At 57.1% G+C, this 115,343-nt stretch carries 80 protein-coding genes and 2 tRNA genes (1 of these 82 running past the window's edge); 27 read left to right on the top strand and 55 right to left on the bottom strand.

The features are described from left to right. Window positions 1-90: 90 nt before the first annotated feature. Both ACYVAC_RS21445 and ACYVAC_RS21440 read right to left on the bottom strand, forming a co-directional pair. Entirely contained in the window at window positions 91-588 is a 498-nt protein-coding gene (locus ACYVAC_RS21445) for a hypothetical protein (protein ID WP_461099866.1), read from the bottom strand. 129 nt (window positions 589-717) lie between these two features. Continuing rightward, on the bottom strand, window positions 718-1,959 hold the full coding sequence (locus ACYVAC_RS21440; protein WP_461099865.1) for an ABC transporter permease: 1,242 nt from the start codon (window positions 1,957-1,959) through the stop codon (window positions 718-720). 202 nt (window positions 1,960-2,161) lie between these two features. On the opposite strand from ACYVAC_RS21440, the gene ggt reads away from it, so the two are divergent. Beyond that, window positions 2,162-3,967, top strand: a complete 1,806-nt coding sequence (ggt, locus tag ACYVAC_RS21435) for a gamma-glutamyltransferase (RefSeq protein ID WP_461099864.1) — start codon at window positions 2,162-2,164, stop codon at window positions 3,965-3,967. 94 nt (window positions 3,968-4,061) lie between these two features. On the opposite strand, the gene ACYVAC_RS21430 is transcribed toward ggt, so the two are convergent. The 3 genes from ACYVAC_RS21430 to ACYVAC_RS21420 all read right to left on the bottom strand — a co-directional run bounded on the left by ACYVAC_RS21430 (window position 4,062) and on the right by ACYVAC_RS21420 (window position 8,310). Next, entirely contained in the window at window positions 4,062-6,332 is a 2,271-nt protein-coding gene (locus tag ACYVAC_RS21430; RefSeq protein WP_461099863.1) for an NADP-dependent malic enzyme, read from the bottom strand. Window positions 6,333-6,425: 93 nt separating this feature from the next. After that, a complete protein-coding gene (locus ACYVAC_RS21425) occupies window positions 6,426-7,754 on the bottom strand; it encodes a cation:dicarboxylate symporter family transporter (protein ID WP_461099862.1) in 1,329 nt (442 codons plus the stop codon). Window positions 7,755-7,776: 22 nt separating this feature from the next. After that, window positions 7,777-8,310: a hypothetical protein gene (locus tag ACYVAC_RS21420; RefSeq protein ID WP_461099861.1), complete on the bottom strand. Its 534-nt coding sequence runs from the start codon at window positions 8,308-8,310 to the stop codon at window positions 7,777-7,779. A 486-nt stretch (window positions 8,311-8,796) separates the two neighbouring features. On the opposite strand from ACYVAC_RS21420, the gene ACYVAC_RS21415 reads away from it, so the two are divergent. After that, window positions 8,797-9,120, top strand: a complete 324-nt coding sequence (locus ACYVAC_RS21415; protein ID WP_461099860.1) for a hypothetical protein — start codon at window positions 8,797-8,799, stop codon at window positions 9,118-9,120. A 108-nt stretch (window positions 9,121-9,228) separates the two neighbouring features. Here ACYVAC_RS21415 and ACYVAC_RS21410 read toward each other — a convergent pair whose 3' ends face one another. Next, on the bottom strand, window positions 9,229-9,657 hold the full coding sequence (locus ACYVAC_RS21410) for a hypothetical protein (RefSeq protein ID WP_461099859.1): 429 nt from the start codon (window positions 9,655-9,657) through the stop codon (window positions 9,229-9,231). Window positions 9,658-10,247: 590 nt separating this feature from the next. Here ACYVAC_RS21410 and ACYVAC_RS21405 point away from each other — a divergent pair. Next, window positions 10,248-10,886 (top strand): 3-keto-disaccharide hydrolase, encoded by a 639-nt coding sequence (locus tag ACYVAC_RS21405; RefSeq protein WP_461099858.1) that lies wholly within the window; start codon window positions 10,248-10,250, stop codon window positions 10,884-10,886. Window positions 10,887-10,965: 79 nt separating this feature from the next. Here ACYVAC_RS21405 and ACYVAC_RS21400 read toward each other — a convergent pair. The 3 genes from ACYVAC_RS21400 to ACYVAC_RS21390 form a co-directional block, all read right to left on the bottom strand. Continuing rightward, window positions 10,966-11,040, bottom strand: a tRNA-Arg gene (locus ACYVAC_RS21400). Window positions 11,041-11,110: 70 nt separating this feature from the next. Continuing rightward, on the bottom strand, window positions 11,111-12,397 hold the full coding sequence (gene hflX / locus ACYVAC_RS21395; RefSeq protein WP_461099857.1) for a GTPase HflX: 1,287 nt from the start codon (window positions 12,395-12,397) through the stop codon (window positions 11,111-11,113). A 181-nt stretch (window positions 12,398-12,578) separates the two neighbouring features. Next, the gene (locus tag ACYVAC_RS21390) at window positions 12,579-13,964 is read right to left on the bottom strand and encodes an MATE family efflux transporter (protein ID WP_461099856.1); all 1,386 of its coding nucleotides are present in this window, start codon (window positions 13,962-13,964) and stop codon (window positions 12,579-12,581) included. Window positions 13,965-14,248: 284 nt separating this feature from the next. Between ACYVAC_RS21390 and ACYVAC_RS21385 the strand changes: the two genes are divergently transcribed. The 4 genes from ACYVAC_RS21385 to ACYVAC_RS21370 all read left to right on the top strand — a co-directional run bounded on the left by ACYVAC_RS21385 (window position 14,249) and on the right by ACYVAC_RS21370 (window position 17,173). After that, a complete protein-coding gene (locus ACYVAC_RS21385; protein ID WP_461099855.1) occupies window positions 14,249-14,998 on the top strand; it encodes a Nif3-like dinuclear metal center hexameric protein in 750 nt (249 codons plus the stop codon). Between the two features lie 114 nt (window positions 14,999-15,112). Then, entirely contained in the window at window positions 15,113-15,778 is a 666-nt protein-coding gene (locus tag ACYVAC_RS21380; RefSeq protein ID WP_461099854.1) for a DUF305 domain-containing protein, read from the top strand. 60 nt (window positions 15,779-15,838) lie between these two features. Continuing rightward, window positions 15,839-16,645, top strand: a complete 807-nt coding sequence (locus ACYVAC_RS21375) for a G protein-coupled receptor family protein (protein WP_461099853.1) — start codon at window positions 15,839-15,841, stop codon at window positions 16,643-16,645. Between the two features lie 78 nt (window positions 16,646-16,723). Further along, window positions 16,724-17,173, top strand: a complete 450-nt coding sequence (locus ACYVAC_RS21370; RefSeq protein ID WP_461099852.1) for a ferritin-like domain-containing protein — start codon at window positions 16,724-16,726, stop codon at window positions 17,171-17,173. A gap of 90 nt (window positions 17,174-17,263) precedes the next feature. Here the strand turns inward: ACYVAC_RS21370 and ACYVAC_RS21365 are convergent, their stop codons facing one another. Continuing rightward, entirely contained in the window at window positions 17,264-18,133 is an 870-nt protein-coding gene (locus tag ACYVAC_RS21365) for an aldo/keto reductase (RefSeq protein ID WP_461099851.1), read from the bottom strand. 325 nt (window positions 18,134-18,458) lie between these two features. On the opposite strand from ACYVAC_RS21365, the gene ACYVAC_RS21360 reads away from it, so the two are divergent. Beyond that, window positions 18,459-21,395 carry a T9SS type A sorting domain-containing protein gene (locus ACYVAC_RS21360; RefSeq protein WP_461099850.1) on the top strand — a complete coding sequence of 979 codons (2,937 nt, stop codon included), beginning with the start codon at window positions 18,459-18,461 and terminating at the stop codon, window positions 21,393-21,395. 48 nt (window positions 21,396-21,443) lie between these two features. Here ACYVAC_RS21360 and ACYVAC_RS21355 read toward each other — a convergent pair whose 3' ends face one another. Beyond that, window positions 21,444-22,301, bottom strand: a complete 858-nt coding sequence (locus tag ACYVAC_RS21355) for a prephenate dehydrogenase (RefSeq protein ID WP_461099848.1) — start codon at window positions 22,299-22,301, stop codon at window positions 21,444-21,446. After that, the gene (locus ACYVAC_RS21350; protein WP_461099847.1) at window positions 22,298-23,470 is read right to left on the bottom strand and encodes a pyridoxal phosphate-dependent aminotransferase; all 1,173 of its coding nucleotides are present in this window, start codon (window positions 23,468-23,470) and stop codon (window positions 22,298-22,300) included. The genes ACYVAC_RS21355 and ACYVAC_RS21350 overlap by 4 nt, the downstream gene beginning before the upstream one ends. A gap of 351 nt (window positions 23,471-23,821) precedes the next feature. On the opposite strand from ACYVAC_RS21350, the gene ACYVAC_RS21345 reads away from it, so the two are divergent. Both ACYVAC_RS21345 and ACYVAC_RS21340 read left to right on the top strand, forming a co-directional pair. Further along, window positions 23,822-28,081, top strand: coding sequence for a T9SS type A sorting domain-containing protein (locus tag ACYVAC_RS21345; RefSeq protein ID WP_461099846.1), 4,260 nt, complete (start codon window positions 23,822-23,824; stop codon window positions 28,079-28,081). A 95-nt stretch (window positions 28,082-28,176) separates the two neighbouring features. Further along, window positions 28,177-28,755: a hypothetical protein gene (locus tag ACYVAC_RS21340; RefSeq protein WP_461099845.1), complete on the top strand. Its 579-nt coding sequence runs from the start codon at window positions 28,177-28,179 to the stop codon at window positions 28,753-28,755. 80 nt (window positions 28,756-28,835) lie between these two features. Here ACYVAC_RS21340 and ACYVAC_RS21335 read toward each other — a convergent pair whose 3' ends face one another. From ACYVAC_RS21335 to ACYVAC_RS21305, 7 genes are all read right to left on the bottom strand, one after another. Next, window positions 28,836-29,621 carry a DUF2490 domain-containing protein gene (locus tag ACYVAC_RS21335; protein ID WP_461099844.1) on the bottom strand — a complete coding sequence of 262 codons (786 nt, stop codon included), beginning with the start codon at window positions 29,619-29,621 and terminating at the stop codon, window positions 28,836-28,838. Window positions 29,622-29,695: 74 nt separating this feature from the next. Continuing rightward, complete coding sequence (locus ACYVAC_RS21330; RefSeq protein ID WP_461099843.1) at window positions 29,696-30,082, bottom strand: DUF4870 domain-containing protein; 387 nt, start codon at window positions 30,080-30,082, stop codon at window positions 29,696-29,698. Window positions 30,083-30,233: 151 nt separating this feature from the next. Beyond that, window positions 30,234-31,352, bottom strand: coding sequence for a Gfo/Idh/MocA family protein (locus ACYVAC_RS21325; RefSeq protein WP_461099842.1), 1,119 nt, complete (start codon window positions 31,350-31,352; stop codon window positions 30,234-30,236). A gap of 96 nt (window positions 31,353-31,448) precedes the next feature. Then, complete coding sequence (locus ACYVAC_RS21320; RefSeq protein ID WP_461099841.1) at window positions 31,449-32,573, bottom strand: L,D-transpeptidase family protein; 1,125 nt, start codon at window positions 32,571-32,573, stop codon at window positions 31,449-31,451. 237 nt (window positions 32,574-32,810) lie between these two features. Next, window positions 32,811-33,290, bottom strand: coding sequence for a GyrI-like domain-containing protein (locus tag ACYVAC_RS21315; protein WP_461099840.1), 480 nt, complete (start codon window positions 33,288-33,290; stop codon window positions 32,811-32,813). A 73-nt stretch (window positions 33,291-33,363) separates the two neighbouring features. Next, complete coding sequence (locus ACYVAC_RS21310; RefSeq protein WP_461099839.1) at window positions 33,364-34,305, bottom strand: helix-turn-helix transcriptional regulator; 942 nt, start codon at window positions 34,303-34,305, stop codon at window positions 33,364-33,366. A 139-nt stretch (window positions 34,306-34,444) separates the two neighbouring features. After that, complete coding sequence (locus tag ACYVAC_RS21305; protein ID WP_461099838.1) at window positions 34,445-36,259, bottom strand: acyl-CoA dehydrogenase family protein; 1,815 nt, start codon at window positions 36,257-36,259, stop codon at window positions 34,445-34,447. Between the two features lie 284 nt (window positions 36,260-36,543). Here ACYVAC_RS21305 and ACYVAC_RS21300 point away from each other — a divergent pair, with 284 nt between their 5' ends. After that, entirely contained in the window at window positions 36,544-38,535 is a 1,992-nt protein-coding gene (locus ACYVAC_RS21300) for a LysM peptidoglycan-binding domain-containing protein (protein WP_461099836.1), read from the top strand. Between the two features lie 90 nt (window positions 38,536-38,625). On the opposite strand, the gene ACYVAC_RS21295 is transcribed toward ACYVAC_RS21300, so the two are convergent. The 32 genes from ACYVAC_RS21295 to pbpC form a co-directional block, all read right to left on the bottom strand. Further along, window positions 38,626-39,804, bottom strand: a complete 1,179-nt coding sequence (locus ACYVAC_RS21295; RefSeq protein ID WP_461099835.1) for an acetyl-CoA C-acyltransferase — start codon at window positions 39,802-39,804, stop codon at window positions 38,626-38,628. A 221-nt stretch (window positions 39,805-40,025) separates the two neighbouring features. After that, window positions 40,026-40,580: an NADH-quinone oxidoreductase subunit J family protein gene (locus tag ACYVAC_RS21290; RefSeq protein WP_461099834.1), complete on the bottom strand. Its 555-nt coding sequence runs from the start codon at window positions 40,578-40,580 to the stop codon at window positions 40,026-40,028. A 49-nt stretch (window positions 40,581-40,629) separates the two neighbouring features. Continuing rightward, on the bottom strand, window positions 40,630-41,193 hold the full coding sequence (locus ACYVAC_RS21285; protein ID WP_461099833.1) for a NuoI/complex I 23 kDa subunit family protein: 564 nt from the start codon (window positions 41,191-41,193) through the stop codon (window positions 40,630-40,632). A gap of 76 nt (window positions 41,194-41,269) precedes the next feature. Then, entirely contained in the window at window positions 41,270-42,436 is a 1,167-nt protein-coding gene (nuoH, locus tag ACYVAC_RS21280) for an NADH-quinone oxidoreductase subunit NuoH (protein ID WP_461099832.1), read from the bottom strand. A gap of 56 nt (window positions 42,437-42,492) precedes the next feature. Continuing rightward, window positions 42,493-43,578 carry an NADH-quinone oxidoreductase subunit G gene (locus ACYVAC_RS21275; protein ID WP_461099831.1) on the bottom strand — a complete coding sequence of 362 codons (1,086 nt, stop codon included), beginning with the start codon at window positions 43,576-43,578 and terminating at the stop codon, window positions 42,493-42,495. Window positions 43,579-43,653: 75 nt separating this feature from the next. After that, window positions 43,654-44,994: an NADH-quinone oxidoreductase subunit NuoF gene (nuoF, locus tag ACYVAC_RS21270; protein WP_461099830.1), complete on the bottom strand. Its 1,341-nt coding sequence runs from the start codon at window positions 44,992-44,994 to the stop codon at window positions 43,654-43,656. 6 nt (window positions 44,995-45,000) lie between these two features. Continuing rightward, entirely contained in the window at window positions 45,001-45,501 is a 501-nt protein-coding gene (gene nuoE, locus ACYVAC_RS21265) for an NADH-quinone oxidoreductase subunit NuoE (protein WP_461099829.1), read from the bottom strand. 72 nt (window positions 45,502-45,573) lie between these two features. After that, the gene (nuoD, locus tag ACYVAC_RS21260) at window positions 45,574-46,806 is read right to left on the bottom strand and encodes an NADH dehydrogenase (quinone) subunit D (protein WP_461099828.1); all 1,233 of its coding nucleotides are present in this window, start codon (window positions 46,804-46,806) and stop codon (window positions 45,574-45,576) included. Between the two features lie 104 nt (window positions 46,807-46,910). Beyond that, window positions 46,911-47,411, bottom strand: coding sequence for an NADH-quinone oxidoreductase subunit C (locus ACYVAC_RS21255; RefSeq protein ID WP_461099826.1), 501 nt, complete (start codon window positions 47,409-47,411; stop codon window positions 46,911-46,913). Window positions 47,412-47,485: 74 nt separating this feature from the next. Beyond that, the gene (locus ACYVAC_RS21250) at window positions 47,486-48,031 is read right to left on the bottom strand and encodes an NADH-quinone oxidoreductase subunit B (protein WP_461099825.1); all 546 of its coding nucleotides are present in this window, start codon (window positions 48,029-48,031) and stop codon (window positions 47,486-47,488) included. A gap of 63 nt (window positions 48,032-48,094) precedes the next feature. Beyond that, entirely contained in the window at window positions 48,095-48,466 is a 372-nt protein-coding gene (locus ACYVAC_RS21245) for an NADH-quinone oxidoreductase subunit A (protein WP_461099824.1), read from the bottom strand. A gap of 218 nt (window positions 48,467-48,684) precedes the next feature. Then, window positions 48,685-50,853 (bottom strand): T9SS type A sorting domain-containing protein, encoded by a 2,169-nt coding sequence (locus ACYVAC_RS21240; RefSeq protein WP_461099823.1) that lies wholly within the window; start codon window positions 50,851-50,853, stop codon window positions 48,685-48,687. A gap of 170 nt (window positions 50,854-51,023) precedes the next feature. Next, window positions 51,024-54,002, bottom strand: coding sequence for a sialate O-acetylesterase (locus ACYVAC_RS21235; RefSeq protein ID WP_461099822.1), 2,979 nt, complete (start codon window positions 54,000-54,002; stop codon window positions 51,024-51,026). A 57-nt stretch (window positions 54,003-54,059) separates the two neighbouring features. Further along, complete coding sequence (gene obgE / locus ACYVAC_RS21230; RefSeq protein ID WP_461099821.1) at window positions 54,060-55,070, bottom strand: GTPase ObgE; 1,011 nt, start codon at window positions 55,068-55,070, stop codon at window positions 54,060-54,062. A gap of 40 nt (window positions 55,071-55,110) precedes the next feature. After that, window positions 55,111-55,698: an adenylate kinase gene (locus ACYVAC_RS21225; RefSeq protein ID WP_461099820.1), complete on the bottom strand. Its 588-nt coding sequence runs from the start codon at window positions 55,696-55,698 to the stop codon at window positions 55,111-55,113. A 172-nt stretch (window positions 55,699-55,870) separates the two neighbouring features. After that, window positions 55,871-57,643, bottom strand: a complete 1,773-nt coding sequence (locus ACYVAC_RS21220) for a tetratricopeptide repeat protein (RefSeq protein ID WP_461099819.1) — start codon at window positions 57,641-57,643, stop codon at window positions 55,871-55,873. A gap of 88 nt (window positions 57,644-57,731) precedes the next feature. Then, window positions 57,732-58,670: a PstS family phosphate ABC transporter substrate-binding protein gene (locus ACYVAC_RS21215; RefSeq protein WP_461099818.1), complete on the bottom strand. Its 939-nt coding sequence runs from the start codon at window positions 58,668-58,670 to the stop codon at window positions 57,732-57,734. Continuing rightward, window positions 58,660-58,881, bottom strand: coding sequence for a hypothetical protein (locus tag ACYVAC_RS21210; RefSeq protein ID WP_461099817.1), 222 nt, complete (start codon window positions 58,879-58,881; stop codon window positions 58,660-58,662). The genes ACYVAC_RS21215 and ACYVAC_RS21210 overlap by 11 nt, the downstream gene beginning before the upstream one ends. 5 nt (window positions 58,882-58,886) lie before the next feature. Further along, window positions 58,887-59,711, bottom strand: coding sequence for an energy transducer TonB (locus ACYVAC_RS21205; protein WP_461099816.1), 825 nt, complete (start codon window positions 59,709-59,711; stop codon window positions 58,887-58,889). 4 nt (window positions 59,712-59,715) lie between these two features. Further along, window positions 59,716-60,252, bottom strand: a complete 537-nt coding sequence (locus ACYVAC_RS21200) for an ExbD/TolR family protein (protein WP_461099815.1) — start codon at window positions 60,250-60,252, stop codon at window positions 59,716-59,718. Between the two features lie 67 nt (window positions 60,253-60,319). Next, the gene (locus tag ACYVAC_RS21195) at window positions 60,320-60,946 is read right to left on the bottom strand and encodes an ExbD/TolR family protein (protein ID WP_461099814.1); all 627 of its coding nucleotides are present in this window, start codon (window positions 60,944-60,946) and stop codon (window positions 60,320-60,322) included. Between the two features lie 69 nt (window positions 60,947-61,015). Continuing rightward, complete coding sequence (locus ACYVAC_RS21190) at window positions 61,016-61,849, bottom strand: MotA/TolQ/ExbB proton channel family protein (protein WP_461099813.1); 834 nt, start codon at window positions 61,847-61,849, stop codon at window positions 61,016-61,018. Between the two features lie 892 nt (window positions 61,850-62,741). Continuing rightward, window positions 62,742-62,815: transfer RNA gene (locus tag ACYVAC_RS21185), tRNA-Pro, on the bottom strand. Window positions 62,816-62,917: 102 nt separating this feature from the next. Beyond that, window positions 62,918-65,329: a M1 family metallopeptidase gene (locus ACYVAC_RS21180; protein ID WP_461099812.1), complete on the bottom strand. Its 2,412-nt coding sequence runs from the start codon at window positions 65,327-65,329 to the stop codon at window positions 62,918-62,920. Window positions 65,330-65,433: 104 nt separating this feature from the next. After that, a complete protein-coding gene (locus ACYVAC_RS21175; RefSeq protein ID WP_461099811.1) occupies window positions 65,434-66,330 on the bottom strand; it encodes a hypothetical protein in 897 nt (298 codons plus the stop codon). Window positions 66,331-66,333: 3 nt separating this feature from the next. After that, the gene (locus tag ACYVAC_RS21170) at window positions 66,334-67,755 is read right to left on the bottom strand and encodes an MBOAT family O-acyltransferase (protein ID WP_461099810.1); all 1,422 of its coding nucleotides are present in this window, start codon (window positions 67,753-67,755) and stop codon (window positions 66,334-66,336) included. 111 nt (window positions 67,756-67,866) lie between these two features. Beyond that, the gene (locus tag ACYVAC_RS21165) at window positions 67,867-68,472 is read right to left on the bottom strand and encodes a HupE/UreJ family protein (protein ID WP_461099809.1); all 606 of its coding nucleotides are present in this window, start codon (window positions 68,470-68,472) and stop codon (window positions 67,867-67,869) included. Further along, a complete protein-coding gene (locus ACYVAC_RS21160; protein WP_461099808.1) occupies window positions 68,469-68,978 on the bottom strand; it encodes a gamma carbonic anhydrase family protein in 510 nt (169 codons plus the stop codon). The genes ACYVAC_RS21165 and ACYVAC_RS21160 overlap by 4 nt, the downstream gene beginning before the upstream one ends. A gap of 137 nt (window positions 68,979-69,115) precedes the next feature. Continuing rightward, complete coding sequence (locus ACYVAC_RS21155; protein ID WP_461099807.1) at window positions 69,116-70,426, bottom strand: hypothetical protein; 1,311 nt, start codon at window positions 70,424-70,426, stop codon at window positions 69,116-69,118. 136 nt (window positions 70,427-70,562) lie between these two features. Beyond that, window positions 70,563-76,040 (bottom strand): alpha-2-macroglobulin family protein, encoded by a 5,478-nt coding sequence (locus ACYVAC_RS21150; protein WP_461099806.1) that lies wholly within the window; start codon window positions 76,038-76,040, stop codon window positions 70,563-70,565. 104 nt (window positions 76,041-76,144) lie between these two features. Further along, on the bottom strand, window positions 76,145-76,597 hold the full coding sequence (locus ACYVAC_RS21145) for a nuclear transport factor 2 family protein (protein ID WP_461099805.1): 453 nt from the start codon (window positions 76,595-76,597) through the stop codon (window positions 76,145-76,147). A gap of 74 nt (window positions 76,598-76,671) precedes the next feature. Beyond that, the gene (gene pbpC / locus ACYVAC_RS21140; protein ID WP_461099804.1) at window positions 76,672-79,071 is read right to left on the bottom strand and encodes a penicillin-binding protein 1C; all 2,400 of its coding nucleotides are present in this window, start codon (window positions 79,069-79,071) and stop codon (window positions 76,672-76,674) included. Between the two features lie 139 nt (window positions 79,072-79,210). Here pbpC and ACYVAC_RS21135 point away from each other — a divergent pair, with 139 nt between their 5' ends. Then, on the top strand, window positions 79,211-80,608 hold the full coding sequence (locus tag ACYVAC_RS21135; protein ID WP_461099803.1) for an MBL fold metallo-hydrolase RNA specificity domain-containing protein: 1,398 nt from the start codon (window positions 79,211-79,213) through the stop codon (window positions 80,606-80,608). Window positions 80,609-80,679: 71 nt separating this feature from the next. On the opposite strand, the gene ACYVAC_RS21130 is transcribed toward ACYVAC_RS21135, so the two are convergent. After that, window positions 80,680-80,883, bottom strand: coding sequence for a hypothetical protein (locus ACYVAC_RS21130; RefSeq protein WP_461099802.1), 204 nt, complete (start codon window positions 80,881-80,883; stop codon window positions 80,680-80,682). A gap of 236 nt (window positions 80,884-81,119) precedes the next feature. Between ACYVAC_RS21130 and ACYVAC_RS21125 the strand changes: the two genes are divergently transcribed. Together ACYVAC_RS21125 and aroC are read left to right on the top strand one after the other, a co-directional pair. Beyond that, on the top strand, window positions 81,120-82,475 hold the full coding sequence (locus tag ACYVAC_RS21125; RefSeq protein WP_461099801.1) for a BatD family protein: 1,356 nt from the start codon (window positions 81,120-81,122) through the stop codon (window positions 82,473-82,475). Next, on the top strand, window positions 82,472-83,551 hold the full coding sequence (gene aroC / locus ACYVAC_RS21120) for a chorismate synthase (protein ID WP_461099800.1): 1,080 nt from the start codon (window positions 82,472-82,474) through the stop codon (window positions 83,549-83,551). The genes ACYVAC_RS21125 and aroC overlap by 4 nt, the downstream gene beginning before the upstream one ends. Before the next feature lie 31 nt (window positions 83,552-83,582). Here aroC and ACYVAC_RS21115 read toward each other — a convergent pair whose 3' ends face one another. After that, the gene (locus ACYVAC_RS21115; protein ID WP_461099799.1) at window positions 83,583-83,789 is read right to left on the bottom strand and encodes a hypothetical protein; all 207 of its coding nucleotides are present in this window, start codon (window positions 83,787-83,789) and stop codon (window positions 83,583-83,585) included. A gap of 43 nt (window positions 83,790-83,832) precedes the next feature. Between ACYVAC_RS21115 and ACYVAC_RS21110 the strand changes: the two genes are divergently transcribed. Then, on the top strand, window positions 83,833-84,825 hold the full coding sequence (locus ACYVAC_RS21110; protein ID WP_461099798.1) for an FAD:protein FMN transferase: 993 nt from the start codon (window positions 83,833-83,835) through the stop codon (window positions 84,823-84,825). A 6-nt stretch (window positions 84,826-84,831) separates the two neighbouring features. On the opposite strand, the gene ACYVAC_RS21105 is transcribed toward ACYVAC_RS21110, so the two are convergent. Then, window positions 84,832-86,196 carry a Gfo/Idh/MocA family protein gene (locus ACYVAC_RS21105; RefSeq protein ID WP_461099797.1) on the bottom strand — a complete coding sequence of 455 codons (1,365 nt, stop codon included), beginning with the start codon at window positions 86,194-86,196 and terminating at the stop codon, window positions 84,832-84,834. A 375-nt stretch (window positions 86,197-86,571) separates the two neighbouring features. Here ACYVAC_RS21105 and ACYVAC_RS21100 point away from each other — a divergent pair, with 375 nt between their 5' ends. From ACYVAC_RS21100 to ACYVAC_RS21085, 4 genes are all read left to right on the top strand, one after another. Beyond that, entirely contained in the window at window positions 86,572-89,586 is a 3,015-nt protein-coding gene (locus ACYVAC_RS21100) for a TonB-dependent receptor domain-containing protein (RefSeq protein WP_461099796.1), read from the top strand. A 189-nt stretch (window positions 89,587-89,775) separates the two neighbouring features. Further along, window positions 89,776-91,179: an APC family permease gene (locus tag ACYVAC_RS21095; protein ID WP_461099795.1), complete on the top strand. Its 1,404-nt coding sequence runs from the start codon at window positions 89,776-89,778 to the stop codon at window positions 91,177-91,179. Between the two features lie 33 nt (window positions 91,180-91,212). Further along, complete coding sequence (locus tag ACYVAC_RS21090; protein WP_461099794.1) at window positions 91,213-92,118, top strand: glycosyltransferase family 2 protein; 906 nt, start codon at window positions 91,213-91,215, stop codon at window positions 92,116-92,118. Between the two features lie 4 nt (window positions 92,119-92,122). After that, window positions 92,123-92,665: a dTDP-4-dehydrorhamnose 3,5-epimerase family protein gene (locus tag ACYVAC_RS21085; RefSeq protein WP_461099793.1), complete on the top strand. Its 543-nt coding sequence runs from the start codon at window positions 92,123-92,125 to the stop codon at window positions 92,663-92,665. A 54-nt stretch (window positions 92,666-92,719) separates the two neighbouring features. Here ACYVAC_RS21085 and ACYVAC_RS21080 read toward each other — a convergent pair whose 3' ends face one another. Beyond that, window positions 92,720-95,674 carry an FAD-binding and (Fe-S)-binding domain-containing protein gene (locus ACYVAC_RS21080; RefSeq protein WP_461099792.1) on the bottom strand — a complete coding sequence of 985 codons (2,955 nt, stop codon included), beginning with the start codon at window positions 95,672-95,674 and terminating at the stop codon, window positions 92,720-92,722. Between the two features lie 503 nt (window positions 95,675-96,177). Here ACYVAC_RS21080 and ACYVAC_RS21075 point away from each other — a divergent pair. The 8 genes from ACYVAC_RS21075 to ACYVAC_RS21040 form a co-directional block, all read left to right on the top strand. Continuing rightward, window positions 96,178-99,249, top strand: coding sequence for a SusC/RagA family TonB-linked outer membrane protein (locus tag ACYVAC_RS21075; protein WP_461099791.1), 3,072 nt, complete (start codon window positions 96,178-96,180; stop codon window positions 99,247-99,249). 72 nt (window positions 99,250-99,321) lie between these two features. Continuing rightward, complete coding sequence (locus tag ACYVAC_RS21070) at window positions 99,322-100,893, top strand: RagB/SusD family nutrient uptake outer membrane protein (RefSeq protein WP_461099789.1); 1,572 nt, start codon at window positions 99,322-99,324, stop codon at window positions 100,891-100,893. Between the two features lie 104 nt (window positions 100,894-100,997). Further along, window positions 100,998-104,234 (top strand): VCBS repeat-containing protein, encoded by a 3,237-nt coding sequence (locus ACYVAC_RS21065; RefSeq protein ID WP_461099788.1) that lies wholly within the window; start codon window positions 100,998-101,000, stop codon window positions 104,232-104,234. Window positions 104,235-104,761: 527 nt separating this feature from the next. Continuing rightward, window positions 104,762-107,788 (top strand): SusC/RagA family TonB-linked outer membrane protein, encoded by a 3,027-nt coding sequence (locus ACYVAC_RS21060; protein ID WP_461099787.1) that lies wholly within the window; start codon window positions 104,762-104,764, stop codon window positions 107,786-107,788. Between the two features lie 15 nt (window positions 107,789-107,803). Further along, window positions 107,804-109,300, top strand: a complete 1,497-nt coding sequence (locus tag ACYVAC_RS21055) for a RagB/SusD family nutrient uptake outer membrane protein (RefSeq protein WP_461099786.1) — start codon at window positions 107,804-107,806, stop codon at window positions 109,298-109,300. A 75-nt stretch (window positions 109,301-109,375) separates the two neighbouring features. After that, complete coding sequence (locus ACYVAC_RS21050; RefSeq protein WP_461099785.1) at window positions 109,376-109,942, top strand: hypothetical protein; 567 nt, start codon at window positions 109,376-109,378, stop codon at window positions 109,940-109,942. Between the two features lie 19 nt (window positions 109,943-109,961). After that, complete coding sequence (locus tag ACYVAC_RS21045; RefSeq protein ID WP_461099784.1) at window positions 109,962-113,270, top strand: VCBS repeat-containing protein; 3,309 nt, start codon at window positions 109,962-109,964, stop codon at window positions 113,268-113,270. 57 nt (window positions 113,271-113,327) lie between these two features. Beyond that, window positions 113,328-115,343, top strand: the 5' portion of a protein-coding gene (locus ACYVAC_RS21040) for a VCBS repeat-containing protein (RefSeq protein ID WP_461099783.1). The gene runs 1,338 nt beyond the window's last position; 2,016 of the gene's 3,354 nt are visible here — the first part of the coding sequence; the start codon lies at window positions 113,328-113,330; its stop codon lies beyond the right edge, outside the window.

Below are 115,343 nucleotides of genomic sequence, written 5' to 3'. Positions count from 1 at the left end.
ATCCCGCCCCGGGCTGGTTGGTAGCCTGGGGCGGGATTGGGTTTTTGCTCGTCGAAACGGTGCTGCCGGTGGTCGGTGCAGGCCCGCCGATCAGAGCGTCGAATCGGTCATCATAGGCTGCTGGGCCGGCTGTTGCACGGGCTGCTGCGGCTGGGCCGGAGCCTGCGGCTGATAACCCTGTTGCTGGTAGCCCTGCTGACCCGGATACCCGTAAGCACCCGGCTGTGGACCCACCGCTTCGACGTTGGTGATGTAGTATTTGGTTTCGCCATTCCAGGGCAGACGCAGAATCTTTTCTTCGTAGTGAAGCGTCACGCGCTGACCCGTCTTCACGGCGTCGGTGATCTGCTTGGCTACGTTGTCGTCTTTCACCGAGAAGTCGAAAAACTGGGGCGTAAGCGATCCGGTCTCGCCCGAGAAACCGCCTACGTTCAGCACACCTTCGTAGGTTTTGAACAGATAACCCCGGCGGCTGAATTTCGAGACGGTGCCGGCGCGTTCGCCGTCGCTGAAACTCCAGCCCGTCAACACATACAGTGCGCCGGCTAACACAAACAGAAATAGGAGTAAGTACAATAAGCCTCTCATGGATGGACTGATTTGGTTGCGGTTGAGACGCGTAAATAGACGAATTGTTTCAGATAAGTTCAAGCATAGGAACCCCCGCTACTGGTAAATGTTCAGCGGGAGGAGGGACGTGGGCGCCCGGGCCAGCCGTTACTTGGCCCGAATGGCAATAACGGGGTCGAGCCGCGAGGCTGAGAAAGCCGGTATGATACCCGACAGAATACCGATGACGCTCGATACGCCCAGGCCCAGTATGATGTTGCCCGCCGTGAGCTGCAGATCGAGGCTGCCCAGTTTCAGAAACGAAAGCAGGTACACCAGTACGATGCCGCCCAGCCCCCCCACCAGACTCAGCAGTACGGCTTCGAACAGAAACTGGAACAGGATAAAGTAATTTTTAGCCCCCAGCGATTTTTGAATGCCGATGATGTTGGTGCGCTCTTTCACCGACACAAACATGATGTTGGCGATACCGAATCCGCCGATCAGGATAGAAAATCCACCAATAACCCAGCCCGCCAGTTTGAGTACGCCAAAAATGCTGCTGACAAACTTGACAGCCGCTTCGGGGTGATTGATGGCGAAATTGTCATCCTGCGTAGGGCGCAGGCCCCGGCGGGCCCGCAGCAGGCCCCTGATTTCACTTTCCAGTTCGAGCAGCCCCTCATCGCTTTCGTAGCCTTTTATGGCCACGTCGAAGGTCGGGACGCCTGAGTTGAACATCTTGGAGAAGATGCCGTAGGGAATGATGCACTTGATGTCGGGATTGCCGCCCACGTTGACAATGCTGGCGCCCTTGAGCCGCTGCACCCCAATGACCATAAAGTTGAGGCCGTTGAGCTTGATGGTTTTGCCAACCGGATCGATACCGGGAAACAAGTCCTCGGCCACTTTGGCGCCAATGACGGTAACGGCCCGGGCCACGGTCATCTCCTGCGGGGTGAAATAACGGCCGTTGGCGATGGGTACGTCGGAGATCTTGTTGTAGTCGTAGGTGGTGCCCTGAATGAGCGACGATGTGCTGTTGTTGCCGTATTTGACCGTAACACCCCGTTTGAAGTCGAGAATGGTGAGGGCTTTGGCATTTTCGAGTTGTTCGCCCAAGTACTTAAACTCGCTGTATTTGGTTTCGGGGCGCTGAAAATATTTCCACCACTGGTATTCGGCCCCGAATGTCCAGGGCCATTTGCTGACATACACCACCTTATCGCCCACAAACGACAGGCTGGTTTTGATGTTGCGCTCCAGCGAGTCGACCAGTGTGAATACGGCGATGATGGCGAAAATGCCGACCGTAACGCCCAGCAGCGACAGCAGCGTGCGGAGCAGGTTGGAACGCAGGGCCTGCCATGCAAACCGGAAACTTTCTAAAATCTGACGCAGAAACGGCATGGCTGGGGAGGGGGGGACAGCGGTACGATGTGCTAAACAAAGAAACAAAGAAGTTGGCGACCCGCCAATGGGTTTCGGATTAGCAGCGATTTCGGGCGGATAAAAGGTGGAAACCTCCGGCGGGGCCTGGGAGCCCGTTGGCCGAACGGCTCTGTGTTGTAGCTTAGGGGTTCTGAAAACGTCGACGATTGTCTCTTTCCGCATGAAAACATCTACCCAGTCTGTAGCTTGTCTGCTGCTTGGCCTGCTGGCCGTGGGCGCCTGCAAAACCAAGTCGCCCAGCCGAACCTCCACCGCTGCCATCAGCCAGGGGCAGGGCGTGTATCAGTACCGCGACGAAGACCCGCTGGTGAAGCCGTTCTACTCCAACCGGCAGGGCGTAATCGGGCGCAATGGTATGGTGGCATCGGCACATCCCGAAGCGTCGGCCGTCGGGCTGGCTATTCTGAAAGCAGGCGGTAATGCGGTCGATGCGGCCGTGGCCATCCAGTTTGCGCTGGCCGTGGTTTATCCCGGTGCCGGTAACATTGGCGGGGGCGGCTTCATGGTGTACCGCGATAAGGGCGGCAACAGCTATACGCTCGACTACCGCGAAAAAGCACCCGCTCTGGCCACTCAGAACATGTACCTCGATTCGGCCGGCAACGTGCGGGCCGGCCTGAGCATCAGCGGCCACCTGGCCAGTGGGGTACCGGGCTCGGTCGATGGTATGGCCGAAGCCCACAAACGCTTCGGCAAACTGCCGTGGGCGCAGGTTATTCAGCCCGCGGTCGATCTGGCGGCCCGGGGGTTTGCGCTTACCGAGCGCGACGCCAATGGCCTGAACCGCATCAAAACCGACCTCAATACCATTAACCCCGGCAAGTCCTACTTCCTGAAAAGTACGACCCCGGGCGATACGGCTACCTGGCACCGCAGCGACCGCCTGACGCAGGCCGATCTGGCGCGAACCCTGCAGCGTATTCAGGCGCAGGGCCGGGCGGGCTTCTACGAGGGCGAAACAGCCCGGCTGCTGGCCGACGAGATGAAGCGCGGTAACGGACTCATTACCGAGGCCGATCTTAAAAACTACCACTCGGTCTGGCGTAACCCGCTCAAGGGCACCTACAAAAACTACACGGTGATTACGATGCCGCCTACGTCGAGTGGTGGGGTGGCGCTGCTGCAGCTCATGCGTTTGACCGAGCAGTATCCGCTGCACCGGTGGGGCTGGAACCGCGATTCGACGGTGCAGGTCATGATCGAAGCCGAACGGCGGGTCTATGCCGACCGGGCCAAGTTTCTGGGCGATCCTGACTTTGTAAAGGTCCCCGTCGATCAGCTCATCAGCCCCGAGTACCTGCGCACCCGCTGGACCGATTTCTCGTTTGCCAAAGCCACCGACAGCCGCAACGTGAAGGGTGGCATGATACCGGGTTATGAAAGCCTCGAAACAACCCATTTTTCGGTGGTCGATAAAGAGGGTAACGCGGTCAGCATCACCACCACGCTCAACGGTGGCTATGGCAGCCGGGTGGTGGTCAACGGGGCCGGGTTTTTTCTGAACAACGAAATGGACGACTTCAGCATCAAGCCCGGCGTACCCAACATGTTCGGGCTGATTGGCAACCAAGCCAACGCCATTGCGCCCGGCAAACGGATGCTGTCGTCGATGACGCCGACCATTCTGGAGAAAGACGGCAAGCTGTTTATGGTGGTTGGTACGCCCGGGGGCTCCACCATCATCACGTCGGTATATCAGACTATCCTGAACGTGATCGAGCACGGCATGACTATGCAGCAGGCGGTAAACGCGCTCAAGTTCCACCACCAGTGGCTGCCCGATAAAACCATTTTCGAGCAGGGTGCCTTCACCGATGCCACCACCCAGGCGCTCATCAGCCGGGGCTATGCGCTTGAGAAACTCACCAATACCCTGGGCCGCATGGACTGCGTACTGATTCGGCCCGATGGCGCCTACGAAGGGGCCTCTGACCCCCGCGCCGATAACACAGCAATGGGGTACTAGGAGATTTGAGCAGAAAGAGGAAAGACGGTAGAAGAAAGACTGGTTTGCGTCAGTGTCTTTCTTCTACCGTCTTTCCTCTTTTCTCTAAAAAAAGTTAATCTGCCACGGCAATCGTCACCATGTTGACGACTTCCCGCACGGTACTGCCGAGCTGCAGAACGTGTACGGGCTTGCGGATGCCCATCAGGACGGGCCCGATTTTCTCAATCCGGCCGATCTCCTTAAGCAGGTTATAGGCAATGTTAGACGCCGACAGGTTCGGGAAAATCAGCACGTTGGCGGGCTGGTCGGCGAGCGACGAAAACGAGTAACTCTCGCGGAGCAGTTCCTGATTGAAGGGCAGGTGCGCCTGCATTTCGCCATCGACTACCCAGTCGGGGTGCCGTTCCTGCAGAATAGCCGTGGCCTGCTGCATCTTTTCCGCGTCTTCGCCCGAGGCACTGCCAAACGTCGAGTACGAGAGCAGGGCAAGGCGGGGCTCGATATTCAGCCGCCGAACCTCGTTGGCCGTGGTTTCGGCAATCTCCACCAGTTCGTCGACCGTGGGATTTACGTTGACGGTTGTATCGGCCAGGAACAGCGGGCCGAAGCGCGACATCAGCACGTACATCCCCGACACTTTTTTGATGCCCGGCTTGCGGCCAATCACCTGTAGGGCCGGGCGCAGCGTTTGGGGGTAGTTGCGGGTCAGACCCGAGATCAGCACATCGGCTTCGCCCGTTTCGAGCATCACCGCGCCGAAGTAATTGCGGTCGCGCATCAGCGCCTGGGCTTCGGTCAGGGTAAGGCCCTTGCGTTTGCGTTTTTCGTAGAGCACCTGCGCATACCGCGTCCGGATGTCGGCCTGGTCGTCGGCGCGCTGATCGATAATCCGGACATTGCCCAGGTTGAGCCGAAAATCGCGCAGCATCTCCCGAATCACGTCGGGATTGCCCAGCAGAATTGGTACGGCAATGCGCTGCTCGAGCACATCGGCCACCGCCCGCAGTACCGTTGGATTTTCGCCATCGGTAAATACCACGCGCTTGGGCGTACGCTGGGCCTGAGCCAGCAGCCCCCGCGTGAGGGAGTTGTCCTGCCCCAGCCGGCGCGACAGTTGCATGTCGTAGTCGGTCCAGTCGGCAATGGGGTGTTTGGCCACACCCGACTCCATAGCGGCCCGGGCTACGGCGGGGGCCACGGTCGTCAGCAGGCGGGGGTCGGTGGGCTTGGGCAGAATATAGGTCCGGCCAAAAACGAGACTAATCTGCCCATAGCTGCGGCTAACGCTTTCGGGTACCGCTTTCTTGGCCAGGTCGGCCAGCGCCCGCACGGCGGCCAGCTTCATGGCCTCGTTGATCTCGGTGGCCCGCACGTCGAGTGCCCCCCGAAAAATGTAGGGGAAGCCCAGTACGTTGTTGACCTGGTTGGGGAAATCGGAACGCCCCGTCGCCATAATGATGTCAGGCCGGGCGGCCGTTGCCAGTTCGTAGCTGATTTCGGGCGTGGGGTTGGCCATGGCAAACACAATGGGGTTGTCGGCCATCGACTGCACCATCTCGGCCGTTACGACCCCGCCCACCGACAGGCCCAGAAACACATCGGCTCCGCGCAGGGCATCGGCCAGTGTCCAGGTGGCCGGGCAGCGATCGGTGGTGTATTTGTACTGGTTGGGTGCCAGGTTGGTGCGGTCTTTGGTCAGCAGGCCGTCTTTATCGAACACGATGATGTTGTCGGGCGAGACGCCGAGGCTGACGTACAGATTCATGCACGAAATGGCAGCTGCTCCCGCCCCGTTGACTACCAGCCGGATGTTGCCAATGGTTTTGCCGGCCAGCTCGAGCGCGTTGAGCAGGGCCGCGGCCGATGTGATGGCGGTGCCGTGCTGATCGTCGTGCATCACCGGGATGTTCAGCTCCTGTTTCAGGCGCTGCTCAATGACGAAGCAGTCGGGGGCGGCAATATCTTCGAGGTTGACTCCGCCGAAGGTAGGCTCCAGAATCTTTACCGTTCTGACAAACTCGTCGACGTTGGTCGTGTCGAGTTCGATATCGAACGCATCGATATCGGCGTAGAGTTTAAAGAGCAGGCTTTTGCCCTCCATGACGGGCTTCGAGGCCACTGGGCCGATGTTACCCAGACCCAGCACAGCCGTACCATTGCTGATAACGGCCACCAGGTTGCCTTTGGCAGTGTAGTCGTACGCTTTTTCGGGGGTGTCGGCGATGGCCAGGCAGGGCTCGGCCACACCGGGCGAGTAGGCCAGCGACAGGTCGCGTTGGTTGGCCGTTTCTTTGGTGGGGGTAATTTCAATCTTGCCGGGGCGCCCTTTTGCATGGTAATGCAGCGCGTCTTCCCGGAGCTTCTCCGTTGGATCTGTGGTCATGTTGATGCGTCGACAGCGGTCAGTTACGTAGGAACAGGAGCCGACTGGGTCGGACGACCGCCGGCATTGTGGTTACAAACGTAACGGATTCTGTCAGTCTTTCCCGGCCGGAGGGGTGTCTAAGTTTTCGGCGTCGATGCGTTCCGACTGGCTGACCTGGCTGAAGGCTATGGCCATCTGGCTCCGATCGAGGGCGTGTTCGTGGTTTGATAACCAGATGGTTGCCACGCCGTTGCCAATAAAATTGGTGATGCTGCGGGCTTCCGACATAAACCGGTCGACGCCCAGCAGCAGCGCCAGCCCCTCGAGCGGAATGGCTTTAACGGCTGTAAGCGTACTGGCCAGCACGACAAAGCCACTGCCCGTTACGCCGGCAGCGCCTTTCGAGGTTACCATCAGAATGCCGATGATGGTCAGCATCTGGGTCAGGTCGAGGTGCACGTTGAAGACCTGCGCCAGAAAAATGGTAGCCATCGAGAGGTAGATGGTTGTCCCGTCGAGGTTGAATGAGTAGCCGGCCGGCACCACCAGTCCCACCACCGACCTGGCGCAGCCCATGCGTTCGAGCTTTTCCATGAGCGAAGGGAGCCCCGCTTCCGACGAGGAGGTACCGAGTACGATCAGCAGTTCTTCGCGGATGTAGCGCAGAAAGGCCATGATACTGACCTGACACGAGCGCAGGATAAGCCCCAGTACGCCGAAAATAAAGAGCGCCATGGTGGTATAAACGGTGCCCATCAGCTTGGCCAGGGGCAGCAGCGTGCCCAGCCCGTACTTACCGATGGTAAACGCCATACCGCCGAAGGCACCGATGGGGGCCAGCAGCATAACCTTGTGGAGACCCCAGAAAATGTATGCAGAGGCCTTGTTCATACCGGCAATAAACCGGTCGCGGCCCGGGTAACGGCTCAGTACGACACCTGTCAGGATGGCCAGCACGAGTACCTGCAGCGTCACGTTGTCGAGAAAGAAGTGCCACCAGCTGAATTCCGTGGCGCTTTTGGTGTACTTCGAAATGTCGCCCCCCTTGAGCTGCGACGTTACGACCCCATCGCCGGGCCGGATCAGGTTGGCGACCAGCACACCGATAATCAGTGCTACCGTAGTGACGACCTCGAAGTAAAGCAGGGCTTTGGCTCCCACTTTTCCCACTTTCTTCAGATCGCCCATGCTGACGATGCCGAGCGTAATGGTCAGAAAAATAATCGGGCTGATAAACAGCTTGACCAGACTGATGAAGAAACCGCTGAGCATTTCGCTGAACGTAGTACCGATGGTAAGCTCCTGCCCCATAAACCGGGTTTTCAGCGGGGTGTCCAGCACGGGAAACAGGGCCAGGTCGGGGCGGAAATGACCGAGCAGAATACCCAGCGAAATGGCCGTCAGGACCCAGAAGGTGAGGTTGGTCAGCAGTTTTTTCATGCGCAGGCGTCAGCAGCGTGGGTTAGGGATTGGTGAGGGCCGCTTTGAGACTGGCCAGGGTGGCGCGGCAGGTTTCGTCGATCGTCTGATACAGGTCGGCCTGCTGTTTGGCAGCCTGCTCCACAACGGCGGGGTTGGTTGCCTGACTACCGGCAGCGGCCTGCATCTCGGCCGCCGTGGCGCTCACCGGCCGAATCGGGGTCGACAGGCCATTACCGTCGGCAATCAGATCGGTGATGGTGGCCCGGTAGCGTCCCATCTTGGTTTCGATGGTCATGGCGAACCGGACGGTCTGTTCGCCCAGTGGGTAGATGGCCTTGATGAAGAGGATACCGTGCTCGCGGTCTTCGTGCAGCTCGGGCCGGTTGTCAAGCGAAAAATAAGATGCGGCCCAGCGCTGACTTTGCTGAAGCACCTGCCGGGCGGGGCGGGTTTTGTCGGACAGACGCACCAGATCCTGGAATTGCACCTGCCCCGTTTCGCCAACCGGCAGGTTGACCTGCGCCAGCAACGGCGATGAAATCAACAAGGCTAGCGCGAAAAGAAAGCGTTTCATGGGTAAGTAAAGACAGATCGGAAAACGGGCTCAATATACAGTCGGCCCCAGGGTTTTGCTACCACCAGGCTGCCAATCCCCTTTGTCGACACCGATCAGCGCCGTTATAAGCCTGTACCGTCAGGGCCTGTTCAGACGATCCTGACCAGCACACGAACAATAAAAATGTGCAAAATTTTGGGTTTTCATTGGTACCACCAGTGCGACCATCGTAACTGACTTCTACTGAACGGTCGGCTACAGCACGCAAAAAGAGAAATGAGATAGGGTGTTGAAAATGAGTTGATTGTCTGTATGGGTGGCTGGTGGTTAACATCCGGTCGGGCCCCATACTGAAGACCAATACCCGGAAAAAATAAAAAGTCTACGGATTTTATATTCTTTTCTGGCTTCAACCCGTCCGAAAAAACAAACCGGTATGTTACCTGTTATGGGATGTAGTAATTTTAACTGCCGCTGGCCGGCGTTCACTAAACACTCACTAGTATGAAAACGCTTCTTATCGCTGCAACAATGATTGGTCTGGTATCGGTATCGCAACACACTGTTGCTCAGGCCGTACAGGAAGGCAAAGCGGCAAAAAAAGAAATGAAGGCAGAGAAGAAAGTTGCCAAAGCACAGGAGCATAAAATGGAAGCCCGTACCCACAAGGGTCTCGAGGTTAAAGGTATTTCGGATCCGAAAACCCGGATGGCCAAAGCCGATAAAAAAATGGAAAAAGCGGCCAAAAAAGAAATGAAAAGCGACGCTAAAGAACTCAAAGCAGTTGCCAAGGAACGGACAAAGAAAGCCGATAAAGTAGTTGACTAATTGAGTCGACACCCGATTCTTACCTTCACTACACACTCCAGAACGGAATACATACAAAGAGGCCCAATCCGCACCCGTGCAGATTGGGCCTCTTTGTATAGGGTGTGCCTACCTATCGGTATCTGCGTTTTGGGCTGATGAAGCCGCGCGCAGGTGCCGTTTGGTAAGCGCGAAGTCGATGGTGTGGCTTGTGCGCTTACCCCAGAGCAGAATATCTTCCTGCTTGATGAAATCGGCGAGGCAGGCCCGGATGTCGGCATTTTTCCGGAGAAGCCCATCGACCAGGGGGCGGATCGACCCGGTCGTTTTGTTGAGCTGCGGTATCAGCGGCAATAGCGCGTGCAGAATGGCCTGCGGCAAAAAATAACAGCCAAGCACCGTATCCTGCCGATAGCGGTGGACACTGGGGTGGCGATCCGGCGTTTCGGGCAACCAGACTTTCAGGTGGCTGGTGGTTTCTTCGAGCAGGTACCCTACTTCGACCAGACGCTGGTCGGGCTGGCTGATTTCGAGCAGCACCCACTCACCCGGATGCATACGTTGCCAGATAGCCTGGGGGGGCGGTGTGGGCAGACTGGCTTTACCCGTTTTCTGGCTGATTCTTGCCTGCTCTCTGCAGGCTGCGGAACAATAGCTGGGGGTAGGGTCGAAGGAACGAAAGCGTTTCTGGCAATAGGAACATGAGTACGTACTATAGGCCATATAATTCATGAAAGGGAGATAAGTCGGATTGGGTAAAGATAGTGGCAAAAATGGTTGTGAACCTACCAGTCCTATTGCCGAATGAGTAGAAAAAGGCCATTTAGCTACGTTTTGAATTAATTTTCTGGTTAATTCGGTAGCAAGCAGAGGTGTTTCGTTTTCGGTAATTGCCTATAGGTATATCAGGTAGTGCCGGATGGGCACGTGCGGGTACCTGCTCTACCTTCAGCCACTACCTGCTTTTTTTAGCAACCGGCCGTATGACGGTGGGGGCAGCGAAAAGTCTCGCCATACCAGCGCACCTGTTTCCGGGAGATCGCCCCCGCTGCTGCCGACCCTGGCTAACCGTATCGATCTATTGACGGGCCAACTCGTTAGGTTTACACAACGGACTGCTTTCAGCAGAACCAGACTTACCAACACGTATGAAAAACACACTGCTGCTAACCGTGGCATGGGCAACGGTAGCCATTTGTTTCGCCTTTATGAGCCGCCCCGGTGCCGACGGCTGGACCTCGATTTTCGACGGGAAAACACTGACGGGCTGGCGAGCCGCCGAAAATCCGGCAACCTTCAGCGTGCAGGAGGGGGCCATTGTGGTGGCCGGACCGCGCGCCCACCTGTTCTATGAGGGGCCCGTGGGCAACCACCAGTTCAAAAATTTCGAGTGGAAAGCCGATGTCAAAACGATGCCCGGCTCCAACTCAGGTATGTTTATCCATACCGCCTATCAGGAGAAAGGCTGGCCCGCGCAGGGCTACGAAATTCAGGTCAACCAGAGCCACACCGACTGGCGCAAGACGGGCAGCGTCTATGGTATGCAGGACGTAAAAGCGGTGTATGCTGCCGACGATACGTGGTATAACGAGCACATCATTGTAAAAGGCCGGCAGGTAACGGTGCTGGTCAACGACAAGGTGATCAACCAGTACACCGAGCCCGACAGTGTCAGCCAGTCGGCCGGTACGCGCAAACTCAGCAGCGGCACCATTGCACTGCAGGGCCACGATCCAAAGAGCAAAGTGTACTTCAAAAACATTATGGTACGGCTGCTGCCCGACTAGGGCCGGGCGGCAACCGGCCAGTAACTAATGGGCAAAACCAAACGAGGCCCCCTGCGCGCAGGGGGCCTCGTTTGGTTGGTGGTGGTCGCGACGGGAATCGAACCCATATCAAACGTTTAGGAAACGTCTATTCTATCCGTTGAACTACGCAACCGGCACGAAAAGACCGGCAGGACAGGAGCGCCCACCGGTCGTTTCGCTACGACAAAAATGCCGAAAAAGCATCAACTCCCCAAACCGTCGCCGTACTCGGCCGATTCGTTGAGGGGTACATTGACCCAGTTGGGGTAAATGTAGTAGTGCTTCTCCCTAACCAGCGCATACAGCAGGTCGCGCAGCTCGCCTATGTTTTCGCCCGTTTCGGCCGAGATAAACACCACATGGTCGGCCTGTCGGGTGAGGTAGGTTTTGCGCAGAAAATCGAGGGCCGTTTTCCGGCGTACCGACACCGGCACTTCGGCCAGCTGCACGGGCGCATCGGCGTCGAAATCGGCTTCGTCGATATCGGGCTGCGGCTGCTCGACCCACTCGTCTTTCGGCACAAACTTGTCCATTTTGTTGAAGACCAGAATCACGGGCTTGTCGGCGGCTTTGATATCGGCCAGCGTCGACTGCACCACCTCGATCTGCTCTTCGAACAGGGGGTGCGACACATCGACCACGTGCACCAGAATATCGGCTTCGCGCACCTCGTCGAGCGTCGATTTAAACGCTTCGATCAGGGTGGTGGGCAGCTTCCGGATAAACCCGACCGTATCGGTCAGCAGAAACGGAATGTTGCCCAGCGTGACCTTCCGCACCGTCGAGTCGACGGTGGCGAAAAGTTTGTTTTCGGCAAACACGTCGGTTTTGGCCATCGTCCGCATGAGCGTCGATTTGCCCACGTTGGTGTAGCCTACCAGCGCCACCCGTACCAGCCGGTCGCGTTCTTTCCGGCGGGTCATGCTCTGGCGGTCGATCTTGCTCAGCTTGTCTTTCAGAAACGCGATGCGGTCTTTCACGATCCGGCGGTCGGTCTCGAGTTCTTTTTCCCCCGGTCCGCGCATCCCCGCGCCCCCTTTCTGGCGGCTCAGGTGGGTCCACATACGGGTCAGGCGGGGATACAGATACTGATACTGCGCCAGCTCGACCTGCACGCGCGACTGGGCCGTCTGGGCCCGCATCGAGAAAATATTCAGGATGAGCAGGCTGCGGTCGAGCACCTTGATATCGCGGAATTCGCCTTCGAGGTTACGCACCTGGGCCGGCGTCAGATCATCGTCGAAGATAACCGTATCGACGGGGTTGGTCAGGATAAACTGCTGAATCTCCTCCAGCTTGCCTTTGCCCACAAAGGTGCGGGTATCGGGCCGGTCGAGTTTCTGGGTAAACGATTTAACCGTCTTCACGCCCGACGTTTCGGCCAGGAAAGCCAGTTCGTCCAGATACTCTTTAGTCTGGTCGGCCGTTTGCTTCTGCGTGATAAGGGCGACCAGTACGGCGGTTTCGGGTTGTTTATGGGTGTCGATCAATGGATGGTCTGATTAAAAAAAGGCAGTACGGGCGCTTGCTGTAGGGGTGGGTCGGCCGGTAAACCGGCTGGCAACAAACGGCAGTACGGCCGGAACATGAACGAAACGTGTACACTAAATAACGGCCCGGTTCGGGTAAAAGTTTCGGCCCTGAGCCGGCACCGAACGGTCGGCTAAACGCCTATACCTGAACCAGTTTCCAGCGACCCCGCCGGAATACGACGATGGCCGTAACGGCCAGCAGCGATTCGCTGATGGCTACCGACCAGAACACGCCCGTGGGTCCCCAGCCCGCCCAGTTGGCCAGCCCATAGGCCAGCGGAATCTCGACGAGCCAGAAACACACCAGGTTGATCAGCGTGGGCGTACGCGTGTCGCCCGCGCCATTGAGCGACTGACTCAGTACCATCCCGTAGGCAAAAAAGACGTAGCCGGCGCAGAAAATCTGGAGCGCCTGCACCGCCGTTGCCACCACCGGCGGGCTGTCGTTGAAAAAACGCACGATCGGCTCCGCCCCCGTAAAGAACACCACGCCCACCAGCATCAGAAACACCATGTTGCCGATGGCCGCCCGCCACGCCGAGGTTTCGGCCCGGTCGGGTTGCCCCGCGCCCAGGTTTTGCCCCACCAGCGTAGCCGCTGCATTGGCCATACCCCACGAGGGTAGAATGGTGAACACAATGATCCGGATGGCGATGGTATAACCCGCCACCACATCGCTGCCGAAGGTCGACAGGATCCGGGTCAGAAAGACCCAGCTGGCCGATGAGATCAGGAACTGGCCGGTGCCCCCAGCCGCCAGTCCGAGCAGCGTCTGGATAAGGGAGCGATCGGGGCGGAGGTGTTGCCGCCCTACCTGCACGGGATTGCCGGGGCGGTTGAGGGCATAGAGCTGATAAAACACCCCGGCCGTGCGGCCCAGCGTGGTGGCCACGGCCGAGCCCAGTACGCCCAGTTCGGGCAGGGGCCCCCACCCAAAGATAAGCGCCGGACACAGCACGATGTTGATGCCGTTGGCCAGCCACAGCGACCGCATGGCATCGGAGGCCTGCCCGGCCCCGCGCAGACAGCCACTCAGCGTGTAGAGCAGCATAATGGCGGGCGCACTGGCAAAAATCATTCGGGTAAAACCCGCCCCCCGCGCAATCAGCGGCTCGTCGGCGCCCATGAGCCGCAGCACCTGTTCGGCAAAGACCGCCCCCAAAACGCCCAGCAGCAACGCCAGGCCCAGCGACACGAGCAGCACCTGCCCGATGGCGGCACTGGCCCCGGCGCGGTCGTTTTCGCCGATACGCCGGGCTACCAGTGCTGTAGCGGCCGTGCTGAGGCCAATGGCCACCGAATACACGAGCGTCAACACCGACTCGGTGAGGCCCACTGTGGCCACGGCTTCGGTGCCGATTTTGGCCACAAAAAAGATGTCGACCACCGCGAAAAGCGACTCCATGACCATCTCCAGAATCATGGGTACCGACAGCAGGAACAACGCCCGGTTGATGCTGCCAGACGTGAAATTGGTCTCTGTACCGCGCAGCGCAGCCAGAAACAACCGTAAAAAGCGGGTCATTACAAACAACAGTAAGGCTGGCGGAAACCGTAATGGCTGCCGGCAGCGGATGAACACTACCTGGAGGAGGAAGCCGACGGGCCGCAGGCGGTCGGCGGGAAGAAGGATCCGCGTGGGATCTTAGGCGAAGAAAATCATCGGCGTAGTAGGCCCAGCTGGTCCGGGCACTGTTGCGGAGGCAAACCTACAGCTTTTTACCGGAAAAGACAGCGCCTGGCGCGTAAAAGACTGGCAATCTGGGGCAGTTGGCCAACCGTCGGGCCGGTTTAGCTGTTTAGCACCGTATGCAGACCTCATCCGTTACGGCCGACTCGATTCGGCAGGTGCTGCAGGCCCTGCTGCATACCGACCGTTATGCGCCTGCTGAACAGGGGGGCATTTATCGCCCGTCGGCGCAACCCATCACCCGGCTCGGGCTGGCTCTCGAGCCGGGACCGGGGCTGTCTCGCTGGGTACAGGCCAATGGTATCGACGGGCTATGGCTGCACCGACCCTGGAAACTGGACGAGTCGATGCTGCCACCCGGTTTGCCCGTGCTGTTTCATCACCTGCCCTTCGATGAGACGCTGACGATGGGCGATAACCGCTGGCTGGCCGAGGCCCTGGGCGACGCGGGCCCCGGTTCGTCGATCGGGCAGAAACAGGGTACGGCCGATACGGGCGAACCCCTACCCGCCCGACCGCTGGGCCGGCTGGTGAATGTGACGCCACAACCCGTCGACGCGCTGATCGATCGGCTGCAGAACCTGTTTGGCGGGCTCGATCGGATAATGCCGGGGCAGGGGGCGCTGGTTGGTCGGCTGGCCATTGTCGGAGCCATGACCGATGCCCTGGTGCGCGAAGCGTCGGACCGGGGCGCGCAGCTTTATCTGACGGGGCAGTACCGCGCGGCTGCCGCCGACGCGGTGGCGCAAACCGGCCTGACTGTGGTAGCGGCCGGGCACGAACGCAGCGAACGCTGGGGGCTGACGGTACTAGCCCGCTTACTGGGGCAGGCCCTGCCGGCGCTGCGGCTGGTCGTCTCCGAAGGGTAGCACCTACCGGGGCGGTTAAACCATTTTTGTCCTGAATAGTCTTAGGAATGATTGTACCAATGCCGATACTTGCTACTATTCTCTGAAAACGATTACCATAGATCCGAACGAATCATGAAAACCAACCATTCTCCCTTTGTAGCTGCCCTGCTTGTATCAATCAGTATAGCCGGGTCGCTGTCGGCCTGCGCTCAGGCCACGTCAGGCGTTGCCATGAGCGGTGGCGCCCGTACATCCGCTCCGGCTCAGCAGGATCCCAACAAAACCGCGCTCGTGCTGCCGATGCGCCAGATGACCGATCGGCTGAGCAAGCTGCAGGCCACCGGCGACCCTGACTTCGACTATGCCTTTCAGGCCAAAATTCACGCGCAGGGTGAGCAGGAGCTGTTGAAGAAAGAACTTCAGATGGGTAAAGATTCGACCCTGAAAAATATGGCGCAAAGCCTGATGCCAGCGCTGGAGTCTGATATTGCCCTGATCGATGGGGCGATGCGGCAGGTCAAGCCAACGCGGCCAAACCAGGCCTTTACTCAGCAGCAGGATCGCAACGTAAAGGCAATGGCCCTGAAATTTCAGGCGGGCGGCACCACCGAAAGCAAAATGACGGGCAATATCGACGACAACTTTGCTGCGGTACTGCTTGAGCACCGGCAGGATGCCATCGATCTGGCCAAGACGTATTTGCAGTACGGGAAAAACGACGCCCTGAAGGCCTACGCGCAAAGCCTGATAACCAAAGCCGGCCAGGAGATGAGCCAGCTTAAGAAATCGATCAAGTAATAAACAACCGACCCGGTTGCCGAGTAAGGTTGAGTGGACAACACTCAACCTTTTTTTTGCGTGAAACTTTCCGATACGTTTATTCCCACGGCGGGCGCTGTGGGCCTGTTGCCGATGTTGATCTATGCGTTGCTGCTGGTGGCGCTCGCTGCGTTGCTGGCGCAGGCAGCCCTGTTGCTGGGAAGCCGCGCCCTGGTGCAGCCCGGTGGCCAGTGGCGGCAGCTGGGGCTGGGCGCGGCTGCGCTGGTGATGGCCCTCGTGTATGCCTGCGTGGCGTACGGCTACGGTAGTCTGCTGGCCGAGCTGGCTACCGTGACCGACGGAGCCGATCGGCAGACGCTGTTTCGGGAAGCTTACCCGGCCCTGACCCAGTATCGGTACATGGGCTGGCTGGTGGCCTTACCGCTGTTGGTGCCGGGCGTGATGGGGCTGGCTGCCCCCGCATCGCCGGTTCCGAACCAGGCGCTGCGGATAGGGCTCATCGGCAGCCTGCTGCTGGTGATGGCCTGGTTCATAGGCGAGCAGCAACTGACGTTCGATCAGGAAATGGAAACAACACCCCGGCTGCTCTGGGGTGTGGCCGGAGCCGCCGGCTATGGGCTGCTGCTGCGAACACTGCTGCGCGTGAGACAGGGGCTGACGGATGGGGTTGCTGCGGGTCAGGCCTATGGGCTGGCCGTTCGGCTTGTGGCTGCCATGGGAGGCATCTGGTTGCTCGTGTACGCCGGCATGGCGTTCGGCTTGCCGGCGCCGGTTGGCCTGGTACTCAATACCCTGGCCGACCTAACCGGCCTGCTGGGGGCGGGCCTGCTGGTTGTCTGGCATACCCGGCTGCCGCTTACACAATCGGCAGCCGACGGACTGTAAAACTCGCGGGCCGGCGAAACATTTATGGTGGCACACAGTTCTATTTAGCATTCTGACACAAGTCAAAACTCAACCATCATGATTAAGAACGAAGAAATTGTTGATGACCTGAACGATCTGGTAAAGATCAACAACGACCGCATCCAGGGCTTTGAAAAAGCCATTGAAGATACTAAAGACGCCGACCTCGACAGCCTGTTCCGGCAGAATATCATTCAGAGCCAGAAGTTCCGCAGCCAGCTGGCCGAACACATCGTTCGCATCGACGGCACGGCCGTATCGGACGCTACCTCGACCGACGTATCGAGCAAAATCCACCGCGCCTGGATCGACATCAAGTCGGCCCTGACCGGCAAAGACCGCTCGACCGTACTGAGCTCGGTTGAGTTTGGCGAAAACGCAGCCGTCGAAGCCTACCAGGATGCGATCGAGAAAGATCACATTCCGGCCTACATCAAAGAAGAACTGCAAAGCCAGCTGGCCGACCTGAAAGCGTCGCACGCCAAAGTAAAAGGGCTGCAGGCCTAATACCGACGCTGACCCGCGTGCGGGCCGGCAATACAAAAAAGGGGTGCCCCGTCGAATCGACGGGGCACCCCTTTTTTGTGTCAATCCCCACTACAGTTTGGGCAGGGGCATATCCTGAAAATCTTCGTCGGTCAGGGTGATCGACGCGCCTTTTACGTTCTCCTCCAGGTGTTTCACCGACGAGGTGCCGGCAATGGGCAACATAACGGGCGAGGCTGCCAGCAACCACGCCAGCGCCACCTGGTAGTCGGTAGCGCCGTGGCGTTTCGCTACAGCGCTGATCGCATTTTCGGCGCTCAGGTTACCACTGGCCAGCGGATACCAGGGTATGAACGCAATGTTGCTGGCCTGGCAAAAACTGAGCACATCGTTCCACTTCTGCTGACCGAAGTTGTACATATTCTGGACTGAGACGACATCGAAGTAGGCCTGTGCCTGTTTGATCTGCTCAACGCTCACTTCGGAGAGACCGATGTGACGAATTTTTCCGGCCTGCTGCGCTTCCCTCAGAAAGCCCAGGTACTCCTCGGCCGGCACCTTGTCATCGAAGCGGTGGAGCTGGTACAGATCGATCCGCTCCAGCTTCAGCCGTTTCAGGCTCCCGTTCAGGGCTTCTTCCAGATGCTTCCGGCTGCCGTCTACAGGCCACTGGTTAGGCCCCGTGCGCAACAATCCGCCTTTGGTGCCGATAACCAGCCCGTCGGGGTAGGGGTGGAGCGCTTCGGCAATCAGCTCCTCCGACACGTAGGGGCCATAACTGTCGGCTGTATCGATAAAGTTGATGCCCAGCTCCAGCGTGCGTTTCAGCACCCGAATGGCTTCGTCGTGGTCTTTGGGCGGTCCCCAGATCCCGTCGCCGGTAATGCGCATAGCCCCGTAGGCCATCCGGTTGACGGTCAGGTCGCCACCAATTGTAATCGTGCCCGCGTCGAGTGCAGGCTGCTGTGTGTTGGGTTGCATGATTTGTCTGTACTGTTTCTACTCTAAGACAAACGAAACGACCAAACAGTTTTCGGGACCCCTGCCGGGGAAGATTGTACAGGCCTGTCCGAAAAAAGGCACGATTGTTGGTTGCAGGAAAATCGAGACGTTTTAGTAACTGTGTGATTTTTAGCATTTATCATGTGTTTTCGATAAATGGATAATTATGGCCAATGAATAGTATTTAGTTAACCTTTTTTAGGAATAGTCAATCTATTTGCATAGTACTACACACAGTTGTTGCCGCTGCCTGGTCAGCCCTGATCCATTCACAGCTTTATCCCACGATTAACAGAAGGTGCCCATGAAAAAACTTGTACTTGCTTCGCTACTGTTAGTTCTGCCGGTTCTTGGCTTTTCCCAGACGGAGGAACCCATCACCCGTGTTTCGGTAACGCCCAGCGAACTGACAGGGCAGGATTATCGGAACTGGCTTAACGATGATGTCTCGAAACTGATTGCCGATGTATGGTGGAGCAGCAACATGAAGTACATCGATGTGACCATCAAGCTGGGCAAGCGCTGTCAGGTCACGCGCCTGTCGCTGTACGACTACCAGGACGTTTTTATCGATCAGCCGGCCGAGCTGTATGCCCTCAACGGTACCCAGCGGACACTGATTGGTCGATTCGAAGGTCGGGAGTACATGAAGTGGATCGAGTTGAAGCCGAAAGCGCCCCTGCTGGCCGATGCCATCGTCGTGCGTAAGTTTGGCAACAAGATTCCCCAGAAAATCAAAGTATTCGGGGTACCTGTAACGACCACGGTTACCACCCCTCCGGTAGCGGTTACGCTGCCGCCGGCTACCACTACCCCCGTTGCGTCTACGACGGCCCCGGTAGCCACTACCCCGGTCACCACAACGACGGCTCCGGTGGCCACCACCCCGCCGGCTACGACCACGGCGGCACCCGCCCCGACGCCTGCCCCCGTGGTTTCGGCACCGGCGCCCACCACAACGGCTGCAGCGAGCGTTAAAATTCCGATCGATCCCAAACGCTGGTACCAGGTCAACAACGTGAGCAATGGCCTCGATGGTCTGTTCGATGGTAATGTCGATGCCGTTGTCAACACCGGCTGGGGTAAGATCCTGACGAACTACGACGCCTACTACCCGCTGAATCAGGGGGAAACGATGACCATCAACCAGATTCGTTTCTACGATGGGCAGGGAATGAACACCGATGCGCCGATGACCCTCTGGGTAATCACCAACGACTGGAAACGGATTCAGATCGGGACGTTTGTGGGTACGCAGTACAACGCCTGGGTAGGGCCTAACCCCGACCAGCTCACCGACTTCAAGGTGAAAACGGTGGTGACCAACGCCCGCTATCTGGTTATCAACACATCGGGGGCTTACCCCAACGAGATGGAGCTGTATGGTAGCTACACCGGTGGCAGTACCCTGCGGGTTGCCTCCACCAAAGGAGCCTCGCCCCTACGGCAGCAATTCGGTGTCAATGCCTTCGAGTGGGATATCGAAGACGCCAACTCACCCTGGCAGGTTGATGAAAAACGGGTGACCGGTATCAAAGGATTCTCGGCCATCCGCCACTATATGGACTGGGAGAAGCTGGAGTCGATTCAGGGCGAATACACCTTCAATCCCACGCTGAGCGGCAGCTGGAACTACGATGCTATCTACGAGCGCATGAAAGCCGAGGGTATCGACGTACTGGCCTGTCTGAAAACGATTCCGAAGTGGCTCGAAAACACGTATCCGGAAGGCAAACGCGACTACGAAAATATTCCGACCGTTTACGGCCGCGACCTGAGCCAGCCGGCTTCCTACATCGAGCAGGCCAGAGTGGGCTTCCAGTATATGGCGCGCTACGGCTACAACAAAGCGGTTGACCCGTCGCTGGTTAAAGTAAGCAACCGACAGTCGTGGGCCGGTGTCAACACCGTCAAGATTGGGCTGGGCCTGATCCAGTACATCGAGTGCGAAAACGAGCGCGATAAAACCTGGAAAGGCCGCGAAGCCTACCAGTCGGCCCGCGAATATGCCGCTAACCTGTCGGCCTTCTACGACGGGCATAAAAACACGATGGGCCCCGGCGTAGGCGTTAAGAATGCCGATCCGTCGGTGAAAGTAGTGATTGGCGGGCTGGCTGCTTCGTCGACCGATTACGTGCGGGCCATGATCGACTGGTGCAAGGAGTTCCGGGGCTACCGCGCCGACGGTCGGGTCGACCTGTGCTGGGATGTTATCAACCAGCACCTGTACTCCAACGATGCCAAGACGTCGCAGAACGGGGGTGGCTCGCGCGGAGCCGCTCCCGAACTGTCGGGAACGGGCGAGCAGGCCGCCGAATTTGTGTCGGTAGCCCGTCAGTACAGCTACGACATGCCGGTCTGGATTACCGAAGCCGGCTATGATCTGAACCAGGGCAGTCCCTTCCGCGCTATGCCTATCGGCAACAAAACGGCCGAGCAGACCCAGGCCGACTGGATTCTGCGGACCGCACTGATGTATAGCCGCGTGGGTATCGACCGGCTGTTCTTCTACCAGTTCCACGACGACAATGCCGCTATTCCGACTCAGTTTTACTCGATGGGGCTCATGCGCTCGGACAATACCCGCAAGCCCGCAGCCGACTTCCTGTATCAGACCAACAAACTGCTGGGTGCTTATACCTTCAAGGAAACGCTGAACGGCGACCCGCTGGTAGATCGCTACGAAGCAACCATCAACGGCCAGGTGCAGTCGGCCTACATGCTGGTCATTCCCGACGAAAAAGGCCGCACGGCAACCTACAACCTGTCGGTTGGCTCGGCTGGCTCAGTAAAACTCTACACCCCGAAGATTGGCAGCGATGAGATGAGTGTCGTAATTCTGGCGGCTGTCAACGGCGTGGTGAAAATACCGGTTACCGAAACCCCCGTATTTGTTATTCCGGGTGGGTCGACGGCGGGTGGCCGCGCCAGTGCCGAAACAGCACCCAACGCCCGCGCCAGCGCTGAAACTACCACGGAGCCCTTCGCTACGCTGCAGGTATTCCCGAACCCAACGGTCGATTACGTGGAACTCTCGCTCGACAGCGATGACAATCGGGCGGTAAGCGTACAGCTGTACGATGGCACCACCGGCCGGGTTCACAAGCAGACCGTATTCGAGAAGCCGGGGCAACAGCTCCGCGAGCGGATCGACCTGAGCACGCTGCCGCTGGGCCTCTACATGATGGATGTTCGGCAGGGGAATGATCGGGCCGTGCGCAAAGTGATCAAGGTCGACTAAACTTGTCGGCTCCAAAATAAAGGGGTCGCACCAGCCGGTGCGACCCCTTTATTTTTTGTCGATGCCGTCGAGTACCCGCCTGATTACGTTGGCCTGCTGCATGAAATCGAGCGAGGCCGGTACATCGCGGTCGTCGATCACGGCCTTGAACCGCTGCAAAAAGTCGATGTAAGCCGCCAGCGCATCGGAGACGTTGGTTCGGTTCTGGTCGAAAATGGGTGCCCACATCTGCGGGGAGCTTTTGGCCAACCGAACCGTACTGCTGAACCCCGTACTGGCCATGTCGAAGATCGCCTGCTCGTCTTTTTCTTTTTCGAGCACGGTCAACCCCAGCGCAAAGGCGCTGATGTGGCTCAGGTGCGACACGTAGGCCAGGTGCAGGTCGTGCTCCTGCGGGCTCATGTAGAAAATCTTCATGCCGATGTCGCGGAACAGGCTTTCGACCAGCAGCAGACTGTCGGGCCGGCTCCTGGCCCGGTCGCAGATGATGAGGTTTTTGCCGGGCAGCAACTCGCGGAAGGCAGCCCCCGGCCCCGAGTTTTCGGTACCGGCCATGGGGTGGGCCGCCACAAACTGGCTGCGCCGGGGGTGTGCGTCGGCCACGTCGCAGATCAGCCCCTTGGTTGATCCCAGATCGACAACCGTAGCCGCGTCGGGCAGCTGGTCGAGCACGGCCGGCAGCAGCTCCATCAGGGCATTGACGGGCGTAGCCAGTACCACCAGGTCGCTCTGCGCTACGGCTTCGCCAAGCGGCAGCACCCGGTCGACGATGCCTTTGGCCACGGCCAGCTGCCCGTTGACGGGTGAGGCATCGACTCCGATAAAGTGCATCCGCGGGTATTTCTCGCGCAACGACAGGGCAAACGAACCGCCCAGCAGGCCTATACCAATAATCGAAACGGTCATGCGTGTAGTCGGTTAACGGCTTCCAGAATACGCTCTTTGGGTACGCAGAGCGACACGCGGATGTAGCGCTCGCCTTTGGGGCCGAAAATAAAGCCGGGCGCGATGAAAATGTGGTTGGTATGCAGCAGCCGGTCGACCAGGGCTTCGGCCGATTCGACCGAGTCGGGCAGTCGGGCCCAGATAAACAGCCCTTCCTGGTCGGTGGCGTAGGTGCAGCCCAGCGCGTCCAGAAACGCGTGTACGGCGTCGAGTCGGCCCTGATACACGGCATTGCGCTCGCGGTGCCACGCGTCGGAGTTGTCGAGGGCGGCCGTTGCCGCGTCCATCAGCGGCTTGAACTGACCCGAGTCGACGTTGCTCTTGATGGTCAGTACAGCATCGATATACGGTTTGGCACCGGCCAGCCAGCCGATCCGCCAGCCCGCCATGTTATGCGACTTGCTGAGCGAGTTGAGTTCAACGGCCACGTCCCGCGCGCCATCTACCGACAGCAGGCTGATGGGGCTCTTCTTGTTCAGAATCAGACTGTAGGGGTTGTCGTGGCAAAGCAGAACCCGATGGTCGTGGGCAAACCGGACCGCCTGCTCAAACAGGGCTTTGGTAGCCGGGGCGCCCGTGGGCATGTGGGGGTAATTGAGCCACATGAGTTTCGTGGGGTTGGCACTGCCGGCGGGTTGCACCCGCTCGGCCAGCGCGGCCCAGTCGGGTTGCCAGCCCGCGTGTTCGCGCAGGGGGTACTCGCGCACATCGGCCCCTACCATGCGGCTAACGGCGCGGTAGGCCGGGTAGCCCAGTTCGGGTACCAGCACGCCATCACCATCGTTCAGAAACGTCAGCGATAAATGGGTAATGCCTTCTTTTGAGCCGATCAGGGGCAGCAGTTCGGTATCGGGGTCGAGGGTAACGCCGTAGGTATGGACGTAAAAACGGGCAATGGCCTGCCGCAGACCAGGTGTGCCTTTGTAGGGTTGATACCCATGGGCACCGGGCTGCCGGGCCGACGCATTGAGGGCCTCGAGGGTTGCGTCGGATGGCATCAGGTCCGGATTGCCGATGCCCATGTTGATAATGTCGTGCCCCTGCCCCTGCAGCCGGCGCACTTCCGCGAGCTTGACGGAAAAATAATACTCCTGGGTTTGATCGGCGCGTTGCGCCAAAGGGATAATCATGTACAGAACCAGTTCCCGGCCGGATCGCTGAATCCGCCGGATGAAGAACTACAACCAGAACAGTTGTCGATGAAGCAGACAAAATTACGAAGCAGGGCGGGTTTTTGGGTGATTAACGGGGGATTGTGCCCAGCTGGCTGCGGTTTGCGCAGTTTGATGGCGAACAGCGCCCCGGCGCCAGGGTCGAAAAGCGCCGGGGTAGCTCCGGACTGGCCCTAAGTTTGCTTGGTCGTTGGCTACACGGCTCTGTCTTTGCCCGACCCAATCGTTATGCCTTGCTGCCTTAATCGTCTGTTGCTGATCGTTTGTTGCGGTCTGGTTTGTATGGGGGGGCTCTACGCCCAGACTATCATGCCCGCTCCCCTTGTCGATGCTGTTTGCAGCAATATACCGGTGTCGGTGCCATTCACGGTGCAGGGGCGGTTCGGCACAGACAATGCGTTTCAGGTTCAGCTGCGCAACGCGTACACGGGAGAGGTGGTTTATACCTCGCCGGCCGGTGCCGGCAGTCCGCTGGCGGTATCGCTACCCGCTGGTTTGCCGGCTTTTACCGATCCGAACCGGTATCAGTACCGCATTGTCAGCACCAGCCCGGCTATACAAAGCGACTGGACCCGGCTGGGTGGTATTCAGACACCGGCGTCGGTAACGCTGGCGGGTGGCCCCGGCACGATCGTCAACCCGGCCCAGCCCTACGAACTACGCTACACCGTGCAGGGCAGCTCGCCCATCAGTCTCACGCTCAGCGATGGCACCCAGCAGGTACTCGATGGCGGAGGCAGTTACGCGTTCGAGCAGCGGGCAACCATCAACCCGCTCAGTTCAGGCACATTCAGCATCCGGTCGGTGCAGAATGCCTGTGGGGCAGGCCAGAGTACGGGGGCGGTGTCGCTGACGATCAATGCCATTGCCCTCAAAACGGTATCGGCTGCACCGGCAACGGTGTGCAGCGGGGGTACCATCGTGGTGGCCTACGCCAAAGCCGGTGGCACCTTCGGTCCCGCCAATACGTTTAAAATCAGGCTTACCACTTATAATCCATTTACGGGCAGTCCGTCTGCTGCCGATCGGCAGTATGACCTCGAGGCCACCCCGGTCGAGGGGGGGCTGCGGGCGGTTATTCCCGCGTCGGTCAGCACGGCCGATCCGGCTACCTACCTCGTTCAGGTCATCAGCTCCGATCCGGTGGCCATCAGTGATCCGGTGAGCAGTAACAGTCTGCGGGTGTTTCCGGCCATCACGGCCCAGCTCATTGCGCCGGCCGTCACGGCTGTCGATGCGGGGGAGATGGTGCCACTGCGCGTGCTGCTCAACGGGCGGGGGCCGGGCGAGGTACGCATCAACGACAGTCTGTCGGTAGCCATCGCCGACTTCGGCACCAGCACCAACGAAACAACGCTGTGGCTGAAACCACGCCGGACCACCACGTTCCGTATCACCAGTGTGCAGAGCGTATGTGGTACCCAGTCGGTAACGGCTGCCAGCGGGGTCACGATCAGTGTTCGGGCAGGGGTGGTCATCGACTCGCTGCCCGGTAGCACGTTCCTGCGCGGGCCCGTCTGCGAAGGGCAGTCGATCACGCTGCCGGTGCGCCTGAACTTTACGCCCACCGCCGACACGCAGACCTTCGTGGAGTTTCGGTACGGTACCAGCGGATCGGTGGTGGCCATTGCGCCGGCGGTTATCCGCGATGGCACCCGGCTCGTACTGACCGTGCCGACGCTGCCATCGGATACGGCTAATTTTTTCGGTCGTCGGCAGTACGGCCTGCGGGTGCTGACGGTTGATCCGGCTACGGAAAGTACGCTGAATCTGGATCAGGTGCTGGTGGTATCGGCCAGGCCGCGGCCCGTAGTGGCGCCCCCCGACCGCGCCCTTACCCTTGCCAGTCCGGGCAATGCACTCGTTCGGGTGCAGCGTTTGGGCGGAGGACCGTACGAACTGAAACTGTCGAACGGGCAGGTCATCACCAACAACTGCCTCGACTGCGACGATGCCAACCTGACTATTTACGCCGGGCAGACCAAATCGGTACGGATTCTCTACGCCCAGAACACCTGCGGTCGGGTCGATAACCCACCCGCGTCGACCACCCTTACGGTACAGAACCTGCCGGCTGCCCAGATCGAAATCGATTCGGTGGAGCAGAACCGATGCAACACCGATAGTATCCGGGTGTATTTCCGAACCATCGGCGATGTGGCGCCCTCGCTGACCGTGCAGGCCACATCGGCTGGCTTTGGTGTGGGTGAAGGCTGGGTGGGGGCTGCTATCGTGGGGCGCGGCAGCAGGAACCCCATTCAGATCAAACTCGACGAAGTAAGCAAGATCAGGTTGCAGGCCGGTACGCTGGTCAGCAATGAGGTGCGGGTGGACGTCAATAAGAAACCCGCCGGCGAAATCAACTATGTGGTGCCGGCCACCAACAGTTTGTTTGGCGCCGAACCCAGCAGTATCCGCCCCGGCACTGCTGTTGCGCTCGATCTGGTGTACGTAACGGGGCAGGGGCCGTTCCGCACGGTTTACACCGACGGCACCACTGATTTTACCGCGCCAAACGGTGGTACCCGTGTGGTGGTGACACCCACAACCCGTACCACCTACCGGCTTAAATCGATCTCGAACGCCTGCGGGGCGGGCACCGTCACGGCCAAAACGGCCACGTATACGCCCATGCCGTTCGACATTCGGGTGCCAACGGCGCTAAGCGATACGTATTACTACCGCCTGTGCAGCGGCACAGCCCAGCGCATCCCGTTTATAACCAGCCCGGCGGCCCCGGCCGGTACGGTCTATGCCCTGCAGTTGGCAACCCGCCGGGATTCTGTCTTTGCGGACCTGGCCACTACCGAGAGTTCGCCCTTTACGGTTACGTTGCCGGCCTCGCTGACCACCGGCGATTATTACCTGCGCATTGTGGCCAAAAATACCGATGCCCGGTCGGCCGCGCTGCTTACGAGCATCCAGCAGCCGCCCACGGCTACGCTGACAGGCACCGTGCCGGCAGCGGTCGATGCTGGTGCGCCCGTGTCATTATCCATTGCCCTTACCGGCGCGGCTCCGTGGCAGGTGTTATACAACGATCTGCAGGGGCAAACCATCACCGCCGTGCCGGCTACGCGGGAGGTGCGGCCGGCTGCCACGCAGACGTTTTCAATCCGCAGCGTCAGCAATGCCTGTGGCTACGGCACGGCGTCGGGAGAGGTTACCATTCGGGTGAAGCCCCAGCTATCGGTAGTGATGAACAGTGTAGCCGGGCAGTTTATCTGCGCCGGCAGTACCCTGCCCGCCAGCCTGAGTGCAGCCGGCGACTTTGCCACGGGAGCAACGGTGCGGTATGCCTTAAGCCCGGTTGGCGGCACCACCGACATTGCGCTGGGTAGTGGGCCGACGCAGACGGGCGCCGTGGGGCTGACCCTGCCGGCTACCGTACCGGCGGGCACGTACCGCCTACGCGCTACCGTGGGCGATGGCCTGGCCGAAGCGCTGGGGACAGCGTTTGAGGTGGGTACCAAACCCCTTTACACCCTCTCGGGCAGTGTAACGGTCAACGCCGGGCAGACCACCTACCTGACCCTGAAAGGTGCGGCCGGTAACGGCAACCAGCCCGTCAGTTACATACTGTCGGATGGGTACCAGGGCTCTTTTATCAGCGCCATCGGGCAGGTGCCGCTGCGGGTCGATCCGCTCCAGACAACGACCTATACCATCCGTTCGATTCAGAACAGCTGCGGAGCCGGTACGGCAACGGGCACCGCCACCGTGACGGTACTGCCCGCGGCCGACCGGTCGATCGAAATAGTGGGGCTGGGCGATGGCTTCACCTGTGCCGGCTCGCGCGTGACGGTGCGTACCCGGCTGCGGGGGGTATTCTCGCTCACCAATGTGTTTACCGTCCAGCTGTCCGATTCGACCGGCAGCACGTTCCGGGATGTGCCGACGTCGGGCGTCGACAGTCTATTGCAGGTGACCTTGCCGACCGACCTGCCGACCGGCTACGGCTACCGGTTCCGGGTCACCTCGACCGATGGCGTTGTCAGCGGGAGCAGTTCGTTGCCATATACCTTCCGGTCGGTAGCCACGGTTAGTTTCACGGCTGCCACCTACACGCTTTTACCGGGTACACCCCTGCGGGCTGGCGTAACGCTGACCGGTACCGGTCCGTGGTTCTACACGATCCAGAATGCCGGTAAAAGCCTCAATTACCAGACATCGACCCCCACCGCTACGATCGATCTCCCGCTGTCGAATGATCCCGTTTATCGACTGACCGCCATCAGCAATGGCTGTGGCACCGGGCAGGTGGTTGGCAACGGATCGACGCAGGTGCTGCTGGTAACGGCCACCGAACCAGCAGCACCTGCCAGTGCGCTGTCGGTTTACCCCAACCCCGCCACCGACCGGGTGTGGGTCGATCTGACGGCACTCACCGGCAAAGCTACCCTGCAGCTGTTCGACCTGCGGGGGCAACTACTAAGCGAGCAAACGGCCACCGGTGGCGTAGCCGACGTTTGGCTGAACAAGTGGTCGGAGCAGGTGTTTCTGTTACGGGTAACCGAACCCCGATCGGGTTTTCGGGCTACGTATCGTATTCTGCGGGCGGGGCTGTAGCGGCCGTTTTTTGGGGCAGCTATATAAGGCACCCGTTCCGATTCGTTCTGTTAGAGCCCGCAGTTCCACCCTGTCGTTCCGTATTATTGACCCGAATGAAGAACGTTACTTCGCTTACTGTTGCGCTTAGCTGCCTGCTGCTATCGGCCTGTCACCGGCCAGTGGCTTATTTTCAGCGATCACCACACGCGCCGGCTGCCCGGCTGACCGTGACTACCCCGCCCCCGGTATCATCCGAAACCGTCAACGATCGGACTGCCGAAGAGCTACCGGCACCAGCGGAGCCATTGGCCCCGGTACTGGCGTCGACGGCGAGTCCGGTGGCCGTATCGCCGGGGGGGCGTGTGAAGCAGCACCTGGCCCGGATCAGTGCCATGCGGCCGGCCGAGGCAAAGGCGCCCGTCGATCAGTGGCAGCCCAAACCGAAACCCAAGCCGAAGATGCGGCTGGGCAACAAGATTCGGGACGCTCTGGGCATGCCCCTGCGCGAAGAACTGAACTGGTGGCAGCGGATCAGCTGGAAACTGAAGGCATCGGTAATCGTGATCCTGATTGCGGTGCTGTTCGCCATTCTGCACGTCACGATTCTGGCCATTATATTCGGGCTGGTGGGGGCTTTTCTGCTCCTGAGTGGCCTCCGGCGGTCGTTCAAAGTGCGCCGACCCTGGTTCTAGCAGGAGCGGGTGTGCGTTATCCGGGATACTGACGAACAGCCATGCTCCGTGTTTCCTATATGACAGGGCTGAAGCCACGTCTAATCAGGTTGCGAAGGCAGCTGTTCACTGGTGTTAGACCGGCGGATGATCCGGTAAATGACCGACATGACGAGGTTGTTTTTACCCGTCGACGCTACCGGTGTAAACTGCCCCTGCGCAAAGGAGGCCGGGTTGTAGTTGGTCTGGTTTACCCAGCCCAGCTGCCCCACCCACCGTTGTGAGAACTGGTAGCCCAGGCCGGCATAGAGCCGGTTTCGTTCGAACGCCGGCCCCCGTGGATTCAGAAAAATCTCGTCGTAGACCGAGGCAAACACGGTACCTGTGCCGATGGTATGGGCGTTGAGCGGTACAAAGAGATTGAGCCGGTAGCGGAGCCGGTTGCGAAACTCCTGCGTACCCCCGCGAAAGTCGAACCACCGCTGCTCGAGCCGATAGCGGTGTTCGAACCGGATGCGGCTCAGGTACTGGTTCAGCACCAGTTGCTCCCAGAGCCGTTTTTCGACGTTGAGCGGCCCGGCCGGCAAGTCCTGATAGTCGTTAGTCTGGTAGCGGCCACCGGCTACCATGGCCGTAATGTTTTTATCGAGGTCGTAGGTGACGCCCGCTTTCAGTTCGTTGTAAAAATACTGCTGGAACAGGCCATTGGAACGTGCCTGTACTTCGGCGTAACCACCCCACCGGCTGCTCGTCGAGCCGGGCATCAGCACCGTGCCGATAAACCAGGTTCCCCAGGTGTTGGTGGGCTGCGACACCGTTTGTGCCGTTGTGCGGGCACCCACAAACAGCAGGGCCAGTAGTAGTCCGATATGCCTAAACCAAATCATGTCCGCAAAAATAGCGGTCGATTGGTCGGGAGTTTCAGACCACAGGATAAATAGGGTGGGGCATGGGGTGGCTCCTACCGGATAAACCGGATGGAGAGCGGGTAACGGTAATATTCCCCATTGTTGGCTTTTATAGCGGCAATAACCGTAAACACCAGCCAGACAAGGCCTACTACCCAGATCAGCACAATGCCGACCAGCACAATGATCAGCAGGAGCGACACTGCTGCGGCCAGCGCCATGGTAATCTGAAAGTTGACAGCTTCCTTCCCGTGATAGTCGACGAAAGTCGACCGGTCTTTCTGAATCTGCCAGATAATGAGCGGCAGCAGTACGCTGCCAATAACCACAACCGTACCGGGCAGGGCGCTCAGGTGCACCAGCATGGCCCACAGCCGGGCATCCTGATCGCTTAGTGGGGTATTGGTTTGGGTGGAGGGGGGCATGGGTGTCTGTTCCATGGTCGGATGCGGGGTTTATGGCTACCTAAAGTGACCATAAAGGTGCTGATAGTCAAGGGTAACTACGCAAACGGTCGGGAAGCTGCGCCGGCTGGAGACAGGAACGGATAAAAACGCGGGCCACGGTCTGTCGAGTCGTGGCCCGCGGGTACTAGGCTTTCAGATCGATGGTTCGGCCGGTTTCGGCAGCGCGGTAAATGGCCTGGAGCAGGCGCACGTCGCGCAGCCCTTCTTCGCCGGTAATGTGGTCGGGGAGGGGCTTGTTCTGCGCCAGCACGGCACATACGCCATCCATGTGCATGGCCTGGTGATTGACAACCGGTTTGTCGATGGGACCCTTGCTGGTGCGGCCTTTTAGGGGGCCGTAGCCAAAGGCCGGCGACAGCTCGAACCAGCCATTCTCACAGGAGGCATAGAGCCGCTCCACACCAGCGGTATAACTCGTAGTGGAGTTGCTGACAGCCCCGCTCGGAAACCGGAACTGCCACGATAGGGTCTCTTCAACTTCCCTGAACTTGTCGGGCTCGGTTTTAGGCGAAAACTGGGCCGTTACCGAGATCGGTTCTTCGCCCGTGACGTAGCGGGCGCCCTGCACGGCGTAAATGCCGACATCCATCAGCGGGCCGCCCCCGGCCAAGGCCTTTTTCATGCGCCACTGCGTAGGATCGCCGATGCGGAAGGCATCGCTCGACTCGATGAACTTGACCGGGCCGAAGACCTTCTGTTGCCCCAGTCGCATAACTTCCTGGGTGAATGGCTCGTAGTGAAGCCGGTAGCCAATGGCCAGCTGCCGGTTGGCTTTCTTACAGGCGTCGATCATGGCCTGGCAGTCGGCGGGCGTAATGGCCATCGGTTTTTCGCAGATGACGTGCTTGCCGGCCTGGGCTGCCCGAACCACGTATTCGCGGTGCATCGAGTTGGGTAGCACCACGTACACCACGTCGATGTCTTTGTTGTCGGCAATCCGGTCGAAGGTCTTATAATCGTAGACGTTGGCTTTGGGGATGTTATATTTCGACATCCACTCCTCGGCTTTGGCGGGTGTGCCGGTCACGATACCGGCCAGGCGGCAGTGCTGCGTTTGCTGCAGGGCAGGAGCCAGCTGATTTTTGCTGTAACTGCCCAGGCCTACGAGGGCAATGCCCAGCTTTCGGCCCGGCTGAGCCGATTCGATGGGGCGGCCGAACACATCGGTCAGCGTAGGCAGGGTAAGCGCCGTAGCGCCCAGGCCCGCCAGAAAATGGCGACGGGAAAAAGAGGTATCTGTCATCAGACCAGTATCGGGTTTGCGTAAAGCTATAAATACTGGCGTACTACAAAACCTACTGCTCAGTAAGTCAACCTGTTTTGTTAGGCAATGGCGTGCCTACAGCGCACTGCCCATGCGGCCATACACATCGCGGTACACCTGAATGGCGCCGGCTTCGTCGATGTCGAGTACGGAGTACGTGACCAGCACCGGAACGGGGGCAGGGAACTGGATCGTCTGGGGCGTAGCGCGAACGGCGCAGCGGGTCAGGTAGTCGGGTCTGAAGTGTGGTCGGCCCAGCAACAGATTGGCGAGTTCGGCCGGCTTTTCGACCCGAACGCAGCCGTGGCTCAGAAACCGGTTGGCCTGCCTGAACAGGTGTCGGGCATTTGTGTCGTGGAGGTAAATCGCGTAGGGGCTCGTAACATTGATTTTCAGCAGGCCCAGGGCGTTGTCGCAGCCAGTCGACTGCCGCAGCCGGTAGGGAAAGGCCGCAAGGGGGGCGGCCCAGTTTATCGTAGCCGGATCGATCGGCCGTCCCTGCGTGTCGATCACCTGCAGCTTCATAGCTGCCAGTCGCTCGGCGGGCGCCTGCCGAATGACGGGCAGCAGCTCGCGCAGCATAATCGACCGCGGTACATGCCAGTAAGGATAGGTAACCAGACTCGGCACCCAGGCGGTAAACGAAGGGGTAGGCGTATCGGGTTTGCCCAGAATAACGCGGCTGGTGAGCAGCGTATGGCCCCGGCGGTCGACTACCCGCAGCGTGGCCGACGGAATATTGATCAGAATACGAGTTGTGGACCGGAACCGGTTGATCCAGCGGTAGGTGTTCAGGGTTTCCTGTACCTGTTCGATGGTCAGGGCATCGGCCATGTAGTCGTCGACCAGGCAGCGCATGCAATACGCTTTCAGCCGCAGGTACTGCTGATCGTGCGATTCGAGGGAATCGAGCAGGGGGCACCAGTCGGCCCCAGCGCTGAACTGCCGAATCAGTCGTGTCAGTCGGGTTGTATCGAGCGGAGCAGCTACGCCCTGATACTGCATCTGGCGGGGTACATGGCCATACACAATCTCCGTAACGAACTGGGCCAGCCCGGCCGAGTCGGGCAATGTTGTGTCGGTCCGGGCCACGCCAATCGACTGGCCGTAGTTTCTCAGGCGGTTCCAGTCGTCGGTCGATTGGGCCAAACCCATGAATGGGAGGGAGCCGAAAAGGAGCAGGAGAAGGAAGGGGCGCATAAGGTTCGTAGCATGGTATGTGCTACAAAGGTGGTTGCTGGCCGCCTGGCAGGCCCTGACAGCAATCAGGTCTACACCCGCATCGCGTCACGCGTCCGTATGATCGGCATCAGGGGGCAAGTACAGACAGCGTGCACTGACTACCCTGGTCCGGACACTCGTCGGCCGTCCTGTTGTTGGGTGTGATTGAGCCGCCCGGCCCGCAGCATGCCAGCCGGACGGCTCGATCAGTGTCGGTCAGGCAATCGAAATCTGGATGGTGGTTACACACCGCTCCGGATACATGCTGTCGATGGTATGGTAGACCTCACGAACCGTGTTGCCTTCGGTATAGCCTGCGGCTGAAAAGGCCCGGAACAGGTCGTCGTACAACGCTGGCAACTCACTCCAGGGCCCCGTATGGGTATGCGTCACGCAGCGGAATTCAGGCAGGTCTACGTAAGCGTATTCGGTAGCGGAGTCGCCTGCCTGCTGGATGGGCAGTAAAACGTCGAGCCCGAACGGCTGCGTATCGTCACCGGTTGCTCCGTTGTAACGCCACTGCAGGGGACCGTTGGCGATGAGGCCAAGTCGGGTAGCTTCGGCATACAGGGCCGGGCCAAGATGCCGATGGTTGGCCAGCTGCAGGAGCGTAGTAGTAACGCTGGCGCACAGGGCGGTAAAGGCAGGAATGGTCGTGGGCGTAAGCCTGGAAAGGGTGCGTTGGGCGGTCTGCATGGAAAACGGGTGTTTGGTACCCGACAAAGCTCGGTGTCGGTAGTGACAGCCCTATGTCAGCAGCCTGCCGGCCTTATGCGCCATAATGAGCCGTCAGCTCGCCCATAAAGGTGCGGATCTGCTCCCGTACCGAATCGGGACTGACGAGTTGAACGGCGTTGCCAAACAGCAGCAGCCAGCGCGAGAGTCCTAGGGTGTATTCGGTCAGAAATGTCATTTGTGTACCCGCGTCGGTAACTGTTTCCGATACGAACCCATGATCGTAGCGGTCGCGTTCGGCAAAGCGGGCGGCTCTGGCCGAAAAAATAACCACAACCTCAATAAGCTGCCGATTGGTTCGGAGCCGCTGCAGGTAGGCCTGCAGACTCAGCCGGTTTTGGTGCCGGAAGGTATCGCTCAGCTCGGTCAGTTGCCGGATCCGGTCGACCCGAAAATCGCGGTAATCCTGCCGAAGCTGGCAGTAGGCAATCAAATGCCAGCCAATGCCGTAGTGGTTGAGGCCAATGGGTTCTACGACCCGTTGTGTCGGCTCATGTCCACCCGACACATAGTCGATCCGGAGGCAGTGTTGCCGTACGAGTGCGCCCTGAATAACCATCAGAAGCTGATCGGAATAGGGAACCGGGCGGGCTCGTTGGGTTACTTCGACCTGGCTGGCCAGTTCGTCGAGGTGTTCCTTCTCGTGGCGAGACAGTACCGCCTTGATTTTATAGAGTGCCGAGTCGAAGGAGGTATGCAGCGACTGATCGGCTATACTGGCCACGAGCTTGCCGCCTACCAGCAGCGCACTGGCTTCGGCGTTGGTAAACATCACCGGTGGTAGCTGGTAGTTGGTCAGGAAATAACCGATGCCGGCTTCGGCACCGATGGGAACGCCGGCTTCTTCGAGCGCCCGAATATCGCGGTACACCGTGCGTAGACTCAAACCAAAACGGTCGGCCAGTTCCTGCGCCTTCACAACTCGTTTGCTCTGCAGGTGAATCAGGATAGCCGTCAGGCGGTCGATACGGTTCATAGCGCCGAAAGCAGTTTGGGGCGCAATACAACAAAAAACGGGCACGAATCACAACCCTGCTACCCGACCACTACAAAAAAAGGCGGCCCTGAATCAGGACCGCCTTTCCGGTTTTCGTTGTTGATGTATAGGTGAATGCTTAAAAAATATACTTGTTCTCGGCAATCATGGCGTCGGCAATGGTCCGACGGGCATCTTTGAGGTTCATCGGCTCGATCTTGGTGAACCGTTTCATACCCATCAGCATGCCGCGCAGCTCGTCGCCCTCGGCAAACGAGGTGATGGCCGCCCGGCCAGCCTGGTTTACTTTCTCCACGGCTTCGTGCAGGTAAACCAGCGCAATCTGCTTCTGCAGCGCTACGGCTTCCTCACCGTTCATACCAATCAGCTTTTCGACGCGCAGCAGTACCGATTCGGCAACGTACAGCTCAATGGCCATGTCGGCAATGTTCATCAGGATTTCCTGCTCATTCGACAGGTTCATCATGAACTTCTGTACGGCACCACCGGCTACCAGCAACGTTGCCTTCTTGAGGTTTTTCAGGATTTTCTTCTCGGCAACGAAGAGCCCTTCTTCCTCCTCCGAATTGAAGTCAGGAATCGACAGGATTTCTTTGCCAACCGCCATAGCGGGACCCATCAGGTCGAGTTCGCCTTTCATGGCCCGCTTCAGCAGCATGTCGACAACCAGCATGCGGTTGATCTCGTTGGTGCCTTCGAAAATCCGGTTGATCCGGGCATCGCGGTACGAACGGTCCATCGGCGCATCGGCCGAGTAGCCCATACCACCGTACACCTGCACACCTTCGTCGACTACATAGTCGAGAACTTCCGAACCGTGTACTTTCATGATCGCGCACTCGATGGCGAACTGCTCGAGGGCCTGCAGCTTGGCCGACGCATCGTCCATGCCTTTTTCCTTAAGCACCTCAATCATGTCGTCGATATTCTGACCAGCGCGGTAGCTGGCCGTTTCCGACGCATATACTTTAATGGCCATCTCGGCCAGTTTGTGCTTGATCGCGCCAAACTGGGCAATCGGCGTTTTAAACTGCCGGCGTTCGTTGGCGTACCGAACGGCATTATTGATAACTTCTTTACTACCTCCAATGGCGGCAATACCCAGTTTGATGCGGCCGATGTTAAGAATGTTTACGGCGATCTTGAAGCCATTGCCCCGCTCCGAAAGCAGGTTTTCGACGGGTACCTTTACATCGTTGAAGAAGATCTGGCGGGTGTCCGACCCTTTGATCCCCATCTTATGCTCGGGTTCGTTCATCGTGATGCCTTCGTAGCCTTTCTCAACGATGAAGGCCGACAGGTTTTTATCGAGCTGGCCGTTGCCATCGTCGATCTTGGCGAACACGATAAATACATCGGCAAAACCACCGTTGGTGATCCACATTTTCTGTCCGTTCAGCACATAGTGAGTGCCATCGTCGGTCAGTTTGGCTTTCGTTTTACCCGAATTGGCATCCGACCCCGAATCGGGTTCGGTCAGGCAGTAAGCGGCTTTCCACTCACCCGAAGCCAGCTTGGGCAGGTATTTCGATTTTTGATCGTCGTTACCATAGTACACAATCGGCAGGGTCCCGATACCGGTGTGGGCCGACAGCGCTACCGAGAACGAGTGTCCGCCCCCCGTCACTTCGGCGACCAGCATGGACGTGTTGAAGTTCATGCCGAAACCGCCGTAGGCTTCGGGTACGCCCGTACCGAGCAAACCGAGTTCACCAGCCTTATCCATCAGCGATGAAATCAGCGCGGGCGACGTGGCTTTGTCGATTTCGTCGAGCCGGGGCCATATCTCACGTTCCAGAAACTCCCGGCAGGTGGCCGCGATCATCTGTTGCTCTTCCGTAAACTCCTCGGGTATGAAAACCTGGTTGGCGGTTGTCTCTTTGATCAGAAATTCGCCCCCTTTGATGGACGATGTTGGTTCTGTCGCAATCATGACTTCAGGGTTTGTTATGCTTGCATACTAATTATGAAGCAAAGTAATGAATTTGGTAGATAGTATGCAAGCATACTATCTATATTTTTTTGTCTTTTTCGAAGGTGTCTGTCCGCTCAGGCATGCGATATGCAGGGGTTAGCGCATCAGCGCGCCATCCCGCCTTCGGCCGGCACCGTACAGGTAAATAGTCGGCTCCGGATTGGCGGTTATTGAGACGCATGTGTATAATTGACTACTTTTGACAATTTGGAGCACTATTTCCTACCACAACACCAACTGAAATGGATCGAAGCGTAGTGAGACGGGTTGTGCTCAGTTGCGTGCTGACTGTTTTCTGGGGGTTGGCACAGGGGCAGGCCGTTCCGGAAGTACCTTTTGATATTGAATTCGCCGGCGTTACGGTGCATGTCAATGAGCAGGCTCGCCAGCAGGTTCAGCGCGAAGTCGATCAGTTGTATGCCAACCGTACCGAATTGCTGCGGGATATCGAAGCGCTCCGGCAACTGACCCCACAGCTCGAAGTCCGCCTTACCGACGATCGGCTTCCGATCGACTTTCGTTATGTGGCTTTACCCTTCAGCAATCAGCCCGATTATGGGTATTGGGGGCTAACGATACAGGAAGCCAGCAAACTTAAACTGCGGGTCGATAACAGCATCGACGAGCGGTTTCATGCCCTTTTGGCCACCGATGCCGTATCGACCCGGCTGGGTGAACTGCAGGAGCAGTCGGGCAACTACGCCCAGACGCTGGTGCAATACCTGCAGGGCGTATCGCCGACCGAACGGCGCCCTGCCAGCAAATATGCTACGTACCTGTTGCTGACCGAGCGTAATCCGGCACTGCTCTGGAAAGTGCTGGCCCGCAAACTGGCCTTCGAGCGCGAAGAACCGGTATTCAGACCGGCGCGGATTTTTATCCTGTTCGACTATCCCGACGGAAGTGGCCAGACGCTGGCCGGCCTCGCCAAACAACTGTCGCTTACTGAAGAGCGGTTTTCGCCCTTCAATCAGTGGCTCAAGGTACCGACGATTCCGGCAGGCAAGCGCTATCCTGTCCTGATCCGGGTGACGACGGAAGAATTTCCGGTGGTGAAAAACCAGGCTGAGGAGCGTAGCCGTCGGACCGATCCGCGTGCGCCCGACACGGGCTTTCCTACCCTGGTGAAACTGCCGCAGAAGCCTGTCAGCCTCTACGCACCGGCGGTTTACTACACCATCAATGGGTTGCCCGGTGTTCAGGCCCAGTCGTGCGATAATGTGATCACGCTGGCCTACTATGGCGATATATCGATCAAGTCGTTTGTCGAGTACAACGACCTGACTGAACAGGACGTTATTCGCCCCGGCCAGATCTACTACCTGGCCCGCAAGGCCAACCGCGCCAAGGTGCCTTTCCACGTTATTCAGCGGGGCCAGACCCTGCGCGATGTATCGAACATATACGGGGTCAGGCTGGCGTCGCTGCTGCGGTTCAACCGGGTAGCGGCCAACCAGCGGGTGCAGACAGGCCGCATTATCTGGCTTCAGAAGAAACGGCCATCGAGCCGCCCGCCCGAATACCAGCAGATGCCGGCTTCGTCCGATACCAGCACGCCAGAACTGACCCAAACCGAAAATGCTGCCCCAACCGCACCGGCTACCATACTGACTGCCCCAACCAACAGCCAGGTCAGTCCGGATACGGTAGCCGCCCTCGACCGGGCCGACAGTGTCGGCACCAGCGAGCCTGACAGCAATGCCCTGCCCGATACATCGTGGACGGAGCCGGTCGAGAACCTGAAACTGCACATTGTAAAGCCCGGGCAGAGCTACTATTCCATTGCGCGTCAGTACGGCGTGACGGTGAAGCAGCTATATGCCTGGAACAACCTGAGCGAGCGTTTCCCACTTGCGGCCGGGCAGGAACTGATTGTAGACGTAACCCGTCCGAAGATCAAGCTTTCGCCCGATCGGACAAAAACGGTGGCCAAGCCGGTTGCCAGGCCAAAGACGGCACCCGTGGTTACTATTCCGAAGGCACCGGTAAAGACGCCCGTATCGGCCGATAAACCTGCGCCTGCACAGGCCCGGCCAGCTGTGACCGCTGCGCTTGGGGGCGGATCGATCGAGCCCACGCCCGGTAGCTATTACCACGTGGTGCAGCCTGGCCAGACCGTGTACCGGATTGCGCTGATCAACAAAGTAAGCGTTGACGAACTGGTCCGCTGGAATAATCTCAAGAACTTCACCATCGAGGTGGGGCAGCGACTCCTGATCCGAAAGCTTAAATAAACGACCACAACGAGAGCGGGGCTGCGTGACAGGCCATGGCGTTATTCCATGGCCTGTCACGCAGCCCCGCTTATCATAGGTTGACAGTACTTAGTTAAGCCGTTCGAAAATACCGGCTACGCCCTGACCACCGCCCACGCAGGCCGACACCATACCATATTTCAGGTCTTGCCGACGCATTTCGTTGAACAGTTGTACCGATAGCCGGGCCCCCGTCGATCCGAGAGCATGGCCGAGCGCAATGGCACCGCCATTGGGGTTGATCTTGCTCCGATCGAGACCAAGCTCCTGAATAACGGCCAGCGACTGCGCTGCAAACGCTTCGTTCAGCTCGATCAGGTCGATATCGTCCTGCTTGATACCGGCTTTCTGCAAGGCAATGGGGATAGCAGCTACGGGGCCGATACCCATAATTTTAGGCTCTACACCGGCCGATGCGTACGACATCATACGGGCCACTGGCTTCAGATTAAGTTCGTTGACCAGTTTCTCCGACATGACGATCACGAAAGCCGCGCCGTCGGACGTTTGTGATGAGTTACCCGCCGTGACCGATCCGCCCGCGGTGAAAACAGGCTTCAGCCGGGCGAGGCCGTCGGCGCTTGTATCTTTCCGCGGACCTTCGTCCTGCGCAACGGTCCATTCGCGGTTCTTTTTCTTGTTGCTTTCCGCGTCGAAATACGTCTCCGTTACCTTGATGGGTACGATTTCGTCGGTGAATTTGCCGTCCCGCTGGGCTGCCAGTGCCTTCTGGTGTGATTCCAGAGCAAACTCATCCTGCGCATCGCGGCTGATGTTGAACTGCTGGGCAACCTGTTCGGCCGTGAGTCCCATACCGATGTAGTAGTCGGGATGTGTTTTGGCGATTTCGTAGTTGAGCGCCGTTTTCCAGCCCATAACCGGAACCATCGACATCGATTCGGTACCGCCGGCAATGATGCAATCGGCCAGGCCCGCGTGAATTTTTGCCGATGCAATGGCAATGGCTTCGAGGCCCGAGCCGCAATACCGGTTGATGGTGAAGCCAGGGACACTGTTGGGGAGCGACAGCAACGCGATGTAGCGGGCAATCTGCATACCCTGTTCGGCTTCGGGAACGGCATTACCCACAATCAGATCGTCGACCCGGGCAGGATCGAGCGCTGGAACCTGACCAAGCAGGTGTTTGATGACTTCGGCCGCCATGTCGTCGGGGCGGGTCAGTCGGAGGCCGCCCCGTGGGGCTTTGCCCACGGCCGTGCGATATCCGGCTACAATGTATGCGTCCATAAACGTACTGTGTTGATAACTGTTTCAGCAGGTAACTTACCGCAATAACCTACTTTCTGAGCGGAAAATTACAAAACTTGCCGAAATTATTATGCAAGCATACTATTATTTCGTGCAGGTGATTCAGCCTTAGCCACTGCTTTCGTACGCGTCCTGGCCGGCCTGTAAACAAAAAAACCGCTCGGCGGAGCGGTTTTTGTACCAGGTGTGACTGTGTGCGCTTAAAAGTGCCGATCACCGGCTTCGCGCTTGCCGAGCATAACGGCACCAACCATGGCGATCAGGAAAAGTACCGACGCCAGTTCGAAGGGCAGAATATAACTGCCATACAGCAGCTGTCCCAGCGTTTCGACCAGGCCTGTTTTGGCATTGAAGTTCATGGCGTTGGGAGCCGGCATCTGCGCGCTTTTAGCCCGGAAAATCATGATAAGCATCACCATCAGCGTTCCGCCCACAATTACCGAAGCAATTTTGGTAAGGTTGGTCTTTGCTTCTTCATCTTCTTTGCGAAGGTTCAGAAACATGATGGTGAACAGAAACAGTACCATGATGGCGCCGGCATACACAATGATGTTGACAGCGGCCAGAAACTGGGCATTCAGCAGAATGTAGTGACCCGACAGACAAAAGAACGTGGCGATCAGGGCCAGTACGCTGTAGATCGGATTGCGGGCCGTTACAACACCCATGGCACTGACCAGCGTCAGCACCGTCAGGAGCAGAAACAGATACCCGGTTGCATTGAGGGATTTTAAAAACGTTAACGTTTCAGTCATAGCTTGATTCGGTACAGTCAACAGAAAACACAACGGCGGTTCGGGTTCGCTAGGTAGCCGCCCGGGTCAGACTGGGTTCGGTAGGCGTGGCTTTTACTTCCGAGTTTTTGCGGATATAGCGGTCGTCCAGCTTCTCAACCAGTTTGTCTTTTCCGTAAACGACGTTATCGCGCTCGGTGAAAACAGGTACCATCCGGTCGTGACGGAGGTAAACCGCCTGTTTGGGGCAGGCTTCCTCACACAGGCCGCAGAAGATACAGCGCAGCATGTTGATCTCGTAAACGGCAGCGTATTTCTCTTCGCGATAGAGCGTTTCTTCGCCCTTCTGCCGCTCGGCCGCCACCATCGAAATGGCTTCGGCCGGGCAGGCTACGGCACACAGGCCACAGGCCGTGCAGCGCTCGCGCCCCTGCTCATCGCGCTTCAAGACGTGGTGGCCCCGAAAGACAGGTCCGAGGTACTTCTTTACCTCCGGATACTGGATCGTGGGTTTCTTGCGGAAGAAGTGCCTGATGGTAATGGCCAGCCCACCGATCACGGCCGGCAGATACATTTTCTCCGCCAGCGTCATTTCTTTATTGCTGACCTGTTTGGAGCGATTGGTAAGTTGCATATAAGTTGGTGTTGTCTGTGGTTTGTCGTTTCACCTGATCTGTGGTCGTAACGACAAACCACGAGCTACGAACTGATTAACTCCGTTGCGGTACAACCTGCTGTTTGGGCGCTTTTGCCTGCGAGCTAACCGCCAGTACAACCATGACGATCACGATCAGCCAGGTCGAGTACTTAAAGTTGTAAAGCAGACCGGCACCGGTGATGACGACGTTCAGAATCGAGAGGGGGATAAACGTTTTCCAGCCCAGGTTCATCAGTTGGTCGTAGCGGAAGCGGGGGAGCGTCCAGCGAACCCACATGAAGAAGAAGATAAAGAACAGAATCTTACCGAAGAAGACCACAAAACCGATGGCTGTGGCCAGGTTGTGACCCGTGATGGCACCCAGCGAATTCTCCAGCGCGTTGTTTACTTCGTTCATGAAGGGATAGTGGAATCCACCGAAGTAAAGCGCCGAAATGAAAGCTGATGACACAAACATGTTGATATACTCCGAGAAGAGGTACAGCCCCAGCTTCATCGAGCTGTATTCGGTATGGTAGCCGCCTACCAGCTCGGTTTCACACTCGGGCAGGTCGAAGGGGGTACGGTTACACTCAGCAAACGAACAGGTCAGGAAGATAATGAAGCCTAGGGGCTGCGTAAACACGTTCCACTCGAAGAAACTTGCCTGCTGATCGACGATGGCCCGTACTGACAGTGAGCCGGTCATCATCAGGATCGTGATCATGGACAGGCCCAGCGCAATTTCGTAGCTGATGTTCTGCGAAGCTGCCCGGATGGCGCCCAGCAGCGAAAACTTGTTGTTGGAGGCCCAGCCACCCACCATTACGCCATACACGCCCAGCGATACAACGCCGAATATGTAAAGAACGCCGATGTTGATTTCAATACCCTGCAGGTTTACGTCGTACTGAACGTTGTCCCACATGAAGCGGATACTGTCGCCAAACGGAATAACCGCACTCGACATCAGGGCGGTCAGCATGGCCAGCGACGGACCAAGAATAAACAGCCATTTGCTGGCCTGAGCTGGAATGAAATCTTCTTTGAAGAACAGCTTACCGGCGTCGGCAATGGGCTGCAGCAATCCCCACGGACCCGCCCGGTTTGGGCCCAGACGGTCCTGCAGAAAGGCAGCTACCTTACGCTCGGCGTAGGTCGAGTAAGTGGCGATCAGGAGCGATATCCCGAAAATGACCAGGATAATCAGCCCTTTGGTGAGTAATATGGGTAATGCCATTGCTGGTTAACTAAGTTGTCGTTGGTTGGCACACCGGCCAGTCAGCCGGCGTCTGATCAGGGTTCGGGGTCCATGGCCGAGGGCAGCACGGGGGCAAACCGCTCGGGTGGAAGCTGCTGAATACCCAGCTGCGACGTGTCCCGTTTATCATCGATCGCTTTGTACTCGGCAGCGGCCAGGCGCTGGCCAAACGATGGTTTCACGGTATCGGCGCGGTACTTGTTGGCACTGATGACCGAAGCCCGCGATACGTTGGTAGGGCCTTCAATCGTCCAGTCGCTGGTCTTTTTCTTCTCGAAGCGGCAGGTGTTGCAGATAAAGTCATTGACTTCACCCCACTCGTTTTTACGGGCCGTAACCCGAATCACTTCGTCGCCCCGGTACCAGAGCGTTACCTTGCCCGAGCAGGTCGGGCAATCGCGGTGCGCGTCGACGGGTTTGGTGAACCACACCCGGTTTTTAAAGCGGTACGTTTTGTCGGTCAGGGCTCCAACGGGACATACGTCGATCACGTTGCCCGAGAAGTCGTTGTCGATCGCTTTCTCGATGTAGGTGCTGATCTCGGAAGCGTCGCCCCGATTTAGCACGCCGTGCACGCGTTTTTCGGTAATCTGATCGGCCGTATACACGCAGCGGTAGCACAGGATGCAGCGCGTCATGTGCAACTGGATATAAGGGCCGATATCGCGCTTTTCAAACGTCCGCCGGTCTTCTTCGTAGCGGGTCGTCACTTTACCGTGATCGAAGGCAAAGTTTTGCAGGTCGCACTCGCCGGCCTGATCACAAACGGGGCAGTCGAGGGGGTGGTTCAGTAGCAAAAACTCCACAACGCCATTGCGGGCGTCGATTACCTGCGGGTTGGTTGTGTTTTCGACGACCATACCATCCTGAACGGCTGTCAAACACGACGCCACCAGCTTAGGCATGGGGCGTGGGTCTTTGGCCGAACCGGCGGCTACCCGCACCAGACAGGCGCGGCATTTACCACCGCTGCCTTTGAGGGGCTGATAGTAACACATGGCGGGAGGAGCTACCTCCGGCCCAATCTTACGGGCGGCCTGCAAAATGGTCGTTCCGGGCTCTACCTCAACGGCAATACCATCGATCGTTACGGTCAATAACTGCGGCTTTACGTCTTCCATATTTGTCAAACGGTGAATCAGACCGTTTCTAATCGTGATCTGAAGCTGGCTGGGAGCAGCCGGCTGAACTGGTTACTAAACTAAGGCCATCTCGCCCCGGTACACGGCTCCCGGCTGGGTAGCTTCGGTCGGGTGGTCGATGTGCCACTGAAACTCATCGCGGAAGTGCCGGATGGCGCTGGCCACGGGCCAGGCAGCGGCATCGCCGAGGGGGCAGATGGTGTTGCCTTCGATTTTCTTCGCTACATCGACCAGCAGATCGATATCCTGCTGATGGCCGTGGCCGTGCTCGATGCGGTGGAGTACTTTCTCCATCCAGCCCGTTCCTTCGCGGCAGGGGCTGCACTGACCGCACGACTCGTGGTGGTAGAACCGCGAAAAATTCCAGGTGTTCCGAACGATACACGAGGTTTCGTCGAACAGAATAAAGCCACCCGAACCCAGCATGGTGCCGGTCTGGAAACCGCCTTCCGACAGCGACTCGTAGCTCATCAGCCGCTTGTCGCCGTTGGCCAGATGCAGCGCCAGATTGGCGGGCAGGATGGGAACCGACGAGCCGCCGGCTACAAGGGCCTTGAACTTGTGGCCCGGCCGGATACCGCCACACCACTCATCGGCATAAATGAAATCTTCGACCGGCAGGCCCAGTTCAATTTCGTAGACGCCCGGCTTGTTGATATGCCCCGATGCCGAAATCAGCTTGGTGCCCGTACTGCGGCCAATACCAATGGCTGCGTAGGCATCGCCCCCGTTGTTGACAATCCACGACGTAGTGGCGATCGACTCGACATTGTTCACAACCGTTGGGCTCTGGTAGAGGCCTTTGACCGCCGGGAACGGCGGCTTGTTGCGCGGGTTGCCACGCTTGCCTTCCAGCGATTCGAGCAGGGCTGTTTCTTCGCCACAGATGTAGGCGCCACCACCGGGTTGAACGACCAGTTCGAGGTCGTAGCCCGAGCCCAGGATATTTTTACCCAGAAAACCTTTCGCTTTTGCTTCGGCGATGGCTTTTTCAAGAATCTTGATGACGTACATCAGCTCACCCCGAACGTAGATGAACGAGGTATTGGCGCCGAGTGCAAACGATGAAATAATCATCCCCTCGATGAGCAGGTGGGGGATGTTTTTCATCAGGTAGTGGTCTTTAAACGTTCCCGGCTCCGATTCGTCGGCGTTGCAGACCAGGTAGCGGGGAACGCCTTCGGGCTTGGCCAGAAAACTCCACTTCATACCCATTGGAAAACCGGCACCGCCCCGGCCGCGCACACCGGCCTTCTTTACCTCTTCGACGATGCCTTCGGGCGTCATAGTCTTCAGCGCCTTTTCAACCGCCGTATAACCACCCTGTTGCCGGTACACATCGAAGGTTTCGATGCCCGGAACGTTAATGTGTTCAGTTAAGATTTTGGTTGCCATGTGCGTTTATTTCGACAGCTCGTCAATGATTTCGTCAACGCGGTCGTTGGTCAGATGCATGTAGTACTGCTCACGAATCTGAAATACAGGGCCCATGCCACAGGCCGCCAGACATTCTACTTCTTTCAGGGTAAACCGACCGTCGACCGTGGTCTGACCGGTTTCGATACCAAGCCGCTGTTTCAGGTGGGCCAGCACGTCTTCGCCACCCATCAGGCAGCAGGGGCCCGTGCGGCAATACTCGATCACGTGTTTACCAACGGGCTCGAGGTGGTACATGGTGTAAAACGTGGCTACCTCGTACACCTCAATCGGCTGAATGTCGAGCATCCGCGCTACGTAGTCCATACCTTCGGGGCTCGTCCAGCCCTCCTGCTCCTGCAACAGGTGGAGCAATGGCAGCAGCGCCGATTTCTGTTTGCCAGCGGGATACCGGGCAATAATCGACTGGGCTTCGGCCAGCCGTTCCGGCGTAAACACTACAGTATTGTTGGTCTCAGTTGTCATGAATACTATGGGAATTGTCGGCCCGTTGATCAGCCCATGGCTGCCACGGGCTAATCAACGAACGTACCACTGCTACGCATCCAGTTCGCCGGCGATCACGTTCATGCTACTCATGATAACGATAGCGTCCGACAGGGTCAGGCCCTTGCACATTTCCGGATAGGCCTGGTAATAAATGAAGCACGGCCGGCGGAAGTGCAGGCGGTAGGGGGTGCGACCGCCATCACTGATGAGGTAGAAACCCAGCTCACCATTACCGCCTTCAACGGAATGGTACACCTCGCCCACGGGAGCATCGATTTCGCCCATCACAATTTTGAAGTGATAGATCAGCGCTTCCATGTTTTTGTACACCTCCTGTTTGGGGGGGAGGTAGTACTGGGGCGCGTCGGCATAGTACGATCCTTCGGGCAGGTTATCCATCGCCTGCTGAATGATGCGCAGGCTTTGCCACATCTCCTCGTTGCGCACCATGAAGCGGTCGTAGGTATCGCCACTCTGCCCCACCGGGATATCAAACTCGAAATCCTGATACGACGAGTAGGGGTTCATGACCCGCACGTCATAATCGACGCCGGCTGCCCGCAGGTTAGGCCCCGTGAAGCCGTAGCTCAGCGCACGCTCGGCCGAAATGCCGCCCACGTTGACCACCCGGTCCATAAAGATCCGGTTGCGGTTGAATAGGTTTTCGAACTCCCGCAACACGCCGGGAAACCGTTTTAGAAACTCGTTGATCTTGCGGATGGCCGTCGGCGACAGGTCGCGCTCCATGCCCCCGATCCGACCCATATTGGTGGTCAGGCGGGCTCCGCAGATCTCTTCGTAAATCTCGTAGATATTTTCGCGTTCCTGGTAGATGTAGAGGAAGCCTGTAAACGCCCCCGTGTCGACACCCAGAATACCGTTGCAGATAATGTGGTCGGCAATACGGGCCAGCTCCATCAGAATGACCCGGATATATTGTGCCCGCTTGGGAATATCGATGCCCAGCAGCTTCTCCACCGTCATGTGCCAGCCCATGTTGTTGATCGGCGATGAACAGTAGTTCATCCGGTCGGTCAGGGTGGTAATCTGGTAAAAGGGCCGCCGTTCGGCAATTTTTTCGAACGCCCGGTGAATATAGCCGATTGTCTGCTCACCCGACACGATCTTCTCGCCGTCCATCTGGAGGACGTTCTGGAAAATGCCGTGCGTTGCCGGGTGGGTGGGCCCCAGGTTCAGGGTTGTCAGTTCGTTGACGTACTGGACCGGACCCTGTTCGGCAGGCAGGTTTTGCTTGTTTATATCGAGTTCTTCGGAAATCATGCGAGTGAAGTTGTAAGGGTATAGTGTTATAAAGTTGTGGAGTCGTAAAGTTTAGAGTACTGACTAAACATTACAACGGGACAACCGAAAACGCTACACAGGTTCTATCGGCCAAACAAGGCATCAATCTTATCCTCCCGGGTACCATCTTCAAGCGGGTATTCTTTCCGCATCGGATGATAGTCCATTTCTTCCATGTTCAGAATCCGACGCAGATCGGGGTGACCGTCGAAGATGATGCCAAACAGGTCGAAGGTTTCGCGTTCCATCCAGTTGGCACCGGCAAACAGCGGGGTCACCGTTGGAATATGCACGTCGTCGGCGGTCAGATATACTTTTACCCGCAGCCGAAAGTTGTGGCTCAGGCTGTGCAGGTGGTAAACAACGCAGAATTCCCGACCGGGCGAGTCGGGATAGTGAATAGCCGTAACGTCGGTCAGGAAGCCAACCTGCAGGGTTGGATCATTCTTCAGGAACGAAATCAGCGGATAAATTTGGTCCCGGCTGGTCGACAGCGTCAGCAGATCATACGGATCGTCGAAATCGCTTACGGAATCGCCAAACTGGTTAATGAGGATCTGCGCAACTTGCTCGTTGGTCAGCATAATGGGGGAGTTGGTGAGCAGCACTCCGGTTCGGCCGGCGAGGGGCGGGCCCGAACCGGAGTGCTGCTGCTTCGCTATTGGATATTGTACGAATTCAGCAGTTTCTGATACTCCTCGGTATTACGCCGACGGAGCGATTCATTCTTGGCCAGTTCCTGCACCTGCATAACTCCGTCCAGAATCTGCTCCGGCCGTGGCGGACAACCCGGTACGTAAACGTCGACGGGAATAATTCGATCGATACCCTGCAACACGCTGTATGTATCGAAAATGCCACCGCTCGATGCGCAGGCACCGATAGCGATAACCCAGCGCGGCTCGGCCATCTGCAGATAAACCTGCTTCACGACCGGTCCCATCTTCTTAGCGATGGTGCCGGCTACGAGCAGCATATCAGCCTGCCGGGGCGAGAAGCTGGGCCGCTCCGACCCGAATCGGGCCAGATCGAAGGTCGATGCCATAGTCGACATGAATTCGATGCCGCAGCAGGATGTAGCAAAGGGCAGTGGCCACAGCGAATTGGCCCGGGCCAGCCCAATGATTTTATCAAATGATGTAGCCTGAAAGCCGGCACCCTCGTAGCTGGGGGGACCTTCAACTATCTTAATATCAGAAGCCATACACAGCGAAATAATTGTCTACTTGATTAACAGACAAATCCGGGTTTAGATTCGCCCGGATGGCTATTCCCACTTTAAAACGCCCTTGCGGATAACGTAGTAAAAACCAGCCAGCAGCAGACCCATGAAGAGTACCATTTCGATGAAGCCAGCCAGGCCGAGGCCTTTAAAGTTAACGGCCCAGGGGTACAGGAAGATAACCTCCACGTCGAACAGAACGAACAGGATGGCGATCAGGAAATATTTGATCGAGATGGGGGTTCGGGCGTCACCCTGTACCGGAATGCCGCACTCAAACGGATCGTCTTTTTTGAGGCTGTGACGCTTGGGACCAATGGCGTGCGTGACCAGCATCGTGGTAACGATGAAGCCCAGGGCCAGACCCATTTGAATCAGCACCGGCAAGTAGTCGGCGGGTACATAGGTTGCATTCATGATACGATTGGGAAATACGCGGATCAAAGGTAAGGATAAAACCGGTTGACCCCTGTAGTTGTTGCTCGATGGTTTGTCGATACAATAGTCAAAAATACGCGCAACCAGGCAATTGGCCAAGTCGCGCCCCGGTTTGCGCCGGTCGGGTCCGGTCTGTGGCTCATAAACGCCGAAAAGCCCTCTGATGAAGGCTTTTCGGGATAAGACGGACAGGCGTACTACCGGCTGACGATGACCCGGCGCGAAACATCGAAGCTGGCCGACTTGACCCGGATGATGTAGGTGCCGGTTGGCAGGTTCGACAGATCGACGGCTTTGCGTTCATCGAACACGGGCACCGTGTAGCTGGCGAGCAGTTTACCCGTCAGCGAAAATACCGTGATCTGCGCGTCGAGCAGGTTCTCGATGGTTTCGAGCGTTACCTGACCCGTTGTGGTCGGGTTCGGATACGCACTCAGCCCACCCAGGCTGGGGTCGAACGTAAATTCGCGGACGCTGCTGAAGTCAGAGTAGCAGGTCAGATTGTTGGTATTGTCGATGGTGAACGTCGATTTGGTACGGGCCGAATAGCTGGCCGTAACCACTACTTTGATGACGGGCGTGGTCTGGGGAACAACCGTTCCCGACCGGCGCCAGTCGAACTGATCCAGCTGGGCACCCGTAAGGGTGGGGAGGGTTGCCTGTAGCGAGTAAGTACCGACCTGTTCGATGGTTGGAGCAGGTACCTTGGGCCGTACGGTGAGGGTGATGGGGGCCGATTGTGTCGACTTACACCCATATACATTGATCGACTGCGCGCTGTAGGTGCCGGATGTGCCAACTGCCAGTGACCGGCCCGAGAAGCCATTGCTCCAGAGGGCCGTACTGCCAGCGGTTGTGTTGGCTACCAGATTAAGTACCGAATCGGCACAAACCTGCTGCTGTGTGGCTGCGAGCTGCGTGGGCTGACTGGCCAGCGACAGGGTAGGAACGGTGGGCTGAATGGCAGTTTGGACATCGACCGTTGGCGACAGGAAGGTGTTACCGAACTTGTCTTTCAGCGTGGCCTGGTAGGTACCCTGTCTGTTGACGGTGATTGCCTGGGTGCGCTGACCCGTTTGCCAGGTATAACTGCTATACAGACCGGGCAATGATACATTTAGCGCGTTGTTGGCCGTGTTACAGGCTACCGTAACCGAAGGCTGAGGTAAGGGGGGCGAGGGTCGCGATATGGTGAAAAATACGGCGTTGAGACTTTCGAACCAGGCCTGCCCCAGCTTTACCAGCCCCTCGTCGCCCGCCTTGTTGCCAAAGTGAACGTTGCCTTCGAAGCGCGGGATCTGAATGTTGTCGGTAAAGGGTCCCGCAAATACGTTGTTATTGTAGGTATTAATAACGTCATTCTGAGCCTGAATGATGTCCTGGCTAACTTTACCCGAGTTATACGACGAGCGGGCCAGTACCCAGGCCGGATAGCGGTCGGTGTCGGCGCGGGTCTTATTGACCAGATACTGCATATTGCTGGCGTAGGTCTGCCGCGACGAGTTGAGCGGAACGTTGTCGTTTTCGCCCTGCTGCCACAGTACCGCCCGCAGGCCCTGCAGCGACGCGTAGTAGCGCAGGGCTATAATCAGGTTGGCGTAAGGCATGCCAGTCGGAAAATTCTCGTCGGGGGTGCCCAGCGCAAAAATGTTCTTGGTGATCTGACCGTCGGAGCTTTCTTTCCAGTTGTGAATAACGGTACCTTGCCAGGCCGTGTTGATAAACAGCACCGGTACATTATACTGTTTGGCAATCAGGTCGCCCAGAACCCCCCAGCACCAGGCACTCTGGCCGCGAGGACCGATCAGGGCTGTTGCATTGAGTTGCTGAAAACTAGGGGCTGGCGGATCGGCCAGCGAGTTGGCCTTGCTGTTGTCGTAGGTCACACAGTTGACACGGTCATCGGCTGCACCCGTAGCGCCAAAATTCTGGAATCCCTGTGCGTTGGACTGGCCGGTAATAATGAATACTTCGCCGACTCCTACCTTGCGGACAACGGAAGTACTGATAACATTGCCACCGGCAAATCCCTGTACTTCGAGCCGATACCAGCCACCCTGCACCCGGATAGCACCCTGAAAAATGCCACCCTGTGGGTTGCGCTGAATGGTTGTCCAGGCCGTATTGAATCCCTGTCCGGTTACTTCGGCTACCACCCGCGCCTGCACGCTGTCGACGGGCTGGTAATAGTTGCCTGATAAGTAAATCGTTGATCTATTGTCGTTTTCGCGCTGGAAAACGGCCCGGCTAACCGGATAGGTAATCTTGATCAGCTGGTTGTCTGTCTGCGCCCAGGCCGAGCCCGACAGGCTCACCAGGCCGAAGACAAAGCACCGGCATAGATGCAACATGTAGTTGTTTTTCATGGAATGATGCGATACAGTCTGCTTTACCAATAGGTTGGGCGACTGAAGTGTCCCAGTACAATAATCAGACCTTACTGATCTATTTTAACGGAGCAAGGTGGGCCTATTCCCGGTAAAATACAAATTTCAAGGCGTCCTTCCTTGATTGAACGGTCGATTACGGGGGAATATTACAAGCCCACTAAAATTCGTCGGGAGACGTTATAATCGGCTGCCTGCACGTTCAGAATGTACGTTCCGCCCGCCAGTCCGGCCAGTTCGAGCCGACGACGTTCGTTAAAGGATGGTACGGTCGTCGTGTAGAGTAACTGACCCGTCAGGCTGTAGACAGCAACAGTTGCATTGGTCAGATCCTGCTGGGTCTCAATCGTTATCACCCGGTCGGGGCTTGGGTTGGGGTATACGCTTAAACCCGCCAGCGACTCGTCGATGGTAAGCGTAAACGCAGTCGAGGGCAGCGAGAAGCAGGTGAGCGTATTCGAATAAACAGTCGACGACTGAGCTGTGTACGCACCGGATGTGCCAGCCTTGACGATAGCAGTCCGGGCTGCCAGCGTATCGGCTCCCCGGCGCCACAGAAAGACCGGGCTGTTGGTCGAACTTACGGCTTCGAGCGTAAACGTACCGATAGCGTTGACGGTTGGGGCGGGGGGTAGGGCCCGAAGCTCAACGCGGGTGGCGCCTGACTGAGTAGAAAGGCACCCATTGACGTCACGGACCCGGGCACTATACAGGCCGGCCCGGCTCGTTACGATGCTGCGCGCTGTGTCGCCGGTCGACCAGTAGACCGTGTAGGGGCCATTGACGGTGAAGGTTACCCGGTCGCCTTCGCACAGGATGGGCGACTTATCGGTCAGCAGCGTAGGCGCAGCCGGCAGCGGATTGACTTGGACTGCCAGTACGGTCGAATAGGGCGATAAACAGCCGTTGCCATCTTTAGCCTGTGCGGCATAGTTACCCGACTGGCTTACGGTAATGGTTTTGTCGGTCTGTCCGCTCGACCAGACAACGTTTAATGGGGTTGCCGCACTCAGGTTGACCGTGTTGCCGGCGCAGAATGTGGTTGCACCAGCCGCCGATACGGATGGGGTAGCCGGTAGTGGGTTTACGGTGATGTTTACGATATCGGAACGCTCCGAAACGCAGCCGAACGTGTTGGTTACCTGTACCCCAAAGTTACCCGACTGGGCTATGGTCAGCGTTTTGGTCGACTGTCCACTGGTCCAGATATACGATACCGCATCGGGGGCGGTCAGTGTAATCGTCCGGTCGGCACAAAAGGTAGTCGGTCCGTTTGTCGCAATGGTTGGTTTTGCCGGCAACGGATTAACCGTTACGGGAATACTGTTGGAGGTAGCCGATGTACACCCATTCTGGTCGGTTACCGACAGGGTGTACGTGCCCGATTTGCCAACTGTTACGGCCTGCCCCTGCTGGCCGTCGCTCCAATTGTACCGAACGCTCTGGGCACTGGTGCGCAGTACGGTATTGTCGCCCTGGCAGAATGTCGTCGACCGATCGGCGGTGATGGTTGGGGTAGCCGGCAATGGGTTTACCGAGAGGCTGATCGCATTCGAAACAAACTGGCATCCACTAACATCGTTGTAGCGGACCTGATACGTCCCGGCCGTGCTGATGTTCACCTGTCGACTGGTGGCTATAACCGTGTTAGTCTGCTGATTGACCCACTGTACTGCATCGTAGTTGGTTGTGAGGGCCAGGCTACTGCCTGCGCAGATGGCTGCCTGGCGGTTATCGGCCACCGTGGCAACAGGTGTGTCGCTCACGCGTACGTAGCTCGTGAAAGCCGTGTTGCCGAGTGCATCTTTGACTTTCGCGCGGTAAAGGCCCGGGCCTTTCGTTATGCTGCGGCTTGTTTCGCCCGACTCCCACTGGAATGAACTGTACTCGCCATTCACGGAGATTGTCAGGTTGTTGCCCGAACAGGCAATGCCCACCGTGGGCGAAGCAACGGGTGGTAAGGGGCTCGACTGCTGGAAGAAACTATCGTTGAGGCTTGTGTTCCAGGCACTGGCTACTTCAACGAGCCCATTGTAATCGAAGTGAAAGCCTTCCGGATCGTTGAGTGGTGGACGTGTCCGGGGAATCTGAATGTTGTCGGTCGATGGACCCGCAAAGACATTCGGTACGGTGTTGACAATATTGGTCTGGGCGGCAATGATACCCGGGTTGACGCGGTTCGGTACCCGGTCGCCATAACTGGCCCGGGCTACGACCCAACTCATGTTACGGCCAAAATCCTGCCGACTCTGGTTGATCAGGTAGGTGAGATCGCTGGTGTAGCTGGCCGACGAAGTATTGATCAGGTTGTCGGCTTCCCCCTGTTGCCACAAGATAGCCCGTACCCCGAGCGTGTGGGCATAGAATTGCAGCGAAAGCTTGAGGTTTATGTACGGTTGCCGGGCTGCGTAGGTCAGGGTTGGATCGTAGACGCTAACGGCTACCCCACCCGGCGGAGCACTCTGCCGCCAGTTCTGGATAGCTGTACCCGTGAAGGCCCCGTTGAAAAACAGAATAGGCACATTCAGGCGACTGGCCAGTAAGTCGCCCAGTCGGCCCCAGCACCAGGTTCCCATCCCGCGCGGGGCAATGGTAAAGTCGGGGGAGTTATCGATATGGCTGAACTGCGCTACGGGCGGATCGTTCGGAAAACCATCGTTTGGATAGCGATAGTTGACGCAGTTGACCCGATCATCGGTCGATACCGGAGCATCCTGGTGAACGCCCTGCGCGTTCGACTGCCCCGCCACAATGAAAACTTCGCCAATACCAATCCGGTCAATAGTGGTTGAATTGCCGACCTGCTGGTCGCCGTTCATGCCCCGTACTTCGAGACTATACCAGCCACCCTGTCCGGTGATGTCGCCGGCATACACACCGCCCGTTGGATTGTTCTGGACAACCTGCCAGTTGGTCGTTGTGCCCTGATTGTTACGGGCCGTCAGCCGGGCTTCGATTCGGGATACACCGGTCGTGTAATAACCGGTAATCCGGAATGTGGCCTGATTCGCCTGATTCCGTTGAAAAATGGCGCGGTCAGTCGGAAACGAAATCTGAATCTGAGCCATGCTTACTAGTGGCAGCAACAACCAGACCACCAGACCGGCAGCCAGCGAGACGTGTTTCATAGCGACTAAAAACGTGGTCGGCTTCGTTAAATCGACCGGATAGGTTGAGCAGTAGGTTTATTCAACTGGTTCCGGCGTGGTATTGAGCCGTTGCCAGATCATGTCTTTGAGGGTATCGAGACCCTGTTGGCTGATGGCTGAAATGAAAGCCACGGGCATGTTTTTAGGAACCTCTTCCCGTATACGCGCCAGTTCCTCAGGACTTACCAGATCGGTTTTGGTTATAGCCAGCAGCCGGTCTTTGTCCATCAGCTCCGGGTTATACTCCCGCAGCTCGTTCAGCAGTGTGTTGAACTCCTGTCGGATGTCGGCACTATCGGCTGGTACCACAAACAGCAGTACGGAATTACGTTCGATATGCCGCAAAAACCGCAGTCCAAGTCCTTTTCCCTGCGATGCTCCTTCAATAATGCCCGGAATATCGGCCATTACAAACGACTTATAGTCCCGATACGCAACGACCCCCAGATTGGGTACAAGGGTTGTAAAGGGATAATCGGCAATTTCGGGTCGGGCAGCTGACACTACAGAGAGCAGTGTCGACTTACCGGCGTTGGGGAACCCAACCAGACCTACATCGGCCAGCAGCTTAAGCTCCAGAATAATCCACTCTTCCCGGCCCGGTTCGCCCGGCTGTGCGTAATCGGGAGCCTGTTTAGTGGCCGTTTTAAAGTGATCGTTGCCTAATCCACCCCGGCCACCCGGCAGCAGGATAACTTCCTGCCCATCGGTTGTAATTTCCTGGAGCTGCTCACCCGTATCGGGGTTGCGGGCAATGGTACCCAGCGGTACTTCCAGAATCACGTCTTCCCCTTCGGCACCGCTCCGCCGGCCGCCTTCGCCAGCTACGCCATTTTCGGCTTTGACGTGTTTGCGGTATTTGAGGTGAAGCAGCGTCCAGAGCTGCGCGTTACCACGCAGTATAATGTGGCCACCCCGGCCTCCATCGCCCCCGTCGGGACCTCCTTTGGGCGTGTGCTTTTCACGCCGGAAGTGCACAGATCCTGCACCTCCCGCTCCGGAGCGGCAATTGATTTTGACGTAATCGATGAAGTTGGAAGAAGCCATAACTTGTTACTTGGTTACGACACCACCCGTCGGTCGGTTCTTACTCTGTCCGGTCGGCGCTTTGTTCAATCTGTTTCGTGATCAGACCGAAAATGGTATCAATGTCGCCGATGCCGCCGATCTCAGCCAGCTTGTGCTGGTTGGCATAGTAGTCGGCGACCGGTCTTGTTTTGGTATTGTATTCGTTGACCCGACGCCGGATCAACTCTTCGTTCTGATCGTCGGGGCGGCCCGATGTCTGGCCCCGTAGCAGCAACCGACGTGTCAGTTCTTCATCGTCGACGCTCAGGGCTACCATAATCCGAATCGATGTATTGTACTGGCTCAGGAGCTCATCTAGGGCAGCTGCCTGTGGAACGGTGCGTGGAAAACCGTCGAAGATAAAACCAGAGGCTGTCTTGTTTTCCTGCAGCTTGCTTTCGATCATCCCGATTACCACTTCGTCCGGTACCAGTAGCCCCTGGTCCATGAGCTGTTTAGCCCGCAGGCCTAATTCGGTACCGGCCGCTATTTGCGAGCGTAATAAATCACCGGTAGACAAATGAACCAGATTATACTGCTGAATTAACTTTTCACTTTGTGTGCCTTTACCGGCACCCGGTGGGCCAAACAGGACAAGATTAAGCATACTGTAATCGAAAGGGACGGATCGGGTCAGACGTTTGCGCTCGCAAAGTTAAGCGCCAGGTTGATAAAATAATGCAGTGGCTGAGCGTGCGGGATGGGGTATTTGGGTTTTCCCGTGTCCCATAAAAAAAGCGCAGGCTAACACCTGCGCTTTTTTTATGGGACAAGAAGACTTACGACTTCTTTTTTGCGGGAGCTTTAGCCGCTGGTTTGGTAGCGGCTTTCGCCGGAGCAGCTGCTTTAGGCCCTTCCAGTGCTTTCTTTACGTCGGCATCGTTAGGGTCCAGCTCAAGTACTTTGTTGAAGTACTCTTTCGCTTTAGCATCGTCTTTCTTAGCCAGGTTATACGAAGCCAGGAATTTGTACGATGTGATCAGGTTTTTCTTGTATGACTCCCGTTTGGCAGGATCTTTTTCTGCCGTAGCCTGTTCGATAAACTTCTCGTAGTAAGGAACGGCCGTACCCCGTGCCAGCGAAACCGCCGATGGGTAAGCATAGTAGTTCGACTGACCGCGGTAGTAGTAAGCAAGCGGATAGGTGCTGCCTGCCGACGTATCAGCTTCAATTTTGGCAGCCATTTCGCCGAAAGCCGAGTCAGCACGCATGAAGTACAGCTGGCGAGCCATCCGAATCTGTGCCGTATCCATCGGCGCTTCAGACGAGTCACGACCTACCCGGAAACCATACTGGTAGTTAGCCAGCCCCTTAAACAGGTAATCGTTGTTGAGCGGCTTTTTCTCCGTGGCGATGGTTTTAGTATAGTAATCGGCCGCCTTGTTGTACCGTTTCATATCGTAGTATTTTTTAGCGATATCACGGTTCAGGTTCTCCATCGAGTCCAGCGGAGCAGCTTTCTCCAGGTACACGATGCTCAGCGAATCCGACTGGGGCGTATTCAGCATACCGTAAGCACGGCCCAGGTATTTGTAGTCGTCACCGATTACTTTGTTGGGAGCTTCACCAATAAACTTGGTCAGCGCGTCGACAGCCTGCTGGGGCTGATTCAGCCCGTAATAAGCCCAGCCATACATCCGGTCCATGATCGGGTTATTTACTTTCCCTTTCAGTTGATCGAGGTATGTCGTAGCACCCTGGAAATCCTGCGCCAGGAAGCGATAGCGAGCCACGTCGAGCAGACGCTCGGGGTCGGTAGTACTACTCTTCTGAACATAAAGATCGTAGTTCTGGGCAGCGCTTTTGTAAGCCCGCGAATTGGCAAGTGCATCGGCATAAGCCAGGTACGTTGGCGCAAACTCCGGATCGGTCTGGATGGCCTGCTTGAAGTAATCCTGCGCTTTGGTATAGTTTTTACCGCGCAGATACAGCCGACCGATTTTGTAGTTGGCCTCAGCCAGTTTTGGATCGATAGCCATGGCGTTTTCATACTTCGTGATGGCGTTACCACCGTCGTTTTTCAGGAAGTATGCGTCGCCCATCGTCATCTCGATAGTAGCGTTCTCGTTTTTCTTATCCTTTTCGTCGGCAATCGTCAGCAGGCGAATAGCTTCGGCGGGATCATTCGTTTTGTCCGAAAGGGTATACATTTCGGCGGCCCGAATCAGCACGTCCTGGTTCTTGCTTTTGGTGGCGTTGACCGCGTTATCGATCAGCGTTTTCGCCGTGGCACGGTCACCTTTAACAAGGGCTACGCCGGCCAGACCAACATTGTTGAGTTGGTTCTTGCCATCGGCAGCCAGTCCTTTTTCGAAGGCCGCTTTCGCCTGGTCAACTTGCCCACTTTTCAGGTAGTAGTAGCCCAGGTAGAATTGGTTGTCAGCCGTAGGCGCACTGCTGGCCAACTGCGTAAACGTCTGACCTGCCTTCGTAAACCGCTCGGCCTCCAGGTCTTTCAGACCCTGCTGGACGTCCTGTGCCACAACCGGAGTAGTGAAAGCGGCACCGACAAACAGGATGGTCATCAGCGATTTTTTCTGGTTGTTCATCATGTATTTTAGGTTGGAATTAGAAAAATGGGTGTTTGAGTACTAAACAATTGACAAATCTAAAAAATTGCGGTTAAACCGAAAAACTTCCTTATTTCCGCAGGTTTACCTCCCGATTGTATCGTACAGAAGGCCATAAGCCCAATTTGTAAATGATCAGTGAGCCCGCATCCCGAATAACGTAGTTTACCAGTCCACCACCCAAACCGGGATGGGCCTCCCGACTCAGTACATAGATGGGCCGACGCAACGGATAACGCTGCATGCCCAGATCTTCCTGAAACGGTTGGTAGTAATCATCGCGCCTGGTTGGGTTCTCCTTGTCCGATAAACCTATAACTCGTAAATCCTTCGAGAGTTCGGCCGTTATCGGTTCATCGCCGTCACTAATCCAGTTTACGCCAATAAAACCCAGTGCCGACGGATTCTTCCGCACATAGTCAATTACATCCCGATTCGATTTCGTGGTGAAAATGCGCAGGTTGTTAACATTCGTCAGGCCAAAGGTGTGCATCACAAAATTCAGGTTGCTTGAATTATTGTTGTCAAACACCAGTGTGATGGGCGCAGTCTGGTTACCGCCTTTTAAGTCGGCCCACGTCTTACGCTGTCCCTGAAACACCTGTCGCAGTTCACTCATTGTCATCAGGCTGTCGGTATTGGCCCGGTTTACGATTAGAGCTACACCATCGGTCGCGAGTTTAACGGCTGAACCAATAATTTTTCGCTGATCCAGCGCTTTTTGCTCGTTGGCCGTCAGTTTCCGGGTCGTGAAGGCGAGCCGGGCACTGTCGTGCAGCATCATGTTGATTGCTTCCTGCTCAGGCCGGTACACAATGTTGAAAGCTACGTTGGGGTATATCCCCTTGTAAGCCTCTGTCACCTGCATCACCAGTGGCCGAAACGACTCGTCGGCTGCAATGGTGATTGATCCCCGCGAGGGGTTGTCGAGTTCGGTCTTGCCGTTGTTACAGCCCGCCAGCAGCGTCAAGGGCAAGAGCCACCGCCAGGCTTTTCTATTACGGTTCATTACGAAGTTGTTGAATAGACCGATACATCCGGAAACCGCCATACAGTAGCAGCAATATACCAAGGCCGTAGCGCAGTACACCTTTTTCCGGAAACACACCAAAAGACTGAGAGGAGGCCATCAGTGCGATGCCTCCTCCCAAGTAAGCCAGCGAAGCCAGCACTGCAATAAACAGCGTGAACCGCGCTGGACCTCGATTTTGTCCGCGCATAGGAGTTATTCCAGCGTGAAGTTAATCGGCAGGTTGTACTTCACCCGAACCGGACGGCCCGACTGTTTACCGGGGCGCCATTTTGGCATCCCCTTCACCACCCGCTGTGCTTCTTCATCGGTACCGAAGCCAAGGCCTTTCAGCACCTGAACATCCTGGATACTACCGTCGGTATTCACAACGAAGCTTACGAAAACCCGACCTGATACGTTAGCACGCTGGGCAGCCGCTGGGTAGCGGAGGTTCTTCGACAGGTACTGACCAAGTGCGGCCATACCTCCGTTGAACTCAGGCTGCTGCTCTACCACCGTGAAGATTTCCTCTTCTTTTGGGGCCGCTTCGACAGCAACTTCCACTTTCGTGGGGCCAGCCGAGGCTTCGGGCGCTGCGATTACTTCTTCTGCGTTGGGGTCACCTTCCTGCGTTTTCTCAGCGGCAACGGCCTCCTTCAGCTCTTCAACGGCTGGTGGTGGCGTTTCCTCCGGAACTTCTTCATCCGGCTTCACTTCGGGCGGAAGGAACTTCACCGTGTTCACCTTCGGCATTTCGACCGGTGGTGGTGGCGGTGGCGGTGGTTCGTTCGGATCGATTGGGGGCGGTGGCAACTTCATGAGGTCAACCTCTACCATTGCCTGCTCCTGCTCTTCCGGCGTCAGTGCGGTGATGATCGTTGGCGTCAGCACACCCAGTGTAAACAGGATACCGCCGATGATCAGCGCCCGGGTTACAGTCTTTGGGTATTCTTTCCGCAGCGAATAAGCACCATATGCCTGGTTCCGGTTGGCAAACACGATATCATCGAGTGTTGCCTTTTGGTCTAGTTCTGCCATGGTGTTATACGTCGATTTTAACTTTGTCTTTCAGCATCGCCTTTTCGTCGGCGGTAAGCTGGTCTACCAGTGCGTAGCGCTTCGTTTTCGTGATGGCCATCTCATCCAGTACATCAACCATGTTTTTGTAGGTCGAGAGTTTGGTTGGCTTGATCACAACGACAAACTTGTCTCCGGGTACCGTGCGGGCGTTGTCCTGGATGGCTTTGCGAAATTCGTAGCCGTAGCTAACGGTTTTCACATCCGGATTTTCGTTGGCGGCTTTCCCGAAGATGTAGTAAGCCTTGTTGTCTTTCCCGAGGAAGATCGTCATCACGTTCGACGCCTTGATCGGTTCAGTTTCTTCTGTTTTTGTCTTATCTGGCACGTTGAGCGTCATCGAGGATGGTTTGCTCAGGGTGGTGGCCAGAATGAAGAAGGTGATGAGGAGAAAGCCCAGGTCAACCATGGGCGTCATGTCGACGCGGGTTGACGCTTTCTTGGACCGTACCTTACCACCATCATGCTTACCACCACCACCGCCAGTGTTAATTTCTGCCATGGCAAATTTGGTTTACAGTCTAGAACGTGCGGGTTCATTGCTGAACACCAGAACGTCTTAAACCGGGTTAGTCTGCTTTCCAGCCAGCGGGTGGGGCTTCTGTACCCGTGATCAGGTTAAACTTGTTGATATTCTGCGCCTGAAGCGTAGCCAGCACATTCTTGAATTCCGGAAACTTGGCGAGGTTGTCACCTTTCAGCGCAATTCGAAGGTTGTTGTTGGCCTTCCGGGAGTTGAACACCCAGTCTTTCAGCTCGTTGTTTGCACCAGCGCCGGTCGAATCCGTTGGGATACCGGGCTGCTTAACTTTTGCCTGCTGTTCTTTAGGCAGGCTCAGGTACGACTTCAGCTGATTGATAGGAAGTCCAAAGTTTGACATGAGTGCAAACTCTTTCTTTTCCTTGTCTGAGAACGTCAGCCCTTTGGCAGCCGCGATGTTTTCGAGCGTGGCAATGCGGGTTTGCTGGTTATCCGTTCCGAAATAGACTTTGCCATCACGACCCAGACCAATGGTCATAATGTCGTTATCGGGGACTTTAATGCCCGAAATGGAGGAGGGCGTTTCAATGGCTGCTGCATCCTGCGACCGGAACTGGGCCGTCAGAATGAAGAATGTCAGCAGCAGAAAGGCCACATCGCACATCGCGGTCATATCCACCGTGGAACTGGCGCGTTTTATTTTAACTGCGGGCATAGTGGAGTTAAGTTTCTGTCCGCCCGGCGTTTACCGGGCGGACTTAAGTACCGGTTGAAAAACGCTGGCCTAGTAGTGGGCTGCGAAGTTTTGCTGGATGCTCAGACCGATCTCGTCGATGTTGTAGGTCAGAACGTCGATGCGGCTGGTGAAGTAGCTATACATAATCGTAGCGATAGCAGCCGTACCGATACCGAGGGCCGTGTTTACAAGGGCCTCCGAGATACCCGTCGACAGAGCGCCGGTGTCAGGCTGGCCGGTAGCACCCATGGCCGCGAAAGCCCGGATCATACCAAGTACCGTACCGAGCAGGGCGATCAGCGTCGAAACCGAAGCCAGCGTAGCGATGATGGTCAGGTTCTTTTCCAGCATCGGCAGTTCCAGCGTGGTCGCTTCTTCTACTTCTTTCTGCAGGGCAGCCAGTTTTTGCTCTTTGTCGAGGCTGGTATCGGTGGCCAGTTGCTGATATTTCACCAGCGCGGTTTTTACCACGTTACCAATCGAACCTTTCTGCTTGTCGCACTCCTGGATAGCCGCTGCTACTTCGTTGCGGTCGAGCAGGCTTTTCACTTTCCGAACGAAATCATCGATCGAACCCGTACCGTTGGCGCGGCCGATGGTGATGAAACGCTCAATCGAGAAGACAAGAACGGTCAGGAAACAGGTAAACAGAATTGGTACGATAAATCCACCCTTGTACACGGTTCCAAAGTAATCGCCTGGCAGGGGTTCTTTCGTGTTGTCGCCTTCCTGGAAGTGGCTACCATCACCGAAGACAAACATGTACGTCAGAATACCGATCAGGAGCAGCACGGGGATAACAAGTGCTGGGTTAAGACCTCCTGACTTTTTCTTGGGTGCCGATGCTTTGGCTGGTGCTGGAGAAGGAGTTTGTGTTTTCATTGGAACTGGACTGTAGGGTTAAAATGAAAGTTGGTTTGCCCGGTAAAAAAAGCGAAAAATTTAACTGTTTCGGTTTCTCCCATCAAAAATTTGACGGAAACACACTGAAACCTCCACAAAACTATGGTTTTTCTAACGAATACAAAGCAACCCGATTCGTCAAATTTTGCGCTTCAATGGGAGTTGGCCAATAATTAGTTGGATATAACTTTTTGAAAAATCATCCAGCCATGACCTGCCCACACCGGTAAAACCTTGTCTCTCAATCGCCCACCAAAGTGGCTTTGCCTAAGATCGATACCATGGAGCTGCGACGGGCTAGGGAGGGGCCTTGTTCATAAAGGAATTATTAAATTTTTGTAATCCAGTCTAATTCACGCCGTGACTTGTGTCAACTCAATGATGCCGATGGCCCCCCTATTCCATAAAGCAGGCATAAAAAAATCTTCTATAAATCCGATTTTCAATCGTTTACGTATGTGACCCAGAAGTGTATTCGAGTCTTTATAGTGGTTAACCTATTTTAACTCAGACCTATGCGTCACTTTCGCACTGTACTCGTACTCTTGACATTTGTGTTGGCTTCGGGCGATTTCTTCCGACTTATACGGCATGAAGTAGCAGACTGGCATGGCTTCGTTCAGCTGCCGGTTCTGTTTATGGGCCTGACCTTCTCACTTTTCGCTGGGGCTATAACGGCCCACGCACTTCTTTCGCTTATACAGGGAACTTCGTTTTTGACTGATCTGGTTCAGGAAGAACCTGCTTATTACGAACACGTCTAATCATCTGACCGTCAATAGGTAAGAGAAGAAAAGCCACTGCAGATGCAGTGGCTTTTCTTATTTAGGGAAGGACATAAAAAAAGGGAGCAGTTGACTGCTCCCTTTTGTCGGGAAGGCGGGATTCGAACCCACGACCTCTTGCACCCCATGCAAGCACGCTACCGGACTGCGCTACATCCCGAATTGGTCTGCAAAGGTAATGAGCAATGGCTAATGAACAAGCTAAGGCTGCTAAAAAAATATGCATTCGCTTGTCCATTAGCCATTACGCATTCACAATCAGTTAGTTTTTGCCGCTACCCTGCGTGGCCGGTGGCTGACTGCTCCGACGTTGCTGCTGCATTGGATTGCCGCCCTGGGGGGCAAACTGGTTTTGCCGCTGCTTGAACAACTGGAAGCGCGTTGGCTGAGCCATACGCGGGAATGAGTTGTTCTCCGTGTCGATGTCGGCAATCTCGTAGAAAGGGTCCAGGGTCCACTGGGTAACCTTTTTGTTGGTTACGATTACTTTCCGGATCGAAACGTCGTTGAAGCGCCAGATTTCGGCCGGGAAGCGGGCTACCGAATCCGTGCCGTCTTCAAACTGCATCCGGATGATAACCGGCATCGGAACCCCACCCTTGTTCTTCAGCGACAGGGTGTAGAAGTTGTTCTTGTCGGCGCTTTCGATGGCCTTCCGTTCGTCGTCGCTCAGCGTTGCCAGGTAATCCTGATACTTCTTCCGATCGGCGTCGGTTACGGCGTAGGGATCGTAGTTATTATAGAAATCTTTCATGGTGGAATCCTTCGAAACCACTGTTTCGGCCTGCGTGGCTGCATCGCGCTGCTTGCTCACGGTACCGGCTCTACGTTTGGCTTCTGCGCGGGCCGCAGCCTTCGTGATTTCGGGATTGCCCGAATCGACCTGGAACCAGTCTACTTCGACCAGGTCCTGATCGACAGGCTCAACGCCATAGAACCAACCCTTCCAGAACCAGTCCAGATCGACGCCAGAGGCATCTTCCAGCGTGCGGAAGAAATCGGCGGGTTCGGGGCTTTTGAAGGCCCAGCGCCGTGCATATTCCTTGAAGGCGTAGTCGAAGAGTTCGCGGCCCATGACGGTCTCGCGCAGGATGTTAAGGGCCGCTGCCGGTTTCGCATAAGCATTGGCACCCAGGTTGATGACGTTATCCGACGAGGTCATGATGGGCGACAGCACGGCTTTGTCCGACTTCATATAATCGGTGATGTACTGGGGTTCGCCCCGGCGGCTGGGGAAATTATAATCCCACTCTTTCTCGGCCAGATACTGGCAGAAGGTGTTGAGACCTTCATCCATCCAAGTCCACTGCCGCTCGTCGGAGTTGACGATCATGGGGAAGAAGTTGTGGCCTACTTCGTGGATAATGACACCGATCATACCGGCTTTGGTGCTCTCCGAATAGGTGCCATCGGCTTCGGGACGCCCTCCGTTGAACGAGATCATCGGGTACTCCATACCACCGCCTGGGGTAGCGTGGCACGAGATCGCCACTGGATAGGGATATTTGATGGTCCGATTGCCATATGAACGCAGAGTATGTTCAACGGCCCGGGTCGAGTACTGGCCCCAGAGCGGATTACCTTCTTTCGAGTAGAACGACATGCTCCAGATTTTCCGGCCATCGCCATACACATCGGTCTGCATGGCATCCCAGATGAACTTGCGGCTGCTGGCGAAGGCAAAGTCGCGTACGTTATCGGCCTTGTACACCCAGGTTTTGGTTGATTTGGTATCGCCGGCTTTGGCTTTTTCGGCGGCTTCGGCTTCGGCCTGCGTGACAATGACAACCGGGTTTTTAGCGTTAACGGCCTGAGCCATACGCTTCTGCTGCGTGGCTGTCAGAACCTGTTTGTAGTTCTGACATTCGCCCGTTGCCCCAACGATGTGGTCGCTGGGTACGGTAATGGCAACCTTGTAATTACCAAAGATGAGCGTGAACTCACCCTGTCCGAGAAACTGCTTGTTCTGCCAGCCGTTCACGTCATTATAGGCGCAAAGCCGGGGGAACCAGTGGGCAATGAAATAGTTATAGTTGCCGTCTTTGGCAAAAAACTCCATGCCGCTCCGACCGTAATACTCGGTGATGAAGTAGTTCCAGTCGACTTTGAACGCGTAGCTCATGCCGGGCTTCAGGGGCGCTGGCAGATCGATCCGCATCATTGTCTGGTTGATGGTGTACTTCAGGGCCGTTCCCGACTTGCCATCCTTCACGGCCGTAATTTTGTAGCCGTATTTGTCGGTAGCTTGCTGGCTGCTGCGCTCCCGGACCGACGTCAGGTTTTGCAGCTGGCCGAAACTCATCCCGCTTTCGTTGATACCACCTGTGCGGGTTACACTGCCAATGGAGCCTTTGGCAAACAGGTTCTGATCGAGCTGCAACCAGATGAAGCGAAGTTCATCGGTCGAGTTGTTGTGGTAGGTGACCGTTTCGGTACCGGTAATTTTCTGGTTAGCGTCGTCGAGGGTAACGTTGATGTCGTAATCGGCGCGATTCTGAAAGTAGTCCCGGCCAGGTGCACCGGCGGCCGTCCGGAAGGTATTTGGCGTTGGCAGCATCGGTCCCAACTGCTCAAAACGCGTATTGGCGTTTTGGGTTGGGGCAGTGGGTGCCTGCGCCCGGGCTGACAGGAAAGAAACGGCTAATCCGGCCGTTAGCAAAAGTATCTTTTGCATATATCCGCTTATTGTTAATGAATGAAGTGGGAAAGATACGCAAAAGGCCCCAACCAGCCTATCTGACTGGGTTGGACGGTATGATGCTGGGTCGAATAGACCGTTTACTCAATAAAAGCAGTGTGTGTTGCACCCCGGTTGGCCAGTAAAGCGCTCTGCTGACGCAGATAACGGGTATACCGGGCCGACTCGTTGTAGAGAAGGTGGATACCGTCGGAGGTCTGGAAGGTGCTATTGGGCAGATCGATGTGCTGATAATCCGGTGCCGGGAAATAGCGCTGGGCGTATTGCCGGATAGCCTGGGGAGCGGCCAGCTGCTCGAGCCGGACATCGATCGGCATCTCAAACAGCACCACGGTCGTGCCCTGCCGGCGCAGCGCGTCGAGGTAGGTCCGGGCTTTGGCGAACGACTCGTTCATATGGGCGGCCAGCGGGGCTACATGCATGGTAGCCTGTAGCTGAGTAACGGTCTTGTTAAGAAGCGCCGTATCCTGCCGGAGCGCCGACTCCGGTATCACAATGGCGTTGCGGCCATGCTGCCAATCGCGCAGGAGGGCTTTGGCAACACCAACCGGCTGGTATTTGGTGCGCAGAAACGGCAGCCATTGTTTCAGGCGGTGCTGGGTCGAGTCGGTAAACTGCGTCAGATCGAGTTGGGGCGGATCGCGCCGGGCAATGGAGTTGATCTCGACAAACAGCACCCTGGGGGCATGTCCGCTATGTGCGATCAGGTACAGGCCATCGAGCGACGAAAGGCCGCTGAAACTGAGGTTATAGCTATGCGCATTCAGGCTATCGGTCAGGATTCGTTCGCTCATCGACGAGCCTACGATCAGCGTATCGTACCGACTGCTGGCTTCGTACATATACTCTTCTGCCTTGACCAGATTGCGCTGGGCCGTAGTCTGGGCCGTCCGGCTGATAGCAGGGCCGTAAAAGTGAATGAAAGCCGTGTACAGGATCAGAATGAGTGCCGTAACGACGAGGGATTGCCTGATCATGACTTAAAACTGAAAATAGATAAACGAACCGCTCGAACCGCTGTTGGTGATTAGTAGAAACAGCATAATGCCATAACCAACGACCGTCCATCGGCTCGGGGTAGTGGCTGTCGGAAGCGAGGTGTCAGACTGGCGCATCAGGTAAAAAGCATGGTAGGCCAGAACGGGGAAGGAGTAAAAGCCGATGAAGCTGATAACCAGCATATCGTGGGGTTTGCTCAGGTTTTGCGCCATTGACCGGCAGTAGGCAATAACATGGTCGAAATCAGGCAGTCGGAACAGGAGCCACGCTAGTGTGATGTAAGCGAAAACAATGAGTCCGCGCAGAAACCGGAAACCTGCGAACCGCGCCTTGCCGACCCGGTCGCCGACGTAGCGTTCCAGCGCAAGGGCGAACCCGTGGGCAAATCCCCAGACGGCGTAACTCCAGGCTGCACCATGCCACAGGCCGCCCAGCACCATGGTCGTCATCAGGTTCAGGTACGTCCGGAACTGCCCGTGCCGGTTGCCGCCCAGCGGAATGTACAGGTATTCGCGCAGAAAGCTGGATAAGGAAATGTGCCACCGGCGCCAGAAATCGGCGAACGACGTGGAAACGTACGGGTAGTTGAAGTTAATGGGAAACTGGTAGCCGAACAGGGCGGCCAGGCCGATTGCGATAAGAGAATAACCGGCGAAGTCGGCAAAGATCTGCATCGAATACCCAAACAGTAGCGACACCAGCGTCAGCGACGACAGGGCTTCGAAGTACGGATAAGTCATCAGCAGCGTGTGGTCTTTGAGATTATCGGCCACCACCATTTTCAGAAAATACCCCACCACCAGCGTCCGGAAACAGTAATCCCAGCGAATATCGGCAAACCGTTTTTCTCCGATCTGGGGCAGAAAGAAATTGGCCTTTACAATGGGGCCTGACACCAGCTGCGGGAAAAAACCTTTGAAGAACAATACGGTCTGGGCATGCTTCAGCAGGTTGCGGGCAATAAGTGAACGGTACTGTGCTACGTCGCGGTATCGGTAGGTGTCGACAACAAGGCTGATCCCCTGAAACGTGAAAAACGAGATGCCAATGGGCAGGGGAAGCGTAGCGAGCCAGGCGCCGAAAGCGTTGTGGTCGGGCAGAAACGACTGACTGACAAGAGGGCCATACTTGAAGAAAAGCAGGATAAGTAGGTTGGCTACCACACCCAGCACAGCGTAAAGGTGATGGCGGGCCGGATTGCCGTAGATGACCAGATAACTGGCGGCAATGTTTATGCTGACGGATAGGATTAACAGCCACAACAGATCGGCCTGCCCATAGGCGTAGAAAAAGAGGCTGGCCGCAATCAGAATGGGCACCTGCCACCGGCGGGCGATGGGCAGGTAGTACAGCATGAAGGTGATCAGCACCAGAAGGACAAAGGCCGGGCTGGTAAATAACATAAGGGGTGCGTTGGTCGAATAAGCGAAAAGGGTACACTAAGCGGGCCGCAAATCTACGACCAAAGCCAATCGGGACGACATACACCGTCTGGTTTCGGACTCGCGGTCGGGCTACTCCAGCAGACTATTTAAAAAATCGTTGTTGAGTAAGAGTGAGATAGCCATACCAGCTACTATACCCGAAACCGCCAGCACCCACCGCAAACGCGATACCCGGGCCAGTCGCAGTGCCGCATACGACACGCCCAGTACGATACTCACAATCAGGAGCTGTCCCAACTCCAGGCCGATATTAAAGGCCAGCAGTGGTGTCAGAATATCGGCCTCACGCCCCAGCAGACTACGCAGGTAGTTTGAGAAGCCCATGCCGTGAATAAGCCCGAAGGCCAGTGCCATACCATACCGCCCCAGAGGTCGCTGATCCAGCAGGGCCTGAGTCGCCGGCTGAACGGAAAAATTTCCGATGGCCGTAATCAGAATCGTGACCGGTATGAGAAATTCGATGAAGGGTGTGCTGTACTGAATGAGCTGGAGTGTTGCCAGCGCCAGCGTGATCGAATGCCCAATCGTAAACGCTGTAATCAGCACCAGTACCCGGCGCCAGTCGGTCAGGGTATAGATGGCGGTGAGGGCAATGACAAACAGAATATGATCGTAACCGCCCGGGTCGGTGATGTGGTCGAAGCCAAGGCGAAGATAGATGAGAAAATCACTCATTTGAACCACTCGGCGTACATGACATAGTTATCGGCAGTCCGTTTAAATACGTCGGCCTGCTCGGGCGATACGGGCTTCAGAAAACGCGCGGGGTTGCCGGCATAAATCGAGCCGGGGGGCACCTGGGTATTCTGCGTAACGATGGCGCCGGCAGCAACGATACTGCCCGCTCCGATAACGGCACCATCCATCACGATGGCGCCCATGCCGATCAACACGTTATCGGCAATAGTACAGCCGTGAACAATGGCGTTGTGCGCAATCGAAACGCTGTTACCAATGGTCGTAACGGTTTTCTGGTAGGTGCAGTGGATAACGGCGCCGTCCTGGACATTACAGCGGTCGCCCATAACGATGCTGTTGACATCGCCCCGAATCACTGCGTTGAACCAGACCGTGCAGTCGCGTCCCATCCGGATATCGCCAACCAGGGTCGCGTTTTCGGCAAACCAGCAGTTGTCGCCAAACTGTGGCGCTCTGCCCTGTACTGTTTTAATTAGTGCCATAGGACAAAGATAGATAGTCTGCTCACAGCTTTGTAGCAAAGCTGTAAACCCGATGCCTATGGGTCAACTGCCGACGCATGAAAAAAGGGAACAACCGACTGGTTGTCCCCTTCTTATTGTATTGAGTTGGGCCGCTGCTAGTTTTTGCTGGCTTTATCGGCTTCTTTTTCCAGGTCGTCGAGCGACTTGTTGACATCTTTTTTCAGCTTGTCGAAGTCGTCGCTGCTCGACCGTTGTACTTTGTAGTACGAATCCATCAGCTGCGAGCGTTTGTCCTGGAGGTCTTTAACCCGTTCTTCGCGCGCTTTCCGATCTTTCCGACTTTCGTTTTTTACATCGGCTTTTGCCTCGTCGAGCTGGCTGTCGATCCTGTCGAGCTGGCCCGAAATACGGTCGCTCAAGTCGCGCTTGTCGCGGTCGCTGCCGCGGTTATCCATCCGATCGTTGCGGTTGTCGTCCATTCGCCGGTCGCGGTTATCCGATGACATGTCATCGTTGTTGCGCCGGTTCATATCACGCTCTGGACGGTCGTTGTTATTACGCCGGTTCATATCCCGGTCCGAACGATCATCATTGTAACGACGGTCGCGGTCATCCCGATCCGAACGCATCGAATTGGTATCGCGCTGATTATCGTATCGGCGATCTGAAGCCCGGTCGCGGTAATCGCCGTTACCCCGGCTATCGTACCGGTCGTTGTTCATGTCACGGCTGTACCGATCATTGCTGCGGTCGCTGTCGCGGCTGTCATACCGATCCCGGTCGTTATCAGATCGCCGGTTGTCATAGCGATCATTTCGGTCGTCCCGGTCGTTGTACGAGTCGCGGCTATACCGGTCGTTGCTGCGGTAGCTGTAGCTGTCACGGTTCGTGTAGGAATCGCGATCATCACGGCGGTTATCATACCGGTCGCTGTAGTCACGCCGGTCGTTGTAGTCGTTGCGATCGTACCGATCACCGTCCCGGTCGTTGTCGGCATACCGGTTGTTATAGGCATCACTGCTGCTGCCCATCCGGCCCGAACGACTGTCGGTGTTTCCGTACGGGTTACGGTAGCTGTCCGACGAACGATCATTCCGGTTACTGTTCCGATCGGCGTCGCGCCGGCCGAACAGGCCCGACGACTGGCGGTCTGAATCGCGGTTGTCGCGGTCGTCATTGTCATTACGGTTGCGCCGGCCGCTGAAGAGTCCACGCTCCCGTGTTTCATCGGTATCGTCGTACCGATCGCGACGACTGTTATTGGCCATGCGATCGTCGTTGCGGCTGCGCCGGTCGTTACGATCGTAGTCGTCGCTAGTCCGGTCGGAGCCACTGCGGCTGTTGCTTACCATCTCATTGCGGCTGGCCTGCGAGTCACCGTAAAGCCACCGTTCGGTGGTGGCGCAGGATGATAATCCTGCCGTTGCCGCCAGCATCGCTGCGACTATCCATGTCCTTCGTTTCATAACGTTGCGTAAATTGGTTGTACTAATGCTGCTTAAATGTGCCCAAAAAGCGTACCAGTGCCCAATGCGCGCAGCAGTGGCCCTTTTGCCAACGCATTGGGTACACAATTCCCCTATTGGTTGTAGAGTAAACGCCCTATCGGATCACCAGTATCCCCGAACCGCTATAGCTCCGCAGCGCCGGATCGTACATGGCATCGGCCGAAACAGGCCCCTGCACAAAGCGCCCTTTCGATACCGCCCGAGCCAGATAGTAGAACGATTGCTCGCGGCCCGATACGCTGCTGTACACGTTGATCCGATCGTCGCGCAGATCGACATGGTCGGGCAGAAGCCGGGCCTCGCCCTTGGGTAGCCACGGCATATCGCGCCCCTCGGTCAACCGGCTGTTCTCGACCTCCAGACCGGCGGGAAGCAGATCAGTGAGTACCACATTGTCGATCGTGGCCCCGGCCAGGCTGGCAACCGACAGACGAACAACAACCAGATCGTTTTGCCGCAGTTCGCGCACGGGATTCCCAGACCGGTCGAGCAGTGTTCGCCGGATACGCAGCCCGTTGTCGGCTTCGGTAACGGAGCCCCGGGTTGGCACACCTTCGTAATCGGCAAAGTAGTAAACCGGTGCGTTGCCGCTGGCGGTTAACACTAGTGGCTGATTGATAGGTATCCGGCGCAGCGTGACGGCCGAACCTGTGAGTTTACCCAGTGCTTTGGCACCCGCCGTCAGCGTGGCGGTGGCCGTGCTGCCCGCGTGCTGCCGACTGAGCTTGCCCAGCGCCAGAAAAGCAAACGATGCTTCCTGCGTATTGAGCGTCTGGGTGGCCCCGAGGGCACTGGTCAACTGACGGGCCAGCAGGGGTATCTGCGCGTTGCCCGGGTCGGTATCGGCCAGAACGTCGAGGGCCAGCGCCAGGTTGCGCAGGGGAGAGGCATAGCTGCCCCCCGTTTCGCGGCTGGTGGTAAAGTCGGTGTAGCGACGAGGCAGAAGCGCCTGGGCGCTGCGATTGTCGCCCAATTGCCGGAAAGCGGCAGCCAGTACGTAGCGGCTGTCGCTGGTCAGCAGGGTGCCGTGCTGCTTGTAGTAATTCATGGCCGATCGGTTGGGCTTGCCAGCTTTGGTCAGTACATACAGTGCGTAAAGATTGGTGCGGCTGGCTACCTTCCGAACGGTCTGCCCACCCGTTTCGTCGTACACGGTGGTGTTTTCGAGCGTGGGCCGATTGGTAAGCGTAGTCAGGTAGTCGAGGGCGTGGCCCAGCGTGGCTGGTCGTACGGCAAAGCCCGCTTCCTGCGCTTCGGTCAGGAAATGAACGGCGTAGGCCGAAGCCCAGGGATCGTCGTTGACCTGGCCAGCCGTGGGCGGCCACAGCATAAACCCACCATCGGCCGTTTGCAGACTTTCGACGGCCTGAATCGCCCGTCGGATATTGGTCGTTGGATTCAGGTCATTGTCGCCCGCCCGCACAAACTGCGTGGCAGGCGCCAGCTGACGGGCCAGATCGGCAACGTATAACTGCGGGAAAGCGCGCGATACCGTTTGTTCCAGACAGCCGTGCGGATACCCCAGCAGGTAACTCAGCGGGCGCCCATACTGCGTAGCCGGCGTGCGGCTCAACGTGATCGTGGCACGGGCCGTACCAGGCAAAAACGCGCCGGGCAGCCGCAGCGGCAGACTGGTGCCGGGCTGAACGCTTCCGGCCAGCGTTTGCTTCTGCAGCGAGGCCGCAGGCCGAACCGTTACGTCGGTTTTGTCGGTGAAGGTTTCGCCGGTCCCCGCTACCGATATCGTGATGCTGCCGGGCCCTATGGCCTGCCGTGCGCCAATGCGGAATACCACCCGGCTCTCGCGGCCGGGGGGCAGCAATAGTGTCTGGGGCCGGACGCTGTCGGCCTGCAACGGACCCGTCAGGCTGAGTTGGGCCGTTACGCGGGCGGCTTTTGCGGTTGTATTCGTCAGGTTGACGGGTAACTCGAACTGATCGCCCGGCGATAGAAAGCGGGGTACACCGGTACTGATGACAATGGGATCGGCCACTTTGAGGCTGCTGTTGGCCGAGCCAAAGGCGTTATCCTTGTAGGCAACGGCCATCACTCGCAAATCACCCGAAAAAGCCGGAATGTCGACCGTAACGCTGGCGTTGCCACTGCCATCGGCGGTAAGTGGCCCGCTCCAGAACGCTACCAGGTTGACCCGGCCATTGCTCAGCGGGTTAATTCGTCGTTCGAGGTCGTAGCCATCGCCCCCGACACTCGAGGTCGCCCGCAACGACAGTTCCGGGTAAAGTAGTGTGTACAGATCGTGGCTGTTGACTTCGAGAGCACGTTTCTGGTAAAAAAAGCCGTGTGGATCGGGCGTTTTGAAATTCTTGATCTGCAAAATGCCTTCGTCGACTACCGCCACGGTAAGCTGAGCGTTGGGAGCGGTTTTGACCCGTATGGTCTGCCGGGTTTTCGACCGCGACAGGGCGGGGGCTGTGATGGCTACCGGCAGCTGCGTATCGGCCTGTTGCACCGGTACGACCGCAAAGCCATGGGCAACCGTCAGCGGTAGTTGTGTATCGTCGATCGCCCGAATCAGGGTTGCCGTCACGTAAACGTTTGGCAACTGCTCAGCCCCCACCGGGAATGTCCATTCAGCGGCTCTGTTGGCAGTCGTGAGCCAGTGATGTTCGAGTACCCGGTTGCGCTCGACGGTCAACAGCAGACGCCCGTCGAAAGGGGCTTTGATCAGTACCCGTGCCTTATCGCCGGTGGTGTAGCGCTCTTTATCGAGTGTCATCAGTACCTGCCCTTCCTGACTCACATCGAATGAGGAGGCCGTGGTGCTACCGTAGCCGTATGCATAGAATCGGGTAGCGGCATAGTGGGTGGCACCGGGTCGCCGAATGCGAATTTCGTAGTCGCCCGAGGCCACCGGTACGTAACGCACGGTGCCGCGTCCGTTGGCAAAGGTCAGCGTGTTGGTGTAGACACTGGTTTCCCGGGTCTGGGTGGTGTAGCGGATCTGTTCGTCTTTCTTTTCGATAACGGTCTGGTAGTCGAAACGGACAATGTCGACCCGGGCCTGGGCCGATGGGCTCAATACCCCATCGGCCGTGAGCGCCACAAAATCGGCCTGGATGGGCGTTTGGGTAGTTACGTACCGATCGGGCAGGCGCGTTCCAAAGAAGGTCGACTGCGTCAGGACGTCGAAGCGCCGGAGTCGGTTGACCGGGCGGCCGTTCTCATCGAACACCGTTACGAACAGCTTACCGTCGAGCAGGCCCATATCCTGATAGCGGGCCGGGAGTACAAAGCGTTCGGTGGCCTGCCCATTGGCATTGGTACGCCCCTGCCGCAGTTCTTTGGGAAAGGCAGCCACGGGGGTGTCGTCGGCGCCCGCCATGGCAAATGAGTAGGTTTCGAACCCGCTGGGCGCAATGGTTTTCCGGTTCAGGCGCAGTTCCATCTCGTAAGTTCGGTCGGCAGCAGGCGGGCCAAACAGGTTGCGTGCCGTGGCCGACAGGGTTATGGTCTGCCCGGCCTGGTAGCGGCTGCGGTCGGTCAGGGTTTCGAGGCTGATACGGTCTGGAATAAATTCTTCGACACTGATGGACCGAGCTGTCAGCAGCACATCGTTGCCGTTCAGCACCTCTACCGTGTAGGTGCCCGTAACGGCGGTGGGCGGCAGGGGTATATCGGTGGCCACGGCGCCCTGCGCGTTGGTGACTTTGCGGGCTACCTGTAGTTCGCGGCCGTTAGGAGCGAGCACCCGAACCAGCAGCGGTATGTCGGCCGGCAGGTTTCGCTTATCCGCTGCCGTATGCAGGCCCCGCACCACCGTGTTGAGGTGAACGGTTTCGCCGGGGCGGTAGATATCGCGGTCGCCGTAGACGAAGGCATCGAAGCCGGTCGGGTTATCGCGTTTGCCCTCTACCGGAAAGCGCGATGTCTCGACCTGCGTGTCGGCCAGCGACAGGAACGTAAAGTCGTCGTCGGTGCGGGCCGTCACCAGCGCAACTGTAAAGCCGGGCGCTTTTTCGCGCACCTGGGCGAAGCGCGCCAGGCCGCTGCCGTCGGTTTTCGCGGTCATCAACGATTGATTGGTTTTGCTCACCAGCGTAATGTCGACCCCCTGCATAGGTTCGGCCGTTTGCAGGGCGTTGGCCCATACTAGCACTTCGTCGGGCGTTTGCCGCACAATCAGCCCAATATCGGATAGAGCAACGAGTTGCGTGGCCTGTAGGTACGCTTCATCGCGCGAGCCTACCGTTACTACGTATACACCCCTGAACGCTTTGTTCCGATCGGGCATGGCGATGTTGAGCGCCGATACACCCCGTACCCGGGGCAGGTTGAGGGTTTCGACGGTTTTGTCGACCAGAATCGCGCTCAAATCACCGGTTTCGTCGCTGTTGTAGCTGTAGGCCCCGCTGGGTGCCCACCCGCCATCGGCCTGCTCAGCATATTGTTCGTACCGGTTGGTGCGCAGGTACGTCAGAATATTGTTTTCGAACACCTTGGCGATCCGCACCTGCACGCTGGGTACATTCACAATGTCGAGGCCTACATTGTGGACTCCCTTCGACGACAGGTAAACAGCTTTCGGATTGGCGAATCGAATACTGGCGGGCATTTTCCCGAAAAACAGGTCGCGGCTGACGGGCTCTTTCAGGTTGGCGCCCAGTACCCCCTGCAGACGGGTGTTTAGCGTGAGTACGTACGTGTCCGACTCGGTGAAGTTCCCCCGGATTACAAAGCCGTTTTCGGTTAGTTCGGCGGTGGTGGGCAGTTGCGGCTGAATGGTGTAGCTTGTGGCGAGATCGTCGGGCCGTAGCTCTTGGGTCGTTACGACGCGAACTACCCCTTCGTTCGCGTCGAACCGGGCCTGTATGTCGGTCACGGCCAGCACCGCGCGAGTGGGTAGGGTGGTGGTCTGTTCAATTGGCTGCTGACTGATATAAGCCGTGTTGGGTAGGCTGATGCCTTTGTCGATGCGAATAGTCAGGGGGATTTCCTGTTGGCTGGATGGGGTGTTGGCGAGCGTCAGGGCAATTGTGTTCGGGTCGCTGCTGGTACCGGGCTGGGCCGTCAGGGCCTGGTCACCACGCTCGCCTGCTTTCAGCGTCAGGCGGCTCATCACCTCCGCCGTCGGAACGGGGTAATTCAGTGTCAATTGGGTTTTGGCAACGGGCTGACCGGTTGCGGGATTGCGGGTCCACCAGCTTTCGGTATGCTCCAATTGCAGATAAGGCGTATGGAACGACAGCACATCGCCCGACAGATGCAGGCTTCGTTCGGGGAGCCGCCGGAGCAGGTCATCGGTCAGTTCGGCGCGGTAGTCGGTGGCAGGAGCGAAGGCCACGGCTGGCGAAAAAACCAGTTCGCTCGGGGAAGTCCAGCGAAATTTACCTCGTACGGCCGGGGTGAACCGGATATACTGGGTGGAGTCCCAGGCGCCGGTTGGTTTATCGGGGCCAACGTCTTTGTTAAACGTAAAAGTCAGGTTCTGCGTCTGCTGCACTTCGTTGTCGAAGTTGCGGCCAATAACGGCGAGGTCGCTGAACGGCAACCGCGAGCAATCTGAGAAAAGAAGCAGAATCAGGCCAAGCAGGCATACAGAACGCAGCGACATGGGAGCGGGCGAAGGGTAGGTATGAAAAACCCACTCAAGATGGCTGAGTGGGTTTGGTTTTCCGAATGGCAGAGCCGTCGACTGAGCCAACGGCAGCAATGAGTCTAGCGCATGGGTGTGAACTGGACGCTGGCAACTTTCCAGCTACTACCCTGCTTCACGCTGGTTACGGTGAAGGCAATGGTCTGATCGAAGGTCTGGCCCTGTACGCTGCCTTTCGCTTTCCAGTTGCCGGTCATTACGGCTGCGTCGCTATTGTACTGGCGCGTTTGCACAGCCGACACGGTAGCCGTTTCGATAATGACGTAGCCCCCGCCCAGGCCCTGCCCGAGCAGATCTCCGCCTACCGACTGCCCGTCGAAGCTGGTCAGATTGAAGTCGGCGGTGAGCAGTTTGCCAATAGTGCCGTCCTCGTCGAGCATGGCTTTGAAAAAGGCATTGCCTAGGGCGGTGGGGTCCTGCGTGGGGTCGGTCGACGAAGCTGTTTGCTGGGCAAATGAAGCACTGGCCAGCAAGACGCCCAGTATAAGCGTTAGAATGCGGAAACGGTTGATCATTGGAGTTGTCCGGATGAATGATTTGAGGGCGGAAAAGTCAATAAAAAATGAGTAAAACAAAAATTAATGCCTGGCTACTGCCGACGAATCATAACCTGGAGCTTCCGATGCCGGCCCCGGTCGTCGGTGCAGACCACCGTGAGCGGGCCCGGCCGGGGCGCAAAGGAAACAGCGTCGGTAGGGCTGGCCCGCTTATAAAGTCGGTCGTTCATATACCAGTATACAGTTTGCACATCGTTGGCTGCCTGACACGTTAGCTGCAGCGTGGTACCCGCTCCGGGGCGGATGTAGTACTCGCTGCCATCGGTCAGGCTCGTGATCTGCGGACCATCCTGCCCAAATACCCGCTCACAGGCTGGGTTGTGGGGGGGGACCCGCTCCACCGGAATCTGCTGCTGTTGGTAGTAGGCCAGCACGGCCGGCGGCAGATTGGGGTACGTGCGCCGGACAACCAGACCCGAATCGGGTTGTTGCTGATCGGGCCGGCAGTAGGCGCAGTAGGCCACGGTGCCGGCGGGGTTGGTGAGTATCCACTGCCGGTGATGGCAGAGCTGGTGGCGCGACACGCCCATAATGGCGTAGTCGCTGATGGTACGGTCGCAGAAATCGTTGGGGATATCGCCCGTTTCGGGGCAGACGGGTCGCGTAGTCAGCCGCGACTCGGAACGGGGCGGCTGCCGGCGAAACCAGTCGTTGGAGGCATCGTAAGCGAGCGTGTTCATCAGCTGAAACAGTAAAGGCGTAGCCGTATTGGCTCCGCTTAGCTCGGCCACCCCGACCCCCGAGAAGTTACCCACCCACACACCCACCGTGTAGCGCTGGTTGTAGCCAAGGCTCCAGGCATCGCGCCGGCCATAAGAGGTGCCGGTTTTCCAGGCAATGCGCGGCAGGTGGTAACTGTTATCGAAATTGTTGGGCAGGTCGGGGCGGGTCACCTGTGTCAGCGTTTGCGTGACCAGAAAAGCCGCGTCGGCCGAGAGCACCCGCTGCCCGGGCAGGACAGGTAGCGGGCCACCGCCCGGGTAGGCGTAGTGCAGCGGCCGCACCACCCCGCCGTCGGCCAGGCCCGCGTAGAGTCGGGTCATCTCGTCGAGCGTCACGCCACAGCCGCCCAGAATCATTGATAGGCCCAGTTCGCCCGCCTGCCGCCGGATGGTGGCGAAACCGGCCTGCCGGAGCCGGTTGATCAGTACCGGCGTGCCCAGCTGATTCAGCAATGCCACCGCTGGAATGTTGAGCGAGTTGGCTAGGGCAAAGTCGGCCGTAACGGGCCCGTTAAACCGCTGGTCGTAGTTGTCGGGGGCATAGCCGTCGAAGCTCGTCGGCACATCGGCCAGTTTGCTTTTGGGCGTTATCAGGCCCGCATCGAACGCCAGACCATACAGCAGTGGTTTCAGCGCGCTGCCCGGCGACCGTACTGCCCGCACTCCATCGACCTGTCCGCCGTCGTCGATGGCCCCGAAATCGGCCGAACCCACATAAGCCACTACGGCCCGGGTTTCGTTGTCGACCACCAGCACGGCCGCATTGCGGATGGCGTAGGCCCGCAGTTGGCTTGCATACCGGCTCACCAGTTGCTCTGCCGTCGCCTGAATGGCCGGGTCGAGCGTCGATCGGATAATGGGCCAATCGGGGTGGGCGCGCTGCAGCCGTCGGGCCAGGTGGGGCGCCAGCCGCGGAGCCTCGTGTCGGTAAGCCGTGAGCGGTTCGGCCAGGGCATCGGCCAGCGTAGCTTCGTCGACGCGGTGGGCCGCCCGGAAACGCAGGAGCCACCGGTTTCGCTCCTGCACCAGAAAGGCATTGTTGCGCCCAATCCGCAGACTCGACGGTCGGTTCGGAATAATAGTCAGCGTGGTCAGTTCGGCCAGGCTGAGCAGCTCGGGCGATTTGCCGAAATACAACAGCGCGGCTGCTTTCAGCCCTTCGATATTGCTGCCGTACGGAATCAGGTTCAGGTACAGCTGCAGAATCTCGTCTTTCGAATAATGCAGTTCGAGCTGCAGGGCTCTGACCACTTCGATCAGTTTACTGGCGTAGGTGCGGGGGCGGGGTTCCAGCAGACGCACGGTCTGCATGGTAATGGTCGATGCGCCTGAGGTGCGCTGCCGCGTGAGCAGGTTTCGCAGCAGCGCCCGCCCTACCGATACGGGGTTGATGCCGGGATGCCATCGGAAATACCGGTCTTCCTTGAACAGAATGGCTTCCTGCACGGCCGGGGTCAGATCGGCCAGGGTTGCGTAAAATCGCCATTTATCGTCGCGACTCAGAAAAGCGTGCAGAATCTGGCCGTTGGCGCCTGTTACCAGGGTGGCGTAGGGCACTTGGGTGGCTATCGGAAAAGCCCGGTCGAAGCCCCACAACACGGCTAGCCCGGCCGCCAGCCACCGCAGCCGGCGCCACCATCGCTGCCAGCCAGAAGGTGATGGGGCGGGGCGGTCGGCCGTGTTTTCGGGGTGAGGTCGCGCCAATTCCATAAATACCTGTGTTACTTTGCGGAGACACCTCAGAACGGGCGCCTTCGATCGACTGCAAAGAAACACAGTCTGATCGATGTCTGATGATCCGTCTGTATAACAAGACCACGTCCTGAACCTGCAAACCAGTACGCCTGCTATGACGATTCAATTTTTTGGCGCTGCCCGCACCGTAACGGGTAGTAAACACTTGCTCACTACCGCGTCGGGCAAACAGATACTGCTCGACTGTGGCCTGTTTCAGGGCATCAACACCGATGAGCTGAACCAGCAGTTCGGTTTCGATCCGGCGGCTGTCGATTACATGGTGCTGTCGCACGCCCACATCGACCATACGGGTCTGATTCCGAGGCTGGTGCGGCAGGGCTTTGCCGGACCTATCTACACTACCTCGGCTACGAAAGACCTGTGCGAAGTGATGCTGATGGACAGTGCCCGGATTCAGGTGCGCGACCTGGAGCGGGTGAACAAACGGCGCAGTCGCCGGGGAGAAGCCGAACTCGAAGCGCTCTACGATGAACAGGATGTGACCAGGGCGCTCGGGCAGATGGTGCCCGTAGCCTACGCGCAGCCGTTTGCGATCTGCGAAGAGGTAACCGGCTTGCTGACCGATGCGGCCCACCTGCTCGGCAGTGCGTCGGTTAGCCTGACCATCCGCGAAAACGGTTCCGAAACTCGGCTGTTCTTTAGCGGGGATATTGGCCGGCCTAATGATAAAATCCTGCGGATGCCCGACCGCTTTCCGCAGGCCGATTACATCATTTGCGAATCGACCTACGGCGATCGGCTCCATGAACCCGAACCCGATGTGAAAGCCCACCTGCTGCGCATTGTGCAGCAAACCTGCGTGGAGGGGCGGGGTAAGCTTATCATTCCGGCTTTTGCTGTCGACCGTACGCAGGAACTGATTTACGCCCTCGATCAGCTGGCGAGCGAGGGACGTTTGCCCAGGCTGCCGGTGTTTATCGACAGTCCTATGTCGGTACTGGCCACGCAGGTGATGCGCCGGCACGAGGAAGATTTTAACCCCGATATTCTGGCCTACATCAAAAAAGACGGCGACGCGTTCGATTTTCCGAACCTGCATTACGTGACCGATGTAGCCGAGTCGAAGGCGATCAACGACAGTCGGGAGCCCTGCGTAATCATTGCCCCGTCGGGCATGGCCGAAGCGGGGCGCATCAAGCATCACATTAAAAACAACATCGAGAATCCTAATACGACTATTCTGCTGGTTGGCTATGCGTCGCCGTCGAGTCTGGGTGGTGCGCTGAAACGGGGCGATAAGGAAGTGACGATCTTTGGCGAACGCTACCCCGTGAATGCCCGTATCGAAATCATGGATTCATTTTCGGCCCATGGCGACTACCAGGAAATGCTGCAGTATATGAGTTGTCAGGATCCGGCGCAGGTGAAAACGGTATTCCTGGTGCATGGCGAATACGACAAACAGGTGATCTGGCGCGATAAGCTGCTGGCGGCTGGCTTCGCAAACGTCCAGATTCCGGATATGGGCGACAAAGTAACGCTGGACTAACGGCCAACAGAAAGCCCCCGGTAATTGGCCGGGGGCAGTAGAATAAGGTCGTATGTAAAGGGATGACCCAGCTAGGTGAAGCGGGCCCGCGAAAAGCAGCGATTCAGCACGGCGCGGTACACTTTACCAAACTGTGCGTAGCACCAGCGTTTGAGTTGTTTTACCTCGTCGGGAATAAGGAGCTTAATGGCTTTGGCCAATTCTTTCTCGAAGATTGCCTTGTCAAAACTGACCTTCTGAAGGATCGTTTTGATGTATTCAAGCATAGAAAGCATACCTCGTTTTATTTTGGTTAAAGTAGGGATTCCTGGTTAGTTGATTCGGTAGATAGTAAAGGCTGCGGTTTGGTCGTTGTTACCCGAAGCCGTCGTAACGGTAACGGACCAATTAGCGTTATTGTTGCCCAAAAGTAATGATGTTTTTTGCAGTATTCCGCAAATGGTTTGTATTATTTTTTTGTGCTGTTGCGTCTTCATTTGCGCAACAGCCTGATAATGCGGTATCTATTGAATTGGGGCCAACCAGTTTTCTGATTGAGCGGCCCTTTACCATTTCGGTAACGGTAGTGAACGCCGAATCGAGACCGACCATCACGTTTCCCGACATTCCGGGGCTGCTCAAAAGAGGGGTCACTACCAGCGTTACCAGTGCCGAATCCGATGGCAAAACCGTGGTGAGCCAGATCATTACCCAAACCTACCAGGCGCGGGCGCCGGGGCGCTATTTGCTGGCCCCGTTCAGCATCACCGTCGATGACCAGAGCGCCCGTTCGCCGGGGGCTACCCTGACCGTGCGCGGGGCGGCTACACCCACCGGCCCGGCCAGTCTGACCATGCTGCCACCGGCCCCGCCCGAGGGACTGGCTTTTCTCGACGTATCGGCGTCGAAAACGGCTATCTATGCCGGCGAAGGCGTGGCGCTGTCCCTGTCGTTTTTCGTAGCCGATACCTACCCCTATGTGCTCAACTTTACCGCGCTCGACCGGCAGCTGCAGGCTATTACCAACAAAATCAGGCCCGTCAATGCCTGGGAAGAGAACCGCAACATTACCGAACTGAAACCCGTGCCGGTGCGGATCGGCAACCGCAATTTTCGACAGTACAAACTATTTCAGGCCGTTTTCTTTCCGCTATCGGTGCGGCCCATCCGTATTCCCCCGGTAACCCTGCGGCTGGTTCGGCCCCGCCCGCTGATCGGGCCGCCCAGTGCACAGCCCGAATACGTTTCGTTTACGAGCAAACCTGTTTCGGTTGCCGTGCGGGCGCTGCCTCCCCACCCGCAGCGGGGGCGTTTGCCGGTGGGGCAGTTCCGGCTCGACGAGCGGGTCGACCGCCGGGTGGTGGGGCTGGGCCAAAGTGTTCGCTATACGTTTACGGTGGTGGGCGAGGGCAACATCGCCACGTTGCCGGCCCCGGCTCTGTCGACGGCCAGTACCGATGCCGATATTTTTCCGCCCGACGAACAACTGACTATCAACCGGCAGGAGCAGCAGATAACCGGTCAGAAAAGCTTTACCTATTACATCGTTCCGCATCAAAACGGGCCGTTGTCGTTGGTGAATCGCTTTCAATGGGTTTACTTCGATCCGCAATTGGCCCGATACGACACCCTCCGCCCCGGCCTGACCCTGCGTGTAGGCGGGGGCAATGATCCGTCTGTTTTCACCGGGGTGGGTTCGGCTACGGTCGATGCCATCACCTCCGGAACGGCAACCGGAGCTGCGGGCGCCGGCTCAATCTATGCTGGTATCGACACGCAGGACAGTGGCATACAACCCATTCGCATACCCGATCTGATTCAGGTGGTTGCCACTGCCCTGATCGTGATTATGCTACTGGGCATGATTTTTATCCTTTTTCGCAAATGAGTAGTACGTACGGAACCCTGTTCAAAATTTCCACCTTTGGCGAGTCGCACGGCCCGGCTATTGGCGTCGTTATCGACGGCTGCCCGGCCGGTCTTGCTTTCGATACCGATTTTATCCAGCACGATCTCGACCGGCGCAAACCCGGTCAGTCGCGCATTACCACGCAACGACGCGAAGCCGACGAGTTTGAGGTACTGTCGGGTGTTTTCGAAGGTAAAACGCAGGGCACACCGATTGCCCTGCTGATTCGGAACACCGATCAGCGCAGCAAAGACTACGGCCACATTGCCGAACAGTTCCGGCCGTCGCACGCCGACTATACCTACCAATCCAAGTATGGCTCGCGCGACTACCGGGGCGGTGGTCGGTCGTCGGCCCGCGAAACGGCGGCCCGGGTGGCGGCCGGTGCGGTGGCTAAACTGCTGCTGGCCGAACTGGGCATCCAGCTTCAGGCCTACGTGTCGAAGGTGGGTACGCTCAGTCTGGACAAGTCGTACACCGAACTGAACCTGTCCTTAGCCGAAGAGAACGCGGTACGCTGCCCCGACCCCGAAACGGCCGAGCGCATGTTTACCTATATCGACGAGGTACGGAAGCAAGGCGATTCGGTAGGCGGAGTTGTCGACTGTGTGGTAACGGGGGTACCGGCTGGCTGGGGCGAGCCCGTGTTCGACAAGTTGCACGCCGAACTGGGTAAGGCCATGCTGAGCATCAACGCCGTCAAAGGATTTGAGTACGGCAGTGGTTTTGCCGGTGCCGAGTTGCTCGGCTCGCAGCACAACGACGAGTTCTATACCGACGAAGCCGGGCGGGTGCGTACTAAAACAAACCAGTCGGGCGGCATTCAGGGCGGAATCAGTAACGGCGAAGCCATTTACTTCCGAACGGCTTTCAAACCGGTCGCCACCATCATGCAGGATCAGGACAGTGTGGATGTGCACGGCAATCCCGTAACGGTGTCGGGCAAGGGGCGCCACGACCCCTGCGTGGTGCCGCGCGCTGTTCCCATCGTAGAGGCCATGGCCGCGCTCGTACTGGTCGATATGTACCTGCGCAACAAAGCCGCCAAACTCTAATCAGACTCATAGCCGGTTGCCCCGCAGCCGGCTATTTCTTTTTCGAAAAAACGGCCTGCATCAGCACGAAGCCCAGGAGACCGAAGCCGATGGCCTGACCAATCAGACCGATTGAGAGGAGGGTACCGGTAACAGCCCAGCCGGCACTTTTACCGTAGGCGCCTAACAGGATCAGCACAAGGCCCAGCCCCCAGGAGCCGGCGGCCAGCAGCAGAAATTTATTGCGAATGGTGATCATAAAACGGCGGTCAGTCGTCAGTGTAAACAAATCTACGGCAGTTTTGTGGACCCCGCTTCTTGTTTTTGGGTGGTTGCTGGCCGGATGGCCGGGCCAGGCCGCCGGGCAGGAGCGTTTTCAGTTCGGCCGCGGTCTCATGGGCACGCAGTTCAGCCTGACGCTCTATGCCCCCGACAGTAGCACCGCTTACCGGGTCAATCAGGCCGTATCGGCACGCATGGATACCCTCAATCAGGTTATGAGCGATTACCTCGACGGCTCCGAAATCAACCGGTTGTCGGCCACGGCAGGCAGCGGCCAGTGGGTACGCGTATCGCCCGACCTGTTCGATGTGTTGCAGAAGGCCCGGTCGATTGCCCGGCGTTCGGGCGGCCGTTTCGATCCAACGGTAGGACCGCTGTCGCTGCTGTGGCGACGGGCCGTTCGGCGGCAGACGTTTCCCGATGCCCGCGAACGGCGACAGGCTCGTCGGCGCGTAGGGTACCGCTTCGTACAGCTCGATGCCCGGCAGCAGCGCGTTCGGCTGCGTCGGCGCGGCATGCGGCTCGATCTGGGAGGCATCGGGCAGGGGTTCGCCAACGACGAAGCCGCCCGGCTGCTGCGGAGCCTGGGCGTGGGGCAGTACCTGCTCGATCTGGGGGGCGATGTGCTGGCGGGCGAGGCTCCGCCCGGGCAACCCCGTGGCTGGCGCATTGGCACGGGCACGCTCGCTACCCACGATACGGCCACGGTCTGGCTCACCCGGGCGGCTATCACGACCTCGGGCGATGCCTACCGCCACCTCGACTACCAGGGTCGACGGTACTCGCACATCATGAACCCACGCTCGGGTTTGGGCCTGCGCCACGTAGTGCGCACAACCGTACAGGCGCCCGAGGGGTACCTGGCCGATGCATTGACCAAAGTATTCAGCGTTGCCGGCCAATCGACCGGTCGTCGGCTGCTGCGCCGGTTTCCGGGGGCGCGGGTACAGCGGCTTCAAAACGAAGAGGGCCAACTGCGCGTCTGGCAGTCGGCCCCCTTTGGTCAGCCCTGACGGGGCTTAGACCGTAATTGTTTTGCCCGGTACGGCAATGGGGTAAAAGCCATCCTTGTCGGGCAGGCTCTTCGGCATGGCATCCCAGGCCAGTTTATCGGGAAAGAGGTCGATCTGCGAGTTGAGGGCTTCGTCCCACTTAACGACCTTACCCGAGTAAGTCGCCATCCGACCCATAATGGCCGTCATGGTGCTTTTGGCTACCCGTTCCGCATCGGCAAATTTGTAATCGCCTTTGGCAATGGCAGCAAACAACTCGTCATGCTCAATCTGGTACGGATTACCGTCTGCTTTGGCGTCGTGCGTGTAAATGGGCTGGCCGTTGTAACCCAGCAAGGCACTGCTCCGCTTCTCCATTCCTTCAACTTTGCCTTTTGTGCCAAGGAACATTTCGTCGACCCGGCTGAATGTACCTTCATAGTGTCGGCATTGGCTGTTGATGGTCGTGCCATCAGCGTACACGAAGTCTACGATGTGATGGTCAAAAATTTCACCGTCATCTTTGCCATTCCGAACCTGCCGGCCACCCGTTCCCTGACATGATACGGGATAGCTGTTTTTGACCCAGTTGGCGACATCGATGTTGTGGACGTGCTGCTCATTGATGTGATCACCGCACAGCCAGTTGAAATAATACCAGTTGCGCATCTGGTAGTCCATTTCGGTCTGCTGGGGCTGGCGTGGCTTGTGCCAGACGCCCCCGCTGATCCAGTACACCTGCCCGCCCACAATGTCGCCGAGGGCACCGTCATGAATCCGCTTGATCATCTCGCGGTAGCTAGGCTGGTAACGACGTTGCAGCCCAACAACCACGTTCAGTTTTTTCTTCTTGGCTTCTTCGGCTGCGGCCAGTACCCGCCGTACGCCCGGGGCATCGGTCGCTACGGGTTTCTCCATGAAAATGTGTTTGCCTTGCCGCACCGCTTCTTCAAAATGGCTGGGCCGGAAGCCGGGCGGGGTTGCCAGGATAACCACGTCGGCGAGGGCGATGGCCTGTTTGTAGGCGTCGAAACCCACAAACTTATGGTCTTCGGGTACATCGACTTTCGGCGTTCCGTTGGCCATTTTGGCACCCCGTTCGGTCAGGGCTTTATAGGCCCCATCGAGCCGGTCGCGGTAGGCGTCGGCCAAGGCAACAATTTTGACGTTCTGTTTGGTGCTCAGGGCCTGCTGGGCGGCTCCGGTGCCACGACCGCCACAACCGATCAGCGCTACCCGAATGGTATCGTCGGCCAGTGCATGGTAGCCGTACGACAGGCCGGGCAGGGTGGTGAGGAGGGCACTACCGGCCAGCAGGCCCGATGCCTTCAGAAAGTCGCGCCGGTCGGTAGCACCACCAGCGGGTTGCGTAGGGTCAGAAGAATTGGTCATGGGAGAAAAAGACGAGCAGTTGAGAGTCTAAGTGAACAGATAAAAGGGCCTCGTTACGAAAATATACTAAACAGGTGTACTAAAGCCCTTTACAAACCTGCCAGCCCCCCTTGCCGTGCAACCAACTGACCTGATATGGCTGAAATAACGACAAAACGGTTATGTCAGCCCCTTACCATTATGTTATAAAAGCAATAGATTGTCATGTAACCCAAGGTTTACTTATTAATTAGCTGTAAATCAGAATTTTATTAGTTGATGGCTTGAAAAAAGTTTTTATATGAGGAGAAAATTTTATACAAAACCTATACTTATCCGTATGTTTAGCGTCTAAGATTGAAAACAACGGCTCATCATCATTAATAAGTAAAACCTATGCGTAAAACTGTTACTTGCACAATCTGGCTAACGTGTTTGACCTGGTTGATCTGTGTCGGAGCTATGGCCCAGACACGGGTTGCGGGGAAGGTGACGGACGAATCCAAACGGGAAGAGTTATCGGGCATCAGCATTGCCGTTAAGGGTAAGGTAATCGGCACCATTACCGACCAGCGGGGTAATTTCTCACTGTCGACCAACACCGCCACTCCGTTCACCATTGCCGTCTCGGGCGTGGGTTTTCAAACGCAGGAAGTCGTTATCAACAACAGCCGGACCGATCTGGTCATCACGCTTAAAGAGCAGGTGATGGTTGGTCAGGAGGTCGTGGTATCGGCTTCGCGGGTGGAAGAAAGCGTTATGAAATCGCCCGTAGCGGTGGAGAAAATGGACATTCGCGCCATTCGTGAAACGCCGGCCGCTAACTTCTACGACGGACTGGCTAACTTCAAAGGCGTCGACATTGCCACCCAGGGTTTGTTGTTCAAATCGATCAACATGCGGGGCTTTGGTGCCACGGGTAACCCCCGTACGGTGCAGATGATCGACGGGATGGACAACTCGGCGCCCGGTCTGAACTTCCCCGTCGACAACATCGTGGGCGTACCGGAGCAGGATGTCGAAAGCGTCGAGATTCTGCCGGGCGCGGCCTCGGCGCTCTATGGCCCCAACGCCATTCAGGGGCTGGTGCTGCTCAATAGCAAAAGCCCGTTTCTGTACCAGGGTATCAGCGCCAACGTAAAAACGGGCGTGATGAACGCCAGCAACCGCACGACTCCGACAACGGGTTTCTACGATGCGTCGATTCGGTACGCCAAAGCGTTCAACAACAAGCTGGCGTTCAAACTCAATGCATCCTACATTAGGGCGCAGGACTGGCAGGCAAATAATTATACCAACCTGAATGGTGTCAACGGTGTGTTCGGCAACCCCGACCCCACCCGGGGCGCGGGCACGGCCCTCAACTACGACGGGGTAAACGTGTATGGCGACGAAGCGCAGGCCAACATGCAGACCGTTGGGCAGGGGCTTGGGTTATCTGCGGCCGCTCTCGGTTTGATTCCGAACGTCAACGTGAGCCGTACGGGTTATCCTGAAGTCAACCTGGTCGACTACAATACCAAGAGCCTGAAGCTGAACGGTGCGCTGCATTACCGGCTGACCGAAAAAATTGAGGCTATTGCGCAGGTCAACTATGGCTATGCCACTACGGTATACACCGGAACGGGCCGCTATGCGTTGCGGAACTTCAACCTGACGCAGGCGAAACTCGAACTGCGGGGCGACAATTTCACCCTGCGGGCCTATACTACGCAGGAGCGGTCGGGGCAATCGTACACGGCTGGTCTGGTAAGCCTGGCCATGAATGAAGCCTGGAAACCCAACAGGCAGTGGTTCGGCGAGTATGTGGGTGCGTTTGCCCAGGCTCGGGGCGCGGGCCAGTCGGCCGATCAGGCGCAGCTGACCGCACGTGGTGTGGCCGATACGGGCCGGCCGCTGCCGGGTACCGATGCCTATAACAACCTGTATGAGCGCATTCGCAACCTGCCCATTTCGCAGCGGGGCGGTGGTTTCCTCGACAAGTCGAACATGTATCATGCCGAGGGGGTCTATAATTTCAAGAACCAGATCAAAGCTATCGACCTGCTGGTAGGGGCCAACTTCCGTAGCTACCAGCTCCGGTCCGACGGAACACTGTTTGCCGATCAGGTCGATGGCCGGAACGGCAGCATCACCATCAACGAATTTGGTGGGTTTGCCCAGGCCGGTAAGTCGCTTTTCAGTGATCACCTGAAGCTGACGGCGTCGGTCCGCTACGACAAAAACCAGAACTTCGATGGTCAGTTTACACCCCGTGTATCGGCCGTGACCACGTTTGGCGATCACAACATCCGCCTGTCGTACCAGACTGGTTTCCGGATTCCGACTACGCAGAACCAGTATATCGACCTCGTCACGCCCCTGGCCCGGCTGCTGGGTGGGTTGCCTGATTCGTATGCCCGATACAACCTCGCCAACTCCTATTCGCGAAGTGATGTCGCTGCGTTTGGCGCGGCCGTACTGCAAAGCGCGGGTACGGATGCGATCAGACAGCAGGCTGTTGCTTTCATTACGCAGCAGGTAACGGCACAGGTAACGCGCACCGTGCAGGACGGTGTGGCTGCCGGTCAGATTCCGGCTGCAGCCGCGCCAACGATTATTCAGCAGCAGGTAGCGGCTGCGCTGCCCGGGGCCATTCAGGCCAACGCGGCTAATGTGGCTCAGGGACTGGCGGTGAATGCTAACATCGGCAACCTGAAGCCGTACCAGCGGAAAGAGTTCAAGCCCGAGCGCGTGGCCAACTACGAAATCGGCTATCGGGGTATTGTCAACAAGAAACTGTTTATCGATGCCTATTACTACTACAGCGTGTACACCAACTTTATTGGCAGTGTAGTATTACTGCAGCCAACTGGTCCAGCTGCCCCCGGGCTGCCCCAGGCCTCGGGCGTGCTGAGTGGTAATACCCGTAACGCTTACTCGATTCCGGTCAACAGCAGCGAACGCATCACGGCGTCGGGCTGGGCCATCGGGCTAAACTATCAGCTGCCCAAAGGCTATGGCCTGTCGGGTAACCTGGCCAACAACCAGCTGAACAACTTTACGCCCTCGGCCGAGCTGCAAACCTCGGGATTCAATACGCCGAAATACCGCTGGAACCTGGGCTTCAGCAAGCGCAGCATCATTGGCTCGAACGTAGGCTTTGCGCTGGCGTTCAAACACCAGGATGCCTTTACGTGGGAAGGTTTTGCCGTGCCGTCGGAGTCAGGTGTGCCGCTATACGACAACACGATTGTACCGGCCATCAACAACCTCGATGTGCAGGCTAACTACAAAGTGTCGTCGCTGAAGTCGATCGTGAAGGTGGGCGCTACCAACCTGTTTGGCAAACCCTACTTCCAGGCCTATGGTAACCCCTACATCGGCAGCACCTACTACATCGGTATCACGTTCGATGAACTGCTGAATTAATAGGGTTAGGTTTGTATGTCGAGCGCGTCGCTGCTGGCCCCTGGCTGGCAGCGACGTTTTTTTATGTCGATAGCAGGCAGTTTGGTAGCCGGAAACAGGCCCCGGCGGCCAGCTGACGAACTTTTATGACCATTCCTGCCTTTTTCCCACAGCCACTGCTGGCTACCGTACTGTCAACCCAACACGCTGTTGAGCAATACTATACCCGCCGATTCTTCCAACGCGTCTCAGCCCGACCCGGCCGGCGATCTGCCCCGCCGGTTGACACTGTTGCAGGGCACGGCCCTCAACATGATCGATATGGTGGGTATCGGTCCATTTGTTGTGTTACCCCTGGTCATCAAAACGCTGGGTGGTCCGCTGTTTCTGTGGGCCTGGGTACTGGGGGCCGTGGTGTCGCTGGTCGATGCCTTTGTCTGGGCTGAACTGGGAGCCGCCTTTCCCAGGGCAGGCGGCAGCTACAATTTTCTGAAAATTTCCTACGGCGAACAGCGCTGGGGGCGGCTGCTGTCGTTTCTCTACGTCTGGCAAACCCTGATTCAGGCTCCGCTCGTGATGGCGTCGGGGGCCATTGGCTTTGCCCAGTACGCATCGTATCTGATGCCGCTCGATGACTGGCAGCGAAAGCTGATATCGGGGGGCGTGGTGCTGCTGATTATTGCGCTGCTCTACCGCAAAATCGATTCGATCGGGAAGATCGGACTGGTGATGTGGGGCGCTGTGCTGCTCACGCTGGGTTGGATCATTGTGGGTGGTTTGACCAATGCCCGCATTCCGCTGGCGCAGACGTTTTCGGCGGTGGGCTCGGTCAGCGGCAGTCTGCTGGCGGTTGGGCTGGGGCAGGCGTCGGTCAAAACCATCTACTGCTACCTGGGTTACTACAACGTCTGCCACCTGGGGGGCGAAATTCAGCGGCCAACCCGGAATATTCCGGCCAGTATGTTTATCTCCATTGTGGGTATTGCGGCCCTCTACCTGCTCATGAATCTCAGCGTGATCAGCGTGGTGCCGTGGCAGCAGGCACAGCACAGCGAGTTTATCGTGAGTACGTTTGTCGAAACGCTATACGGCCCTGCGGCTGCCCGGCTGGCGACCATACTGGTGCTGATTGTGGCGTTTTCGTCGCTGTTTGCTGTGCTGCTGGGCTATTCGCGGGTGCCTTATGCCGCTGCCGCCGACGGGCAGTTTTTCCGGATTTTTGCCCGGCTGCACCCCACCCGGCAGTTCCCGTACATTTCGCTGCTGGTGCTGGGTGGACTGGGCTTTGTGTTTAGCCTGCTGTTTCGGCTGGGCGACGTCATTACGGCTATTCTGGCCATGCGTATTATGGTGCAGTTTGTGGGGCAGGCCGTTGGGCTGCTGCTGCTTCACCGCCGGCGCGCAGCCGGCAGCTTCCCGTTCCGCATGCCACTGTATCCCGTTCCGGTGGTGCTGGCTATCAGTATCTGGCTCTTTATTTTCTTCTCGACGGGCTGGACGTTTATGGGCTCGGGTCTCACGGTCACGGCGCTTGGGGTGGGTGCGTTTCTGATCTCCTCGAAATACCGCCGGCAATGGCCGTTCGAAGCGCGCGCAAAGCCCGAAAACCGTTAACTTTAGCGATGCCAACAGGGCCTTGCTGTTTATATGCTCCCGCTCGTATCGGTTATCATTGCCACATACAACCGAAGTAACGTACTGTCTTATTCAATTCGGTCGCTTCAGGCTCAAACGGTTACCGACTGGGAACTGATTGTGGTCGGCGATGCGTGTACCGACAACACGGCTGACGTGGTTGCCCAATTTCAGGACGACCGTATCCGGTTTATCAACCTGCCCCGGAACATCGGTGAGCAGTCGGGCCCCAACAATGTGGGGATGGGCGAGGCCCGCGGAGCGTACATCGCTTTTCTGAACCACGACGATTTCTGGTTTCCCGACCACCTGGCTGTGGCGCTGCAAACGCTGACAACACAGTCGGCCGACTTTGCGCTGGCAACGGGGCTGGTTATTCAGCCCGATAAATCCATCTATTACCTGGGCGTTATGCCCAAGAAGCAGTTTTTACCCAACGCGTTCGTACCGGCATCGGGCTGGGTGTTCCGGCGTGAGGTGCTGGCGAAAGTACCCGCCTGGCGGTCGTACCGGGATCTCTGGATTTATCCCTCGCATGATTTTCTACGACGGGCATATCAGGCAGGGCTGCGGCTGGAGCCTACCCATCAGTTCACGTTTCTGGCCATTCCGTCGGGTAATCGGGTCAATTCGTACCGGGAGCGTCAGCAGCACGAACATGACTATTATTTTGAGTACCTGATCCGGCACCCCGAGCGACGGGCCGAACTGCTGATGACCGTGCTGGCGCAAGCCAACAACGAATTGCATTACCGGAGCTGGCCACTGATCTGGCAGGGTGTCAAAAACCTGATCAAACTGCCACTTATCCGGCGAGGTATCGTCACCATCGAGTGGCGCATGATGCTGAAACATCCACGAAAAGGCGATGCCCTGCAGGCGCTGCGAGCGGTACGGGGTCTCGCCAAACTTCCCTGATTATATGAATGTAGCAGAAGCGGTAGCGAACGAGGTGCACCTGAATGGGCAGACCAAAGACAAGCAAAGTATTACGGCCGACTGGGCCGTGTATGGGCAGCGCCTGATCGAGGGCGTACGGGTGCAGGAGATCCGGAACGTGATGAAGAACAACGGCTACCTGACCGAAATTTACCGGCGCGACTGGCAGCTCGACGGACAGCCTGTCGATCAGGTTTTCCAGGTGGTGCTGACGCCGGGCGGGCTCTCGGCCTGGCACCTGCATCAGCGTACAACCGACCGGTTGTTTGCCAATGTCGGTATGGTGAAGGTGGTTCTCTACGATCCGCGTCCCGAATCGCCTACCTACGGACAGCTGAATGAGTTCCGGATCAGCCCCCTGCGGCCCCAGCTTATCGTGGTGCCGCCCCAGGTTATCCACGGCGTGCAGAACATTGGTACGGATACGGCTATACTCCTCAATCTGGTCGATGAAGCGTATCAGTACGAAGACCCTGACCACTGGCGGGTACCGCACCCGACGCCCGAGATCCCCTATCGGTTTTAAAGCAAAACGGCGGCAGGAGCGAAAGCCCTGCCGCCGTTTTTATTGTCATCGGATTTAAATCAGCGCGTCGAACAGGATTTCGGCGGGGTGCTGGGCTTTGCGGCTGGTACCGTCTTTAATCTGGTGGCGGCAGGAGGTGCCGGCGGCCGCAATGATTACGTCGGCGGGCTGCTGCCGAACGGTGGGAAACAGCACCAGTTCACCAATTTTCATCGATACATCATAATGCTCGGCTTCGTAACCGAACGAACCGGCCATGCCGCAGCAACCCGAAGGAATAAGCTGAACCGTGTAGTTTTTGGGTAGCGACAATATTTTTTTGCCCGGCACCAGCGACGATACCGCTTTTTGCTGACAATGGCCGTGCAGCTTGATAAGCCGCGTTTCCTGCGTGAACTGATCGGCCCGAATACGGCCGGCGTCCAGTTCGCGGGCCATAAACTCTTCGAACGTCAGGGCATGTTTAGCCAGTACGTTGGCATCGTTGGCCAGTGACTCATCGACCAGGTCGGGGTACTCGTCGCGGAAGGTCAGGATGGCCGATGGCTCCAGACCAACCAGCGGAGTATCGGCGGTAATGGTTCCGGCCAGGGCCCGCACATTGGCATTGGCCAGCTCCCTGGCCATCTTCAGCATTCCTTTCGACAGGGCGGCCCGGCCACTTTCGCCGTGTTCGGGTATTAGCACCGTATAGCCCAGCCGCTCGAGCAGCTGCACGGCTTTCTGACCTACCGGCACATCGTTGTAGTTCGTAAACTCATCGCAGAACAGGTACACCGTTTTGTTGGCTACGCCGGGCGTGGCGGTGCGCTGCCGCGTCGTAAACCATTTCCGGAGCGTGGTTTTGTCAAGCAGCGGCATGGTGCGGTCGGGGTGGAAACCGAGCATCCGATTTGTGACGCGCCGGAGGGCGGGTGTGCCCAGAACACCGTTGTAGGCCCAGGGTACCAGAGCTGCCAGCCCCGACAGCCGGCCAAAGTTGGCAATCATCCGCGACCGGAGCGGCACGCCGTTGGCATCGTAGTAATGCTGCAGAAACTCGGCTTTCAGCTTGGCTACGTCGACGTTGGAGGGGCACTCTGACTTACACGCCTTGCACGACAGACACAGGTCGAATACGTCTTTGATCTCGGGGTTGTCGAACCGGTTTTCCTTGGGCGAGTGGGTCAGCATCTCGCGCAGGATGTTGGCCCGCGCCCGGGTCGTGTCTTTTTCGTTGCGGGTGGCCATGTAGCTGGGGCACATGGTACCGCCCGACCGTTCGGTTTTGCGGCAGTCGCCCGAGCCGTTGCACTGCTCGGCATGCTGCAGCACGGTCTGGTTTTCGTAGCGGAAGTACGTCTTGAAGTCGGGGGTCTGCTGGCCGGCTTCATAGCGCAGAAACGTATCCATGGGGGGCGTTTCCACAATCTTGCCGGGATTGAAAATGCCCTCCGGGTCCCACGTGTGCTTGATGGTGCGCATCAGCTCGTAATTGTGCGGCCCCACCATCTGCGGAATAAACTCACCCCGCAGCCGGCCATCGCCATGTTCGCCCGAGAGCGAGCCATCGTATTTCTTGACCAGCGTGGCAATCTGCTCGGCAATGAGCCGGTACTGCCGGTGGCCCTCGGCGGTTTTGAGATTGATGATCGGGCGCAGGTGCAACTCCCCCGAACCGGCATGGGCGTAGTGCACCGCTGACATTCGGTTTAGCGCCAGAATATCGTTGAACTCCCGAATGAAGTCGGGCAGGTCGTTGACATCGACAGCCGTATCTTCAATAACGGCCACGGCTTTTTCGTCGCCCGGCAGGTTGCCCAGCAAACCCAGCCCGGCTTTGCGGAGCGTCCAGATTTTTTTGGTATCGTCGCCGAACAGCAGCGGAAAATGGTAGCCCATACCGGCCGTTCGCATCGCGGCTTCCATCTCGCCGGCCAGCGCCGTAATTTCTTCCCGGGTATTCCGCGACAGATCGACGACCAAAATAATGGGGAAGCCCCCGGCCGGTGTTTTCTGTACGAAGAAACTGTTTTTACGCTGCTCGGGATTTTCGTCGGCCCGCTCCAGAATAATGTTGTCGATCAGTTCAACAGCGTAGGGGTGGTAGTTCAGCGCTACCAGCGTGGCCCGCAGGGCTTCATCGATCGAATGGCAGTGTACGCATACGAGCCCGCTTTCGCTGGGCGGCAGCGGTACCAGGTTGAGTTTGATTTCGGTCAGGAAACAAAGCGTGCCCTCCGAGCCGGCAATAAATTTCGCCAGGTTGAAGGAAGTGCCGCCGGGCGTAAACGGCTCCATGTCGAGCAGCGCGTCGAGGGCGTAGCCCGTGTTCCGGCGCTCGATGCTCTTTTTCGGGAAATTCCGGCGGATTTCGGCCTGATTGGCGGGGTCCGACAGCATCTGACTGGTGGTGAGCAGAATCTGATCGGCGCGGGTGGCCGATCCATTGCGGGCGCTGGCTGCCTGTAGCTGCTCGCTTAGCTGAGCCTGACTCAGATCGCCAAATTCTACTTCCGAACCGTCGGAAAGTAATACTTTCACCGACAGGGTATGTTCGCGGGTGGCCCGGTATACCACCGAGTTGGAGCCGCACGAATTGTTGCCAACCATTCCCCCGATCATAGCCCGGTTGGCCGTGGAGGTTTCGGGGCCGAAATACAGGCCGTACGGTTTTAGAAACTGGTTGAGTTCGTCGCGGATTACGCCCGGCTGCACCCGCACCCAGCGCTCCTCTGGATTGACTTCGAGAATCTGGGTAAAGTGCTTCGAGACGTCGACCACGATGCCGCTGCCTACGACCTGCCCCGCCAGAGAGGTACCGGCTGTGCGCGGAATAAGCGACAGGTGGTTTTGCCGGGCAAAAGTGATCAGCGTTTTAAGGTCATCGACTGTTTTCGGAACCGCCACAGCCGCCGGCATCTCCCGGTAAGCCGATGCGTCGGTGGCATAAAGCGTACGAACAGTCGTATCGTCATACAGGTCGCCAGAGAGCTGGTCGGCCAGTGATCGGAAAGAAATAGCAGTCATATACCAGGTTGTATCGGTGGGTGAGGCCCCAGAAGAGTACCGTATTGCGGACAAAAATACGGCTAAAATGAATGTATGGTCGGCAGGGACCCGGGTAAAAAAAGCGTAAAGACCCCCCGAAGGCGTGCAAAGGGAAGCTGTGAAAGGGGTTGATTACGAGTTAGTTGTAAGTGCACAGAATTTAGTGTACAGTTGACACTATTGACTAAATCCAGCCGATTTGCTGTATTTATAATACAATTTTAACTTTCATTATGCAAATTTTACCTCACTCGATTTGGTATTATTGCCTTGTTATCTAGTAGTTTTGTCGAATAATCACTGCTTGACCGTCTGGAAAGGCCAAAGAAAGGCTGTTGATAAAAATGGCATTTTTCTTTGAACAACTAGCATATCTATAGGTTATGTCGATCAGGTAGGCTTTTTAAGGGGGTAAACCCATTGATTTGGCCGGATTATACAACCAACAATCCTTTTTTATTTCTCAACACTTTTACGAACCTATGATGGACAACTCCTACGTAGTAGGTCGGGCCGGTCTTCGCCGGCCTACACAGCATGGTAGTGCCCTGTATCGACTGGGTATGCTGGTACTGGCCTTATGCACCCTTCTGGGCACACAGGCTGTGCTGGCACAGGGTACCACACTGACAGGAAAAGTAAACGATGCAACGGGCGTGGGACTACCCGGGGTAACCGTTCAGATCAAAGGCACGACCAAAGGAACCACCACCGGGGGCGATGGCAGCTATCAGCTGGCCGGCGTCGACGGTAACGCCACGCTGGTATTCAGCTCGATTGGCTACGTATCGCAGGAAGTAGCGGTTGGCGGGCGCTCGAGTGTTACGATCACACTGGTTGAAGACAACAAAACGCTGAGCGAGGTTGTCGTGGTGGGTTATGGTACGCAACGGGCCAAAGACGCCACGGGCAGTGTACAGTCGATCGGGACAAAGGATTTCAACAAAGGGGTTATCTCGTCGCCCGAGCAGCTGCTGCAGGGTCGGGTAGCGGGTGTGCAGATTACGCCCAGCAGCGGTGAGCCCGGTGCGCCCATCAACATCCAGATTCGCGGTACATCGTCGCTGCGGGGCGGCAACAACCCGCTGTTCGTGGTCGATGGCGTTCCCCTCGATGGTGGCAGCACCAGCGATGGCAACCCCGACTTCGGTGGTGGTTCGACGGCTGCGCGTAACCCGCTGTCGTTTCTAAATCCGGCTGATATCGAAAATATTTCGGTACTGAAAGATGCTTCGGCTGCCGCTATCTACGGGGCGCGGGGTGCCAACGGCGTGGTGCTGATTACAACCCGCAAAGGGAAAGCCGGCTCGCAGTCGCTGACGTTTTCGGCATCGGGTGCTGTATCAAACCCGATGAAACGCTATAACGTGCTCAACGCTCAGGATTTTCTGGCCGGTGTGAAAGCGGCCGGTGGCGATCCAGCAGTTGTCGATAAGAAAGCCAACACGAACTGGCAGGATCAGATTTTCCGCACCGGTATTACCCAAACCTATAACCTGGGTTTCGGTGGCGGCAACCAGGATACCCGCTACTTCTTCTCGCTGGGATATCAGGATCAGCAGGGTATCATCAAAAACTCGGGCCAGAAGCGGCTGACGGGCCGGGTGAATGCGTCGCATGAGCTGTTCAATGATAAAGTAATCATTGACCTGACGGCTACGACCTCGAACGTCAACGACAGTTATATTCTGAACGGCGACAACGCCGGCGCGCAGGGTAACCTGATCGGGGCTGCCATTCAGGCCAACCCGACCTACCCCGTCTTCAACGCCGATGGTACCTACTACCAGCCCGGTGGTGATTACCGGAACGTGGCCGCTATTCTGGCCTACGACAACGACAAGAGCGAAACCAACCGGACCCTGGCCAACGCCAGTGTAACCTGGAAAGTGCTGGACGGTCTGTCGGCTAAAGTCAACTTCGGTATCGACAACTCGACGGCGGTTCGCCGGACGGCGCTCGATTCGCGCCTGAATGGGAACTTCAACCTGAACCTGATTCCAAACCTGGTCAACGTAAACATCGCCCGCGATGCCAACACAGGCCTGGGTGGTGCTGCTTATATTCAGAACCGGTTCCGCAACTCGCGGTTGCTCGAATACACGCTGAACTACAACAAGACGATGGGTAAAAACGTACTGGATGCGTTGGTGGGCTTCTCGTACCAAACCTTCCGCAACCAGGGCAACTACCTGGCGGCTGGCAACTTCCCCTTCGATCAGACGAGCATCAGCTATCTCGACGCGATCGGTAGCGCCAACGCCAACAACCGGACGTCGTTTGGTGGTGGCTCAGACCGCAGCCAGAACGATCTGCAGTCTTATTTCGGCCGGGTCAACTACAACATCGCCGATAAGTACCTGCTGACCGGTACCCTGCGGGTGGACGGTTCGTCGCGTTTCGGTGTCAATAACAAATACGGCTACTTCCCTTCGATAGCAGCCGCCTGGCGCCTGTCGGAAGAGAACTTCATTCCGAAAGACGTGTTCGACGATCTGAAACTGCGCGTCAACTACGGGATCACGGGCAACCAGGAGTTTCCGGGTGGTGCGTCGAAAATCATTTTCCAGCTGAACGCCGATGGGTCGACAACGCAGCTCAACAACCCCAACCCGAACCTGAAGTGGGAACAGAACACGACGATTGGCGCTGGTGTGGACTTCACGATTCTGCGCGGCAAACTGTCGGGGGCTGTCGATTACTTCCATAAGGCTGTGAGCAACACGCTGTTCCAGGTGTTCTACGCGCAGCCGGCCCCGGTCAACTACCAGTGGGTTAACCTGCCCGGTCAGATCATCAACGCCGGTGTCGAGCTGAACCTGACTTACCAGGCGGTTCAGAAAAAGAACTTCGGCTGGGAAGTACTCTATAACATGACGTTCCTGAACAATACCGTAAAAGATTTCGGTTCGGTTGTACCAACTGGTTCGATCAACGGTCAGGGTCTGTCGGGTGCTTACGCGCAAACGATCCGGAGTGGCTATCCTATCTTCTCGTTCATCATGCCCACCTTCACGGGTTACGATGCCAACGGGCTGGGTACCTATGCCGACGGCGGTGCCGCTACGATTCACGGCAGCCCGCTGCCAAAAATCCGGCTGGGTCTGACCAACAACTTCACGTTCGGCAACTTCAACGCCAGCCTGTTCTTCAACGGTCAGTTCGGTGGTTACATCTACAATAACACCGCCAACGCCCTGTTCCTGAAGGCTCCGCTGAAAAGCGGTAAAAACGTAAGCTACGAAGCGGCCAACAGCCCCGAAAATTCGCTCAACTCGGGATCGGTATCGACCCGCTTCTTGGAGAAAAGCGATTTCGTCCGGCTGACCAACGCGTCGATCGGTTATCGGTTCGACCTGCCCCAGGGTGGTTTTGCCAAATCGCTGAACGTATCGCTGACGGGTCAGAACCTGCTGCTCTTTACGGGATACACCGGACTGAACCCCGATGTGAACACGGTGAAATACTACAACAACATTCCGTCGCTGGGTATCGACTACACACCCTACCCCACGGCACGTACGTTTACGCTGGGCCTCAACGTAGGTTTCTAACAACCTGACTGGCCCGGGTGCCTCTCAAAACGAGGCTGGCGCCCGAACCAGTCGAAACAACACTTTACTAACATGATGTTCTCAAAATATCAGACGCTTGGCTTACTGGGTGCGACAATTGCCCTTGGTTTGACTTCCTGCACTAACCTGGACGATAACGTCTTCGGGCAGTTGTCGTCGACAGAAGCAACGGCCAGTGCGGTAGCCCTCGATCCGTCCAGTACACTGCAGGGTGTGTACCAGCAGCTTAACACCATTGCCACCAACCAGGGCAATACCTACGCCCTCGAAGAACACCCATCCGACGAAATGATGGGCCCAACGCGAGGTACCGACTGGGATGACTTTGGCCAGTGGCGCAAGCTGCACCAGCACACCTGGGATCCTACGCACCCGCTCATTATTGGTACGTGGAACGATCTGAACAGTGGTGTGTTCCGCGCTACGCAGGCTATTTCGCTGACCAATTCGACCACCCAGCAGAAAGCAGAAGCCAGTTTCCTACGCGGTTTCTACATGCACTACCTGGTCGATATGTTTGGGCAGGTACCGTCGCGCTCGGTAACCGACGCAGCCGATGCCAACCCGAAAGTACTGACCCGGAAAGCGGCATCGGATGCGGTTATTGCCGACCTGCGCTACGCGTTCAACAACCTGCCGAATGGCGATGCCAACCGGGCCAGTAAGATGGCGGCTGCTACCATGCTGGCTAAAATGTATCTGAACCGGGCTGTATATAATCAGGATGTGGCCAGCCCGGCCGGCCCGTACACGTTTGCCAAAGCCGACATGGACTCGTCGATCTACTTTGCCAACCAGGTAATCAGTTCGAACAAATACGCGCTGACCGCGGCCGGTAAGTATTTCGATAACTTCCACTGGGAAAACGACAGCCGGTCAAAAGAGCTCATTTTCACGATCGCCAACACCACCACCAGCCAGCCTGGTAACGTTCGGAACCGGTATTACATGACGCTGCACTACAACCAGTACGTAAGTGCCTGGAACGGTTTTACGACACTGGCCGATTTCTACAACACTTTCGAAGCGGGCGACGAGCGCCGGGGTGGTGCCGTATCGGATTTGACGACGCCAACCGGTCTGAACGCTGGCTTCCTGGTCGGTCAGCAGCTGGTAGTGAAACCGAATACGACGGGTGCTGTTGCCGCTCAGGATCGGAGCGGTAACCCGCTGGCCTTCACGCCAACGGTCAATATTGCCTACGCAACCGAAGCGCAGGGTATCCGGGTGGTTAAATACCTGCCCCAGCCCGGCGCCGTTGATAACCCAACTAACGATTACGTGTTTCTGCGCTACGCCGACGTACTGCTGATGAAGGCCGAAGCGCTGCTGCGTGGTGGTACCGATCCAAGTGGCCAGACGGCAGCGCAGATCGTTAATAACCTGCGCACGACCCGGAAAGCTTCGACGCTGGCCACAGTCGATCTGAATGCCCTGCTGGCCGAACGTGGTCGTGAGCTGTACTGGGAAGGCTGGCGCCGGAGCGACCAGATCCGTTTTGGTACGTTCCTGAAACCGGTCGATCAGCGGTCGCAGACGTCGCCGTCTACCGCCGTGCTGTTCCCCATTCCGCAACAGGCCGTCGACAGTAACCCCAACCTGAAACAGAACGCCGGTTACTAAGCCACGCGTCCGTTTTGGTTAACCAAAACAGCCACCCCAGACAGGGTGGCTGTTTTGCGTTATGGCTAGAGAATGAATCCGAAATCAGTTACGTTTATGGTCTGATGAAATCACTGATCTGCCTTTGCCTGGCCTTGTGCTGCCTGAGTTGCTCCAGCCCCGACCCGTTGTTTTTCCGGACCGACGCATCGAAAACGGGTGTTTCGTTTGTCAATCAGCTTACCGAAACCGAGCAGGATAACATTCTGGCTTTCGAATATTTCTACAACGGAGCGGGCGTAGCTACCGGCGATCTGAACAACGATGGTAAGGTCGACCTCGTGTTTACGGGCAATCAGGTCGACAACAAGGTGTACCTGAACAAAGGCGACCTGCAGTTCGACGATATAACGGCCAAAGCGGGCGTAGCCGGGCGGTCGGGCGGCTGGAAAACGGGCGTTACCCTCGCCGATGTCAACGCCGATGGCTGGCTCGATATTTACGTTTGCTATTCGGGCCTGCGGGCCGATTCGCTGCGCCGGAACCAGCTGTTTATTAACAACCGGAACCTGACCTTTACCGACCGGGCCACTGAATACGGCCTGGCCGATTCGGGCTATTCGGTTCAGGCCAACTTCTTCGATTATGATCTGGACGGCGACCTCGACTGTTTCCTGATCAACCACAACCTCAAAAACTACCAGCGTAAGGAAGCCGCCGTGATGCGGGTCGAGCGCGACTATAACGCGGGCGATAAGCTGTTTCGGAATATGACCGTCGAGCGTCGGGCGGGGGAGGCTGCGACCGGGCCGCTGTTTGCGGACGTATCGGCGCAGACCGGTATCAAAGGCAATCCGCTGGGCTTCGGGCTGGGCGTGTCGGTGTCGGACCTGAATGCCGATGGCTACCCGGATGTGTACGTGTCGAACGATTTTGTGGAGGATGACTACCTCTACATCAACCAGCGCAACGGCACCTTTCGCGACGAGTTACGCGACCGGGTCGAACATACGTCGTACTCGGCCATGGGTATGGACGTGGCCGATCTGAACAACGATGATCGGCCCGATATCATGACGCTCGACATGCTGCCCGAGACCAACGCCCGGCAGAAACTGCTGCCCTGGCCCGACAACTGGAACGTGTATCAGGCGCAGCTGCGGAATGGATTCTGGCACCAGAATATGCGGAACATGCTGCAGATTCAGCAGCCCAACGGCCAGTTTGCCGAAATCGGTCAGCTGGCTGGGGTAGCCGCCACCGACTGGAGCTGGGGCGTGCTGCTGGCCGACTTCGATAACGACGGGTTTAAAGACATCTTCGTCAGCAACGGCATTCTGCGCGACTTCACCAATGCCGATTTTATCAAATTTACCGACGAGGCCGCCGGGACGAGTGTGCTCGACCAGATCAAACGCATGACGTCGACGGCTACCAAAAACTACGCGTTCCGTAACAATCGGGATCTGACGTTTACGAACGAGCAAAAAGCCTGGGGGTTCGACGAGCCCGCGGTATCGAACGGTTGTGCCTACGCCGATCTCGATAACGACGGCGACCTGGATCTGGTGACCAACAACCTCAACGAAACGGCCCGCCTGTACAGGAACGACAGTCGCGAAAACACCGAGTCGGCTTTTCTGACCGTAAAACTGACCGGTGCACCCGACAACCCGTTTGGCATTGGGGCCACGGTGACGGTTGTATCGGGCGGGCAAACGCAGGTGCAGGAGCGCTACCCCACCCGGGGCTACGAATCGTGCAGCCATGGCGATCTTTTGTTCGGGCTGGGCACTACCCCTACCACGAGCCGCGTAACGGTGCGCTGGCCCGACGGTCGGGTACAAACCATCGATCAGGTGCGGGCCAACCAAACCCTGCGGGTCGACTATCGGGAGGCTACCACAGCCCAGCCCGTAATCCGGCCAGCGCAGCCAACGCTGTTTACAGCCGCGCCGGCGCCAGCCTTCACCCACCGCATCGACTCGACCAGCAATTTCGACCGGCAGATTCTGCTGCCTACCCAGTATTCGGCGACCGGCCCGCGCATGGCCGTCGACCAGGCCGGGGAACTGGTGTTTGTGGGGGGTAACGCCCAGCAGCCGGGCGAACTGTTTCGACGGGAAGTTACCGGAAACTACACGCGTGTTACGCTACCGGGCGCAGGCAGCGCCACAAACAACGACGCCGTATTCGCCGATTTCAACGGCGATAAACGCCCCGACCTGTATGTAGCCAATGGTGGTTACAGTGTGCGCGAAGCCGACCGGCGGCAGGATCAGCTCTGGCTGGCTACGTCAACAGGCTTTACTCCTCAATCACTGCCGGCCGAATCGGAGAATAACAGTTGTGTGCAGGCCTTCGACGCTGACCGGGATGGCGACCTCGATCTGTTTGTGGGGGGCGGTATCAAACCATACCGTTTTCCGGCGTCTGACGAAAGTTTTCTGTTGATTAACAATGGCCGGGGGCAGTTTACGCGGCAGGCGGTGGGGCGGCTGGGCATGCTGACCGACGCCGTGGTACTGGATGTCAACCACGACGGGTGGTCCGATCTGGTGCTGGCCGGTGAGTGGATGCCTATAACGGTATTACTGAACCAGAAGGGGCGGTTCAGCGCCGATCAGCGCAAAATCTACGACAAACTGGAGGGCTGGTGGAACCGGCTGGCCAAAGCTGACCTGGACGGCGATGGTGATGACGATCTCGTTGCCGGCAATCTGGGGCTGAACACCCAGGTTCGGGCCACGGCCGAACAGCCGGCCACGCTGACCTACGACGATTTCGATCAGAACGGCACCCTCGATTTCTTTATCAGCTACCTGATCGATGGCAAGCTGTATCCGGCTTACTCGCGCGATGAAATTTGCGAGCAGGTCCCCTCGCTTCGCAAGCGCTTTACCAACTACCAGTCGTATGCCGATGCCACCATCGAAACCTGTTTCGATGAGCAGCAAATGCGGCAGGCCAGCAAGCTGCACATCAGCGAACTGCGCAGTCTGGTGCTCGAGAACAAAGACGGCGACTTTATTCCCCATGAGTTACCACTGGCGGCTCAGTACGCGCCCATCTTCGCTATCCAAACCGGCGACTTCGACCGGAATGGTACCACTGATCTGCTGCTGATGGGCAATAACTCAAGACTCCGGCTCCGGATTGGTAAGGTCGATGCCAACCATGGGCTGGTGCTGTCGAACCGAGGCAACTGGCAGTTTAGCGCCGTTGCGGCCGACAGGACAGGGCTTTACGTGCGTGGTGATGTCCGCGACATCAAAACGATCGGCAACAGCCTGTTGATTGGACGCTGCAACGGCAGCCTGCAGGCTGTCAAAACCGCGTCGCGTTACCCAATGCGAAAGTAGATAGGAGAACTTTTTTCAGCGAACGGCTACTCATTTTACCCGGTGTATATGCTCACCACTAAAAATGAGTAGCTGTTCATTTTTAGTGCAGATGCCTGGTCGGTACTGGTGAAAAACATCAAAAAAAGCACTGTATGAGCTTAAAAAGGCCTTTGTTTATAAATCTATTTGAACAATAAAGTAGATATTGTAAAAATACTTAAAAAATACCCGTGCTTTCTTTTTTGGCAATCTCTAATAAGCCAGTATTTGTGTTTGTCATACTCATACGGATGAAACAATTTCTATAAATTATAAGACTAAAAGTGCATGCTATTGTTTGCCTTTCTGCTTTGCTTCTTCTTAATTTGCTCCAGATTAACCGATTTTGTTATCATTTTGATATTTAATGGCATTCTTCTGCTTAGTTTCTGGCTGTACAGCCATTGAGTCAGAAAAGAGAAGAAAGCTTAAAAATGGATAGGGGTGACGAGTCGAGTTGGTGGTAATTGTACTTAAATAAACGTTTAACTCTTACTGAACCTATTATGGACAAATCCTACTTGGTAGGTAGCGTCGTACCCATCCGGCGCACAAGATCCAGCCAGTCGATTGTGTTACTGCGGTTGCTGGCTGCATTTCTGTTAATGGCTGGTTTAGGTAGCCACGCTGTATTCGCGCAGGGTACGGTGACAGGGCGTGTTACGGATGCCAGCGGAGCCGGTTTGCCCGGGGTGAGTGTGAGCGTGAAGGGAACCCAGCGGGGTACCAACACCGATGCGGGGGGGAATTATCAGATTGCGGCTGCGGCCAATGCGTCACTTGTTTTTAGCTACGTTGGCTTCGAAAATCAGGAGGCCGTTGTTGGCAGTAAATCAGTGATCAACGTAACACTGCGTGAAGACAACAAAACCCTGAATGAAGTTGTGGTCGTTGGTTACGGTACGGTCAACAAGAAAGACCTGACAGGTGCCGTAAACGCCATCGGTACAAAAGATTTCAACAAAGGAATCATCACCTCGCCCGAGCAGCTGATGCAGGGTCGGGTACCGGGGGTAGCCATTACCCAGAGCAACGGCGAACCGGGTGGCGCGATCAACATTCGTATCCGGGGTACGTCGTCGGTACGGAACGGCAACAACCCCCTGTTTGTGGTCGATGGCGTTCCCCTCAGTGGTGACGACGTGTCGGCTGGTGGCGATAACTCGGGTATCGGTAGCTCATCGGCGCGTAACCCGCTGAACTTCCTGAACTCGAACGACATCGAGTCGATCGACATTCTGAAAGATGCCTCGGCAACGGCTATCTACGGTGCGCGGGGTGCCAACGGCGTAGTGCTGATCACGACCAAGAAAGGGAAAGGTAACCGCGGTACGCTGGAGTACTCGCCGGCTGTCGGTATCAGCAACATCACGAAGCGTTACAACCTGCTCACGCCCGACGAGTTTGCCAAACTGCAGCCAACGCAGGATCAGGGGGCGCGTACCGACTGGCAGAGCGTACTGTTCCGCACGGGCGTAACGCAGCAGCATAACGTGGCTTATGGCGCCGGCGACAACTCGGGTAACTACCGCGTATCGCTGGGTTACCTCGATCAGCAGGGTATCATGCAGCGCAGCTCGCTGAACCGGATCAGCTTCAACTTCAACGGCAGCAAGAAATTTATCAAAGACAAGCTGACCGTTAGCTCGCAGGTAACCGTATCGCAAACCCGCGATGGCAACATTCCGGTAACCGACAATGCCGGCTACCAGGGTGACCTGCTCGGTGGTATTCTGAAACTGAACCCCACGCAGCCGATCTACAAAGCCGATGGTACGCTGTTCCAGTCGAGCAACGTGGCGGAGCCTAACCCGAAAGCGTTCCTGGAGCTGTCGCAGGACAACACCAAAACGCTCCGCACGGTGGGTAACATCAACGCTGAATACCAGATTCTGCCCGGTCTGCGTTTCAAAACGGTACTTGGCTTCGACAAATCGATGTCGAGCCGGAAAGCGGCTTTCTCGCGTGACCTGATCTATCAGGCCATCCAGAACGTAGGTCGTCTGTACCTGACCGATATCCAGACCGATAATAACCTGTGGGAAAACTACTTTACCTACAACAAAGAAATCGGTAAAGTAAGCCTGAACGCCCTGCTCGGTTACTCGTATCAGAGCTTCGAATACACGTTCCAGAAAGCCCAGGGTACGAACTTCCGGACGAGTAACCTGGATCAGATGATCAACAACGCTGCATCGGCCGACAACACCAACGGTTTCGGTAGCGTGATCAGCAACACGGCTTACTCGAAAGATGAGCTGCAGTCGTACTTCGGCCGTCTGAACGTAAACATCGGTGACCTGCTGCTGACCGGTACGCTGCGTGCCGATGGCTCGACCCGCTTTGGTACAGGTAACAAATACGGTTACTTCCCATCGGCGGCTGTTGCCTACAAGCTGATCAACAAGTCGTTTATTCCGAAAGAAGTATTCTCGGATCTGAAAGTACGGATCGGCTACGGTGTAACGGGTAACCAGTCAATTCCGCACAACATTTACCAGCAGCGTCAGCGCTACAACGACTGGGGCTACAACGAAGCCGGTACGGGTATCAACGGGGGTAGCCTCAGCGACGTTGCCTTCCCGAACCCGAACCTGAAATGGGAGTCGACGGCGCAGTTCAACGGTGGTATCGATTTTGGTCTGCTCGACAGCCGACTGACCGGTAGCATCGATTTTTACCGCAAGGACACCAAGAACCTGCTGATCCAGGTTACGTCGGCTCAGCCGGCTCTGACGCCTTTCGTTTACAAGAACATCGATGGCGACGTGATCAACCAGGGAGTTGAACTTTCGCTGAACTATGCCGCTGTCGACAAGCCAACGTTTGGCTGGGACATCAGCGCCAACGCAGCGTACAACAGCAACATGGTGCGCAACTACGGTGGTATCATCAATACCGGTGCCATCAGCGGTCAGGGTCTGACGGGTGCTTACGCCGAGCGTATCGCCAACAACCAGCCCCTGTTTGCCTACTTCCTGCGTGAGTTCGGCGGCTACGACGATCAGGGCAACTCGATCTACATCGGTGGCGACGTGCAGAAGTTCATTGGTAAATCGCCCCTGCCGAAAGTAACGGCCGGTCTGACCAATAACTTCCGCTACGGCAACTTCTCGCTGAGCTTCTTCTTCAACGGTGTATTTGGCAATTACATCTACAACAACACCGCCAACGCGTACTTCACGAAGGGCTCGTTCAACAACGGTCGTAACGTAACCAAAGACGTACCGTCGACGAAAGAAGGCGCCTTCAACGCGCCCGACGTGTCGACCCGCTTCCTGGAGAACGGTTCGTTCGTCCGGCTGCAGAACGTCAACCTGGGCTACAACTTCAAAATGGGTACGCAGTCGGTATTCTCGAACGTACGGCTGTACCTGACGGGTCAGAACCTGTTCGTGATCACGAAGTACACGGGTCAGGATCCAGAGGTAAACACCAACAAATCGCTGAACGGTGTACCCTCGTACGGTATCGACTACACGGCTTATCCAAGAGCACGCACGTTTACGCTGGGTGCCAACTTCACATTCTAATTGCTGAACAGAAACATGACTACCAATAATGCATTTAAAGTACTCAGTGTAGGTACGATGGTAGCCCTGCTGGCTGCCTGTACCGACCTGAATGTCGTTGAGAAAGACTCGCTGGTGGTGAAAACCACTGGAGGCAGCGCTGGCGTAGCCGACGTTGCTGCCGCCCTGCAGGCCGGTTATAACGACTTGGGTAACAACTTTTCCGATCAGGCCAACATCTACTCGCTGGGTGAGCACACCACGGGCGAGATGATCCCGCCCACGCGGGGGGTCGACTGGGGTGACAACGGGGTATGGCGTACGCTCGATCAGCACACCTGGGATGCTACCCACTCGTGGGTACTGAACTCCTGGAACACGCTGAACTCGCAGGTGTTCAAGATGACGCAGATTCTGGCGTCGAGCCCGTCGGCATCGCAGGCGGCTGAAGCCAAATTCCTGCGCGCACTCAACATGTTCTACGTAATGGACTTCTGGGGGCAGGTGCCGTTCCGCGAAGCCAGCCAGGGCGTAAACGACAACCCGAAGGTGATGAGCCGCTCGGAAGCGTTCGATTTCATCCTGAAGGATCTGACCGAAGCGTTGCCCGCTCTGTCGGAAGCCAACCCGGCTTCGTCGGAAAACCCACGGGCCTCGAAAGCCGCCTGTAACTACATGCTGGCCAAGATGTACCTGAACAAAGCCGTGTTCAAAGCCGCCAAAATCGATGGTCCATACACCTACGACAAGACGGACATGGACAACGTGGTCAAAGCAGTTGACGCCATCACGGCCGCCGGCTTCTCGCTGGCTCCCAATTACTTCGACAACTGGACCAAAAATTCGAAGAACGAGACCATTCTGACCGGTGCTCAGGGCTCGCCCCAGAACCGCTGGTACATGACGCTCCACTACGATCAGAACCCATCGGGCTGGAACGGTTTCACGACGCTGGCCGATTTCTACGATACCTTCGAAGCATCGGATATCCGGAAAGGTATTCCAGCCAAGCCCGACAAGAGTGCATTCTCGGGTATCGGCCGGGGCTTCCTGATCGGTCAGCAGTACGACGACAATGGTGCCGCTATCACCGACAGCCGGGCCAAGAAACCCCTGCAGTTCACGCGCGATGTGGTGCTGGCAGGCTGCCCCACCGACAAGGGGATCCGGGTTATCAAGTACCACCCGGCTACGGCCAACAAGTACGTTCTGATTCGCTACGCCGATGCCTACCTGATGAAAGCCGAAGCGCAGCTGCGTGGTGGCAACGCAGCCGCGGCCCTGGCAACGGTAAACGCCCTGCGTAAAGTGCGGGGTGCCTCGACGCTGGCCTCGCTCGACGAGAAAGCGATGTTCGACGAAATCGGTCGCGAAACGTACTGGGAAGGTGGCAAACGTACGGTTGAAGTACGCTTTGGCAAATACCTGACGGGTACGGGTGTCGACAACAAGAACACCTATACGCTTGTATTCCCGATTCCAGCCGATGCCCTGGCATCGAACCCGAATCTGAAGCAAAACGACGGCTATTAATTTTAAGTAGCCCGGTTGTCCCCAAAATACCCGAATTGTCGGGTATTTTGGGGATTTTTGTTGGCTATTACTACGATGAAAACGACCGTAAACATCCTGCTTGCCGGGCTTGTTGCCAGCCTTTTGCTGCTGGGTTGCCAGCGCGATCCCGATATTCAGTCGATCTACAGCACGCTGAAACCCGGCGAGGCCCGTCTGCTGGTGCAGATTGATGGTAAGGATTTTTATCCTGCTGAAAGTGCGTTTAAAGGCGAGGTGTTTGTTTTCGATACGCACCTGCAACTGAACGTGACGGATCAATACGAAAGTAACGTGATCATTTCGTTTAATGGAGACAAGTGGTACGCGCAGCGCCCGGTCAAAAGGCCGGTTGTAATTGACAATCAGGTAGCCGCCAGCGCGATGATCGGCCGGCTGATTGATCCGGTCAACCGGCGGGGCGAAGGGTACCTGATGACCGATGGGACGATTACCGTCGAAAGCCTGTCGGCCGATAAACTTGTGATGAGGCTCGACGGCCGGGTTGGCAAATACGAGTATCAGAAGATGCCCGAGAAATGGAATCAGATCAAAGGCCTGCTGGTTTACCGGAGTCCGAAACTGACCCTGCAGAACGTTACCGCCAAAGAGGTGTATTTTTAGCTTTTTCTCCGTTTACCAGATGAGTCGGTTTCTCCTAGTGCTGCTTGTACCGGCGCTCCTGTCGTGTTCGAAAACCCGAACCGACACGTTTTTCGAGCGCATGGACAATCAGAAAATTGGTGTCACGTTTGAAAATACAGTCCGCAACCGCGAAGATTTCAACATCTTCAACTACCGGAACTTCTACAACGGGGGTGGCGTGGCTGCGGGCGATATCAACAACGATGGCTTGACCGACCTCTATTTTACGTCCAACATGGGGTCCAACAAACTGTACCTCAACAAGGGGAACTGGCAGTTTGAGGATATCACCGAGAAAGCCGGGGTGGGTGGTAAAGGCAAGTGGGGGACAGGCGTGGTTATGGTCGATGTCAACAACGACGGTCGGCTCGACCTGTTCGTGTGCAACGCCGGGTACCAGAAAGGCGTCGGGCAGGAGAAAGACCTGTATATCAACAATGGCGATCTGACGTTTACCGAATCGGCCAAAAAGTACGGGCTGAACGAAAACGGCTATACGACACAGGCCGCTTTTTTCGATTACGACCGTGATGGGGATCTCGACTGCTACATTCTGAATAACAGCTTCATACCGGTCAACACGCTCAACTACGAAAATAACCGCACGCTGCGGGCCGAAGACTGGCCGGTCAAAGACTTCCTGAAGGGTGGGGGCGACCGCCTGATGCGCAACGACAACGGTGTTTTTAAAGACGTCACCAAAGAAGCCAACATCTACAGCAGTCTGGTTGGCTTCGGGCTGGGTGTAACCGTGGGCGATGTCAACGGTGATCAATATCCCGACCTGTACATTTCCAACGACTTCTTCGAGAAGGATTACCTGTATATCAACCAGCGCGACGGTACGTTCAGGGAAGATATCGAGTCGCGCATGAAGCACCTGAGTATTGCGTCGATGGGAGCCGATATGGCCGATATCAACAACGACGGCTACGCGGAGATTTTCACCACCGAGATGCTGCCCCGCGATGAAAAGCGGCTTAAAACAACTACATCGTTTGAGAACCACTACGTGGCTAACCTAAAGCGGGAAAAGGGCTTTTATAACCAGCTTCAGCAGAACTGCCTGCAACTCAATAACCAGAACGGCACGTTCAGCGAAATTGCCAATTATGCCAACGTGTCGGCCAGCGACTGGAGCTGGGGCGCCCTGCTGTTCGACGCCGACAACGATGGCTACAATGATATCTACGTCTGCAACGGTATTTACCACGACGTAATCGATCAGGACTTTATCGATTTCTTCGCCAGCGAACTGGCCCAGAAAATGGCGCTTTCGGGCGAGAAGAAACGCTTCGACGAGATTGTGAAAAACATGCCGTCGAACCCCATTCCAAACAATTTTTTCCTGAACCGGCATAACCTCAGGTTCGATGAGCGGGGCGCTGATTTTGGCCTTGACGAAAAGTCGTTCTCTAACGGGGCTGCCTACGCTGACCTCGACAACGACGGTGACCTCGATCTGGTTGTCAACAACGTGAACCAGCCGTGCTTCGTATACCAGAACCACGCCGAGCGTGATGCGGCTACCAACAACTTTGTGCGCATCAAACTGAAAGGAGCGGATAAAAACACGTTCGCTATCGGGTCGACCATCGAACTGTTTGCCGGTCGCCAGATTTTTAGCCGCTACATAGCCCCGTCGCGGGGTTTTCAGTCGGGTGCCGAATACACACAAACCATCGGCCTGGGGCCGGTTGGTAAGCTTGATTCCGTGCGGGTCACCTGGTACGATGGCCGGGTCAGTACGTTCCGGAACGTAAAAGCCCGCAACACCTACACTTATTCGATCGCCGATGCCATAGCCGCCCCCGTCAGACGGTTGCCTGCGCCGGCGCCAACTCTCCTGTCGGCCTCACCCATCCAGCTAGCCCGGCACGTTGAGGATAGCTACGAAGACTTTTTCAACGAGCGCAACATCCCGATGAAGCTCTCATCGGAGGGCCCCAAAGCCGCTATTGGCGATGTCGACGGCGACGGCCGGGCCGATCTCTATGTGTGCGGTGCCAAAGGGCAGGCCGGCCAGCTCTACGTGCAGACGGGAGCCGGTTTCCGGGTATCGAAGCAGGTGGCTTTCGAACAGTCGGCTCCGTTTGAAGACACGGCCGCCGAGTTGTTCGATGCCGACAACGATGGCGACCTCGATCTGTATGTAGGCAGTGGTGGCAACGAGCCGGCCGAGGGGCAGGGCGACCGTATGGATCGGCTCTACCTGAACGACGGCCGGGGTGGCTTTACCCTCAATAGCCGCGCCCTGCCACCCAAAATGACCAATACATCGGTGGTCAGGTCGTACGACTACGACGGCGATGGTGATCTCGACCTGTTTGTGGGCAGCCGTAGTTACCCGCTCCAGTACGGCGTCAGTCCGTCGAGTTACCTGCTCCGTAACAACGGCCACGGTGAATTCGACGATGTCACCCGATCCGATGCACCTGCCCTGAGCGATATCGGCATGATTCGGGATGCCGCCTGGAGTGATCTGACCGGCGACGGGCGCAACGAACTGGTGCTGGTGGGCGACTGGATGAGCCCTACCGTTCTCGCCCTGTCTGGCGGGCAGCTCAAACCTGCGCCGACCGGACTCGAAAACCTGCACGGTTTCTGGGGCAGCGTGGGCATCATGGATGTCGACAACGACAACCGGCCCGATCTGGTGCTGGGGAATATCGGCAGTAACTTCTCGCTGCGAGCCTCGGCCGACAAACCACTGAAACTCTGGATCAGTGATTTTGACAAAAACGGAACCCTCGACAAGATCATGACCAAAACGGTCGATGGGCGGGACATGCCGGTATTTCTGAAACGGGAGATGGCCGAACAGTTTCCCTTTCTGAAAACGAAGATTCTGAAGCATGCCGATTACGCCACCAAATCGCTGCAGGAGCTGTTTCCGGCCGATGTGCTGAACGAGGCCCAGGTCAAAACGGTCGACTTTCAGCAGTCGGTGGTGGCGCTCAACAGGGGAAAAGGGCAGTTTGGGCTGGCCGCGCTGCCCGCCGTTGTGCAGTTGTCGTGCATCAACGCCATTGCCTGTGAGGATATCAACGCCGACGGACGCAAAGACCTGATCATGGGCGGTAACTTCACCCACTTTATGCCGCAACTGGGTATGATCGATGCCTGCCGGGGTATCGTGATCGAAAATCAGGGTCGGGGGCATTTCCGCGTACTACCCGAACGCAAAAGTGGTTATGTAGTAGACGGGGAAGTGAAACAGATCAGTTCGATCCGGATCAACGACCGTCCTTATCTCATCAATCTGATCAATAATTCGGCGCCCAAACTCTTCGAAGTACGCCAATAAACGCGTGTCCCGGATTGTGCCCTTGGGTAGATCGTGGGGCCGAATTTCTGTTTAGCCATGCGCCTATCGCTTTTTCTGCTGGCTCTGGCCGGCCTGTTGAGTTGCCGGCGCGAACCTACCGAAGCGCCCCTGTTCAGAACGCTCGACAGCACACAAACGGGTATTAGTTTCCGCAACGAGCTGCACGAAACCGATAGCCTGTCCATTCTCGATTATCTCTATTTCTACAACGGGGGGGGCGTAGCGGCCGGTGACCTGAACAACGATGGTCGATCTGACCTGTACTTTGTGTCGAACCAGGGGCCCAACAAACTATATCTCAACGAAGGTAAGATGCACTTCCGCGAGGTAACGGCCCGGGCCGGTGTGGCGGGCCGGGCTGGCTGGCAAACGGGCGTCACCTTCGCCGATGTCAACGGCGATGGCCGGCTCGATATCTACGTCTGTGCGGTAAGCGGCTTTCGGGGGCTCACCGGCACCAACGAACTTTATATCAACAACGGGCCCGGCCCCGACGGGGTACCGACGTTTACCGAACGCGCTGCCGACTACGGACTGGCGTTTGCCGGCTTCTCAACCCAGGCGGCTTTTTTCGACTACGACCACGACGGCGATCTCGACTGCTTTCTGCTCAACCACGCCGTGCATACCTCGCGCAGCTACGACCGCGTATCGACCCGATCGATCCGAAACCGCGAGTCGGGCGACTACCTGTTCCAGAATCAGCTGGTCGAAACGGGAAAGGCTACCTATACCGACGTCAGCGAATCGGCGGGCATTTTCGGGGCTGCTATGGGCTATGGACTGGGCATTGCCGTGGCCGATCTAAACGCCGATGGCTGGGAGGACCTGTACGTGTCGAACGATTTTCACGAAGACGACTACTACTACGTCAACGACCAGCACGGGCATTTTCGGGAACAGGGGCGGCAGGCGTTCGGGCACACGAGCCGGTTTTCGATGGGAAACGATGCCGCCGATATCAACAACGACGGTTACCCCGATCTGATCACGCTGGATATGTACCCGGCCGACGAAGCGGTAGAAAAATCGTCGCAGGGCGAGGATGCGCTCGACATTTACCGCTACAAGCTGACCTACGGGTATATGGATCAGTACAGCCGCAACTGCCTGCAGCTAAACTTATCGGGGCGTCGATTTATGGATGTCGGGTTGCTGGCTGGCGTAGCCGCCACCGACTGGAGCTGGTCGCCCCTGCTGGCCGACTATGACAACGACGGCATAAAAGACCTGTTTGTGGCCAATGGCATTGTTCGGCGCCCTAACAACCTCGACTACATCAAGTACATGTCGAGCGATTCGGTACAAAGCCGGATGAATACTACCTCGGCCGCCCTCAACGCTGCCGATATTGCCCATATGCCCAGCGGCAAGGTGCACAATTACCTGTATCGGGGTACCGGAGCGGGGCTCTTTACTGACAAGTCGCTGACCTGGGGTTTCGACGCACCCACGCTGTCGAGCGGGGCGGCCTATGCCGATCTGGATAGCGATGGCGACCTCGACCTGATCACCAACAACATTGGCGAGTCGGCTGGAATTTACCAAAATGACGCTACGACACTCTTTCCGGCCAACCGCTTTCTAACGGTAAAGCTGGCCGGGCAGTCGCCCAACACGTTTGGCGTGGGGGCCCGGGTCGTACTTTACAGCCACGACACGCTGCAGCTGCAACAGCTGATGCCCACGCGAGGCTTCGAATCGGCCGTGGAGCCGGTCCTGACGTTTGGCGTTGGGCATCACGCGACGGTCGATTCGGTTGTGGTGATCTGGCCCGATCAGCGGGTGGAGGTTCGGCGGGGCGTACCCACCAACCAGACCCTCACGCTACGGCAAACCGAGGCCCGGCAGCAGTCGTTTGTATTTCCCAGGCCTGCACCGGCACTCCTGTTCTCGGCCGTGGCCGATACGAGTTTGCTGCCGTTCACGCACCGCGAAAACACAGCGTATTACGATTTTACCCGCGAGTCGCTGATGCCGGCCAAGGTGTCGACCGAAGGACCGAAACTGGCTACGGGCGATGTCAACGGCGACGGGCTGGTAGATGTATAC

It is taken from the genome of Spirosoma luteolum (genome assembly GCF_054778875.1).
The sequence above is the reverse complement of the archived record's forward strand: the minus strand, read 5'-3'. Positions and strand labels throughout refer to the sequence as shown.

What these genes read in the sequence shown, in the direction of transcription:
- ACYVAC_RS21045 (WP_461099784.1), top strand. Translation starts at nt 109,962, where the DNA reads ATGAGTCGGTTTCTCCTAGTGCTGCTTGTACCGGCGCTCCTGTCGTGT.
- ACYVAC_RS21340 (WP_461099845.1), top strand. Translation starts at nt 28,177, where the DNA reads ATGAAGAACGTTACTTCGCTTACTGTTGCGCTTAGCTGCCTGCTGCTA.
- ACYVAC_RS21385 (WP_461099855.1), top strand. Translation starts at nt 14,249, where the DNA reads ATGCAGACCTCATCCGTTACGGCCGACTCGATTCGGCAGGTGCTGCAG.
- ACYVAC_RS21365 (WP_461099851.1), bottom strand. Translation starts at nt 18,133, where the DNA reads ATGCAACCCAACACACAGCAGCCTGCACTCGACGCGGGCACGATTACA.
- ACYVAC_RS21380 (WP_461099854.1), top strand. Translation starts at nt 15,113, where the DNA reads ATGAAAACCAACCATTCTCCCTTTGTAGCTGCCCTGCTTGTATCAATC.
- ACYVAC_RS21275 (WP_461099831.1), bottom strand. Translation starts at nt 43,578, where the DNA reads ATGGAAGACGTAAAGCCGCAGTTATTGACCGTAACGATCGATGGTATT.
- ACYVAC_RS21325 (WP_461099842.1), bottom strand. Translation starts at nt 31,352, where the DNA reads ATGACAGATACCTCTTTTTCCCGTCGCCATTTTCTGGCGGGCCTGGGC.
- ACYVAC_RS21105 (WP_461099797.1), bottom strand. Translation starts at nt 86,196, where the DNA reads ATGACCAATTCTTCTGACCCTACGCAACCCGCTGGTGGTGCTACCGAC.
- ACYVAC_RS21410 (WP_461099859.1), bottom strand. Translation starts at nt 9,657, where the DNA reads ATGCATCCGGGTGAGTGGGTGCTGCTCGAAATCAGCCAGCCCGACCAG.
- ACYVAC_RS21100 (WP_461099796.1), top strand. Translation starts at nt 86,572, where the DNA reads ATGCGTAAAACTGTTACTTGCACAATCTGGCTAACGTGTTTGACCTGG.
- obgE (WP_461099821.1), bottom strand. Translation starts at nt 55,070, where the DNA reads ATGGCTTCTTCCAACTTCATCGATTACGTCAAAATCAATTGCCGCTCC.
- ACYVAC_RS21430 (WP_461099863.1), bottom strand. Translation starts at nt 6,332, where the DNA reads ATGACCACAGATCCAACGGAGAAGCTCCGGGAAGACGCGCTGCATTAC.
- ACYVAC_RS21405 (WP_461099858.1), top strand. Translation starts at nt 10,248, where the DNA reads ATGAAAAACACACTGCTGCTAACCGTGGCATGGGCAACGGTAGCCATT.
- ACYVAC_RS21370 (WP_461099852.1), top strand. Translation starts at nt 16,724, where the DNA reads ATGATTAAGAACGAAGAAATTGTTGATGACCTGAACGATCTGGTAAAG.
- ACYVAC_RS21330 (WP_461099843.1), bottom strand. Translation starts at nt 30,082, where the DNA reads ATGGAACAGACACCCATGCCCCCCTCCACCCAAACCAATACCCCACTA.
- ACYVAC_RS21065 (WP_461099788.1), top strand. Translation starts at nt 100,998, where the DNA reads ATGAAATCACTGATCTGCCTTTGCCTGGCCTTGTGCTGCCTGAGTTGC.
- nuoH (WP_461099832.1), bottom strand. Translation starts at nt 42,436, where the DNA reads ATGGCATTACCCATATTACTCACCAAAGGGCTGATTATCCTGGTCATT.
- ACYVAC_RS21360 (WP_461099850.1), top strand. Translation starts at nt 18,459, where the DNA reads ATGAAAAAACTTGTACTTGCTTCGCTACTGTTAGTTCTGCCGGTTCTT.
- ACYVAC_RS21415 (WP_461099860.1), top strand. Translation starts at nt 8,797, where the DNA reads ATGAAAACGCTTCTTATCGCTGCAACAATGATTGGTCTGGTATCGGTA.
- ACYVAC_RS21290 (WP_461099834.1), bottom strand. Translation starts at nt 40,580, where the DNA reads ATGACTGAAACGTTAACGTTTTTAAAATCCCTCAATGCAACCGGGTAT.
- ACYVAC_RS21210 (WP_461099817.1), bottom strand. Translation starts at nt 58,881, where the DNA reads ATGCGCGGACAAAATCGAGGTCCAGCGCGGTTCACGCTGTTTATTGCA.
- ACYVAC_RS21180 (WP_461099812.1), bottom strand. Translation starts at nt 65,329, where the DNA reads ATGCAAAAGATACTTTTGCTAACGGCCGGATTAGCCGTTTCTTTCCTG.
- ACYVAC_RS21420 (WP_461099861.1), bottom strand. Translation starts at nt 8,310, where the DNA reads ATGAAACGCTTTCTTTTCGCGCTAGCCTTGTTGATTTCATCGCCGTTG.
- ACYVAC_RS21320 (WP_461099841.1), bottom strand. Translation starts at nt 32,573, where the DNA reads ATGCGCCCCTTCCTTCTCCTGCTCCTTTTCGGCTCCCTCCCATTCATG.
- ACYVAC_RS21085 (WP_461099793.1), top strand. Translation starts at nt 92,123, where the DNA reads ATGAATGTAGCAGAAGCGGTAGCGAACGAGGTGCACCTGAATGGGCAG.
- ACYVAC_RS21295 (WP_461099835.1), bottom strand. Translation starts at nt 39,804, where the DNA reads ATGGACGCATACATTGTAGCCGGATATCGCACGGCCGTGGGCAAAGCC.
- ACYVAC_RS21070 (WP_461099789.1), top strand. Translation starts at nt 99,322, where the DNA reads ATGATGTTCTCAAAATATCAGACGCTTGGCTTACTGGGTGCGACAATT.
- ACYVAC_RS21080 (WP_461099792.1), bottom strand. Translation starts at nt 95,674, where the DNA reads ATGACTGCTATTTCTTTCCGATCACTGGCCGACCAGCTCTCTGGCGAC.
- ACYVAC_RS21220 (WP_461099819.1), bottom strand. Translation starts at nt 57,643, where the DNA reads ATGATGAACAACCAGAAAAAATCGCTGATGACCATCCTGTTTGTCGGT.
- ACYVAC_RS21225 (WP_461099820.1), bottom strand. Translation starts at nt 55,698, where the DNA reads ATGCTTAATCTTGTCCTGTTTGGCCCACCGGGTGCCGGTAAAGGCACA.
- ACYVAC_RS21195 (WP_461099814.1), bottom strand. Translation starts at nt 60,946, where the DNA reads ATGCCCGCAGTTAAAATAAAACGCGCCAGTTCCACGGTGGATATGACC.
- aroC (WP_461099800.1), top strand. Translation starts at nt 82,472, where the DNA reads ATGAGTAGTACGTACGGAACCCTGTTCAAAATTTCCACCTTTGGCGAG.
- ACYVAC_RS21145 (WP_461099805.1), bottom strand. Translation starts at nt 76,597, where the DNA reads ATGATCAACCGTTTCCGCATTCTAACGCTTATACTGGGCGTCTTGCTG.
- ACYVAC_RS21155 (WP_461099807.1), bottom strand. Translation starts at nt 70,426, where the DNA reads ATGAAACGAAGGACATGGATAGTCGCAGCGATGCTGGCGGCAACGGCA.
- ACYVAC_RS21075 (WP_461099791.1), top strand. Translation starts at nt 96,178, where the DNA reads ATGATGGACAACTCCTACGTAGTAGGTCGGGCCGGTCTTCGCCGGCCT.
- ACYVAC_RS21060 (WP_461099787.1), top strand. Translation starts at nt 104,762, where the DNA reads ATGGACAAATCCTACTTGGTAGGTAGCGTCGTACCCATCCGGCGCACA.
- ACYVAC_RS21235 (WP_461099822.1), bottom strand. Translation starts at nt 54,002, where the DNA reads ATGAAACACGTCTCGCTGGCTGCCGGTCTGGTGGTCTGGTTGTTGCTG.
- ACYVAC_RS21165 (WP_461099809.1), bottom strand. Translation starts at nt 68,472, where the DNA reads ATGAGTGATTTTCTCATCTATCTTCGCCTTGGCTTCGACCACATCACC.
- nuoD (WP_461099828.1), bottom strand. Translation starts at nt 46,806, where the DNA reads ATGATTTCCGAAGAACTCGATATAAACAAGCAAAACCTGCCTGCCGAA.
- ACYVAC_RS21050 (WP_461099785.1), top strand. Translation starts at nt 109,376, where the DNA reads ATGAAAACGACCGTAAACATCCTGCTTGCCGGGCTTGTTGCCAGCCTT.
- ACYVAC_RS21350 (WP_461099847.1), bottom strand. Translation starts at nt 23,470, where the DNA reads ATGATTATCCCTTTGGCGCAACGCGCCGATCAAACCCAGGAGTATTAT.
- ACYVAC_RS21190 (WP_461099813.1), bottom strand. Translation starts at nt 61,849, where the DNA reads ATGAAAACACAAACTCCTTCTCCAGCACCAGCCAAAGCATCGGCACCC.
- ACYVAC_RS21285 (WP_461099833.1), bottom strand. Translation starts at nt 41,193, where the DNA reads ATGCAACTTACCAATCGCTCCAAACAGGTCAGCAATAAAGAAATGACG.
- ACYVAC_RS21240 (WP_461099823.1), bottom strand. Translation starts at nt 50,853, where the DNA reads ATGAAAAACAACTACATGTTGCATCTATGCCGGTGCTTTGTCTTCGGC.
- ACYVAC_RS21160 (WP_461099808.1), bottom strand. Translation starts at nt 68,978, where the DNA reads ATGGCACTAATTAAAACAGTACAGGGCAGAGCGCCACAGTTTGGCGAC.
- ACYVAC_RS21445 (WP_461099866.1), bottom strand. Translation starts at nt 588, where the DNA reads ATGAGAGGCTTATTGTACTTACTCCTATTTCTGTTTGTGTTAGCCGGC.
- pbpC (WP_461099804.1), bottom strand. Translation starts at nt 79,071, where the DNA reads ATGGAATTGGCGCGACCTCACCCCGAAAACACGGCCGACCGCCCCGCC.
- ACYVAC_RS21130 (WP_461099802.1), bottom strand. Translation starts at nt 80,883, where the DNA reads ATGCTTTCTATGCTTGAATACATCAAAACGATCCTTCAGAAGGTCAGT.
- ACYVAC_RS21440 (WP_461099865.1), bottom strand. Translation starts at nt 1,959, where the DNA reads ATGCCGTTTCTGCGTCAGATTTTAGAAAGTTTCCGGTTTGCATGGCAG.
- ACYVAC_RS21425 (WP_461099862.1), bottom strand. Translation starts at nt 7,754, where the DNA reads ATGAAAAAACTGCTGACCAACCTCACCTTCTGGGTCCTGACGGCCATT.
- ACYVAC_RS21090 (WP_461099794.1), top strand. Translation starts at nt 91,213, where the DNA reads ATGCTCCCGCTCGTATCGGTTATCATTGCCACATACAACCGAAGTAAC.
- ACYVAC_RS21255 (WP_461099826.1), bottom strand. Translation starts at nt 47,411, where the DNA reads ATGCTGACCAACGAGCAAGTTGCGCAGATCCTCATTAACCAGTTTGGC.
- ACYVAC_RS21200 (WP_461099815.1), bottom strand. Translation starts at nt 60,252, where the DNA reads ATGGCAGAAATTAACACTGGCGGTGGTGGTGGTAAGCATGATGGTGGT.
- ACYVAC_RS21115 (WP_461099799.1), bottom strand. Translation starts at nt 83,789, where the DNA reads ATGATCACCATTCGCAATAAATTTCTGCTGCTGGCCGCCGGCTCCTGG.
- ACYVAC_RS21135 (WP_461099803.1), top strand. Translation starts at nt 79,211, where the DNA reads ATGACGATTCAATTTTTTGGCGCTGCCCGCACCGTAACGGGTAGTAAA.
- ACYVAC_RS21345 (WP_461099846.1), top strand. Translation starts at nt 23,822, where the DNA reads ATGCCCGCTCCCCTTGTCGATGCTGTTTGCAGCAATATACCGGTGTCG.
- ACYVAC_RS21205 (WP_461099816.1), bottom strand. Translation starts at nt 59,711, where the DNA reads ATGGCAGAACTAGACCAAAAGGCAACACTCGATGATATCGTGTTTGCC.
- ACYVAC_RS21355 (WP_461099848.1), bottom strand. Translation starts at nt 22,301, where the DNA reads ATGACCGTTTCGATTATTGGTATAGGCCTGCTGGGCGGTTCGTTTGCC.
- ggt (WP_461099864.1), top strand. Translation starts at nt 2,162, where the DNA reads ATGAAAACATCTACCCAGTCTGTAGCTTGTCTGCTGCTTGGCCTGCTG.
- ACYVAC_RS21170 (WP_461099810.1), bottom strand. Translation starts at nt 67,755, where the DNA reads ATGTTATTTACCAGCCCGGCCTTTGTCCTTCTGGTGCTGATCACCTTC.
- ACYVAC_RS21305 (WP_461099838.1), bottom strand. Translation starts at nt 36,259, where the DNA reads ATGATTGCGACAGAACCAACATCGTCCATCAAAGGGGGCGAATTTCTG.
- nuoF (WP_461099830.1), bottom strand. Translation starts at nt 44,994, where the DNA reads ATGGCAACCAAAATCTTAACTGAACACATTAACGTTCCGGGCATCGAA.
- ACYVAC_RS21245 (WP_461099824.1), bottom strand. Translation starts at nt 48,466, where the DNA reads ATGAATGCAACCTATGTACCCGCCGACTACTTGCCGGTGCTGATTCAA.
- ACYVAC_RS21150 (WP_461099806.1), bottom strand. Translation starts at nt 76,040, where the DNA reads ATGTCGCTGCGTTCTGTATGCCTGCTTGGCCTGATTCTGCTTCTTTTC.
- ACYVAC_RS21215 (WP_461099818.1), bottom strand. Translation starts at nt 58,670, where the DNA reads ATGAACCGTAATAGAAAAGCCTGGCGGTGGCTCTTGCCCTTGACGCTG.
- ACYVAC_RS21250 (WP_461099825.1), bottom strand. Translation starts at nt 48,031, where the DNA reads ATGGCTTCTGATATTAAGATAGTTGAAGGTCCCCCCAGCTACGAGGGT.
- ACYVAC_RS21300 (WP_461099836.1), top strand. Translation starts at nt 36,544, where the DNA reads ATGGATCGAAGCGTAGTGAGACGGGTTGTGCTCAGTTGCGTGCTGACT.
- ACYVAC_RS21055 (WP_461099786.1), top strand. Translation starts at nt 107,804, where the DNA reads ATGACTACCAATAATGCATTTAAAGTACTCAGTGTAGGTACGATGGTA.
- ACYVAC_RS21315 (WP_461099840.1), bottom strand. Translation starts at nt 33,290, where the DNA reads ATGCAGACCGCCCAACGCACCCTTTCCAGGCTTACGCCCACGACCATT.
- ACYVAC_RS21175 (WP_461099811.1), bottom strand. Translation starts at nt 66,330, where the DNA reads ATGATCAGGCAATCCCTCGTCGTTACGGCACTCATTCTGATCCTGTAC.
- ACYVAC_RS21335 (WP_461099844.1), bottom strand. Translation starts at nt 29,621, where the DNA reads ATGATTTGGTTTAGGCATATCGGACTACTACTGGCCCTGCTGTTTGTG.
- nuoE (WP_461099829.1), bottom strand. Translation starts at nt 45,501, where the DNA reads ATGACAACTGAGACCAACAATACTGTAGTGTTTACGCCGGAACGGCTG.
- ACYVAC_RS21310 (WP_461099839.1), bottom strand. Translation starts at nt 34,305, where the DNA reads ATGAACCGTATCGACCGCCTGACGGCTATCCTGATTCACCTGCAGAGC.
- ACYVAC_RS21390 (WP_461099856.1), bottom strand. Translation starts at nt 13,964, where the DNA reads ATGACCCGCTTTTTACGGTTGTTTCTGGCTGCGCTGCGCGGTACAGAG.